The organism is Streptacidiphilus sp. PAMC 29251, from assembly GCF_054208735.2.
Window position 1 is genome coordinate 7,130,304 of record NZ_CM135725.2, and the last position, 115,343, is coordinate 7,245,646.

At 70.5% G+C, this 115,343-nt stretch carries 71 protein-coding genes, 6 rRNA genes and 7 pseudogenes (1 of these 84 only partly in view); 65 read left to right on the plus strand and 19 right to left on the minus strand.

The window, feature by feature from the left end; genetic code table 11:
• The 7 genes from ACXKR8_RS33995 to rrf (ACXKR8_RS34025) form a co-directional block, all read left to right on the plus strand.
• Window positions 1-1,231, plus strand: the 3' portion of a protein-coding gene (locus ACXKR8_RS33995; protein WP_458268394.1) for a gamma-aminobutyraldehyde dehydrogenase. 299 nt of this gene lie to the left of the window's left edge; the window shows 1,231 of its 1,530 coding nt (coding positions 300-1,530); the start codon falls outside the window, past its left edge; its stop codon occupies window positions 1,229-1,231.
• Between the two features lie 55 nt (window positions 1,232-1,286).
• Window positions 1,287-2,681 carry an NAD(P)/FAD-dependent oxidoreductase gene (locus tag ACXKR8_RS34000; protein WP_458268395.1) on the plus strand — a complete coding sequence of 465 codons (1,395 nt, stop codon included), beginning with the start codon at window positions 1,287-1,289 and terminating at the stop codon, window positions 2,679-2,681.
• Window positions 2,682-2,897: 216 nt separating this feature from the next.
• Window positions 2,898-3,359 carry a hypothetical protein gene (locus ACXKR8_RS34005; protein WP_458268396.1) on the plus strand — a complete coding sequence of 154 codons (462 nt, stop codon included), beginning with the start codon at window positions 2,898-2,900 and terminating at the stop codon, window positions 3,357-3,359.
• 121 nt (window positions 3,360-3,480) lie between these two features.
• Complete coding sequence (locus ACXKR8_RS34010; protein ID WP_458268397.1) at window positions 3,481-5,004, plus strand: CoA-acylating methylmalonate-semialdehyde dehydrogenase; 1,524 nt, start codon at window positions 3,481-3,483, stop codon at window positions 5,002-5,004.
• Between the two features lie 537 nt (window positions 5,005-5,541).
• Window positions 5,542-7,067, plus strand: a 16S ribosomal RNA gene (locus ACXKR8_RS34015).
• A gap of 280 nt (window positions 7,068-7,347) precedes the next feature.
• Window positions 7,348-10,471, plus strand: a 23S ribosomal RNA gene (locus ACXKR8_RS34020).
• 81 nt (window positions 10,472-10,552) lie between these two features.
• Window positions 10,553-10,669, plus strand: a 5S ribosomal RNA gene (gene rrf / locus ACXKR8_RS34025).
• The 16S, 23S and 5S rRNA genes sit together here, the layout of an rRNA operon.
• Before the next feature lie 63 nt (window positions 10,670-10,732).
• On the opposite strand, the gene ACXKR8_RS34030 is transcribed toward rrf (ACXKR8_RS34025), so the two are convergent.
• Complete coding sequence (locus ACXKR8_RS34030; RefSeq protein ID WP_458268398.1) at window positions 10,733-11,641, minus strand: LLM class flavin-dependent oxidoreductase; 909 nt, start codon at window positions 11,639-11,641, stop codon at window positions 10,733-10,735.
• A gap of 157 nt (window positions 11,642-11,798) precedes the next feature.
• Between ACXKR8_RS34030 and ACXKR8_RS34035 the strand changes: the two genes are divergently transcribed.
• Entirely contained in the window at window positions 11,799-12,362 is a 564-nt protein-coding gene (locus tag ACXKR8_RS34035) for a TetR/AcrR family transcriptional regulator (RefSeq protein ID WP_462099948.1), read from the plus strand.
• A 20-nt stretch (window positions 12,363-12,382) separates the two neighbouring features.
• On the opposite strand, the gene ACXKR8_RS34040 is transcribed toward ACXKR8_RS34035, so the two are convergent.
• The gene (locus ACXKR8_RS34040) at window positions 12,383-13,009 is read right to left on the minus strand and encodes a phosphatase PAP2 family protein (RefSeq protein ID WP_458268400.1); all 627 of its coding nucleotides are present in this window, start codon (window positions 13,007-13,009) and stop codon (window positions 12,383-12,385) included.
• Window positions 13,010-13,348: 339 nt separating this feature from the next.
• Entirely contained in the window at window positions 13,349-14,734 is a 1,386-nt protein-coding gene (gabT, locus tag ACXKR8_RS34045) for a 4-aminobutyrate--2-oxoglutarate transaminase (protein WP_458268401.1), read from the minus strand.
• Between the two features lie 116 nt (window positions 14,735-14,850).
• On the opposite strand from gabT, the gene ACXKR8_RS34050 reads away from it, so the two are divergent.
• The 12 genes from ACXKR8_RS34050 to ACXKR8_RS34105 all read left to right on the plus strand — a co-directional run bounded on the left by ACXKR8_RS34050 (window position 14,851) and on the right by ACXKR8_RS34105 (window position 32,700).
• Window positions 14,851-14,982, plus strand: a complete 132-nt coding sequence (locus tag ACXKR8_RS34050) for a hypothetical protein (RefSeq protein ID WP_462099949.1) — start codon at window positions 14,851-14,853, stop codon at window positions 14,980-14,982.
• A gap of 245 nt (window positions 14,983-15,227) precedes the next feature.
• Window positions 15,228-17,243 (plus strand): ATP-binding protein, encoded by a 2,016-nt coding sequence (locus tag ACXKR8_RS34055; protein WP_458268402.1) that lies wholly within the window; start codon window positions 15,228-15,230, stop codon window positions 17,241-17,243.
• 153 nt (window positions 17,244-17,396) lie between these two features.
• Window positions 17,397-18,968: a PucR family transcriptional regulator gene (locus ACXKR8_RS34060; RefSeq protein ID WP_458268403.1), complete on the plus strand. Its 1,572-nt coding sequence runs from the start codon at window positions 17,397-17,399 to the stop codon at window positions 18,966-18,968.
• A 141-nt stretch (window positions 18,969-19,109) separates the two neighbouring features.
• On the plus strand, window positions 19,110-20,555 hold the full coding sequence (locus ACXKR8_RS34065) for an aldehyde dehydrogenase family protein (protein WP_458268404.1): 1,446 nt from the start codon (window positions 19,110-19,112) through the stop codon (window positions 20,553-20,555).
• 154 nt (window positions 20,556-20,709) lie between these two features.
• Window positions 20,710-22,668: an acyl-CoA dehydrogenase family protein gene (locus ACXKR8_RS34070; RefSeq protein ID WP_458268405.1), complete on the plus strand. Its 1,959-nt coding sequence runs from the start codon at window positions 20,710-20,712 to the stop codon at window positions 22,666-22,668.
• 155 nt (window positions 22,669-22,823) lie between these two features.
• Window positions 22,824-25,313: a S53 family peptidase gene (locus ACXKR8_RS34075; RefSeq protein WP_458268406.1), complete on the plus strand. Its 2,490-nt coding sequence runs from the start codon at window positions 22,824-22,826 to the stop codon at window positions 25,311-25,313.
• Between the two features lie 56 nt (window positions 25,314-25,369).
• Entirely contained in the window at window positions 25,370-26,644 is a 1,275-nt protein-coding gene (dxr, locus tag ACXKR8_RS34080; RefSeq protein WP_458268407.1) for a 1-deoxy-D-xylulose-5-phosphate reductoisomerase, read from the plus strand.
• A complete protein-coding gene (locus ACXKR8_RS34085) occupies window positions 26,641-27,951 on the plus strand; it encodes a M50 family metallopeptidase (RefSeq protein ID WP_458268408.1) in 1,311 nt (436 codons plus the stop codon). Before dxr ends, ACXKR8_RS34085 begins: the two co-directional genes overlap by 4 nt.
• Before the next feature lie 166 nt (window positions 27,952-28,117).
• Window positions 28,118-29,278 (plus strand): flavodoxin-dependent (E)-4-hydroxy-3-methylbut-2-enyl-diphosphate synthase, encoded by a 1,161-nt coding sequence (gene ispG, locus ACXKR8_RS34090; protein ID WP_458268409.1) that lies wholly within the window; start codon window positions 28,118-28,120, stop codon window positions 29,276-29,278.
• Between the two features lie 85 nt (window positions 29,279-29,363).
• On the plus strand, window positions 29,364-30,212 hold the full coding sequence (locus tag ACXKR8_RS34095) for a GNAT family N-acetyltransferase (protein ID WP_458275156.1): 849 nt from the start codon (window positions 29,364-29,366) through the stop codon (window positions 30,210-30,212).
• 173 nt (window positions 30,213-30,385) lie between these two features.
• Window positions 30,386-32,113 carry a hypothetical protein gene (locus ACXKR8_RS34100; protein WP_458268410.1) on the plus strand — a complete coding sequence of 576 codons (1,728 nt, stop codon included), beginning with the start codon at window positions 30,386-30,388 and terminating at the stop codon, window positions 32,111-32,113.
• A gap of 32 nt (window positions 32,114-32,145) precedes the next feature.
• Window positions 32,146-32,700 (plus strand): GNAT family N-acetyltransferase, encoded by a 555-nt coding sequence (locus ACXKR8_RS34105; protein ID WP_458268411.1) that lies wholly within the window; start codon window positions 32,146-32,148, stop codon window positions 32,698-32,700.
• 34 nt (window positions 32,701-32,734) lie between these two features.
• Here the strand turns inward: ACXKR8_RS34105 and ACXKR8_RS34110 are convergent, their stop codons facing one another.
• The 3 genes from ACXKR8_RS34110 to ACXKR8_RS34120 are packed head-to-tail and all read right to left on the minus strand — an operon-like array spanning window position 32,735 to window position 35,857.
• Window positions 32,735-33,871 carry a sensor histidine kinase gene (locus tag ACXKR8_RS34110; RefSeq protein ID WP_458268412.1) on the minus strand — a complete coding sequence of 379 codons (1,137 nt, stop codon included), beginning with the start codon at window positions 33,869-33,871 and terminating at the stop codon, window positions 32,735-32,737.
• Between the two features lie 46 nt (window positions 33,872-33,917).
• On the minus strand, window positions 33,918-34,841 hold the full coding sequence (locus ACXKR8_RS34115) for an aminoglycoside phosphotransferase family protein (protein ID WP_458268413.1): 924 nt from the start codon (window positions 34,839-34,841) through the stop codon (window positions 33,918-33,920).
• Window positions 34,842-34,888: 47 nt separating this feature from the next.
• The gene (locus ACXKR8_RS34120; RefSeq protein WP_458268414.1) at window positions 34,889-35,857 is read right to left on the minus strand and encodes a ferritin-like domain-containing protein; all 969 of its coding nucleotides are present in this window, start codon (window positions 35,855-35,857) and stop codon (window positions 34,889-34,891) included.
• 159 nt (window positions 35,858-36,016) lie between these two features.
• Between ACXKR8_RS34120 and rimP the strand changes: the two genes are divergently transcribed.
• From rimP to ACXKR8_RS34175, 11 genes and pseudogenes are all read left to right on the plus strand, one after another.
• Window positions 36,017-36,601, plus strand: coding sequence for a ribosome maturation factor RimP (gene rimP / locus ACXKR8_RS34125; protein WP_458268415.1), 585 nt, complete (start codon window positions 36,017-36,019; stop codon window positions 36,599-36,601).
• A 2-nt stretch (window positions 36,602-36,603) separates the two neighbouring features.
• Window positions 36,604-37,626, plus strand: a complete 1,023-nt coding sequence (gene nusA / locus ACXKR8_RS34130; RefSeq protein WP_458268416.1) for a transcription termination factor NusA — start codon at window positions 36,604-36,606, stop codon at window positions 37,624-37,626.
• A 75-nt stretch (window positions 37,627-37,701) separates the two neighbouring features.
• Window positions 37,702-38,058, plus strand: coding sequence for a YlxR family protein (locus ACXKR8_RS34135; protein ID WP_458275157.1), 357 nt, complete (start codon window positions 37,702-37,704; stop codon window positions 38,056-38,058).
• Window positions 38,059-38,152: 94 nt separating this feature from the next.
• Window positions 38,153-41,301 (plus strand): annotated as a pseudogene (infB, locus tag ACXKR8_RS34140) (translation initiation factor IF-2).
• A gap of 144 nt (window positions 41,302-41,445) precedes the next feature.
• Window positions 41,446-41,742 (plus strand): DUF503 domain-containing protein, encoded by a 297-nt coding sequence (locus tag ACXKR8_RS34145; RefSeq protein ID WP_458268418.1) that lies wholly within the window; start codon window positions 41,446-41,448, stop codon window positions 41,740-41,742.
• A gap of 102 nt (window positions 41,743-41,844) precedes the next feature.
• On the plus strand, window positions 41,845-42,303 hold the full coding sequence (gene rbfA, locus ACXKR8_RS34150) for a 30S ribosome-binding factor RbfA (protein ID WP_458268419.1): 459 nt from the start codon (window positions 41,845-41,847) through the stop codon (window positions 42,301-42,303).
• Window positions 42,304-42,305: 2 nt separating this feature from the next.
• Entirely contained in the window at window positions 42,306-42,980 is a 675-nt protein-coding gene (locus tag ACXKR8_RS34155; RefSeq protein WP_462099950.1) for a DHH family phosphoesterase, read from the plus strand.
• Window positions 42,881-43,381, plus strand: a complete 501-nt coding sequence (locus ACXKR8_RS34160; protein ID WP_462099951.1) for a DHH family phosphoesterase — start codon at window positions 42,881-42,883, stop codon at window positions 43,379-43,381. The genes ACXKR8_RS34155 and ACXKR8_RS34160 overlap by 100 nt, the downstream gene beginning before the upstream one ends.
• A 40-nt stretch (window positions 43,382-43,421) precedes the next feature.
• A complete protein-coding gene (truB, locus tag ACXKR8_RS34165; RefSeq protein WP_458268421.1) occupies window positions 43,422-44,330 on the plus strand; it encodes a tRNA pseudouridine(55) synthase TruB in 909 nt (302 codons plus the stop codon).
• 149 nt (window positions 44,331-44,479) lie between these two features.
• Window positions 44,480-47,365, plus strand: a complete 2,886-nt coding sequence (locus tag ACXKR8_RS34170; protein ID WP_458268422.1) for a serine protease — start codon at window positions 44,480-44,482, stop codon at window positions 47,363-47,365.
• Window positions 47,366-47,412: 47 nt separating this feature from the next.
• Window positions 47,413-48,345, plus strand: coding sequence for a bifunctional riboflavin kinase/FAD synthetase (locus tag ACXKR8_RS34175; RefSeq protein WP_458268423.1), 933 nt, complete (start codon window positions 47,413-47,415; stop codon window positions 48,343-48,345).
• An 83-nt stretch (window positions 48,346-48,428) separates the two neighbouring features.
• Here the strand turns inward: ACXKR8_RS34175 and ACXKR8_RS34180 are convergent, their stop codons facing one another.
• The 3 genes from ACXKR8_RS34180 to eccE form a co-directional block, all read right to left on the minus strand.
• Window positions 48,429-49,754 (minus strand): MinD/ParA family ATP-binding protein, encoded by a 1,326-nt coding sequence (locus tag ACXKR8_RS34180; RefSeq protein ID WP_462099952.1) that lies wholly within the window; start codon window positions 49,752-49,754, stop codon window positions 48,429-48,431.
• Window positions 49,755-50,603: 849 nt separating this feature from the next.
• A complete protein-coding gene (locus ACXKR8_RS34185) occupies window positions 50,604-51,371 on the minus strand; it encodes a hypothetical protein (RefSeq protein ID WP_458268425.1) in 768 nt (255 codons plus the stop codon).
• The gene (eccE, locus tag ACXKR8_RS34190) at window positions 51,368-52,684 is read right to left on the minus strand and encodes a type VII secretion protein EccE (RefSeq protein WP_458268426.1); all 1,317 of its coding nucleotides are present in this window, start codon (window positions 52,682-52,684) and stop codon (window positions 51,368-51,370) included. Before eccE ends, ACXKR8_RS34185 begins: the two co-directional genes overlap by 4 nt.
• A gap of 243 nt (window positions 52,685-52,927) precedes the next feature.
• Here eccE and ACXKR8_RS34195 point away from each other — a divergent pair, with 243 nt between their 5' ends.
• The 4 genes from ACXKR8_RS34195 to mycP all read left to right on the plus strand — a co-directional run bounded on the left by ACXKR8_RS34195 (window position 52,928) and on the right by mycP (window position 56,867).
• On the plus strand, window positions 52,928-54,715 hold the full coding sequence (locus ACXKR8_RS34195) for a type VII secretion protein EccB (RefSeq protein ID WP_458268427.1): 1,788 nt from the start codon (window positions 52,928-52,930) through the stop codon (window positions 54,713-54,715).
• A gap of 194 nt (window positions 54,716-54,909) precedes the next feature.
• Window positions 54,910-55,221: a WXG100 family type VII secretion target gene (locus tag ACXKR8_RS34200; RefSeq protein WP_458268428.1), complete on the plus strand. Its 312-nt coding sequence runs from the start codon at window positions 54,910-54,912 to the stop codon at window positions 55,219-55,221.
• Window positions 55,222-55,251: 30 nt separating this feature from the next.
• Window positions 55,252-55,551: a WXG100 family type VII secretion target gene (locus ACXKR8_RS34205; protein WP_458268429.1), complete on the plus strand. Its 300-nt coding sequence runs from the start codon at window positions 55,252-55,254 to the stop codon at window positions 55,549-55,551.
• A gap of 134 nt (window positions 55,552-55,685) precedes the next feature.
• On the plus strand, window positions 55,686-56,867 hold the full coding sequence (gene mycP / locus ACXKR8_RS34210; protein WP_462099953.1) for a type VII secretion-associated serine protease mycosin: 1,182 nt from the start codon (window positions 55,686-55,688) through the stop codon (window positions 56,865-56,867).
• Between the two features lie 44 nt (window positions 56,868-56,911).
• Here mycP and ACXKR8_RS34215 read toward each other — a convergent pair whose 3' ends face one another.
• Both ACXKR8_RS34215 and eccCa read right to left on the minus strand, forming a co-directional pair.
• Window positions 56,912-58,306: an APC family permease gene (locus ACXKR8_RS34215; RefSeq protein ID WP_458268431.1), complete on the minus strand. Its 1,395-nt coding sequence runs from the start codon at window positions 58,304-58,306 to the stop codon at window positions 56,912-56,914.
• A gap of 234 nt (window positions 58,307-58,540) precedes the next feature.
• A complete protein-coding gene (gene eccCa / locus ACXKR8_RS34220) occupies window positions 58,541-62,485 on the minus strand; it encodes a type VII secretion protein EccCa (RefSeq protein WP_458268432.1) in 3,945 nt (1,314 codons plus the stop codon).
• A gap of 213 nt (window positions 62,486-62,698) precedes the next feature.
• Between eccCa and eccD the strand changes: the two genes are divergently transcribed.
• From eccD to ACXKR8_RS34250, 6 genes are all read left to right on the plus strand, one after another.
• A complete protein-coding gene (eccD, locus tag ACXKR8_RS34225; protein WP_458268433.1) occupies window positions 62,699-64,147 on the plus strand; it encodes a type VII secretion integral membrane protein EccD in 1,449 nt (482 codons plus the stop codon).
• A gap of 308 nt (window positions 64,148-64,455) precedes the next feature.
• A complete protein-coding gene (gene rpsO / locus ACXKR8_RS34230) occupies window positions 64,456-64,746 on the plus strand; it encodes a 30S ribosomal protein S15 (RefSeq protein ID WP_458268434.1) in 291 nt (96 codons plus the stop codon).
• A 430-nt stretch (window positions 64,747-65,176) separates the two neighbouring features.
• Complete coding sequence (locus ACXKR8_RS34235) at window positions 65,177-67,390, plus strand: polyribonucleotide nucleotidyltransferase (protein WP_458268435.1); 2,214 nt, start codon at window positions 65,177-65,179, stop codon at window positions 67,388-67,390.
• Between the two features lie 105 nt (window positions 67,391-67,495).
• Window positions 67,496-68,854, plus strand: a complete 1,359-nt coding sequence (locus ACXKR8_RS34240; protein WP_458268436.1) for a M16 family metallopeptidase — start codon at window positions 67,496-67,498, stop codon at window positions 68,852-68,854.
• A 21-nt stretch (window positions 68,855-68,875) separates the two neighbouring features.
• Complete coding sequence (gene dapB / locus ACXKR8_RS34245; RefSeq protein WP_458268437.1) at window positions 68,876-69,634, plus strand: 4-hydroxy-tetrahydrodipicolinate reductase; 759 nt, start codon at window positions 68,876-68,878, stop codon at window positions 69,632-69,634.
• A gap of 4 nt (window positions 69,635-69,638) precedes the next feature.
• A complete protein-coding gene (locus ACXKR8_RS34250; RefSeq protein WP_458268438.1) occupies window positions 69,639-70,076 on the plus strand; it encodes a tetratricopeptide repeat protein in 438 nt (145 codons plus the stop codon).
• Here ACXKR8_RS34250 and ACXKR8_RS34255 read toward each other — a convergent pair.
• On the minus strand, window positions 70,004-70,570 hold the full coding sequence (locus ACXKR8_RS34255; RefSeq protein WP_462099954.1) for a GNAT family N-acetyltransferase: 567 nt from the start codon (window positions 70,568-70,570) through the stop codon (window positions 70,004-70,006). The two genes, ACXKR8_RS34250 and ACXKR8_RS34255, sit on opposite strands and share 73 nt — an antisense overlap.
• A gap of 197 nt (window positions 70,571-70,767) precedes the next feature.
• On the opposite strand from ACXKR8_RS34255, the gene thyX reads away from it, so the two are divergent.
• The 6 genes from thyX (at window position 70,768) to rrf (ACXKR8_RS34285) (ending at window position 80,051) form a co-directional block, all read left to right on the plus strand.
• Complete coding sequence (thyX, locus tag ACXKR8_RS34260) at window positions 70,768-71,517, plus strand: FAD-dependent thymidylate synthase (RefSeq protein ID WP_458268440.1); 750 nt, start codon at window positions 70,768-70,770, stop codon at window positions 71,515-71,517.
• 191 nt (window positions 71,518-71,708) lie between these two features.
• Entirely contained in the window at window positions 71,709-72,608 is a 900-nt protein-coding gene (gene dapA / locus ACXKR8_RS34265; RefSeq protein ID WP_458268441.1) for a 4-hydroxy-tetrahydrodipicolinate synthase, read from the plus strand.
• A 120-nt stretch (window positions 72,609-72,728) separates the two neighbouring features.
• On the plus strand, window positions 72,729-74,414 hold the full coding sequence (locus ACXKR8_RS34270; protein WP_458268442.1) for a ribonuclease J: 1,686 nt from the start codon (window positions 72,729-72,731) through the stop codon (window positions 74,412-74,414).
• Between the two features lie 527 nt (window positions 74,415-74,941).
• A 16S ribosomal RNA gene (locus ACXKR8_RS34275) occupies window positions 74,942-76,467 on the plus strand.
• A gap of 265 nt (window positions 76,468-76,732) precedes the next feature.
• Window positions 76,733-79,857 (plus strand): 23S ribosomal RNA (locus ACXKR8_RS34280).
• Between the two features lie 77 nt (window positions 79,858-79,934).
• Window positions 79,935-80,051 (plus strand): 5S ribosomal RNA (rrf, locus tag ACXKR8_RS34285).
• Window positions 80,052-80,451: 400 nt separating this feature from the next.
• On the opposite strand, the gene ACXKR8_RS34290 is transcribed toward rrf (ACXKR8_RS34285), so the two are convergent.
• Window positions 80,452-80,757, minus strand: a complete 306-nt coding sequence (locus ACXKR8_RS34290; protein WP_458268443.1) for a hypothetical protein — start codon at window positions 80,755-80,757, stop codon at window positions 80,452-80,454.
• A gap of 86 nt (window positions 80,758-80,843) precedes the next feature.
• A pseudogene (locus ACXKR8_RS34295) lies at window positions 80,844-81,647 on the minus strand (inositol monophosphatase family protein).
• 51 nt (window positions 81,648-81,698) lie between these two features.
• On the opposite strand from ACXKR8_RS34295, the gene ACXKR8_RS34300 reads away from it, so the two are divergent.
• The 6 genes and pseudogenes from ACXKR8_RS34300 to ACXKR8_RS34325 all read left to right on the plus strand — a co-directional run bounded on the left by ACXKR8_RS34300 (window position 81,699) and on the right by ACXKR8_RS34325 (window position 86,857).
• Window positions 81,699-82,421 carry a hypothetical protein gene (locus ACXKR8_RS34300; RefSeq protein WP_458268444.1) on the plus strand — a complete coding sequence of 241 codons (723 nt, stop codon included), beginning with the start codon at window positions 81,699-81,701 and terminating at the stop codon, window positions 82,419-82,421.
• Window positions 82,422-82,483: 62 nt separating this feature from the next.
• Window positions 82,484-83,551: pseudogene (locus ACXKR8_RS34305) on the plus strand (dihydrolipoyl dehydrogenase family protein); the annotation flags it as partial.
• 103 nt (window positions 83,552-83,654) lie between these two features.
• The gene (locus tag ACXKR8_RS34310) at window positions 83,655-85,073 is read left to right on the plus strand and encodes an IS4 family transposase (protein ID WP_458267007.1); all 1,419 of its coding nucleotides are present in this window, start codon (window positions 83,655-83,657) and stop codon (window positions 85,071-85,073) included.
• A 56-nt stretch (window positions 85,074-85,129) separates the two neighbouring features.
• Window positions 85,130-85,480 (plus strand): annotated as a pseudogene (locus tag ACXKR8_RS34315) (dihydrolipoyl dehydrogenase); the annotation flags it as partial.
• A 58-nt stretch (window positions 85,481-85,538) separates the two neighbouring features.
• Window positions 85,539-86,162 carry a TetR/AcrR family transcriptional regulator gene (locus tag ACXKR8_RS34320; protein WP_458268445.1) on the plus strand — a complete coding sequence of 208 codons (624 nt, stop codon included), beginning with the start codon at window positions 85,539-85,541 and terminating at the stop codon, window positions 86,160-86,162.
• On the plus strand, window positions 86,162-86,857 hold the full coding sequence (locus ACXKR8_RS34325) for a VC0807 family protein (RefSeq protein WP_458268446.1): 696 nt from the start codon (window positions 86,162-86,164) through the stop codon (window positions 86,855-86,857). Before ACXKR8_RS34320 ends, ACXKR8_RS34325 begins: the two co-directional genes overlap by 1 nt.
• Here ACXKR8_RS34325 and ACXKR8_RS34330 read toward each other — a convergent pair.
• Window positions 86,806-88,122: a benzoate/H(+) symporter BenE family transporter gene (locus ACXKR8_RS34330; protein WP_458268447.1), complete on the minus strand. Its 1,317-nt coding sequence runs from the start codon at window positions 88,120-88,122 to the stop codon at window positions 86,806-86,808. The two genes, ACXKR8_RS34325 and ACXKR8_RS34330, sit on opposite strands and share 52 nt — an antisense overlap.
• A gap of 77 nt (window positions 88,123-88,199) precedes the next feature.
• Here ACXKR8_RS34330 and ACXKR8_RS34335 point away from each other — a divergent pair, with 77 nt between their 5' ends.
• Window positions 88,200-88,748, plus strand: a complete 549-nt coding sequence (locus ACXKR8_RS34335) for a helix-turn-helix domain-containing protein (protein ID WP_458268448.1) — start codon at window positions 88,200-88,202, stop codon at window positions 88,746-88,748.
• Between the two features lie 107 nt (window positions 88,749-88,855).
• Window positions 88,856-89,692, plus strand: a complete 837-nt coding sequence (locus ACXKR8_RS34340) for a phosphatase PAP2 family protein (RefSeq protein ID WP_458268449.1) — start codon at window positions 88,856-88,858, stop codon at window positions 89,690-89,692.
• A 26-nt stretch (window positions 89,693-89,718) separates the two neighbouring features.
• On the opposite strand, the gene ACXKR8_RS34345 is transcribed toward ACXKR8_RS34340, so the two are convergent.
• Complete coding sequence (locus ACXKR8_RS34345; protein ID WP_458268450.1) at window positions 89,719-91,923, minus strand: glycoside hydrolase family 5 protein; 2,205 nt, start codon at window positions 91,921-91,923, stop codon at window positions 89,719-89,721.
• Window positions 91,924-92,053: 130 nt separating this feature from the next.
• Complete coding sequence (locus ACXKR8_RS34350; RefSeq protein ID WP_458268451.1) at window positions 92,054-94,723, minus strand: SpoIIE family protein phosphatase; 2,670 nt, start codon at window positions 94,721-94,723, stop codon at window positions 92,054-92,056.
• Between the two features lie 354 nt (window positions 94,724-95,077).
• Between ACXKR8_RS34350 and ACXKR8_RS34355 the strand changes: the two genes are divergently transcribed.
• The 9 genes and pseudogenes from ACXKR8_RS34355 to ACXKR8_RS34395 all read left to right on the plus strand — a co-directional run bounded on the left by ACXKR8_RS34355 (window position 95,078) and on the right by ACXKR8_RS34395 (window position 108,476).
• Window positions 95,078-99,646: a HAMP domain-containing protein gene (locus tag ACXKR8_RS34355; protein ID WP_462100711.1), complete on the plus strand. Its 4,569-nt coding sequence runs from the start codon at window positions 95,078-95,080 to the stop codon at window positions 99,644-99,646.
• A gap of 328 nt (window positions 99,647-99,974) precedes the next feature.
• Window positions 99,975-100,786 (plus strand): annotated as a pseudogene (locus tag ACXKR8_RS34360) (response regulator).
• A gap of 122 nt (window positions 100,787-100,908) precedes the next feature.
• Window positions 100,909-103,713, plus strand: a complete 2,805-nt coding sequence (locus ACXKR8_RS34365; protein ID WP_458268454.1) for a DNA translocase FtsK — start codon at window positions 100,909-100,911, stop codon at window positions 103,711-103,713.
• Between the two features lie 161 nt (window positions 103,714-103,874).
• On the plus strand, window positions 103,875-104,651 hold the full coding sequence (locus ACXKR8_RS34370) for a helix-turn-helix domain-containing protein (RefSeq protein WP_458268455.1): 777 nt from the start codon (window positions 103,875-103,877) through the stop codon (window positions 104,649-104,651).
• A 62-nt stretch (window positions 104,652-104,713) separates the two neighbouring features.
• Window positions 104,714-106,231, plus strand: coding sequence for a 30S ribosomal protein S12 methylthiotransferase RimO (gene rimO, locus ACXKR8_RS34375; protein ID WP_458268456.1), 1,518 nt, complete (start codon window positions 104,714-104,716; stop codon window positions 106,229-106,231).
• Window positions 106,232-106,302: 71 nt separating this feature from the next.
• Entirely contained in the window at window positions 106,303-106,908 is a 606-nt protein-coding gene (pgsA, locus tag ACXKR8_RS34380) for a CDP-diacylglycerol--glycerol-3-phosphate 3-phosphatidyltransferase (protein WP_458275158.1), read from the plus strand.
• 88 nt (window positions 106,909-106,996) lie between these two features.
• Window positions 106,997-107,437 carry a CinA family protein gene (locus ACXKR8_RS34385; protein ID WP_462099955.1) on the plus strand — a complete coding sequence of 147 codons (441 nt, stop codon included), beginning with the start codon at window positions 106,997-106,999 and terminating at the stop codon, window positions 107,435-107,437.
• A 191-nt stretch (window positions 107,438-107,628) separates the two neighbouring features.
• Complete coding sequence (locus tag ACXKR8_RS34390) at window positions 107,629-107,985, plus strand: helix-turn-helix domain-containing protein (protein WP_458268458.1); 357 nt, start codon at window positions 107,629-107,631, stop codon at window positions 107,983-107,985.
• 203 nt (window positions 107,986-108,188) lie between these two features.
• Window positions 108,189-108,476, plus strand: coding sequence for a hypothetical protein (locus ACXKR8_RS34395; RefSeq protein ID WP_458268459.1), 288 nt, complete (start codon window positions 108,189-108,191; stop codon window positions 108,474-108,476).
• Here the strand turns inward: ACXKR8_RS34395 and ACXKR8_RS34400 are convergent.
• Window positions 108,412-113,072: pseudogene (locus ACXKR8_RS34400) on the minus strand (ATP-dependent helicase). The gene ACXKR8_RS34395 and the pseudogene ACXKR8_RS34400 sit on opposite strands and share 65 nt — an antisense overlap.
• A gap of 610 nt (window positions 113,073-113,682) precedes the next feature.
• Between ACXKR8_RS34400 and ACXKR8_RS34405 the strand changes: the two are divergent.
• A pseudogene (locus tag ACXKR8_RS34405) lies at window positions 113,683-114,701 on the plus strand (S8 family peptidase).
• Here the strand turns inward: ACXKR8_RS34405 and ACXKR8_RS34410 are convergent.
• Complete coding sequence (locus ACXKR8_RS34410) at window positions 114,690-115,331, minus strand: TetR/AcrR family transcriptional regulator (RefSeq protein WP_458268462.1); 642 nt, start codon at window positions 115,329-115,331, stop codon at window positions 114,690-114,692. The pseudogene ACXKR8_RS34405 and the gene ACXKR8_RS34410 sit on opposite strands and share 12 nt — an antisense overlap.
• Between the last annotated feature and the right edge of the window lie 12 nt (window positions 115,332-115,343).

Sequence of the window (115,343 nt, forward strand, 5' to 3'; positions counted from 1 at the left end):
CGGCAAGCCGATCAAGCTCACCACCGAGTTCGACGTCCCCGGCACGGTCGACAACACCGCCTTCTTCGCCGGCGCCGCCCGCAATCTGGAGGGCAAGGCCAGCGGTGAGTACTCCGGCGACCACACCTCCTCGATCCGGCGCGAGCCGATCGGCGTGGTCGGCTCCATCTCGCCGTGGAACTACCCGCTGCAGATGGCCGGCTGGAAGATCCTCCCGGCCATCGCCGCAGGCAACACCATCGTCCTCAAGCCGGCCGAGCTGACCCCGCTGACCTCGCTGATGTTCGCCCAGGCCTGCACCGACGCCGGGATCCCGGACGGCGTCGTCAACATCGTCACCGGCGCCGGACGGGTGGCCGGCGAGCACCTGGTCGGGCACCCGGGGGTGTCGATGGTCTCCTTCACCGGCTCCACCGGTGTCGGCAAGCGGGTCGGCGAGGTCGCCGTGCAGGGCGTCAAGCGCACCCACCTGGAGCTCGGCGGCAAGGCCCCGTTCGTGGTCTTCGACGACGCCGACCTGGAGGCCGCCGTGCACGGTGCGGTCGCCGCCTCGCTGATCAACACCGGCCAGGACTGCACCGCCGCCACCCGCGCGTACATCCAGCGCCCGCTGTTCGACGCCTTCGTCGAAGGCGTCGCCGAACTGTTCGAGCTGGTCCGGCTCGGCGACCCGTTCAACCCGCAGACCGACCTCGGCCCGCTGATCTCGCTGCGCCAGCGCGACAGCGTGGCCGGCTTCGTCGAGCGCGCCCGCGGCTACGGCGCCACCATCGCGGCCGGCGGCTACGCCCCGGAGAAGGGTCACGACGGCACCGACCTCACCCTCGGCGCCTACTACCGCCCGACGCTGATCACCGGCGTCGCCCAGGACGCCGAGGTGGTGCAGAGCGAGCTGTTCGGCCCGGTGCTGGTCGCGCTGCCGTTCGACAGCGACGAGGAGGGCCTGCGGCTCGCCAACGACACCCCGTACGGGCTGGCCGCCTCCGCCTGGACCCGCGACCTGTACCGCGCGCAGCGGGCGACCCGGGAGATCCAGGCCGGCTGCGTCTGGGTCAACGACCACATCCCGATCATCAGCGAGATGCCGCACGGCGGCTACAAGGCGTCCGGCTACGGCAAGGACATGTCGCAGTACTCGCTGGACGAGTACACGCAGGTCAAGCATGTGATGCAGGACATCACCGCAGTGGCCCGCAAGGACTGGCACCGCACGATCTTCGGCGACCGCTAACCCATCTACCGCACCCGAGGCTCAGCCTGACGGTGCATCAGAGAGCAGTGAGAACATGGATCCGGCCTCTTCGCTTGCCGACGTCCAGTACAGCTCCTTCTGGCTGTCCGACCCGAGTCGGCCCGAACCCCTCCCCGCCCTGGTCGGCGACACCAGCTGCGACCTGCTGGTCGTCGGCGGCGGCTACTCCGGCCTGTGGACCGCGCTGATCGCCAAGGAGCGCGACCCGGCCCGCGACGTGGTCCTGGTCGAGGGCAAGGAGGTCGGCTGGGCCGCCTCCGGCCGCAACGGCGGCTTCTGCGCCGCCAGCCTGACCCACGGCTTCTTCAACGGCCTGGAGCGCTGGCCCGAGGAGATCCGCACCCTGGAGCGCCTCGGCCACGAGAACCTCCAGGCCATCGAGGACGCGGTCAAGCGCTACGGCATCGACTGCGACTGGGAGCGCAGCGGCGAGCTCGACGTCGCCACCGAGCCCTACCAGGTCGAGGAGCTGCGCGAGGGCGCGGCGACCATGGCCGAGTACGGCATCGACGCCGAGTTCCTGGACACCGACGCGATCCGGGCGCAGGTGGCCTCGCCCACCTTCCTGGCCGCGATCTGGGACAAGGACGGCGTGGCGATGGTCCACCCGGCCAAGCTGGCCTGGGGCCTCAAGCAGGCCTGTCTGGACCTGGGCGTGCGGATCTTCGAGCACACCCCGGCCGAGGACCTGGCCGAGAGCGGCTCCGGCATGGCCGTCCGCACCCCGTACGGGCGGGTCTTCGCCGGGCATGTCGCGCTGGGCACCAATATCTTCCCCAACCTGGTGAAGCGGGTCCGCCCGTTCCTCGCCCCGGTCTACGACTTCGCGCTGATGACCGAGCCGCTCACGGACGAGCAGCTGGCCTCGGTCGGCTGGAAGAACCGGCAGGGCCTGGGCGACTGCGCCAACCAGTTCCACTACTTCCGGATCTCCGCCGACAACCGCATCCTCTGGGGCGGCTACGACGCGATCTACCACTACGGCGGCAAGGTCCGCGCCGAGTACGACCACCGCCCGGAGACCTACGAGAAGCTCGCCGAGCACTTCTTCACCGCGTTCCCGCAGCTCAAGGGCATCAAGTTCAGCCACGCCTGGGGCGGCGCGATCGACACCTGCGCCCGCTTCTCGGCCTTCTTCGGCACCGCCCACAAGGGGCGGGTCTCCTACGCCCTCGGCTACACCGGCCTGGGCGTGGGCGCCACCCGTTTCGGAGCGGAGGTGATGCTCGACCTGCTGGCCGGCGAGAAGACCGAGCGCACCGAGCTGGAGATGGTGAGGAGCAAGCCGCTCCCGTTCCCGCCCGAGCCGGTGAAGTGGATCGGCATCGGACTGACCAAGTGGTCCCTGGACCGGGCCGACCACAACCAGGGCAAGCGCAACCTCTGGCTCAAGGCCATGGACGCGGTCGGCCTGGGCTTCGACAGCTGACTCCTGTTCCTCTTCTGGCTCCTCTCGCGGCGCGCACCCCTCCTACCGGGTGCGCGCCGCTTTTCGCATCCGTACGCGCCTTCTGGTCCCAGGTCTCCCCGCACGGACTGAGGATGTTGCCCACATCCGTGTAAGAGCCGACGCACAAGTCGCTCTCTCTTGTTACCGACGGGTCAACTACGACCCGCCGCAGGCAGGACGTGGAGGACAAGGGCTATGGGAAGCATGGAAGCGAGGGACGCGGTGGAGTGGCTCAGCTCCGCCGCCGAGGATCCGGAGGCCTGCCGCTGGGAGTGGGAGCGCAGCACCGTCGGGATCGTCCTGCTCCCGGCCGGACGGCTCTGGGACGTGCTGATAGTCCCGGGCGACCTGGGGCGGCTCACCGTCGACGTCCTGCTGCACCTCGAAGCCGAGCCGGGGCCGGTCCTGGCCGACTTCGGCGACTTCAGGGTCGGTTTCTTCGTCCCGCCCGGCACGGCCGCCCGCTGGGTCGGCACCGGCGTACGGACCGCGGGCCAGGGCACCTGGCTGGCCGTCCCCCACCCGGCCCGGGCCGGCCGCGGACTGCGCTGGCTGGTGGCCCCCGACGGCACCGGTGTCCTCAACGATCCGGTGATGCTGGAGCTGGCCATGCACGAGGCAGCGGCCCTGCTGACCGGCCAGGATGACGAGATGTAAGGACGAATCGGCTTTCCCCGACAACCTGTGGATTGAGGCCGAACCGCTTCCGCAACAGAATGTGTGAAGCGTGGCACCCCTCGTGAGATCCCTGTGCCCCGCCCGGACTCGGAGGCAGACGTTGAGCAAGCACATCACCCACTGGATCGGTGGCGCCCTGGTCGCCACCGCCGGCAGCGCCCCGCGCCGCGGTGACATCTTCGACCCGGCGACCGGCAAGGTCACCGGCCAGGTCGACTTCGCGAGCATCGCCGAGGTCGACGCCGCGGTCAGCAGCGCGGTCGTCGCCTTCGCCGGCTGGCGCAACGCCTCCATCGCCAAGCGCACCACCGTGCTGTTCAACTTCCGCGAGCTGCTGAACGCCCGCAAGGACGAGCTGGCCGCGATCATCGTCGCCGAGCACGGCAAGGTCCACTCGGACGCCCTCGGCGAGATCGCCCGCGGCCAGGAGGTCGTCGAGTACGCCTGCGGCATCCCGCAGCTGCTCAAGGGCGGCTTCACCGAGCAGGCCTCGACCGGCGTCGATGTCTACTCGATCCGCCAGCCGCTCGGCCCGGTCGCGATCATCTCGCCGTTCAACTTCCCGGCGATGGTCCCGATGTGGTTCTTCCCGCTCGCCATCGCGGCCGGCAACACCGTGATCCTCAAGCCCTCCGAGAAGAACCCCTCGGCCGCGCTGTTCATCGCCGAGCTGTGGAAGGAGGCCGGGCTGCCCGACGGCGTCTTCAACGTCGTCCACGGCGACAAGGTCTCGGTCGACCGCCTGCTGGAGCACCCGGACGTCAAGTCCGTCTCCTTCGTCGGCTCCACCCCGATCGCCCGCTACGTCTACGAGACCGGCACCCGCTACGGCAAGCGGGTCCAGGCCCTCGGCGGCGCCAAGAACCACATGCTGGTGCTGCCGGACGCCGACCTGGACCTGGTCGCCGACTCCGCGATCAACGCCGGCTTCGGCGCGGCGGGCGAGCGCTGCATGGCGATCTCGGTCCTGGTCGCGGTCGAGCCGATCGCCGACGAGCTGGTCGAGAAGATCAAGCAGCGGATGGCCACCCTCAAGGTCGGCCCCGGCTGCAACGGCGACTCCGACATGGGCCCGCTGGTCACCGGCGTGCACCGGGACAAGGTCACCTCCTACATCGACTCCGGCCTCGCCGACGGCGCCGAGCTGGCCGTCGACGGCCGCAAGCACCCGGTCACCGCCGCCGACAAGCACGGCGCGGAGACCACGGACGGCTTCTGGCTCGGCCCGACCCTCTTCGACCACGTCAAGCCCGGCATGTCGGTCTACAACGACGAGATCTTCGGCCCGGTGCTGTCGGTCGTCCGGGTCTCCTCCTACACGGAGGGCCTGGAGCTGATCAACAGCAACCCGTACGGCAACGGCACCGCCATCTTCACCAACGACGGCGGAGCGGCCCGCCGCTTCCAGAACGAGGTCGAGGTCGGCATGGTCGGGATCAACGTCCCGATCCCGGTCCCGGTCGCCTACTACTCCTTCGGCGGCTGGAAGGCGTCCCTCTTCGGCGACAGCCACGCCTACGGCGAGGACGGCGTCCACTTCTTCACCCGCGGCAAGGCCGTCACCTCGCGCTGGCTCGACCCGAGCCACGGCGGCATCAACCTGGGCTTCCCGACCAACTCCTGATCGGTACCGCCTCTCCTCAGCTGCCCGGCCCGACTGCGACTTCCCCCTCGCAGCCGGGCCGGGCCTCTGTCTGTGGTCCCGGTTTGACATGCCTTGCGGACCTGCGTAGTGTCCTTCGAGTTGCCCTGGAAACAGTTGTGGCGACAAATCCCCTGATGAAATGGCTTGGCTCTGTTTTGCCATGCCGTTTATCAGGAAAGCGGCGGAATTGGCTCGGATCGAGGAATTCCGCTAGAGTTGCACTCGTCGGAACGGGCCGGAAACGGGCCGGAAGGACGGAAAGCAGAGCGGAAACGGTCTGCTAGAGTATGAAACGAAGTACAGCAGTACGAACGAAGCGCCCGGAGAGACCGGTGAGACGGTCTTGAAGGAAGTGTCCGTTCCTTGAGAACTCAACAGCGTGCCAAAAGTCAACGCCAAGTTTCATTTGGCAAGATAATGCAGTAAACACTAGCGAGGACGCAGTGCACGGGGTCGGCTATTCCGCTGATCGTCGTGCCGCTCTTTCGCGGGTGCTATCAGGATTACCTGATGACATTCACGGAGAGTTTGATCCTGGCTCAGGACGAACGCTGGCGGCGTGCTTAACACATGCAAGTCGAACGGTGAAGCCCTTCGGGGTGGATCAGTGGCGAACGGGTGAGTAACACGTGGGCAATCTGCCCTGCATTCTGGGACAAGCCTTGGAAACGAGGTCTAATACCGGATACGACGCATCTCCGCATGGGGTGTGCGTGGAAAGCTCCGGCGATGCAGGATGAGCCCGCGGCCTATCAGCTTGTTGGTGGGGTAATGGCCTACCAAGGCGACGACGGGTAGCCGGCCTGAGAGGGCGACCGGCCACACTGGGACTGAGACACGGCCCAGACTCCTACGGGAGGCAGCAGTGGGGAATATTGCACAATGGGCGAAAGCCTGATGCAGCGACGCCGCGTGAGGGATGACGGCCTTCGGGTTGTAAACCTCTTTCAGCAGGGAAGAAGCGCAAGTGACGGTACCTGCAGAAGAAGCACCGGCTAACTACGTGCCAGCAGCCGCGGTAATACGTAGGGTGCGAGCGTTGTCCGGATTTATTGGGCGTAAAGAGCTCGTAGGCGGCTTGTCGCGTCGGATGTGAAAGCCCGGGGCTTAACTCCGGGTCTGCATTCGATACGGGCAGGCTAGAGTGTGGTAGGGGAGATCGGAATTCCTGGTGTAGCGGTGAAATGCGCAGATATCAGGAGGAACACCGGTGGCGAAGGCGGATCTCTGGGCCATTACTGACGCTGAGGAGCGAAAGCGTGGGGAGCGAACAGGATTAGATACCCTGGTAGTCCACGCCGTAAACGTTGGGAACTAGGTGTGGGTCACATTCCACGTGGTCCGCGCCGCAGCTAACGCATTAAGTTCCCCGCCTGGGGAGTACGGCCGCAAGGCTAAAACTCAAAGGAATTGACGGGGGCCCGCACAAGCAGCGGAGCATGTGGCTTAATTCGACGCAACGCGAAGAACCTTACCAAGGCTTGACATATACCGGAAACGTGCAGAGATGTACGCCCCCTTGTGGTCGGTATACAGGTGGTGCATGGTTGTCGTCAGCTCGTGTCGTGAGATGTTGGGTTAAGTCCCGCAACGAGCGCAACCCTCGTTCTGTGTTGCCAGCATGCCTTTCGGGGTGATGGGGACTCACAGGAGACTGCCGGGGTCAACTCGGAGGAAGGTGGGGACGACGTCAAATCATCATGCCCCTTATGTCTTGGGCTGCACACGTGCTACAATGGCCGGTACAATGAGCTGCGATACCGCGAGGTGGAGCGAATCTCAAAAAGCCGGTCTCAGTTCGGATTGGGGTCTGCAACTCGACCCCATGAAGTCGGAGTTGCTAGTAATCGCAGATCAGCATTGCTGCGGTGAATACGTTCCCGGGCCTTGTACACACCGCCCGTCACGTCACGAAAGTCGGTAACACCCGAAGCCGGTGGCCTAACCCGTAAGGGAAGGAGCTGTCGAAGGTGGGACCAGCGATTGGGACGAAGTCGTAACAAGGTAGCCGTACCGGAAGGTGCGGCTGGATCACCTCCTTTCTAAGGAGCACAGTGCCACTGCGTCAGCATCTGTCTGACGGTGGCCAGCTCATGGGTGGAACGTTGACTATTCGGCACGATCGTTTGGGACGAAGCAAGTACTGCACCTCGGTGCGTGGAACGTTAAGTCTTCGAGCGGTCGGGTCGGGCGCGCTGTTGGGTCCTGAGGGAACGGAAGTCCCCTCTGAACGCCGGCCCCAGTGAACTTCGCACCGTGTGTGTGGGGGTGATGGGTGGTTGGTCGTTGCTTGAGAACTGCACAGTGGACGCGAGCATCTGTGGCCAAGTTTTTAAGGGCGCACGGTGGATGCCTTGGCACTAGGAACCGATGAAGGACGTGGGAGGCCACGATAGGCCCCGGGGAGCTGTCAACCGAGCTTTGATCCGGGGGTGTCCGAATGGGGAAACCCGGCAGTCGTCATGGGCTGTCACCCGCCGCTGAACACATAGGCGGTGTGGAGGGAACGCGGGGAAGTGAAACATCTCAGTACCCGCAGGAAGAGAAAACAACCGTGATTCCGAGAGTAGTGGCGAGCGAAATCGGATGAGGCTAAACCAGTCACGTGTGATACCCGGCAGGGGTTGCGTGGTTGGGGTCGTGGGATTGCACTTCAGTTGTCTGCCGACTTCTGGGCGAGTCAGAAACCGTATGGGTAGTCGAAGGACATGCGAAAGGTCCGGCGTAGAGGGTAAGACCCCCGTAGACGAAACCTGTACGGCTTGCTTGTGCAACTCCCAAGTAGCACGGAGCCCGAGAAATTCCGTGTGAATCTGGCGGGACCACCCGCTAAGCCTAAATATTCCCTAGTGACCGATAGCGGACAGTACCGTGAGGGAATGGTGAAAAGTACCGCGGGAGCGGAGTGAAATAGTACCTGAAACCGTGTGCCTACAAGCCGTGGGAGCGTCGTCAGGAGGGCTTGCCCTTACTGATCGTGACTGCGTGCCTTTTGAAGAATGAGCCTGCGAGTTTGCGGTGTGTTGCGAGGTTAACCCGTGTGGGGTAGCCGTAGCGAAAGCGAGTCCGAATAGGGCGACATAGTAGCGCGCCCAAGACCCGAAGCGGAGTGATCTAGCCATGGGCAGGTTGAAGCGCGGGTAAGACCGTGTGGAGGACCGAACCCACCAGGGTTGAAAACCTGGGGGATGACCTGTGGTTAGGGGTGAAAGGCCAATCAAACTCCGTGATAGCTGGTTCTCCCCGAAATGCATTTAGGTGCAGCGTCGCGTGTTTCTTGCCGGAGGTAGAGCACTGGATAGGCGATGGGCCCCACCGGGTTACTGACCTTAGCCAAACTCCGAATGCCGGTAAGTGAGAGCGCGGCAGTGAGACTGTGGGGGATAAGCTCCATGGTCGAGAGGGAAACAGCCCAGAACACCGGCTAAGGCCCCTAAGCGTGTGCTAAGTGGGAAAGGATGTGGAGTCGCAGAGACAACCAGGAGGTTGGCTTAGAAGCAGCCACCCTTTAAAGAGTGCGTAATAGCTCACTGGTCAAGTGATTCCGCGCCGACAATGTAGCGGGGCTCAAGTACACCGCCGAAGCCGTGTCATTGCAACGTGTAGCCCCAACGGGTGTTGTGATGGGTAGGGGAGCGTCGTGTGCCGGGTGAAGCGGCGGCGGAAGCCAGTCGTGGACGGTTCACGAGTGAGAATGCAGGCATGAGTAGCGATACAAGAGTGGGAAACTCTTGCGCCGATTGACCAAGGGTTCCTGGGTCAAGCTGATCTGCCCAGGGTAAGTCGGGACCTAAGGCGAGGCCGACAGGCGTAGTCGATGGACAACGGGTTGATATTCCCGTACCCGCTTTGAAGCGCCAACGTCGAACCTCTGAATGCTAAAGCCGCGAAGCCGCCCTGAAGTCTTCGGATGGATGGGAGTGGTGGAGCCGCTGACCCAACAGGGTAGTAGGTGAGCGATGGGGTGACGCAGGAAGGTAGTCCAGCCCGGGCGGTGGTTGTCCCGGGGTAAGGGTGTAGGCCAAGTGATAGGCAAATCCGTCACTTATTAAGGCTGAGACCTGATGCCGAGCCGATTGTGGTGAAGTGGATGATCCTATGCTGTCGAGAAAAGCCTCTAGCGAGTTTCATGGCGGCCCGTACCCCAAACCGACTCAGGTGGTCAGGTAGAGAATACCGAGGCGTTCGGGTGAACTATGGTTAAGGAACTCGGCAAAATGCCCCCGTAACTTCGGGAGAAGGGGGCCGGAACTGGTGATGGGACTTGCTCCTTGAGCTGGGGCCGGCCGCAGAGACCAGCGAGAAGCGACTGTTTACTAAAAACACAGGTCTGTGCGAAGCCGTAAGGCGATGTATACGGACTGACGCCTGCCCGGTGCTGGAACGTTAAGGGGACCGGTTAGCTGCATTTCGGTGTGGCGAGGCTGAGAACTTAAGCGCCAGTAAACGGCGGTGGTAACTATAACCATCCTAAGGTAGCGAAATTCCTTGTCGGGTAAGTTCCGACCTGCACGAATGGCGTAACGACTTCTCGACTGTCTCAACCATAGGCCCGGTGAAATTGCATTACGAGTAAAGATGCTCGTTTCGCGCAGCAGGACGGAAAGACCCCGGGACCTTTACTATAGCTTGATATTGGTGTTCGGTTCGGCTTGTGTAGGATAGGTGGGAGACTTTGAAGCTCAGACGCCAGTTTGGGTGGAGTCGTCGTTGAAATACCACTCTGGTCGTGCTGGATGTCTAACCTGGGTCCGTGATCCGGATCAGGGACAGTGTCTGGTGGGTAGTTTAACTGGGGCGGTTGCCTCCTAAAATGTAACGGAGGCGCCCAAAGGTTCCCTCAGCCTGGTTGGCTATCAGGTGTTGAGTGTAAGTGCACAAGGGAGCTTGACTGTGAGACCGACGGGTCGAGCAGGTGCGAAAGCAGGGACTAGTGATCCGGCGGTGGCTTGTGGAAGCGCCGTCGCTCAACGGATAAAAGGTACCCCGGGGATAACAGGCTGATCTTCCCCAAGAGTCCATATCGACGGGATGGTTTGGCACCTCGATGTCGGCTCGTCGCATCCTGGGGCTGGAGTAGGTCCCAAGGGTTGGGCTGTTCGCCCATTAAAGCGGTACGCGAGCTGGGTTTAGAACGTCGTGAGACAGTTCGGTCCCTATCCGCTGCGCGCGCAGGAGTCTTGAGAAGGGCTGTCCCTAGTACGAGAGGACCGGGACGGACGAACCTCTGGTGTGCCAGTTGTCCTGCCAAGGGCATGGCTGGTTGGCTACGTTCGGAAAGGATAACCGCTGAAAGCATCTAAGCGGGAAGCCTGCTTCGAGATGAGGACTCCCACCACCATCGAGTGGGTAAGGCTCCCAGTAGACGACTGGGTTGATAGGCCGGATGTGGAAGCCCTGTAAGGGGTGGAGCTGACCGGTACTAATAGGCCGAGGGCTTGACCATAGTTGCTACGCGTCCACTGTGCAGTTCTGAAGTCACGACCCATTGCTCCGCAAGGGCAATCGAGTGTCAACTTCATAGTGTTTCGGTGGTCATAGCGTGAGGGAAACGCCCGGTAACATCCCGAACCCGGAAGCTAAGCCTCATAGCGCCGATGGTACTGCAGGGGGGACCCTGTGGGAGAGTAGGACGCCGCCGAACAACCATTACAGTAAAGCCCCGACCTGGGTAAACCGGTCGGGGCTTTACTGCGTTCAAAGCCCATTACGCAAAGAGCCTGTCGGCGAGTTCTCGCCACTGCGCCACAGGCGGGACCGCAGGTTCAGCGGTGAGAACGTAGAGGCTCACATGGTCGGCGCCGGCGTCAAAATGCGCTGCGACGCGCTGGGCGATGTCGTCCACGGTGCCGCGGGAGATCAATGCGTCGACGAGCACGTCGTCCAAGGAGTCCACGTCCTGGAATCCCCACTGCTCCAGCAGCGATCGTCGGTTGGGCAGCGCTGCGGCGGCGTAGCTGCGGGCCAGTTCGGCGGAATTCGTCCGGTCCGGGTCGAGGATGACGAACTGGGTGACGGCCAACAGCGCGTCGGGTCCGAGCACGGCTCTAGATCTCCTGGTGTACTCGACCGGCATCCCCAACTGCTGTGCGCCCCAGGCGCGTTTCCCGGCCAGTTCGAGCATGTCGGGGTCCAGCGCGGAGACGACCCGATGCGGAGCACCTGACCCGGTCGGCCCTGGGGGTGGACCGAAGGGCGCGGCGTCCATCGCGTCCAGGTAGGCGCTCATGGTCGCGAGGGCTGGGCCGCAGTCGTGGCCGCGGACCTCCTGCGCGAGCATGGGGTGGCTTTCCCAGAGACCGAGCAGGAATCGGCGGGGGTAGACCTCGTCGAGGGTCCGCTGGGCGGCGACGGTGGTGACCGCGTCGCGTGCGTAGATGTCGGCGGCACCGGCGGCCACCACAATCCTCCGGGTGGCCGACAGCAGGATCGCTGCCTGGGCCATGGCTTCTCGGCCGGTGGTCTCGGGGAACCAGAGGGTTCCGTAACCCAGGTCTTCAATCGCCCTCGATGCGGCGCGCAGGTCGGCGACCGGATAGTTGTCGAGGTCGCCGCCCCAGATCCCGATTGGCCCGAGCTCGGGCGCCTCCGGCGCAGTGCCGTGTCCTCTTTGCATGGCCTCTCCCGAACTTGAGTGGGGTTCTACCCCGTTTACCGTCGAGTACGATACGGAGGGCCACCCCGTTTCGCAATCCCGCTGGAGAGCCCATGCCTGAAGGCGCTGCCGTCCCGCCCGCCGTCCCACCCCCGCCGCGCCCGCCGTCGAACGCGGGATGCGCGCCGATGCCCGCCGCAACCGCGAGCGGATTGTCGATGCTGCGGGACGGGCCATTGCTCAGCACGGAGTGGACGCGTCGTTGGAGGAGATCGCCCGCCAGGCCGGTGTCGGCTCGGCGACGCTGCACCGGCACTTCCCCTCCCGGCAGACCCTGTTGGAGGCGGTGTTCCGCGACCGGGTGGAGACCCTCTGTGCGATGGCGCACGACCTCGCCGCCGAGACCGCCCCCGAGACCGCGCTGTTCAGCTGGCTGCGGGCAGTCGGCGCGCATGCCGCCGCCAACCGGGGGTTGGCGCCGTCGCTGATGCGGGGAGCCCGCGAAGGGCACGTCGATCCGACCCTGGGAGCGACCTGCCACACGATGATCATCAACGCCGGGGACGCTCTGCTGACAACGGCTCTGCAGGTGCACGCGGTGCGGCCCGATGTCGCCGTCACCGACCTGCTCAAGCTGGTCGGCGCCATCGCTCTGGCGACCGAGCAGGAACCGGACGGCGCCGCCGAGACCGACCGGCTGATCACCCTCGCTCTGGACGGGGTGCGCGGCCCGACCGGGTGAGCCCGGGCGGCAGACGTCCGCTAGCGGTTCGCCCGAGAGGGGCGGGGCGCCCAGCGGACCAGGGCCCAGAGGATCGTGCCGCTGAGGCACCAGCCGGCCAGGACGTCCAGGAACCAGTGGAAGTCGCACCACATCAGGAGGAAGCCCACGCTGGCGCAGAGCGCGGCCGTGGCCGCGTAGAGGGTGCGGCGGAGGGCGACGGGCAGGGCGAAGCTGCTGGCCAGTATCCAGGCCGCGGCGCCGAAGCAGACGCTGACGGTGCTGGTGTGGCCGGAGGGATACCAGCCCAGATCGCCGGGGCCGACCACCCAGCCCTCGGGGCCGGGGCGTCCGATCAGGATCTTGCCGGGGATCACGGTCGCGAACAGGGCCGTCCCGGCGAGGGTCGCGGACAGCAGCGGCTTCCAGGACCGGGTACGGCCTGCGGCGGCCAGGGTGACCACGGCGAGCGCGGGGACGGCGACTCCCGGGCTGCCGAAGTGGGTCCACCACCGGGCGTAGGTGTTGAGGATGGGGTACGGGTTCTCCGCCGCCATGGAGAGCAGATGGCCCCGCACCCAGCGGTCGATGCCGAGCAGCGGGCCCTTCACGATCACCTGCTCGGTGACCACCACCAGGACCGTCAGCAGGACGATCGGAAACCACACCGACCTGAACAGCGCCAGGGCATGAGGAGGCCGCCCCGGAGCAGGGGGGAGAGCCCCGGGGCGGCTGTGGTGATCGCCTGTCCGCGTGGCCCGGGGGGTTTGAGCGCGGCGGACGGTCGATCGGCTGAGGGGGTGCGAACCGGAGTTCGCTGTGGTGTCCTCGGCGGTGTTTCGCCGGTGAGGGTCAGTCACCGACGGACTCTGCTTCTCCATCTGTCATGACAGTACGTCACAGCTCTCTGTCGTGGCGTACGCCTCACCCACCCGCCATCAGGTCCGCACACCATCTTCACGCCAGTGTCCTGCCCGAAAAGGCCAGGCGCTAAGCGGCGGGCATCCTCAGAGCGAGCCGAAGGCCGCCTCGATGATGTCCAGACCCTCGTTGAGCAGGTGTTCCGGCATGACCAGCGGCGGCAGGAAGCGCAGCACATTGCCGTAGGTGCCGGCGGTCAGCACCAGCAGGCCCTGGGCGTGGCAGGCCCTGGCCAGCGCGGCGGTGGCCTCCGGGTGGGGCTCCTTGCTGCCGGGCTTGACCAGCTCGACGGCGATCATCGCGCCGCGGCCGCGGACGTCACCGATGTTGACCGTCGCGGAGTCGGCGAGCTTCTCCTGGATGGCGCGCAGCCGCGGCAGCATGGTCGCGCCGATGGCCTGGGCCTTCGCGTTGAGATCGAGCTCCTTCATGGTCTCGATCGCGCCCAGCGCGGCGGCGCAGGCGACCGGGTTGCCGCCGTAGGTGCCGCCGAGGCCGCCGACGTGGGCGGCGTCCATGATCTCGGCGCGGCCGGTGACCGCGGCGAGCGGCAGGCCGCCGGCGATGCCCTTGGCGGTGGTGATCAGGTCGGGGACGATGCCCTCGTCCTCGCAGGCGAACCACTGGCCGGTGCGGCAGAAGCCGGTCTGGATCTCGTCGGCGACGAAGACGATCCCGTTGGCCTTGGCGTACTCGACGATCGCGGGCAGGAAGCCCTTGGCCGGCTCGATGAAGCCGCCCTCGCCGAGGATCGGCTCGATCACGATGGCGGCGACGTTCTCCGCGCCGACCTGCTTGTTGATCATGTCGATGGCCTGCGCGGCGGCCTCGGCGGCAGCGTTCTCCGCGCCGGTCAGCCAGCGGTAGGGGTAGGCCACCGGGACGCGGTGGACGTCCGGGGCGAACGGGCCGAAGCCCTGCTTGTACGGCATGTTCTTCGCCGTCATGCCCATGGTGAGGTTGGTGCGGCCGTGGTAGCCGTGGTCGAAGACCACGACGGCGGTGCGCTTGGTGTAGGCCCGCGCGATCTTCACCGCGTTCTCGACAGCCTCGGCGCCGGAGTTGAACAGCGCGGTGCGCTTGTCGTGGTCGCCCGGGGTCAGCTCGTTGAGCTGCTCGGCGACGGCGACGTAGCCCTCGTACGGGGTGACCATGAAACAGGTGTGGGTGAAGGCGGCGAGCTGGGCGGCGGCGCGGTCCACGACCGCCTGGGCGCTGTTGCCCACGCTGGTGACGGCGATGCCGGCGCCGAAGTCGATCAGCGAGTTGCCGTCCACGTCCTCCACGACGCCGCCGCCGGCCCGGGTGATGTAGACCGGAAGGGTGGTGCCGACGCCGGCCGCGACCGCGGCGAGCTTGCGCGCCTGCAGCTCCTGCGACTTGGGGCCGGGGATGGCGGTGACGAGGCGGCGCTCCTGGGGGAGGGAGGGCCCGCCGGGCAGCTGCCCGGCGCCGGACGTGGCAGCGCTCATGAGTGGTCTCCCGGGGAAGGTGGGGGCTGGGGCCGGGGCGCCGATCGCGCCTCGTACCCTCGCAGGCTACGGCGGGACGGTGGGGGTCGCATACGCCGTAGGGGAGTGGTGTCGGGGTGGAGTTGTCCTGGCCGGACATCGCCGCCGGACATCGCCGCCGGACATCGCCCCCGAACCTGGTGATGGACATCGTCCTCGGCGGGGGCGCTTCCTGCGCGCCTCTGCTCGGGGCCGCGATGGTCCACTAGATTGGCAGCTTTGGTGGGCGCGCGCGAGGGAGCGGACTGCGATGTCGGTGGGTGGCGCGCGTGAACGGCGGACCGGGACGGGAGAGCCTGGCGGGCCGGAGGGTGCGGAGAGGTTCGAAGCGGGGGCGGCGGTGCCGCCGTATCCGACGTACCTTCCGGCGGCGGAGCAACACGCCTGGATTCCCGGGCAGCAGCCCGGGGGGCACGGGTTCGATCTGGTGGGGTGGCTCTCCGCGGAGCGGCAGGTGGGGAAGCCGGGGGTGTTCGCGCTGGGGCCTGCGGCGAGGACGCTGCGCGAGCAGGAGGAGCAGGACGTCAAGACCCCGGCCGGCAAGCTGCTGCTGCGCGCGCTGCTGAACCTGGTGGTGGCCTGGTTTGTGTTCAACGAGGCCAGGGGCCCGATGGCCTGGATCGTGATCCAGTTCAAGCCGTCGCTGGCGACATCGGTGGAGTCCAGCGACTCCGTCAACCTGGTGATGAACTTCCTCTACTACGGTCCGGTCGCCCTCCTGATCGCCTGGTTCTTCGGTCGGATGGGCCGCTGGCCGCTGGTGTGGCGTCGCTACGGCCGACCCCTGGTGCGCAGGGCCGTCGCCGCGGCCGCCCGCCCGGGTCCCGGGACCCCGGGCAAGCCCACGTCCCAGGCGAAGGCCAAGACGCAGGCGCCGACTGAGGCGGTGGTGGATCCGTGGTGGGCTTTTCGGCCGTTGGTGGGGGACGGGGGGTTGGCGCTGCTGGATCAGGAGACGGCGGCCGGGCGGGTGGGGGATGTCGACCACCAGCGGTTGAACCGGGCGCTGGAGTGCGTGCGGGACCGCCCCGAGCGGTTGGCCGCGCTGCTGGACGCGGTGCGCGAGCACGGCGCCGCGGCCTGTGCGCACCCCTCCGGGACGCGTGACCTGCCGGGACGGCACGGCGGGCGGCACGATCTGCTGCTGCGTCAGGTGCGGCTCGGCTCCGCCCAGGACGTGCCGAAGAACCCCGCCGCCTACCGCGGCGTGGATCTCGCGCTGGACCCGGCGCTGCTCGGCACCTCGCTGCTCGCGGTGGGTCCGGCCGGGACCGGCAAGACCCGGCGGCTGGCCCGGCCGCTGGCCGAGGCGCTGTGCCTGCAGGCCCTCGCGGGCACCGCCGTCGTGGTCGTGGTCGGTGCGGCCGACGCCGACCTCGGGCCCGAGGGCTGGTACGACGTGGTCGTCGCCCCCGGTGACCCGACCTCCCGCTACGGCCTCGACCTGTACGGAGGGGCCCGCCGACTGGAGGAGGCCGTCGCCCGGTTGGCCGACGCGCTGCTGCCGGAGGAGCTGGCCTCGCGTGCGGAGAGTGCCCGGCAGGCCTTGCAGCAGGTGGTCGTCCCGTACACGGAGGCGTTCGGACGGCCGCCGGGTCTGCGTGAGCTGTGCCTGCTGCTGCGCGGCGAGCCCGTCTCCTGGGACCGGTTGCGCCAGGGGGTGCAGGCCACCGCCGGCGGCGCGGACCACCAGTACGAGCTGGCCCAGCGCGAGCGGATGCACGGTCATGTCGACGACCCGGGGGCGCTGCTGGCGGACCGGCTCAGCCTGCTCGACCGTCCGGCCTTCGCCGGCAGCTTCAACCAGGGCAGCGCACACAGTGGTGCGGAGCTGCCGTTGTTCGCGATGCACGCGTTGGACCACCCGCTGCGGGTGCGGATCGCGCTGCCCGAGCACAGCCACCCCGAGGCGGCCCGGATCATCGCCCGCCTCGCTGTGGGCCAGTTCCTCTACGCGGCGAGCACCCGCCAGGACCGCTCGCTCTTCGCCGGGCTGGTCGTGGACGACGCCTCCGCCGTCATCGACGTCCACTCCGTCCGCGGTCTGCAGCGGCTGCGCGGAGCGCACGCCGGGGCGGCGCTGCTGCTGCGCACCCTGATGGACCTGCCGGAGAACCTGCGCACCCCGCTGTTCGGCGCGGTCGGCGGCCGGATGGCGTTTCCCGGCATCGCCCCCTGGGACGGCACGCTCTTCGCCGAGGCGTGGGGGACGGTGTGGGTGGACGAGCGCGATGTCACCCGCGCGCCGGACACCTCCGGCGGGATCCTCAAGCGCAGCTGGCGCGCGGCCCGGACGCTACTGGCGGGCGAACGGGCGCAGACCGAGAGCGTCACCACCCGCCGGGTGGAACGCCGCCGCTGGTCGCCCTCCGACCTGGCCCAGGTGCTGCCCGGGGGCCACGCGGTGCTGTCGCTGACGGCGGTCGACGGCACGCCGGTGCCGCCGCTGCTCCTGGATCTCCAGAGCTGACGGTTCGCGCGCCGACCACCCGGACAGTGGGGCAGAATCAGGATCGGTCGTTGTCCCACCCGGCCAACACCACCCATGCCGGTGCCGCCAAACCGGCACCGATGCCGCACCCGGCCGCAGCGTCGCGTCCGGGGACCGTCCGCCGAAGGTGACATGACCGTCCACAGCACCGCCAAGAGCACCGCCCAGAATCCGGCCGCGCCCACCAGCGTCACCCTGTCCGCCCTGGTGGGGATACCCGCGCTGCACCTGACCGTGCTCGCGGGGGAGCAGCAGCTGGACCGTCCGGTGCGCTGGGTCCACACCAGCGAGCTGGACGATCCGGCCCCCTATCTGGAGGGCGGCGAGCTGCTGCTCACCACCGGCCTGAAGCTCGGACGGAGCAAGGAGAAGCAGCGCAGCTATGTGCACCGGCTCGCCGACGCGGGGGTGGCCGGGCTCGGCTTCGGGGTCGGGCTCAGCTACGGCGAGGTGCCGACGGCGCTGGTCGAGGCGGCGGCCGAACGCGAGCTGCCGCTGATCGAGGTGCCGCAGGCGACCCCGTTCATCGCGCTCAGCAAAGCCGTCACCGCCGCCCTCGCCGCCGAGCAGTACCTCGCGGTGACCACCAGTTTCGAGGCCCAGGAGGAGCTGACCCGGGCCGCCCTCGGCAAGGACGGCACCGGCGCCCTGGTCCGCCGGCTGGCCGGCCGCCTCGGCGGCTGGGCCGCGCTCTACGACGCGTCGGGGGCGGTGGTCGTGGCCGCGCCGGACTGGGCCGCCCGCCGGGCCAACCGGCTGCGTCCGGAGGTGGACCGGCTGCGCAGCCGTCCGGCCCCCTCCAGCGCGGCGCTGCAGAACGCCCAGAAGGACCAGGACTATGTGGTGCTGCAGTCGCTGGGCGCCGACCGCCGCGCCCGCGGCTTCCTGGCGGTCGGCACCGAGGACCGGCTCACCCCCACCGAGCGCTATGTGGTCAACGCCGCGGTCGCGCTGCTGACGCTGACCCTGGAGCGGTCCCGGGATCTGCGCCGGGCCGAGGAGCGGATGCGTACCGCGCTGCTGCGGCTGGTGCTGGCCGGGGAGATCGCCACCGCCCGTGAGGTCGCCGGGCCGCTGCTGGGCGGTCTGCCCGAGGGCCCGGTCCGGGTGCTGCTCGCCGAGGGGGACCCGCTGTCCGACCTGGGGGACCTGGCCGAGCAGTCCGCCACCCGGACGGGCGAACCGCTGCTGCTCGCTCCGGAGGGCGACCGGCTGGTCATGCTCGCCCTGGACGGCGGCAGCGTGCACACCGACTGCGTGGCGGCGGTGCAGGATCTGGAGGGGCTGTCGCTCGGCATCTCCGCCCCCACCACTCCCGAGGCGGCCGGCGCGGCCTTCGCACAGGCCGAGCGGGCCCTCGCGGTCGCGCTGCGGAGCGGTCGGCGCAGCGTGGACCACGACGAGGTGGGCACCGGGTCGCTGCTGCCGCTGCTCGCCGACGAGGCGGTGCTGGCCTTCGCCGACGCGCTGCTGCGTCCGCTCCGGGAGCACGACCGCACCTCCCGCGGCGACCTGGAGGCGAGCCTGCACGCCTGGCTCTCGCACCACGGCCAGTGGGACGCGGCGGCGGTCGACCTGGGCGTGCACCGGCACACCCTGCGCTACCGGATGCGCCGGGTGGAGGAGCTGCTGGGCCGCTCCCTGGACGACACGGATGTGCGGATGGAGCTGTGGCTGGCGCTGCGCACCCGCGGCGAGCGGTAGGAGCACCAGCGGGGAGCAGCAGCACTACGGACTGTCCTGTCGGCTCCAACCGACTGCTACGCAACGGACAAGCTCCACCGGTGCGGCCCGGTCCTACCTTGTAAGCATTCACCACTTCGCGCAGAAAGGCCGGTGACCTCGGTGACCAGCACCCACGCATTCTGGCTGGCCGGTCGGCAGGAGAGCGGAACGGAGACCTTCGAGGTCCACCACCCCTGGGACGGCAGCCTGGTCGGCACCGTCAGCGTCCCGACCGAGGCCCAGGTCGAGGCCGCCGTGGCCGCCGCGGTCGCGGTGCAGGACGAGTTCGCCGCCACCCCGGCGTACGTCCGCGCCGCCGCGCTGGACCATGTCGCCCGCCGGCTGACCGAGCGGACCGAGGAGCTGGCCCGGCTGATCACCGCCGAGAACGGCAAGCCGATCAAGTGGGCCCGCGGCGAGATCGGCCGCGCCGCCTCGGTCTTCCGCTGGGCCGCCGAGGAGGCCCGCCGCTTCAACAGCGGTGAGGGCCAGCGCCTGGACACCGACGCCGGCGGCACCGGCCGCCTCGCGATCACCCGCCGCTTCACCCGCGGCGTGGTGCTGGGCATCGCGCCGTTCAACTTTCCGCTGAACCTGGTCGCGCACAAGGTCGCCCCGGCGATCGCGGTCGGTGCGCCGATCATCCTGAAGCCGGCCCCGGCCACCCCGCTCTCGGCGCTGGCGCTGGGTGAGATCCTGGCCGAGACCGACCTTCCGGCCGGTTCCTGGAGCGTGCTCCCGGTGGCCAACGACCGGATGCCCGCGCTGGTCCAGGACCCGCGGCTGCCGGTCATCTCCTTCACCGGGTCCGACAAGGTCGGCTACCAGATCCTGGACTCGGTGCCGCGCAAGCACGTCACCCTGGAGCTCGGCGGCAACGCCGCGGCCGTGGTCCTCGCCGACTGGTCCAGCGAGGCCGACCTGGAGTGGGCCGCGACCAGGATCGCCACCTTCGCCAACTACCAGGGCGGCCAGTCCTGCATCTCGGTGCAGCGGGTCATCGCCGACAGCACGGTCTACGACCGGCTGGTGGAGAAGGTGGTCGCCAAGGTCGGCGCCCAGGTCACCGGCGACCCCTCGGACGACGCCGTGGACGTCGGCCCGCTGGTCAACGAGGACGCCGCCAAGCGGGTCGAGTCCTGGGTGGACGAGGCCGTCGCCGCGGGCGCGGTGCTGCACGCCGGCGGCAAGCGCGACGGCGCCTCCTACGCCCCGACCGTGCTCTCCGAGGTCCCGGCCGGGGTCACCCTGGCCACCGAGGAGGTCTTCGGGCCGGTCCTGACACTGACCAGGGCGGACGGGGTCGACGCCGCGTTCGCGCTGGTCAACGACTCCAAGTTCGGGCTGCAGGCGGGTGTCTTCACCCACGACGTGCAGACCGCCTTCAAGGCCCACCGGGTGCTGGAGGTCGGCGGCGTGATCATCGGCGACGCCCCCTCCTACCGTGCCGACCAGATGCCCTACGGCGGGGTCAAGGACTCCGGCACCGGACGCGAGGGCGTGGCCTTCGCGATGACCGACTACACCTACGAGCGGGTGATGGTGCTGACCGGTCTGGCGCTGTAGCCGACCGGTCTGGCGCTGTGGCAGGACCACAACCAGGACCAGGGCCGGCCCTGCCGCCGCAGGGTCGGCCCTACCCCTGGTGATCAGACGTGGACCGAGCGTACGGTCGGAGCGAGGCGGTACTGGCTGGTAGCCCGAACCGAGGTGGTGCTCCATGTCCACACCCAAGGTCACCGAGCGCGAGGCGCGCCGCGTCGCCGAGGAGGCGCGCGAGCAGGACTGGCGAAAGCCCAGCTTCGCCAAGGAGCTGTTCCTCGGCCGCTTCCGGCTCGACCTGATCCACCCCCACCCGCTGCCCGACGCCGAGTCGGTGCGGGTCGGTGAGGAGTTCCTGGCCGGGCTGACCGCCTTCTGCGAGACGAAGATCGACGGCGCGCTGATCGAGCGCGAGGCCAGGATCCCGGACGAGGTGGTCAAGGGCCTGCAGGAGCTCGGCGCCTTCGGGATGAAGATCGACACCGAGTACCAGGGCCTCGGCCTCAGCCAGCTGTACTACAACCGCGCGCTGACCCTGCTGGGCAGCGTCAACCCGGCGATCAGCGCCCTGGTCTCCGCACACCAGTCCATCGGTGTGCCGCAGCCGCTGAAGCAGTTCGGCACCGCGGAGCAGAAGCAGCGCTTCCTGCCGCGCTGCGCCCGTACCGACATCAGCGCCTTTCTGCTGACCGAGCCGGACGTGGGCAGCGACCCGGCCCGGCTGGCCACCGCGGCGGTGCCGAGCGAGGACGGTACGGAGTACGTCCTGGACGGGGTGAAGCTCTGGACCACCAACGGGGTGGTCGCCGACCTGCTGGTGGTGATGGCCCGGGTGCCGAAGTCGGACGGGCACAGGGGCGGGATCAGCGCCTTCGTGGTCGAGGCGGGCTCGCCCGGCATCACCGTGGAGAACCGCAACGCCTTCATGGGCCTGCGCGGCCTGGAGAACGGGGTGACCCGGTTCCACCAGGTGCGGGTGCCGGCCGCGAACCTGATCGGCGCGGAGGGGGCGGGCCTGCGGATCGCGCTGACCACGCTGAACACCGGGCGGCTCTCGCTGCCCGCGATCTGCGCCGGGACCGGCAAGTGGTGCCTGAAGATCGCCCGGGAGTGGTCCGCCGCCCGGGAGCAGTGGGGCCGGCCGATCGCCGAGCACGAGGCGGTGGCCCAGAAGATCTCCTTCATCGCCGCCACCGCGTTCGCGCTGGAGGCCGTGCTCGACCTCTCCAGCCAGATGGCCGACGAGGACCGCAACGACATCAGGATCGAGGCGGCGCTGGCCAAGCTCTACAGCTCGGAGATGGGCTGGCGGATCGCCGACGAGCTGGTCCAGATCCGCGGCGGACGCGGCTACGAGACCGCCGATTCGCTGGCCGCGCGCGGGGAGCGGGCGGTCCCCGCCGAGCAGGTGCTGCGGGACATGCGGATCAATCGGATCTTCGAGGGCTCCACCGAGATCATGCATCTGCTGATCGCCCGCGAGGCGGTGGACGCCCACCTCAAGGTGGCCGGCGAGCTGATCGAGCCGGAGGCCGACCTGAAGCGCAAGGGGCGCGCGGCGGCGCGGGCCGGGGTGTTCTACGCCGGCTGGCTGCCGAAGTTGGCCACCGGGGCCGGTCAACTGCCGACCTCCTTCCGCGAGTTCCACCCAGGTCGGGGCTATGCCGACCTGTCCGGGCACCTGCGCTTCGTCGAACGGGACGCCCGCAAGCTGGCCCGCTCCACCTTCTACGCCATGTCCCGCTGGCAGGGCCGGATGGAGACCAAGCAGGGCTTCCTCGGCCGGATCGTCGACATCGGCGCGGAGCTGTTCGCGATGAGCGCGGTCTGCGTGCGGGCCGAGATGCTGCGGGCCGCGGCCGCGGCCGGTACTGCGGCCGAGCGCGAACAGGGCCGGGCCGCCTACGAGTTGGCGGACCTGTTCTGCCGTCAGGCCAGGATCCGGGTGGACGAGCTGTTCGGCCGGCTCTGGAGCAACACCGACGACCTGGACCGGGCGGTGGCCCGCCGGGTGGTCGACGGCCGCTACACCTGGCTGGAACAGGGCATCCTGGACCCGTCCGGGGAGGGCCCCTGGATCGCCGACTCGACCCCTGGACCGAGTCGCCGGGACGATGTCCACCGGACCGTCGGCTGACCTCGGGTCAGCGCATTCCTCTGTACGATGCCGGACAGGCGTGCGACGGAAGCGTGTGAAAACCGGGGGCCCGCGCGCCGCGTCGGCGTGCGCGTCAGCCTGTCTGGCGTCTGGCCGGCTCCCGGTGCATCCACCGACGAGAACAGGTCATCCAGGTGAGCTACCCGCCGTACGGGCAGAACCCGCAGAACCCGCAGAATCCGCAGCAGCCGCAGAACCCCAATCCCTACGGCCGCCCGCAGCAGCCGCCGCCGCAGCAGCCGCAATACCCGCAGCCGCAGTACCCCCAGCAGCCGAACCCGTACGGGCAACCGCCGCAGAACCCCAATCCGTACGGCCAGCCGCAGCAGCCGCCGAATCCCTACGGCCAGCCGCAGTACCCGCAGAACCCCAACCCCTACGGGCAGCCGCAGCAGCCTCCGTACCCGCAGCAGCCGCAGAACCCCAACCCGTACGGCCGGCAGCCGCCCCAGCAGCAGCCGCCCCAGCAACCGCCCTACGGCGGCCAGCCCCCCTACGGCGGAGGCGGAGGCAGTGGCGGCGGCCCGCAAGGCGGCGGCTCTCAAGGCGGAGGCAACGGCGGAGGAGGCCGCCCGCGTCGTTCCCGTCGGGGCACTTTTGTCGCGGTCGGCGTCGTGCTGGCCCTGGTCGCGGCCGGAACGGCCTACGCCGTGCACGGCAGCAAGTCCAAGACCCCCGCCGCGGCCGCGGGCAACGGTGGCACCAGCAGTGACGGAGGGACCTCCTGGGCCCCGCCGGTCTGGGCCACCAAGGCCAATGACATCGGCCCGGCCGACCCCAACACCGTGGTCACCGGCACCGTCTACTTCGCCAAGGCCAGCAAGGAGGGCGCCGCCGAGTACGCGGCGTCGGTCGGCACCCCGGGCAGCCCGGAGTACCACCACTTCCTGACGCCGGCCGAGTTCCACGCCAAGTTCGCCAGCCACGCCAACGCCAGCACGGCGGTGACCCAGTGGGTGCAGCACGAGGGGATGAAGATCCTCTCCCAGGACTCCGAGTCGATCCAGGTCTCCACCACCATCGCCAAGGTGCAGCAGACCCTCGGTATCAAGATCGACCGGTTCAAGCACAACGGGCAGACCGACCTGTCGCCGACCTCCCAGCCCAAGTACCCGGCCGACGTCGGCGACTACGTGGCCAGCGTCACCGGTCTGACCACCACCAGCCCGGTCAACCAGCCGCCGCCGCCCACCAGGACCAAGCCCAAGAAGAAGAAAAAGAACGCCGCGTTCGCGACCCCGCACACCACGGTCAGGCCCAACACCAGCGGCAGCCAGGACTGCAGCGAGTACTACGGGCAGATCCCGGCGACCGGCTACCCCTCCGCGCCCGGCACCAGCGGGACCCCGCCGATGTACCTCTGCGGCTACACGCCGAAGCAGCTGCGCAGCGCCTACGGGGTCACTGCCAGCGGCCTCACCGGCAAGGGCCTGACCATCGCCGTCGTCGACGCCTACTCCTCGCCGACGATCCAGCAGGACCTGGCCACGTACGACCAGGCGGCGGGCCTTCCGGCGGCCCAGCTGACCGTGGTCAACCCGACCTCCTACGACGCCCGCAGCACCTCGGCCGACGCCGAGGGCTGGTTCGGCGAGGAGACCCTGGACATCGAGGCGGTGCACACCATCGCCCCCGACGCGAAGATCATCTACTACGCGGCCCGCTCCACCGACGCCGCGGCCCTCGACGCCCCGCTGCACACCATCGTGGAGCAGCACTCGGCCGATATCGTCAGCTGCTCCTGGGGCGCGCCCGAGGATGCCGGCGACCAGAACAACTTCGCCGCCGAGACCCAGATCTTCGAGCAGGGCGCGGCCGAGGGCATCAGCTTCAACTTCTCCACCGGCGACGACGGCGACTCCACCGTCGGCGACAACCCGGCGAGCAGGCCGGTGGTGCAGTCGCCCGCCGACAACCCCTGGGTCACCGCGGTCGGCGGCACCTCGCTGGGGATCGGCTCGCAGGGCCAGTACCTCTGGGAGACCGGCTGGGGTGGCAAGCAGCTGAAGCTCAGCGGCAGCAACTGGGACAGCGGCGCGGCGAAGTTCGACGGCGCGGCCGGCGGCGGCAACAGCGCGGTCTTCCCGCAGCCGGACTACCAGAAGGGGATCGTGCCGGACTCGCTCACCAAGGCGGCCAACCCGAGGCAGGCCGGCCGCGAGCTGCCGGACGTCTCCATGCTGGCCGACCCGCGCACCGGCTTTGTGATCGGGATGAGCCAGGGCACGGTCAGCTCCCGCCCGAGCGGCGACGGCGTGCTCTTCAGCGAGTCGGGGACCACCTTCGGCTATATGCCGGTCGGCGGGACCAGCCTGGCCAGCCCGCTGTTCGCCGGGATGGAGGCGCTGGCGATGCAGGCGTCCGGGTCGAAGCTCGGCTATGCCAACCCGGTCCTCTACAAGCTCTACCACTCGCCGCAGTTCCACGACGTGGTGCCGCAGCCCAAGGCGCTGGGGCACGACCCGTTCCAGGTCGCGCCGGACGACAGCGGCAATCCGATCCTGGCCGTCGGCGACACCGACACCTCGCTGCGGACGGCCCAGGGCTATGACGACGTCACCGGGATCGGCAGCCCCGCCCCGGGGTTCCTGAGCTGGTTCAAGGACCATCCCCAGGGCAACTGACCCGGATCGGGGTCCCTTGGGTCTGCTTGTCGGCGGAGCACGCCACAATGGTCCGCATGGAACCTCTCGCCGATCCGCACCTGCGCTTCGTCCCTGTCGTCGCCGACCCCACCGGGCCCCGGGAGCTGGTGATCCTCGGATCCACCGGCTCCATCGGGACCCAGGCCATCGACGTGGTGCTGCGCAACCCCGACCGCTTCCGGGTGGTCGGTCTGTCGGCGGCCGGCGGCCGGGTCGGGCTGCTGGCCGAGCAGGCCATGCGGCTCGGGGTGCGCACGGTCGCCCTGGCGCGGGCCGAGGCGGTTCCCGAGCTGCGGGCCGCACTCGCGGCCCAGGCCGGGCCCGGACAGGAGCTGCCGGAGATCCTGGCCGGTCCTGACGCGGCGGCGGAGCTCGCGGGCCGCGAGTGCCACTCGGTGCTCAACGGCATCACCGGGTCGATCGGCCTGGCCCCGACCCTGGCCGCGCTGGAGGCCGGCCGGGTGCTGGTGCTGGCCAACAAGGAGTCACTGATCGTCGGCGGCCCGCTGGTCAAGGCCATCGCCAAGCCGGGCCAGATCGTGCCGGTGGACTCCGAGCACACCGCGCTGTTCCAGGGGCTGATGGGCGGCACCCGCAAGGAGGTCCGCAAGCTGGTGGTCACCGCCAGCGGCGGCCCGTTCCGCGGTCGGACCAGGGAGCAGCTGGCCGGGGTCACCCGGGAGCAGGCGCTGGCCCACCCCAACTGGGACATGGGACCGGTGATCACCATCAACTCGGCCACCCTGGTGAACAAGGGCCTCGAGGTGATCGAGGCGCACCTGCTCTACGACATTCCGTTCGAGCGGATCGAGGTCGTGGTCCACCCGCAGTCGGTGATTCACTCGATGGTGGAGTTCACGGACGGCTCGACACTGGCCCAGGCCAGCCCGCCGGACATGCGGATGCCCATCGCGCTCGGCCTCGGCTGGCCGGACCGGGTGCCGGACGCGGCTCCGGGATGCGACTGGACCAAGGCCGCGACCTGGGAGTTCTTCCCGCTGGACACCGAGGCGTTCCCCTCGGTCGGCCTGGCCAGGCAGGTCGGCGCCCTGGGCGGTACCGCCCCCGCCGTGTTCAACGCCGCCAACGAGGAGTGCGTCGACGCCTTCCTGGACGGTCGGCTGCCGTTCACAGGGATCGTGGATACGGTGGCCAAGGTGGTGGCCGAGCACGGTCGGCCGAGCGAGGGAACCGCGCTGACGCTGGCGGACGTCCTGGCTGCGGAGACCTGGGCCCGCGCCACCGCGCAGGCTCATATGGCGGCTGCCGGCGGCAGCCCGGCGGTCGGTAACAAGGAAGGTGGCCGATGACGGCACTGATGACGGTCCTCGGCATTGCCATCTTCGCGCTGGGGCTGCTGTTCTCGATCGCGTGGCACGAGCTGGGCCACCTCAGCTGGGCGAAGATCTTCAAGATCCGGGTCCCGCAGTACATGGTCGGCTTCGGCCCGACCGTCTGGTCGCGCAAGAAGGGCGACACCGAGTACGGGCTCAAGGCCATCCCCATGGGTGGATACATCCGCATGATTGGGATGTTCCCCCCGGGTGCCGACGGCCGGATCACCGCCCGCAGCTCCTCGCCCTGGCGCAGCATGATCGAGGATGCTCGCGCGCAGTCCTACGAGGAACTGCTGCCCGGCGACGAGAGCCGGCTGTTCTACACCCGCAAGCCCTGGCAGCGGGTCATCGTCATGTTCGCCGGGCCCTTCATGAACCTGATCCTGGCGTTCGGGCTGTTCCTGGCGCTGTTCATGGGCTTCGGCATCTCCAGCAGCGTGCCGACCGTCAGCACCGTCTCCCAGTGCGTGCTGCAGGCGGGCGACCCCGCCGCCAAGGCCGGCACCTGCGCCCCCGGGGCGACCCCCTCGCCCGCCGCGCAGGCCGGTCTCAAGCCCGGGGACACCATCGTCACCTTCAACGGCGACCGGATCAGCAGCTACGACCAGCTCCAGGACGACATCCGGAAGTCGGCAGGACAGACCGTCCCGATCGTGGTCAAGCGGGACGGTGCGCAGGTCACGCTGACCGCCACGCCGATCAAGAACAAGGTGTACGGGCTGGACTCCAACGGCGACCCGACCACCGGCACCGTCGAGGCCGGATTCCTCGGCATCTCGCCGACCAACGCCCTGGTCCCGCTGAGCTTCGGCGGCACCATGGACCAGATGGGCGACATGGCGAAGACCAGCGTCCACTCGATCCTGGCGCTGCCGTCCAAGATCCCGGCGCTGTGGGACTCCGCCTTCGACGGCGCCCCGCGCACCACCGACCAGCCGGTCGGCGTGGTCGGGGTGGCCCGGGTGGGCGGCGAGGTGTTCGCGATGAAGGCCCCGCTGATCGACAAGTTCGCCCTGGAGATCAACCTGCTGGCGGGCCTCAACCTCTCCCTCTTCCTGCTCAACATGCTGCCGCTGCTCCCGCTGGACGGCGGCCACATCGCCGGCGCGCTGTGGGAGTCGCTGCGCCGCCGGGCCGCCCGGGTCTTCCGCCGTCCCGACCCGGGGCACTTCGACGTCGCCAAGCTGATGCCGGTGGCCTATGTGGTGGCCGGAGTCTTCCTCTGCTTCACCGTGCTGGTCATGATCGCGGACGTGGTGAACCCGGTGAAGATCGGCTGACCGGGAGAATTCCGGACGAACACCGGGTTGCGGGGCTGGACTGGATGTGATTCGGTCCGGCCCCGTGGCGTACGGTTGTGCTGGGTGCGCTGCGACCGATGTCAGCGGCCCGGACCACCGGGAATCCCGGTGGGACCGCCACCTCACCTTGGGGACTTTGCAAGAGATGACCGCGATCTCGCTCGGAATGCCGTCCGCTCCGCTCAAGCCGCTTGCTGTGCGGCGGAAGAGTCGTCAGATCATGGTCGGCAGTGTGGCGGTGGGTGGGGATGCGCCGATCTCGGTGCAGTCGATGACCACGACGGTGACCTCGGACATCAATGCGACGTTGCAGCAGATCGCGGAGTTGACGGCGTCGGGGTGTCAGATCGTGCGGGTGGCGTGTCCCTCGCAGGATGATGCTGATGCGTTGGCGACGATCGCGCGCAAGTCGCAGATTCCGGTGATCGCGGATATTCACTTCCAGCCGAAGTACGTGTTCGCGGCGATCGACGCGGGGTGTGCGGCGGTGCGGGTGAATCCGGGGAACATTCGGCAGTTCGACGACAAGGTCAAGGAGATCGCGCGGGCGGCGGGGGCGGCGGGGGTGCCGATCCGGATCGGGGTCAACGCGGGTTCGCTGGATGCGCGGCTTTTGGCGAAGTACGGGAAGGCGACGCCGGAGGCTCTGGTGGAGTCGGCGTTGTGGGAGTGCTCGTTGTTCGAGGAGCACGGGTTCCGGGACATCAAGATCTCGGTGAAGCACAACGACCCGGTGGTGATGATCGCGGCGTACCGGCTGCTGGCGGCGTCCTGCGACTATCCGCTGCACCTGGGGGTGACCGAGGCGGGTCCCTCGTTCCAGGGGACGATCAAGTCGGCGGTGGCGTTCGGGGCGCTGCTGTCGGAGGGGATCGGGGACACGATCCGGGTCTCGTTGTCGGCTCCGCCGGCGGAGGAGATCAAGGTGGGGAACCAGATCCTGGAGTCGTTGAATCTGCGCCAGCGGGGTCTGGAGATCGTGTCCTGCCCGTCCTGTGGGCGGGCGCAGGTGGATGTGTACAAGTTGGCGGAGGAGGTCACCGCGGGGCTTGAGGGCATGGAGGTGCCGCTGCGGGTGGCCGTGATGGGCTGTGTCGTCAATGGTCCTGGTGAGGCGCGTGAGGCGGATCTGGGGGTGGCGTCGGGCAATGGCAAGGGGCAGATCTTCGTCAAGGGCGAGGTGATCAAGACTGTGCCGGAATCCAAGATCGTGGAGACGCTGATCGAGGAGGCACTGAAGCTCGCCGAGCAGATGCAGGCCGAGGGTGTCGCGTCCGGTGAGCCCGTCGTCGCTGTCAGTGAGTAATCACTCACCGCACGCTGGAGAGGGGCAGCGAACCTGTGCCCCTCTCTCTGCTCAACCGCGCCCGACGGGATAGGGTTCCTCCGTGCTGAGCAGTTCGGTGACGTCGACGCGGGTGCTGGAACCCGGTGACCTCCCGGCTGCCCTGGAGGTGCTCGACCGCGACCCCATCGCCAACGCCTTCGTCGCCGCCCGGGTCGCCATCGCCGGGCTCGACTCCTGGCGTCTCGGCGGCGAGATGTGGGGCTGGTACGAGGGCGGCCGGCTGGCGGCGATGTGCTACGCGGGGGCCAATCTGGTCCCGCTGAGCGCCGGCCCCGACGCGGTACGGGCCTTCGCCGACCGGGCCCGGCGGCAGGGGCGCCGCTGTTCCTCCATCGTCGGTCCGGCCGAACCCACCGCCCTGCTGTGGTCACTGCTGGAACCGAGCTGGGGTCCGGCCCGCGAGGTCCGCCCCAACCAGCCGCTGATGGCCAGCTGGCAGCCCTCCACCGAGATCGCCCCCGACCCCCGCTGTCGCCGGGTGCGCCGGGACGAGATGGACCTGCTGGTCCCCGCCTGCGTCGCGATGTTCACCGAGGAGGTCGGGGTCTCCCCGCTCGCCGGTGACGGCGGCCTGCTCTACCGCGCCAGGATCGCCGAGCTGGTCAGCACGGGGCGGGCCTTCGCCCGCTTCGAGGCGGGCAAGGTGGTCTTCAAGGCGGAGATCGGTGCGGTCACCCCGCACGCCTGCCAGATCCAGGGCGTCTGGGTCGCGCCCGGACACCGCGGCCGCGGGCTTTCCGAGAGCGGTATGGCCGCGGTGGTGGAGCACGCGCTCCGAGAGGTGGCCCCGGTGGTGAGCCTCTATGTGAACGATTTCAACACCGCCGCGAGGGCCGCGTACCGACGGGTGGGCTTCTCGGAAGTAGGCACGTTCATGAGCGTGCTCTTTTGATTCGGCGCATGATCCGGTGCACCTTTTGAGCGTTTGATCGACGCCTGAGGCAGATGTTCCAGGAACCCTCTCGTACGGGTGCGCGCCATGCATAAACTCGCGCCGTCTTCACCCTTCCAGGAGTGCCACCGTGTGACGGACACTCCGGGGTGCCCTTCGGTAGAGGACCGCCTATGCCCAGTTCCCCACGCCGGCACGGCAGGCTGTCCGGCCGCCGCCGGACCAGGTACAGCTACCTGTTCGGAGCCCTGAGCGGATTCCTGGGCCTGGCGGCCCTGCTCGGTACCGCTCTCGGGGCCACCGGTGGCGCCCCGGCCGCGGCGCCCGACACCAACTGCACCCTGACCGTCCCGGCGAACCCGCTGAGCGCCAAGGGCCTCGCCACGCCCTACCTGCTCTCCGCCACCGACCGGCGACAGGGCCCCTGCCACGAGGCCGACACCGACCAGTCCGCCTTCGTCCAGGCCACCGTGGTCGATCCGGCCACCGGCGCGCTGTCGGTCTACGACCCGCTGGTGATCGACAAGGGCACCAAGCCCGCGGTCGCCCCGGTCCGGCCCAAGCTCCCGCCGCACGCCGTGGTCGGCATCTGGTTCGGCTTCAACGCCGACAACCTCACCCTGCGCGGGACCAACGGCAGCCTCAGCGCCGGGCAGTGCGTCAACGGCCTCGGGACGTCGCTCTTCACGCAGTTCGCCTACTGCAACGCCCCGGCCTTCTTCCGCGCCGCCAACACCGCCGAGCGCGCGGGGAAGCTGGTCGTCCCGCCGCTCGGCACCGGCAAGGACGGCAAGGCGTGCATGAGCACCCGTGACTTCGGCCTGATCGACCAGGACCAGAGCGACAACGTCACCACCGACTACCTGGCCACCGCCGACGGCAGGACAGCGCAGAAGAACGCCGCCGACACCACCGCCCTGCCCGGCGCGAGCTCGCTGCTGAACGGCAGCGACAACCTGCTGCTGATCGCCTTCGTCGACCCGGCCCTCGGCTGCACCCCCTTCACCGCGCCGGACCTGGCCGACCCCGGGCAGCGGGTCACCTCGCTCGGCCTGGACGAACTGCAGGCGGCCCGCTTCCAGGCCGCGCCGATCGCGCTGGTCCCGGTCAACGACCCGATGGTCCAGATCGACGGGAAGACCAGCCGCGCCAAGACCGACCTCTACCGGGCGGGTGTGGACATGCCCCGGCTGAGCGGCGCCGACCAGGGCGACCCGCTGGCCTACTGCACCGGTCTGGCCACGACCGGCGCCCAGCGGATCAACGACGACCGGCAGTTCTTCGCCCCGGCGGTGTCCCCGGACGACGGCACCAACCTGTTCGACTTCCTGACCGCGCGCCTGGCCGCCTCCCTCACCAACCTCAACTGCCCCCAGGCCGCGGGCGCCTCCGGCAGCCCGTCCGGCACCGCCTCGGCGAGCGCCCCGGCCGGCGGCTCCGCGAGTGCCTCCGGCAGCCTGCCCGCGAGCGCCTCGTCCGGCGGACAGGACAGCGCCTCGGCGAGTGCCTCCGGCACACCGCCTGCGAGCGCCTCCGCGAGCCCGTCCGGCAGCGAGTCGGCGACCACCGTGGTCACCCCGTCCGCCACCATGATCGGCGAACCGGCGACCAGTCCCACACCCTCCAGCCCCGCACCCAGCAGTCCCGCGGCCACGTCCAGCACGGCCACCCGCGCCGTCGCCGCGGGCTTGATCGGCACCGCCCTGACCGGGTCGCCGAGCGCCACCGCCGCCCCGGCCGCCCCGGTCGGAGCCGTCCCGGCGGCCGCCGCCCTCGGCCTCGCCGACACCGGGGCGGCGGGCTCGCCGATGCCCTATCTCGGCCTCGCCGTCTCGCTGATCCTGTTCGGTCTCTCGGCCTTCCTCCTGGTCGGTCGGCGCGAGCCTGCATGCCGCTCGTGACACTCGAGTCCGACCGGGTAACCTGCGAGGCCATGAATGACGTCACGATCGAGCCCTTCGACCTCGCCGGCCGGGCCGCCGAGGCCCTCGCGGTCCAGGCCGCCGCCTTCGGGCTGAGCAGCGACGAGGTCGCGGTGCGGCTGCAGATCGTGGGCCGCCATGCCCTGGTCCCCGGCGTACGGGCCTTCGGCGCGGTCGAGCGCAGCCATCCGGGGGCCTGGGGCCGGCTGGTCGGCTTCGGCTACGGGATGCCCAATGACCGCGCGCACTGGTGGAGTTCGGTGATCGAGCCGCATCTGGAGGCGAACGGCAACGGCATCTGGCTGGACCAGTCGTTCTCGGTCACCGAGCTGCATGTCCACCCCGACCACCAGGGCCTGGGGCTCGGCCGACGCCTGATCACCACCCTGTGCGCGGGGAGCAGCCTGCCCAGGACGATCCTGTCGGCGATCGACCGGGACACCCCGGCCCGGGTGCTCTACCGCTCGCTCGGCTACCGCGACCTGGCCAACCAGGTGATGTTCCCCAACACCAGCGTCCCCTACGCGGTGATGGGCGCCCGCCTGCCGTTCCCACCCCGCCCCTGACCGTGCCTCAGCACCAGGCCCCGGCCGGAGGGCCTCAGCGCTGCGCGGGCAGCGTGGCCAGCAGCCGGAAGCCCGACTCCGACGGCTCGGCCGTCAGCGTCCCGCCGGCCGCGGCCACCCGCTCGGTCAGCCCGCGCAGCCCGTTGCCGTCGCCGGCCGCCGCCGGGCAGCCGGTGCCGTCGTTGCTGATGCTCAGTCGGACCGGGTCCGAGCCGCGGTCGAGGTCGATCTCGCAGTGCTGCGCCCCGGAGCCGTGCCGCACCACATTGGTGACGCCCTCCCGGACCACCCAGGCCAGCAGGCCCTCGGCCTGGGCCGGCAGCGGCGGCCCCGACTCGCGGACCACGGATTCGATGCTGGCCGCGCTCAGCAGCGAGCGGGCGCGGTGCAGTTCCTCGGTCAGGCCGGTCTCCCGGTAGCCGCTGACGGCCTCCCGGATCTCGGCGAGGGCCTTGCGGCTGACCTGTTCGATGTCCTCGGCCTGGGCCAGCGCGGCCTTCAGGTCGGTCGGCGCCAGCCTGCGGACCACCTCGGCCTTGAGCGCGATCACCGACATGCTGTGGCCGAGCAGGTCGTGCAGGTCCCGGCTGAACCGCAGCCGCTCCTCGGCGACCGCCGCCCGCGCCAACTCCTCACGGGTCTCCTTGAGCTGGCTCACCACGGAGAACAGCTTGAGCATCACAAAGACGATCGCCCCCGGCAGCAGGCTGCTCCAGGCGATGCTGAGCATGTCCCCGTGGCTCTGGCCGCGCATGTAGGAGGTCAGCGCGGCCAGCCCGGGAATGCCGAGCAGCACCAGCGGGCCCAGCCGGTTCGGGACCACCACCGCGCAGGCGATGGCCAGCAGCGGGTACAGGGTCAGCGCGTTCGGCAGCGACCCGGCCAGCGCGCCGGTGACCGGCACCATGACCAGCGCCAGCGCCACCGGCAGCCGGCCGTCCTGGACCCGGGGGGTGAAGGCGCTGACCACCGTCCCCGCGTAGAGCAGCACGAACAGGCCGAGCCCGGACATCGCCGCCACCGGGCGCGGGTAGGTGCCGTGCAGCACGCTCAGCAGCGGTTCCAGCACCAGCAGCCCCCAGGGCAGCAGGGTGAACGGGTTGAAGCCGCGGATCTTGGCGATCTCCTGGTCGGTGATCCGCTTGCGACGGGGGCTGGGCTGGCCGGCCACAGGCGCGGTCCTCTCATGGGGTCTTGGCGGTCGGATGACGGAAGGGTCAGAGCATCGCGGCGAACTCCAGGTACAGCGCCGCCTGGGCGGTGTCGCCGTGCTCCAGGCTCCAGGTGCCGGCCTCCACCGTCCGGAACAGGGTCCAGCCGCGCAGCCGGTCCCGGTCCACCTCGACCGCGTCCGACAGCCGCTGCAGTCGGCGCCGGGCGGCGGCCGGCGGTCCGGGGACGCCGGACAGCGTCTCCAGCCGGTCCTGCGCCAGCCAGGCCAGGTCATAGGCCCGTTCGCCGACGAGGGGCTTGGGGTCGATGGCCAGCCAGGGCGAGCGCTCGGCCGAGAGCACATTGCCGTGGTGGAAGTCGCCGTGCAGCAGGACCTCCTCGGTGGAACCGGCCAGCAGTTCCGCCGCCACCGCCAGCGCCTCGTCCACCAGCGGTCGAAGCTCCTGGTCGGGTACCAGGTCCCGGCGCCGGCGAAGGTCGTCGCAGAGCCCGGCGACCCGGTCGGCCACCCGGGTGAAGGGGTGCTGCTCGGGCGGGGCGACCCAGAGCCGCTGCAGGGTGCCCGCGGCCTCCAGCATCGCCTTGCCCTCGGCCAGCGACAGCAGCGGCACCTCCCCGTGCAGCCGCTCCAGCAGCATCGCCTGGTCCGCCGGTGCGGCCTCGAACAGCCGGACCGCTCCGCGTCCGTCCCAGTGTGCCAGTGCGGCGTGCTCCTGCTCGGACTCGGGTCCGGGAAGTCCCAGCTTCAGTACGGCCGGTGAGTCGTCGTCACGTCGGACGTAGACCACCAGGCTGACCTGCCCGCCGGGTTCGAACACCCGCTCAAGCGTCAGCTTCCATTGGTCCAGGTAGTCCCGCACCAGCTGCGGCAGCGACTGCAGCCAGGCTGTTCCCGCTGCGCCCTCCCAGGCTCCGACGGTCTCCCTGAGTCGGACCGGAATGGTGATCTGCTGCTCCGCTGCTGACATGCCGGCCTTTCGGTTGTTCGCCCCCGTGGTGGTGCCCGCCACCATTGTCAGCCATCCGCAAGTCCGGGGAGGGCACTGCCGCTGCCGCGCCAGGCGAGGGTGTCCAGGGCCGACTGCCGCAGCGCGGCGGCCATGGTGCCGCGCAGCGGACCGGCCGTGGCCTGCACGGCATTGGCGTAGACGGCGCAGATCCGGTCCTCGACCAGCCCGGCCAGCCGCACCGCCGAGGCCGACCCGGTGACCGCGCTCGGCAGTCGGTACGCCGGGGCGGCCGGGACCGGGGCGGCCCCCGAGGCCGCTATCCGCTGCTGCAGCGCCCCGCGCCGGGCCCGGTGCGCCTGGTAGGAGGCGGTGGCCCGGCTCCGCCGCGCGCCGCTGAGCTGGGCGCCGACCACCCCGTAGGCGTAGACGGCGGAGTCCTCCGCGGCCAGCGCCGCCTGCAGCGCGGCCAGCGCGGGGGCGGGCAGCCGGACGGCCGTGACCGGTGCGGCCGCCGGACCGGCCGGGACGCTTCCGCGCAGCAGCATCGAGTGCTGTGCGGCGCAGGCGGCCGCGGCGGCGAGCTGCCGGGCCAGCGCGGGGGAGGCCTTCGCCAGGTCGGCGGTCCTGGTCGCGGCGGTGTCCTGCTCGGCGGCGTCCAGGGCGAGCAGCGCCGTCCCGGCGTCGGCCGGGACAGGGTCAGGGGCAGCCGTGGTGGTCTCCGCCCCCGGTCCCGCCGTGGCCGCAGTGCCCTCGAACACCGTCAGCTGGGTGCCGAGCTGGGTCCGCAGCGGGGTCAGCCGGGTCCCCAGCTCGGGAAAGGCCAGCAGGGTCGCGTCGTAGCGCGCGGCCAGGGTGCGGGTGGCGCTGAGCGCCCGGGCCCGGACCGGCAGGTCGGGGTCGGGGCCGAGCAGGCTGCGGGCGCTGCGGCCGTCCGCGGAGCCGCCGGTGGTGCTGCTGCCGCAGGCGGTGAGCAGGCCGAGCAGGCCGGCGGTGATCAGGGAGCGGCGCCCGATCCCGGAAGCGGAGGTGGTCACGATCAGGGACGGTACCGAAAGATCCACTCCTTTGGGCGGCGCCCCCGGAAAGTCCTTGAAAGTCGCCGAATCGGCAGTTCGGGGTGGAAGCAGATAGGCTGTGGGCTGTTCTTTGCGACCTACAGACAACAGCAGACACGCGGCCGAGGAGTCACCCGGATGAGCACGACCCTGAACGACCGGCTGCATGTCTTGCTGGAGCCGCTCGCCGTCGAGGCGGGCGTGGATCTGGAGGAGGTCGCCCTCAGCAAGGTCGGCGGGCGCCGCGTTCTCGACGTGACCCTGGACGCCGACGGCGGAGTGGACCTGGACACCGTGGCGGAGCTGAGCCGTGCGTTCGGCGCGCTGCTGGACGGCCCCGAGGGCACCGCGGTGCTGGGCGAGGGCGAGTACCGCCTGGAGGTGGGCTCCCCGGGCGCCGAGCGGCTGCTGACCCAGCCCCGGCACTGGCGCCGGGCCCGTACCCGGCTGGTGAAGGTGCAGCCCAAGGCCGGCGCGGAGTTCGTCGGCCGGGTGCAGGAGTCCGACGAGGACGGCGTGCTGCTGGAGATCCCCCCGGTCAAGGGCAAGGGCAAGGCCACCGAGCGCCGCCTCGGCTTCGCCGAGATCGCCAAGGCCCGGGTGCAGATCGAGTTCAACCGCAAGGGCCTGGACGACGAGCCCGAGCTGGACGACCTCGACGGCGAAGACATCGCGGACGAAGACATTGAAGACATCGCAGACGACGAGGAAGAGGAGGCGTAGCCGTGGATATCGACATGAGTGCCCTGCGCAGGTTGGTGCAGGAGCGGGAGATCAAGTTCGAGCAGCTGGTCCTGGCGATCGAGTCGGCCCTCCTCATTGCGTACCACCGCACTGAGGGTTCGCGGCAGAGGGCCCGGGTGGAGCTGAACCGGGAGACCGGCCATGTGACGGTCTGGGCCAAGGAGGACGAGGACGAGGTCGCCGAGGGCGGCACCCCGCGCGAGTTCGACGACACCCCGAGCGGCTTCGGCCGGATCGCGGCGAGCACGGCCAAGCAGGTCATCCTGCAGCGGCTGCGCGACGCCGAGGAGGAGCTGACCTTCGGCGAGTACGCCGGCCGCGAGGGCGACATCGTCACCGGCGTGGTGCAGCAGGGCAAGGACCCCAAGAACGTCCTGGTGGACATCGGCAAGATCGAGGCGATCCTGCCGGCCCAGGAGCAGGTCCCGGGCGAGGACTACAAGCACGGGCTGCGGCTCAAGTGCTATGTGGTGGCCGTGCGCAGGGGTGTCCGCGGCCCCTCGGTGACGCTGTCGCGGACCCACCCCAACCTGGTCCGCCAGCTGTTCGCGCTGGAGGTCCCGGAGATCGCGGACGGCTCGGTGGAGATCGCCGCCATCGCCCGCGAGGCCGGTTTCCGCAGCAAGATCGCGGTGTGGACCGGCAAGTCCGGGCTGAACGCCAAGGGCGCCTGCATCGGCCCGATGGGCGGCCGGGTCCGCGCGGTGATGGCGGAGCTGCTCGGCGAGAAGATCGACATCGTGGACTGGTCCGACGACCCGGCCGAGATGGTCGCCAACGCGCTGTCGCCGGCCCGGGTGAGCCGGGTCGAGATCGTGGACTACGACACCCGTTCCGCGCGGGTGACCGTGCCCGACTACCAGCTGTCGCTGGCGATCGGCAAGGAGGGCCAGAACGCCCGCCTCGCCGCCCGGCTCACCGGCTGGCGGATCGACATCCGTCCGGACGTCGAGGCCGAGGGCTCCGAGCGCCCGCAGCGCTCCGACGAGGACCGCAGGAACTGACCGCGCACGGCAGCCAGCTGCGGGGTTCACGACAATCGGGTCGGAGTGAAGACCATCAGAGGGGTAGACTTGGACGTGTCTGGCCGGACGCGTGACCATTCATGCCCGGAACGCACATGCGTCGGGTGTCGGAAACGATCGGCCAAACATGACCTGCTGCGTGTGACGGCGGTCGAGGGCGCCTGCGTCCCCGATCCCCGCGGCACGCTGTCCGGCCGGGGAGCGCACCTCCACCCCGAGCCGGAATGCCTTGACCTGGCGCTCCGCCGCCGGGCGTTCCCGCGGGCGTTCCGCCTGCAGGGTCCGCTCGACACCGCGGCACTTCAGCGCTACGTCGAGGCATTGCCGAGGGTCGCAGACACGACAGAGCACGGAGCCTCCGCACCCATGTGCGGGGGCCGAGCAACAGGTACCTCGCGAGTTCGAAAGTAGGTCGAGATTGCGATGAGCACTCGATGAGTACGCGATGAGTACGAGCATGCAGTAGCGACGGTCCGGCGGAACACCCGGACCTCAAAGGAGCGAAGTGGCTAAGGTCCGGGTTTACGAACTCGCCAAGGATTTGGGCGTTGAGAGCAAGGTCGTCATGGCCAAGCTCCAAGAGCTCGGTGAGTTCGTGCGTTCGGCGTCCTCGACTATCGAGGCGCCCGTTGTACGAAAGTTGGAAGTTGCCTTCGGTGGGGCCGCAAGCCCCGCGAAGCCCGCGTCGTCGAGCAAGCCGACGCCCCCCAAGCCCGCAGGCGCAGCGCCCGCGGCACCCCGTCCGGGCGCGCCGCGCCCTGCCGCGCCGAGGCCCGCCGCTGCCGCGGCGCCCGCCGCGCCGGCCACCCCCGCGCCCGCCGCGGAGCGTCCCAGCGTCGCCCCGGGCCCCCGCCCGGCCCCGCGCCCGGCCGCCCCGGCCGCCGAGTTCTCGGCCCCGGCCCCGGTCACGCCTGCCCCGCAGGCCGCCCAGGCCCCGGCCGCCCCGGCTCCGGCTGCGACCCCCGCAGCGGCCGAGACCCCGGCCGCGCGTCCCGCCGCCGCGGGTCCGCGTCCCGGTGCTCCCCGTCCCGCCGCGACCCCGGGCGCCCGCCCGGCCGGTCCGCGTCCGGGCAACAACCCCTTCACGTCCAGCAACACGGGCATGTCGCGGCCGGGCGCCCGCCCGGCCGGCCCCGGTGGCGAGCGTTCCGGCGCCCCCCGTCCGGGCGGCGACCGTCCGGCTCCCGGCGCCGGTGCGCCGCGTCCGGGCAGTGACCGTCCGGCTCGTCCGGGCAGTGACCGTCCGGCTCCCGGCGCGGGTGCCCCCCGTCCGGGCAGCGACCGTCCGGCTCGTCCGGGCAGTGACCGTCCGGCTCGTCCCGGCAGTGACCGTCCGGGCGCCCCGCGTCCGGGTGGCGACCGTCCGGCTCCCGGTGGGATGCCGCGTCCGCAGGGCGGTTCGCGTCCCGGTGGGCCGACCCCGTCCGGTATGCCCCGCCCGAACCCGGGCATGATGCCGCAGCGTCCGGCTCCCGGCCCCGGTGCCGGTCGTCCCGGCCCCGGCGGTCGTGGCCCCGGTGGTCCCGGCGCCCGTCCGGCCGGTCCGGGTGGCGGCGCCGGTGGCGCGCGTCCCGGCTTCCAGGGCCGTCCTGCTGGTCCGGGCGCCCGCCCGGCCGGTGGCGGCTTCGCCGGTCGCCCCGGTGGCGGCGGCGGTGGCGGCGGTGGCTTCGGTCCCGTCCCGGTGGTTTCGGCGGTCGCCCCGGCGGCCCCGGCGCCCGTGGCGGAACGCAGGGTGCCTTCGGCCGCGGCCCGAACGGCCGTCCGGCCCGTGGGCGCAAGTCGAAGCGTCAGCGTCGTCAGGAATACGAGTCGATGCAGGCGCCGTCGATCGGTGGCGTGATGCTGCCGCGCGGCAACGGCCAGACGGTCCGGCTGTCGCACGGTGCCTCGCTGACCGACTTCGCCGAGAAGATCAACGCCAACCCGGCCGCGCTCGTCTCGGTGATGCTCAACCTCGAGCAGATGGTCACCGCGACCCAGTCCGTCCCCGACGAGACGCTTCAGCTTCTCGCCGACGAGATGGGCTTCGTCCTGGAGATCGTCAGCCGTGACGACGAGGACCGCGAGCTGCTGGAGTCGTTCGACATCGACTTCGGCGAGGACGAGGGCGACGAGGAAGACCTCATGTCCCGTCCGCCGGTGGTCACCGTCATGGGTCACGTCGACCACGGCAAGACCCGCCTGCTCGACGCCATCCGCAAGACCAACGTGGTGGCCGGCGAGGCCGGCGGCATCACCCAGCACATCGGTGCCTACCAGGTGGCGGCGGAGGTGAACGGCGAGGAGCGCCGGATCACCTTCATCGACACCCCCGGCCACGAGGCGTTCTCCGCCATGCGTGCCCGTGGTGCCAAGTCCACCGACATCGCGATCCTGGTGGTCGCGGCCAACGACGGCGTCATGCCGCAGACGGTCGAGGCGTTGAACCACGCCCAGGCCGCCGGTGTGCCGATCGTGGTCGCGGTCAACAAGATCGACGTCGAGGGCGCCGACCCGACCAAGGTCCGCGGTCAGCTGACCGAGTTCGGCCTGGTCGCGGAGGAGTACGGCGGCGACACCATGTTCGTCGACATCTCCGCCCGCCAGGGCCTCAACATCGAGGCGCTGCTGGAGGCCGTCGTGCTCACCGCCGACGCCTCGCTGGACCTCCGCGCGAACCCGGAGCAGGACGCTCAGGGCATCGCGATCGAGGCCCACCTGGACAAGGGTCGCGGCGCCATGGCGACCGTCCTGGTCCAGCGTGGAACGCTGCGGGTCGGCGACTCCATCGCCGTCGGCGACGCCCACGGCCGCGTCCGCGCCATGCTGGACGAGAACGGCAAGAACGTCACCGAGGCGGGTCCGTCCCGTCCGGTGCTGCTCCTCGGCCTCACCTCGGTGCCCCGCGCCGGCGACAGCTTCATCGTCGTCGACGACGACCGCACCGCGCGTCAGATCGCGGAGAAGCGTTCGGCCCGTGACCGCAACGCCATGTTCGCCCGTCGTCCGATGCGGATCTCCCTGGAGAACCTGGACAAGGCGATCGCGGCCGGCGGCATCCAGCAGCTCAACCTGATCATCAAGGGCGACGTCTCCGGTTCCGTCGAGGCACTGGAAGACGCGCTGGTCAAGCTGGATGTCGGCGAGGAGGTCGAGCTCCGCATCCTGCACCGCGGCGTGGGCGCGATCACCGAGTCCGACGTCGACCTGGCCATGGGCTCCGACGCCATCATCCTCGGCTTCAACGTGCGCGCCGAAGGCCGCGCCCGGGTCGCGGCCGACAAGGAAGGCGTGGACGTCCGGTACTACTCGGTCATCTACCAGGCGATCGAGGAGATCGAGGCGGCGCTCAAGGGCCTGCTCAAGCCGGAGTACGAGGAGGTGCGCCTCGGTTCCGCGGAGGTGCGCGAGGTCTTCCGCTCCAGCAAGTTCGGCAACATCGCGGGTGTCATCGTCCGCGAGGGCCTGCTGCGCCGCAACGCCAAGGCCCGCCTCATCCGCGACGGCAAGGTGGTGCAGGAGTCCCTCACCATCGAGGGTCTGCGCCGCTTCAAGGACGACGCGACCGAGGTCCGCGAGGGCTTCGAGGCCGGTGTCACCCTGGGGTCGTTCAACGACATCAAGGTGGACGACGTCATCGAGACCTTCGAGATGCGCGAGAAGCCGCGCGCGTAGGGTTTCCGCACGGGTGGGGCCGGTCGACATCAATGGTGTCGACCGGCCCCGGCCGCGTTCTGTAGCCTGGGGCCCGTCAGACGGGCCCCAGGGCCTCTCGTTCATACCTTTGAGGCCTCACAGGTCGGCGTGACCTGTTCACACATGTTCGTAGGAACGTTGACCTTCGACCTGCTTCTCGGCGACATCCACTCGCTCAAGGAGAAGCGTTCGATCGTCCGGCCCATCGTGGCCGAACTCCAGCGCAAGTACAGCGTCTGCGCTGCCGAGACCGGAAACCAGGAGCTCCATCGCCGGAGCGAGATCGGGCTGGCCGTGGTCTCCGGGGACGTGTCGTACGTCACCGAGGTCCTGGACAGCTGCGAACGGCTGGTCTCCGGGCGTCCCGAGGTCCAGTTGCTGGCGGCCCGCCGTCGGCTGCGGGACGACGATGACGAGTAGGACAATCAGACTTGGCATCCCTAGGAGGGTGCCTCCAGGTACTGTGCCGTTCACGGACCTGGAGACCGATGGGCGATCGAGCACGCAGCACGAGGAGGACCAGTGACCGACACCGCGAGGGCGCGCAAGCTCGCAGACCGCATCCGGGTGGTCGTCGCGGAGACCCTGGAGCGTCGGATCAAGGATCCGCGCCTGGGCTTCGTGACCATCACCGACACCAGGGTGACCGGTGACCTCCGCGAGGCGACCGTGTTCTACACGGTCTACGGCGACGAGACCGAGCGCGCGGCCACGGCCGCCGCGCTGGAGAGCGCCAAGGGCGTGCTGCGCACCGAGGTGGGCCGGCAGACCGGGGTGCGGTTCACCCCGTCCCTGGCCTTCATCGCCGACGCCATCCCGGACACCGCCAGGCAGCTCGACGATCTGCTGATCCGGGCCAGGCAGCAGGACGCCGAGGTCCGCAGCGTCGCCGTCGGCAAGACCTACGCAGGCGACGCGGACCCGTACCGCAAGCCCGGCGAGGACGACGACGACCTCGACGACGACGCCGAGGACGAGTAGCGGTGTCGTCCGGCCAGCAGGCTGCGGGGGCGCCTGCCACGATGGTGGCGGGCGTCCCCGCCCTGCCGTCCCCGCGCAGCGAGCAGGTCCCCGGGCTCACCGACGGCGACTGGCAGCCGGTGCTCGCCGCGATCCGCGGCGCCTCCTCGGTCGACCTGATCTGCCATGTGCTCCCGGACGGCGACGCGCTGGGTTCGGCGCTGGCGGCGGGCATCGCGCTGCGCTCGCTGGGGATCGAGGTACGGGTCTCCTTCGGCGACGACCCGCAGATCGTCCCGGGCTCGCTGGAGTTCCTGCCGGCCCAAGAACTGCTGGTGCCGGTCTCGGCGGTGCCCGAGCGGCCCGAGCTGCTGATCACCTTCGACGTCGCCGACCCGCAGCGGCTGGGCCTGCTCCGCTCCCGGGCCGAGGCTGCGGCGACCACGGTGGTGATCGACCACCACGCCTCCAACGGCGGCTTCGGCACGCACCAGCTGATCGACCCGGCCGCGCCGGCCACCGCCGTGCTGGTGGACGAGCTGCTGCGGCGGCTGGACGTCCCGCTGGACCGGGACATCGCCACCTGCCTCTACACCGGGTGGCCACCGACACCGGCTCCTTCCGCTACGCCGCGACCACCCCGGCCACCCATGAGCTGGCCTCCCGGCTGCTGGCGACCGGGCTGCGGCACGACCTGATCTCCCGCCGGCTGTGGGACACCCAGTCCTTCGGCTACCTCAAGGTGCTGGCCGCCGCCCTGGAACGGGCCGTGCTGGAGCGCGACGCCGCCGAGGGCCTGGGGCTCGTCTGGACCTGGGTGCCCTACGCGGACCTGAAGGCCCACGGCGTCCTCCCGGAGGAGATCGAGGGCCTGATCGACGTGGTCCGCAAGGCCTCCGAGGCCGAGGTCACCCTGGTGCTCAAGGAGGACCCGGACGGCAGCCTGCGCGGCTCCTCCCGCTCCAAGGGCGCGGTGGACGTCGCGGCGGCCTGCGCGGGCCTCGGCGGCGGCGGCCACGTCTACGCGGCCGGATTCACCTCGCACAGCACCGTCGACACCACCGTCGCGCGTTTCCGCGACGGGCTGACCCCGAGCTGACAGCCCCCGGCTGCCGGTTCCCCCATCGAAAGACTGACCGTTGAAGCGCAAGGGAACCGGCCCCGACGGGCTGGTCATCGTGGACAAGCCCGCAGGCATCACCTCGCACACCGTGGTCTCCCGGATCCGCCGGCTGGCCGGCACCCGCAAGGTCGGGCACGCCGGGACGCTGGACCCGATGGCGACCGGGGTCCTGGTGATCGGCTGCGAGCGGGCCACCCGGCTGCTCGGCCACCTCGCGCTGACCAGCAAGACCTATGAGGCCACCATCAGGCTGGGCCAGGCCACGGTCACCGACGACGCCGAGGGCGACGTCACCGCCACCGCCTCCACCGCCGCGGTCACCGACGAGCGGATCGCGGCCGGGATCGCCGTGCTGACCGGGGACATCCAGCAGGTGCCCTCCTCGGTCAGCGCCATCAAGATCGACGGCAAGCGCTCCTACACCAGGGTCCGCGAGGGCGAGGAGGTCGAGCTGGCCGCCCGTCCGGTCACCGTCTCCCGGTTCGAGGTGCACGCCCGCCGCGAGGCCCGGGCCGAGGACGGGACCCCGCTGATCGACCTGGACGTCACCGTCGACTGCACCTCCGGCACCTACATCCGGGCGCTGGCCCGCGACCTCGGCGACGGGCTCGGCACCGGCGGCCACCTCACCGCGCTGCGGCGCACCCGGGTCGGCCCCTACACGGTCGACGGCTCGCACACCCTGACCGCGCTGGAGGACTCCTTCGCCGACGCCGTGCTCCCCATCGCCGACGCCGCCGCGGCCGCCTTCCCGCGCTGGGACGTGGACGCCGAGCAGGCCCGGCTGCTGGTCAACGGCGTCCGGATCGCCGCCCCCGGCCTGGACGCCACCGACCCGATCGCGGTCTTCGACCCGGACGGCCGCTTCCTCGCCCTGATCGAGGAGCGCGGCGGCAAGGCCAAGTCCCTGGCCGTGTTCGTCTGAAGCCCGCACTGACTTGAAACCTGCAGTCACTCCTGCGGGCGAGCGCGCGGAGTGAAGCACCGGCGCACCGGGTGCAGAGCAGGTCACGCGGGCTCCGCACCGGGCACCCTCCCCCTGTCTGAACCGGGTGGGGGTGTGCGGTGCGGCGGGTGGACGAGGCGCTGGTGCGGGTGTCCGACACCAACGGGCGGCAGCACGGGCTGGCGATGCCGGTGGATCACCAGGGAACCCTGCTGACCAGCCACGAGGTCGTGGACGGGCGCTCCGCGCTGCTGCTGACCTGGCCCGGCGGAGCGGTCCGCCGACTCAGCGCCGACGACATCACCGCCCTGCCCGAGTACGACCTGGCCCTGCTGCGCACCGACGCGGTGCTGCCGCCGCTGCCGCTCGGCGGCGGCCAGGGCACCCGGCTGGTCAACCTGGTCGGGCCGACGCACACCCTGCAGGGCGGCGTGGCCGGACTGGTGACCGCCCGCTACGCCGCCGCCGAGCGCTGGCACCTGGTCGCCGACGTCTGGCTGCTGGAGCTCGACCAGGCACCGAACGGCCTGCCGGTGGAGCTGGCCGGTGCGCCGGTCCTGGACGCCGAGACCGGTGCGGTGGTCGCCGTCGCCACCGCCGCGCTGCGCAGCCACCGGCGCGGCGCCGTGCTGGCCGTCCCGCTGCGCGCCGCCGTCGGGCACCCCGCCGTGGCCGACCTGCTGGCCCGCAACGCCGCCTCGGTGCCCGCCTACGGCCGGGCGCTGAACCTGGCCGGAGTGCTCGACCTGTGCGCCGCCAGCACCAGCGCACTCACCCCCCTGGTCGGCCCCCGGGTGGACCGCGCGGACGCACCACCCGCCGACTGGTCGCCGGACCGGCCGATCCAGGCCGTGGTCGCCGAGCCCGGCAGCGGCCTCACCACCGAGCTGGCCGCGCTGGCCCTGCGCCGGGCCCGCTCCGCCACCCGGCAGCCGGTGGTCTGGCTGCGCGGTGCCGATCTGCGGGCGCACGACACCTCGCTGCTGGACGCCGTCAACCGGGTGCTGCCGGACGCGGAACGGGCCGCCCGGCTGGCCGCGGCGGCGCACCGTCCGCTGCTGATCGTGCTGGACCGCCCGGAGGAGCTGCCGCCCGCCCTGCTGCCCGCCCTCGCCGAGTGGAGCGCCGAGACCGGACGGCAACTGCGCCGCACCGGTGCCAGGCTGCTGATCGGCTGCCGCCCCGAGTTCTGGGAGCAGCAGCAGTTCTCCGCCGAGGACGTCCAGCCCCCGCACCTGCTCGGCGACCTGCCGCCCGCCGCGGCCGCCGAACTGGCCCGCCGACTCGGGCTGCGTCCTGGTCCAGGGCACCCGCTCACGCTGCGGCTGCTGGCCGAACTCCCGCTGCGCGACGCCGCCCCCGGCCGCGCCGAGCTGCTGGAGGCCACCGTCGACTTCGCCTGCCTGCGGATCGCCGAGCGGCTGGGCCACCCCGACCGCCGCACCGCCACCGCCGCCGCGGGCCGGGTGCACGAGGCCGCGCGGCGGATGCTGGGCCCCGGCAGCGGAGCGCTCACCCACGCCGACTTCGACGAGGTCTTCCCCGACGTCTGGGGTCCGGCCGTGCTCGCCGAGGGGCTGATCGTGCCCGCGGGCCAGGGCTACCGCTTCGCCCACGAGGAACTGTCCGAGTGGATCCAGGGGATCCATCTCGACCTCCCCACCGCCCTGGACGCGCTGCTGGACGACTCACCCGGGCCCCGGCCGGTGCAGTCCCACCGCCGCGGCGGCCCGAGGGGCGTCCCGGTCCCGCCGCCGCGGCCGGCGCCGACCAGCATTCCGGTGCCGCACCACCGGATCGGCCCGGTCCGGGAGGCGCTGCTGCGGGTCGCGGACCCCGAGCCGTACCTCAGCCGGTTGATCCTGCACCTGGACGGCCCGGAGGCGGCGTCCCCCTCCTGCCCGTCGCACTGGTGGGCGCTCAACCTGCTCAGTTCGGTGCTGCTGCGGCTCCCCGACGCCGAGGCCCGGCTGCCGCTGCTGCGCTCGCTGGCCGCCCGGATGGCCGGCCACCCGGCGCCCCCGGTCCCGCTCGCCTTCTGGACCGCCCTGCCGCTGCCCACCCCGGCCCGGATCGACCTGCTCCGGGAACTGGCCCGCGGCGGCGGCCCTGAGCCGCTGGAGGCCGTCGCTGAGGTGCTCCGCGCCGACCCGTCCGCGGCCTTCCCCGCGCTCTGCCGCTGGCTCCCGGACGAGCAGCTCGCCGCGAGCGCGGTCCACCTGCTCCGCAGCGGGCGCCGGGTGGCCCTGGACGATCTCGCCGAGGCCCTGGTGGCGGCCGCGCACCCGCGGGCCGACGCGCTGCTCCGCGAGCTGGCCGTGATCGAACCCTCCGCGCTCTGCCGCGCCGTCGACCGCTGGGCGCACGATCCGCGCCCGGAACGACATGTCGCCGCCGCCGTGCACGCCCCCGCGATCACCCCGGCCAGCGCCCCCGACCGGGCCCTGCTGCGCTTCGCCGCGGAGACCCTGCTCGGCCGCTCCACCGAGGCGGAACTGCACGGGGCGGCGCTCACCCTGCTGGTCGCCGACCCGGAGACCCGCTCCCGCCACCTGCCGGCCGCCGCCGCCCGCTATGCCGCGGCCGACCCGCACCTCACCCCCCGTTCGCTCGCGCCGGCCCTGGACAGCCACCCCTCGCTGGTGCTCTCCGCCTACCACACCCGGCTGCACCAGCCGGGGGAGGAGGCGGCGGCCGTGCTGCACACCCTGGGCAGCACCCCGGCCCCGCGCGCCCGGGCCGCTGCGGCCCGCCTGGTCACCGACTACCTGGCCCGGCACCCGGAGGCGGCGGTCCAGGTCGCCGCCTGGCTGGACGCCCGGCTCCGGCACGGATCCGCCGAACGCGCCACCGCGCTCCGCTTCGTCCACGACCTCGCCGACCACCCCGAGCCGGTCCGCGACGCCTTCACCAGCGTCCTCGGCGCCACCACCCCGCTGCACCTGGAACTCCGTTCGGCCCTGCTGCGGCACGAGCCAATGCAGGGCAGCGATCAGCCGCATGGGAGGCTATAGGAGTCATCGAGGAGTCAACAGCTACAGCGAAACAAGGAGCGGTCAGGGTGCAGCGCTGGCATGGCCTGGAGGAAGTCCCCGGGGACTGGGGGCGCAGCGTCGTCACCATCGGCTCCTTCGACGGGGTGCACCGGGGCCACCAACTGATCATCAACAAGACCATCGAACACGCTCGTGAGCTGGGCGCGCGCTCCGTCGTGGTCACCTTCGACCCGCACCCCAGCGAGGTGGTCCGCCCCGGCAGCCATCCCGCGCTGCTGGCCCCGCACCGGCGCCGGGCCGAACTGATGGCCGAGCTGGGCGTGGACGCGGTCCTGGTGATCCCGTTCACCCTGGAGTTCTCGCACCTCTCGCCCGAGGAGTTCGTGCAGCGGATCCTGGTGGACGCCCTGCACGCCACCCTGATCGTGGAGGGCACCAACTTCCGCTTCGGGCACCGGGCCTCGGGCAATGTCGCGCTGCTCGCCGAGCTCGGCGCCCGCTACGACTTCACCGTCGACATCGCCGACTTCAGCGTCGAGTCCGCGAACGGGACGCCGCTCTCCTCCACGCTGGCCCGCCGCCTGGTCGCCGAGGGCGACATGACCGGCGTGGCCGAGGTCCTCGGCCGCCCGCACCGGGTCGAGGGGATCGTGGTGCGCGGCGCCCAGCGCGGCCGTGAACTCGGCTACCCCACCGCCAATGTGGAGACCCTGCCGCACACCGCGATCCCCGCCGACGGGGTCTACGCGGGCTGGCTGACGGCGAATCAGGAGCTGATGCCGGCCGCGATCTCGGTCGGCACCAACCCCACCTTCGACGGCACCGACCGCACCGTCGAGGCGTACGCCATCGACCGGGTCGGACTGGACCTCTACGGCCTGCACGTCAGCGTGGACTTCCTGGTGTACCTGCGCGGCATGGAGAAGTTCGACTCCATCGACGCGCTGCTCGACCGGATGGCCGACGACGTCAAGCAGGCCCGCGAACTCACCGATTGAGCGGCTCACCGATTGAGCGGCTCACGGATTGAGCGAGGGGAGGGGCCCCGTGGGCCCCTCCCCTCCTCGTCTGCTGCTGCCGGCTACTGCTGCGGCGGGTAGTACCCGGGCGGCGGCGGGCCCCAGGGCTGCTGCGGGGGCGGGGGCTGCATCGGGTACGGCTGGCCGCCGGGCTGCTGGCCGGGCTGCGGTGCCGGGCCCGGCTGCTGGCCGGGGTACGGCTGGCCCGGCTGCGGCTGCCCGGGCTGCTGCGGCGGGCCGCCCTGCTGCCATCCCATCGGCTGGGGCTGGGTCCTCGGGAAGTCCGAGGCGACCATCGCCGCCAGCTCGAAGTAGGCCTCCCGGGTCTTCGGCCGCATCCGGGCCAGATCGACCTCCGCGCCGGCCGAGAGGTGCTCGTCGAAGGGCACCACCACGACGCCGCGGCAGCGGGTCTGGAAGTGCGCCACGATGTCCTCGATCTTGATCATCTTCGAGGTCTCGCGCACCCCGGAGACGACGGTGATGCTCCGCTGCACCAGATCCGCGTAACCGTGCGCCGAGAGCCAGTCCAGCGTCGTGCTCGCGCTGCTGGCCCCGTCCACGCTCGGCGTGGACACCACTATCAGCTGGTCCGCCAGATCCAGCACACCCCGCATCGCGCTGTAGAGCAGGCCGGTGCCCGAGTCCGTCAGCACGATCGGGTACTGCCGGCCCAGGAAGTTGATGACCTGCCGGTAGTCCTCGTCGTTGAAGGTGGTGGAGACGGCGGGATCGACGTCGTTCGCCAGGATCTCCAGTCCGCTGGGCGCCTGCGAGGTGTACCGGCGGACGTCCATGTAGCTGCTGAGGTGCGGAATCGCCGTCACCAGGTCACGGATGGTGGCCCCGGTCTCCCGGCGCACCCGCCGTCCCAGGGTCCCGGCGTCGGGGTTCGCGTCGACCGCGATCACCTTGTCCTGCCGCTCCGAGGCCAGGGTGGCGCCCAGGGCGGTGGTGGTCGTGGTCTTGCCGACGCCGCCCTTGAGGCTGATGACCGCGATCCGGTAGCAGCTCAGCACCGGTGTGCGGATGATCGCCAGCTTCTGCTGCCGATCGGCCTCCGCGGCCTTGCCGCCGAAGCGGAACCGGTTGGACTGCGGCCGCCGCTCCTCCGGCTGCTTCCGCAGCAGCCGGTCCGAGGAGAGCTCCACGGCGGCGGTGTAGCCCAGCGGGGCGCCCGCCTGCGGCTGCTGCTGCGGCCACCCGCCCAGTCGCGGGTCTGCGACCGGGGGCGGTCCCCACTGCTGCGGCTGCGGCGGTTGCTGTTGTTGCTGCTGCTGTTCGTACGGCAGCGGGGGCGGCGGGGGCGGGGCCCACTGCTGCTGCTCGGCCGGCTGCTGCGGAGGAGCCCACTGCTGCGGCGGCTGGGGCATCGGCGGGGAGTCCACGGCTGCTGCTCCACCGGCCTCGGCATGGGCTGCTGGGTGGGCTGTTGCGCGGGCTGCTGTATCGGCTGCTGTGCGGGCGCCCACTGCTGCGGTCCCGGCGCGGGGGCCGGCGGCGGCACCGGAATCGGCACCTCGCCGGTCGCGGGCCGGTACGCCTGCGGCACCGGCCGGGCGAACGCCTCGGGCCCGGGGGCGGACTCCGGCTCGGGCACGACGGCCGGTTCGTCGGGGTCGTGGACCGCGGGGTCGTTGGCCGCCGGGTCGTTGGCTGCGGCCTCGTTGGCTGCGGGTTCGTGCACCTCGGGCTGGTGCACCTCGGGCCCGTGCACCTCGGCCGCGGCGGCTGTCGGCTGCGGGAAGGCGGGCGCCGCGTGGGACTCGGCGGCCTGCGGCACTCCCAGGGGCGGCGTGTGCTGCGCCCACTCCGGTTCGGCCGTGGGCTGCTGCACTGGCTGCGGCGACGCAAAGGGCTGCGGCACGGGGGCCTGTGGTGCCTGGGCCTGCGGCAGCACCGGGGCCTGCGGCGCGGGGGCCGGCACAGGGACGGGCAGGGGGGCGGGCGCGGGCATCGGCGCAGGCGTCGGCGCAGTCACAGGTCCCCCCACCTGCTGCGCATTCTGGGTGTACCAGGCCGGAGGCGTGTATTCAGGCGCGTCCGACCACTCCTCGTCCTCGTCCGGCGCATGGTCGCCGACGTAGACGCCGTCGCGATCGCTCGTCACTGCTGTTGTCCCTCTCGTCCGCCTCGATTGAGCCCCAGCCTAGTCACCCGCCCCACCCCACCGGCAGACCCTCCTCCTACCCACCCAGCCGACATCGCACCAGCCTCGGCGGCCGCAGAACCGGGCGTCAGTCCACCCGCCTTGCCTGTCCGAGGACTTGCGCCTCGGCGCCGGTCGGTCCGCTCTGGACGAATCCGCGGCGGCGCCGGTTCGCCCACAGGGTGACTCCGTCACCCAGCGCGGAGAGCGCGTCGATCTCGCCCGCCGGCAGCGCCAGCACCCGTCCGGCCAGTTCCGCCTCCTGCGGGGAGACCCGCTGGACGCCGACCAGGTCCGCGGCGGTGAGCAGCCGCTCCGCGCCAGGACCCAGGAACGGGAGCAGGGTCAGCGTGGTCTGCCAGGGGCCGGCCGAGAGCCGGCTCCTGGTCGGCCGCGCCCCGCAGTCCCTTACCACCAGCACCGGGGCCGCCACGGACGCGCCCTGCGGGCCGATCCGTCCCACCGGGTGCACCGTCACGCAGGGCTGCCCGCCGCCCGCAGCCTGGGCGATCGGGGCCCAGGTCTGCAGCCGCCCGGTCTCCACCGCCACCCGCGCCCCGGTCGCCGCCGCCCGCAGGGCGATCAGCTGCGCCGTCCAGACCCCGCCGACCAGCACGACGTCGTAGGCCGTCGGTCGGAACAGGCCGACCACCGCGGGTGCCCCTTGCCCGTCCGTGCCGATCACCACGCCGTCGTCGCCGACCGGGAGCGCCATCGCCCGCAACTGCTCCCGGGTCAGCACATGCTGCTCCCGTCGCGGGCCGTGCAGCCCGAACCCGGCCAGCACCCGGCCGACCCCGCTCCGCCGCTGTCCCTCGACCGCCACCGAACCGCCGCTCACCGAACCGCCGCTCATCGTGTTCCTCCCAGCGGCAGGGTCGCCAGCACACCCGGAACCTGCTCGTGGTCCAGCCGGACCAGCCCGGCCCCCGCGCTTCGGGCCCTGGTCTCCAACTGCCGTGCCACCTGGTCCAACTCGCTCTCGCCCCGTGCGGTCACCCGGACCTGCCCGGTCACCGCCACCGCCCCCGCCGATTCCTGACGGACCGTCAAGCTGAAGGTGCTGCCCAGGGCGGGTGTTCCGGTCAGCAGGTTGACCAGTTCGCCGGAGGCGATGCCGCCCTGCCCGCGGCCGGCCAGCTTGGGCCAGTTCCCGACCCAGTAGGTGGTGTTCCAGCGGTCGTCGCAGCGCCAGGCCTTGGCGGTCTCGGCGGTCCGCCGGCTGCGTCCGCCGCCGTTGGCGCCGCCGGCGCCGCCACCCGGGCCCCCGGTCCGCAGCGGGTTGCCGCAGGTCGCCGTGGAGACCGCGGCCACCAGCCCGACCAGGTCCAGCACCGTCGCCCGCAGCCCGGCCCCGACCAGCCGGCTGGCCAGTTGGTCGGTCGCCCGCTGCAGCGCCTTCCGCGCTCCCGCCTCGCCGCCGCCGCGGGCGGCGACCGCGCTGCGGCAGAGCTCGGGATCGAGCCGCACCGCCACCCAGGTCAGCCGCAGCCCCGGGGTGGTGGAGCCGAAGGGGAGTTCGCGGTAGCCGCGGGCGGCCAGCGACTGCTCCGGCAGATGCGGGGCGGGGGCGCTCTGGCTGTACTGCACCACCTGGATCGCGTCCACGGTCACATCGTCGACCTGCAGCCCGTCGGCCAGCAGGTCCAGCGTCAGCCCGAGGCTGCCCCGGGCCGGCCGCAACGGCCCGTCCGGGGCCTCGACCTGGATCACCGCGCTGAGGAAGGTGCCGTCGCCGATCATCCCGATCTCACGGCGCTCGCGCCGCGCCGTGGTGGCGCTGCCCTCCGACTCCACCGTGTGCAGCACGGTCCGCAGCGCCGGCTCGCACTCCAGGGCGGGCACCATCGCCGGATCGGTGGCCGGGTCCGGCGCCTCGGCGGCGGCCTGCCGCTGACGGGCCCGCAGGCCCGCCCGGGCCCGGAGCAACTGCGGGACGGAGAGCCCGTTCACCCGGACCAGGGCCAGCAGCACCAGCAGCACGGCGACCGCGCCGCAGGGCGCCAGCACCACCATGTTCGTCGCCAGACCGATCACCACCAGCGCGGCGGCCGCCTCGACCAGGACCAGTTGCGGCAGCCGAAGCGGCCCCAGCAGCCCGGGTCGTGGCCGGACCGCCACCTGCACCGGACCGCGCGGCCCGGCCGGACCGGTGGCCGCGTCCCGCACCCCGCGGCCGGAAGCGTGTGCGGCGGACGGTCCGTCAGGATGGTGGGAGCGCGTTCGAACGGTCTGGCTTGGCATCCCCCGGGTCAACCTCTCTGGATGGGCCCGCGCCCCCGACGCGAGGCAGGCGGGCGAAACCGGTGGCCGGTTGGCTGATCGCAATACCGTACCCGTACGGTACGTACCGTTCACGCGCGGCATCGTGGAAAGCGGCATCGTGGTAACCGGAACGGGGAGAGCAGCAGCATGGCATCACGCCGGAATGAACTGAGCGCCTACACGTTCTCACGGCGGCGGACCGTCGCAGCCTTCCTCCAACCCTCCGGTGGGGGCAACGAGGAGGACGTGCCCAGGCCGCGGCGGGCGTTCATGCCCAGCCTGATAGTGGGCGCGGTGGCGGTGGCCGGCTTCGGCGCCTACGGGATGATCAAGCCCTCGGCGCCGCTGAAGTGGGACCAGGCGAACGCGGTCATCGTCGACAAGCAGACGACCACCCGCTATGTGATGCTGGGCGGCCAGCTGCACCCGGTGCTGAACATCGCCTCGGCCCGACTGCTGCTCGGGGTGGACTCCACCGTCGAGGAGGTTGACGACTCGGTCCTCAACTCCGGTTCGGTGCCGCACGGCGCGACCCTCGGCATCCCCTACGCGCCGGACAGCCTGCCCACCGCGAAGGACGCGGGGACCCCGAAGACCTGGGCCGAGTGCGACCGCCCGGCCGCGTCCGGCCAGGCCGGCACCGACCAGAAGCTGTTCGTCCTCGGCGGCTCGGACGCCGCGAAGGTCACCACCGCCGCTTCCGCCGCCAGTGCCGCCGCCGGCACCGGGCAGTCCACGCCCTCAGGCGGTCCGGTGAGTGACCGCGAGGCGCTCTATGTCGAGGCTCCGAGCGGGCTCTACCTGGTCGACTCGATCGGCACCGCGCACCAGTTGATCAGTGACGGCAGCCAGCCGAGCGCGCTGGACGGGTACGGCGCGGCCGTCGGCGCCACCCACCCGCCGGCGTCCCACACGCCTTCCGCCACCCCCCACCCGCCGTCCACGACGGGCTCCGGCAAGCCGGTGAAGTCGCCGGTCACCGCCACCCCAACGACCCCCACCACCCAGACCCCGCCCAAGGACCCGGCGACCACCGACGCCGCCCAGCTGCTGGCGACCGCCGCCTTCGGCGGGAACGTCGGCCTGCCGCAGACCGTCACCAAGGAGTGGCTGGACACCCTGCGCCCGGGCGACCCGATCAGCCTGCCCGAGGCGGCGATGCACGATTTCGGCGGGCCGGCCCAGACGCTCGGCGGTATCAGCTTCAAGGTCGGCGACCTGTTCCAGGAGAAGGACAACAGCGGCCAGATCCTGCACTACGTCGTCCTCAAGGACGGCATCCACAAGGTCTCCGACTTCACCGACCGGCTGATCGTCGCCCTGCACACGGACAAGTCCGCCGAGCCCGTGATGGATCCGCTGGCCGCGGTCGGCGCCAACAACCACCCCGCGTTCCAGCCCGGCAAGGACTGGCCGCAGAACCTGGTCAGCCAGGCCAACGTCGGTGCGGACGACGGCAGCGGCCCCGCCGTCGCCTGCAGCGTCTACACCGGGGCGACCGGGCCGACCGGCGCTCCGGTCCAGGCCCTGTGGACCGGCTCGGACTACCCGATCAACAGCACCTCGGGCTCGGCCGGCGTCTATGTGACCCCCGGCGCCGGGCTGCTCTACCGGGCGGTGACCGGCACCAGCACCACCTCCGGATCGGTCAACCTGCTGACTGACACCGGGCTGCGCTACCCGGTGCAGATGAACGCGGACACCACCGCGGCCCCGCCGGCCGACCCCTCGACCGCCCCGTCCGACCCGGCGTCCGACGCCCCGTCCGACGCTCCGTCAGGTGCGGCTCCGAGCGGCCAGCCGAACACCACCCAGGCGCTGCTCGGCTACAAGTCGATCGACCCGCTTCCGGCCGTCCCCGATTCCTGGTCCGGGCTGCTCCCGGCCGGTCCGAACCTCAACTCTGCGGCGGCGGTTCAGCCACAGGGCTCCTGACGGCTGCTGACCTGCACGGACGGTTCGTCCACCGAGCAGCGTGCGGAGCGGTCAGAAAGTTATCCACAGCCCAGTGTTGGGGGCGTTGCACATGACAGCTAGAGTGCTGCGGGACGTCACCGCTGTGATGTCGGCCGGGTCTTGCTGGACCGGACACCCGGTCTCGTTGGTCTGTCTCATGGGGGACGGTGCATATGTCAGGTCAGTTCAGGACTACCGCCGATGAGATGCGGGCTTTTTCGAGCCGCATCTCGGACGTGAACAGCCAGATCCAGGGGGAGCTCAGTCGCCTCAACAGCCTGGTGGAGTCGGTGACTTCGGGCTGGCAGGGCGAGGCCGCCCAGTCCTACCACACGCTCCAGACCCAGTGGACCGAGGACGCGAGCAAGCTGAACAAGGTGCTCAACGAGATCAAGGAAGCGATCGACTCGACCTCGGCGCAGTACACCAGCACCGAGCAGGAGCAGCACTCCTCGATCAGCAAGATCACCTCAGCCCTCGGCTGACCTACCTCCACCGCTTGAGAAGGAGACAACATGTCGACTCCCGGCCACATCCTGGTCAATTTCTCGACCGTGTCCAACGCGGCCGAAGAGGTCCGCAGCACCGCCGCCCGCGTCCAGTCGCAGCTCGACGAGCTGAAGGCGGGCGTCAGCCGTATCGCCCAGAGCTGGGAGGGCAAGGCGCAGGAGGGCTACCAGGCCCGCCAGGCGCAGTGGGACAGCTCCGCTGCCGACCTGCACCAGGTCCTGACCCAGATCGCGGGCGCGCTCGACAACGCCGCGCAGAACTACCAGGCGACCGAGAACAAGAACGCCAGCATCTGGGGCAGCTGAGACCGGTCGGTATGAACCACCCCGCCGCGTCCGCGCCGTCCGGTGCGGGCGCGGCGGACGCAGGGCTCCGGTCGGGGACGTCGTGGGGGAAGCGAAGAGCTGTGAGCAGGCACCACCGCCGCAAGGCATCTGCCGTGGCGGCCGCAGCCGCGGTCCTGTCGCTGTCCGCCCCGGTCCAGGCCTGGGCCGCCGCGCCGCCGAGCGCGCTGCAGTCCAACGGCAAGTGCGTCTTCCCCGCCACCGCGATCACCAGTACCCCCTGGTCGCTGCAGCGGGTGCTGCTGCCGCAACTCTGGCACTACGCCACGGGTAAGGGGGTCACCGTCGCGGTGATCGACACCGGGGTGGACGACACCAACCCGCAGCTGCGCGGCGCCGTGGAGGTCGGCAAGGACTTCCTGCCCGGCCAGCCCGGCGGCTCGCTCACCGACCCGGTCGGCCACGGCACGATGGTGGCCGGCATCATCGCCGCCCGCCCGGCCTCCGGCACCGGCTTCGTGGGCCTGGCCCGGGACGCCACCATCCTCGCGCTGCGCCAGAACGACGCCCAGGGCAGCGGCACCGCCGACACCATGGCGTATGCCGTGAACGAGGCGGTCAGGCGCGGCGCCGACGTCATCAACATCTCGCAGGACGTCTCCAAGGACGGCAAGCCGGTCGCGGTGGCTGCGGACAGCAAGCTGGCCCGGGCGGTCGCCGCCGCGATCAAGGCGAAGGTCGTGGTGGTCGCGGCGGCCGGCAATGAGAACCTCTCGGTCCCGACCTATCCCGCCTCGCTGCCCGGCGTCCTCGGCGTCGGCGCCTCCGACCGGGACGACGAGCGCGCGGACGCCTTCTCGGAGACCGGCAGCTCGGTCGGGGTCGCCGCGCCGGGGGTGGACATGGTGTCCACCGTCCCCAAGGGCGGCCACTGCGTGGACAGCGGCACCAGTTTCGCTGCCCCGTACGTGGCCGGCGTGGCCGCGCTGCTCAAGCAGGAGCACCGGGACTGGACCCCGGCCGAGATCATCGCCCGGATCGAGCAGACCGCCCAGCGCACCGACCTGGGCCGCAACGACTTCATCGGCTGGGGCGTGGTGGATCCGGTGGCGGCGCTCTCGGACGACTCCCCGGCGGAGTCCGCGCCGGTCCCGACCGTCCGTCAGCACAGCCCGGTCGCGCCGATCACGCCGCGTCCGCTGGGCCTCGGCGAGACCCAGGCGGACCGGGACCAGCGCACCGCGGTGTATGCGATGGGGCTCGGCCTGCTGGTGGTGGTGCTGATCTCCGGCACCGCCGTGGTGCTCCGCGACCTGCGCCGCCGCCGCACGGCCTGAGGGCCGTACGGCGGCGTCCTGCGAAGAGGCCTTGAGCAAGGGCCTCAGAGGACGGCCTTCTCCTCCTCCGGGACGGTGATCACCCAGCGGGTCGCCGCGCGGGGCCGGAGGTAGAACACCCAGTACAGCGCGGCGGCGGCGGTGATGCCGCCGGTGATCAGCAGGGCCTCGTTGTCCTGCATGTACATCACGTAGCCGAGGACGAGCAGGATCAGCACCGGGGCGACCGGCCACACCGGCATCCGCCAGGCGGAGGACGCCTTGTGCTTCCCGTGCCGGGTGAACAGCGCCGCGATGGCGACCGAGCCGTAGAGCAGGGTCACCGCCACACCGGTGACCAGGGTCAGCGTGTCCAGGTTGGCGAAGCAGAGCACGGCTCCGGGGACGCCGACCGCGAGGGTGGAGATCCACGGCGCGCCGTAGCGCTTGCTGAGCGTGGAGAAGGCGCGGTTCAGCGGCTCCGGCCAGGCCTTGTCACGCGCCGAGGAGTAGAGCACCCGGGAGTTCTGGATCACCATCACGATGGCGGCGTTGATGATCGCCAGGGCCACGCAGAGGCTGACGATGTTGCCGATGGTCGAGTTGGTCCAGGCGGTGACCATCCCGCTGATGTCCCCGTCGGCCAGCGCCTTCAGGCTGGGCGCGCCCAGGGTGATCGCGATCACCGGGACCAGGATCACGGCCGAGCCGATGACCAGGGTCCACATCACCGTGCGGGGCACGGTGCGCTGGGGCTGGTCCATCTCCTCGGACAGGTAGACGGCGGTGGAGAAGCCCTGGGTGATGAACAGCGCCCCGGCCAGTCCGACGATGATCACGCTCCACGGGACCGTCCCGCCGGCCAGGTGCGGGTGGATCAGCACCGAGGCCGGACGGTTGTCGTGGGCGAAGCCGAGCACGGCGACCAGGCTGGCGGCGGCGACCTCGAGACAGAGGAAGATGCCGGTGATCCAGGCGTTGGCGCGCAGGTCCAGCAGACCGACCAGGGTGGCGGCCAGCATCACCGCCGCCCCCATCACCTTGGGGTTCACCTGCACGAAGGGCGCCAGGTAGTCGGCGGTGCCCAGGGCGATGATCGGCGGGACGATCATGACCACGATCACCGCCTGGATGAACGCCAGCCAGCCGGCGAACCGGCCGACGGTGTGCCCGGCCATGGCGTACTCGCCGCCGGCGCTGGGGATCAGCGTGCCCAGCTCCGAGTAGCACCAGGCGACACCCACGCAGAGCACCATGGCGATCAGCAGGGTGAGCGCGGTGCCGGTGCCCAGGCTCGCGAAGGAGGCGGGCACCAGCACGAACAGCGAGGACGCCGGGGTCACGCACGACAGGGTCAGCAGGGTCCCGCCGACCACGCCGATGGAACGCTTGAGCTTCTGCGGCGGCGCTGCCGCAGCCGGGTCCACGTCCTCGACGGGTCGGCTCAGGGTGTCGGTCATGCCGACATGTAACCCCTGCTGTTATGAAGGCGTCAAGGCGGTGTTTGCTTCGGATTTCGTTGTCCAACCCCATAAGGGCAACGAATCTGATGCCATTTCAACACGATGAACCAAATAGCCCCTTTGTTCATTTGCCTTCGTTTCAATCATAAAAATGCAACGGCCCCTCTGCTTGCAAGGTCAAAAGCCGAATCTGACCGCACGGAGCAAAGGGACCGTCGTCCTGCGAAAGCGCTACTGCGGCAGCCATCCGGTCTGCACCGTGAAGGTGCCCCGGCGACGGGTGACCAGGACGCCCCGGCCGGGCGGCATCTGCTGCGGCTTGACGTTGCCGAGCAGCACGCCCTCGTCCTTCTCGCCGGACAGCACGATGCCCTGGGCGCCCAGCTCCTTCAGCCGCTGCATCATCGGCTCGTAGAGCGCGCGCCCCGCGCCGCCGGAGCGGCGGGCGATGATGATGTGCAGCCCGATGTCCTTGGCGAACGGCAGCACCTCCAGCAGCTGCTGCAGCGGGTTCCCGGTGGAGGTGGCGACCAGGTCGTAGTCGTCCACCACCAGGAACAGTTCCGCGCCGGACCACCAGGTGCGGTCCCGCAGCTGCTCCTGGGTGACGTCGGGGCCGGGGATCCGGCGCTCCATCGAGCCCCTGATGTCGCCCAGGAAGGCCTGCAGCGCGGGCTGCGCCGCCGCGTACTCCAGCAGGTGCGGGGTGGTCACCACGCCCAGCAGCGAGCGGCGGTAGTCGCCGATGACGATCCTGGCCTGCTCCGGGGTGTAGCGCTCGGTGATGCCCTTGAGCAGCAGCCGCAGCAGCGCGGTCTTCCCGGTCTCGCCGTCGCCGAAGACGATGAAGTGCGAGTCGGTGTCGAAGTTGAGGTACTCCGGCGACAGCGAGTTCTCGTCCACGCCGATCGCGATGCCGAGCTCGGGGTTCTCGAAGCCCTTGGGCAGGCTGTCGGCGGGCAGGATCTCCGGCAGCATCCGCACCTGCGGGGCCCGCGGACCGGTCCAGGAACTGCTCACGGCCTGGACGAACGCGCTGACGCCCTCGGCCAGGTCCTCGATCCCGGGTGAGCCGTCGATCCGCGGCAGCCCCGCCAGGAAGTGCAGCTTGTCGGCGGTCAGACCGCGCCCCGGGGCGCCGGCCGGGACGTTCTGGGCGACCCTGCGGTCGATCTCGGACTCCATCGGGTCACCGAGCTTGAGCTCCACCCTGGTCTGCATCATGTCCTTGAGCGCGGGCCGGATCTCCCCGTACCTGGAGGCCCCGATCACCACGTGCACCCCGTACGCCAGACCGCGCTGGGCGATGTCGGTGACCAGCGGCTCCAGCATCTCGAACTCCTGCCGGAAGGTGAGCCAGCCGTCGACCACCAGGAAGACGTCGCCGTACTGCTCGCCGGGCAGGGTGCCCGCCCTGCGGCGGTTGCGGAAGGTCGCGATGGAGTCGATGGACTGCGCCCGGAACAGCTCCTCGCGCTGGTTCAGCAGCCCGGACACCTCGCTGATCATGCGCCGCACCTTGTCGGCGTCCAGGCGTCCGGCGACCCCGCCGACATGCGGCAGGTCGCGCAGTCCGAGCATGCCGCCGCCGCCGAAGTCCAGCAGGTAGAACTGCACCTCGGAGGCAGTGTGGGTGAGCGCGAAGGAGGCCACCATGGCCCGCATCAGGGTGGACTTGCCCGAACGGGGGCCGCCCACCACCATGCCGTGCCCGGCCGCCCCGGAGAAGTCCAGGTACATCAGGTCCCGACGCTGCTCGAACGGCTTGTCGACCAGGCCGACCGGCACCACAAGACGGCTGGTCCCGGCGTACTCGGCCGCGGCCAGGCCGCGGTCCTGGGTCGCCGACAGCACCGGCAGCAGCTGGTCCAGCGAGGGGGCCTCGCTGAGCGGCGGCAGCCAGACCGCGTGCGCGGGCGGGCCCTGCCCCTCAAGACGGTCCACGATCACGTCGAGCACGGTGTCCGCCAGTGCGTCGTCCTGGCGCTGCGGGGCCTCCGGCTCCATCTCGTTCAGCGGCACCAGCGGCATCGCCACCGGGGCCCCGGTGAACAGCACCGAGTGCCGCCGCCGGATCCGCCCGGTGTCCTGCCGCTCCGCCCCGGCCCGGTAGGGCCCGGACACATAGGCGGCCTTGAACTGGGCCATCACATCGGTGCCGAACTTGAGGTAGCCCACCCCCGGCACCGGCGGCAGGTGGTACGCGTCAGGCACGCCCAGCGCGGCCCGGGACTCGGCGGCGGAGAAGGTCCGCAGCCCGATCCGGTAGGAGAGATAGGTGTCCAGGCCGCGCAGCCGGCCCTCCTCGAGCCGCTGCGAGGCCAGCAGCAGGTGCACCCCCAGCGAACGGCCGATCCGGCCGATCTGGATGAACATCTCGATGAAGTCCGGCTTGGCGGTGAGCAGTTCGCTGAACTCGTCGATGATCAGCAGCAGCGAGGGCAGCGGCTCCAGCGGCGCCCCGGCCGCCCTGGCCCGCTCGTAGTCGTGCAGGTTGGCGTAGTTGCCGGCCGAACGCAGCAGCTCCTGGCGGCGGTTGAGCTCACCGGTGATGGAGTCCCGCATCCGGTCGACCAGGGTCAGCTCCTCGGCCATGTTGGTGATCACCGCGGAGGTGTGCGGCATGTCCGCCATGCCGGCGAAGGTCGCACCGCCCTTGAAGTCGGCCAGCACGAAGTTCAGCACCTCGGAGGAGTGCGTCATCGCCAGGCCGAGCACCAGCGTGCGCAGCAGTTCCGACTTGCCCGAACCGGTCGCCCCGACGCACAGGCCGTGCGGGCCCATGCCCTCCAGCGCGGCCTCCTTGAGGTCCAGCATCACCGGCTCGCCGTTGGCGCCCAGGCCGATCGGCACCCGCAGCTTCTCGTGCATCGGCCGCGGCCGCCAGGTCCGGGCCACGTCCACGGTCATGGCGTCGCCGACGCCCATCAGATCGGTGAAGTCCAGGTTCGCCAGCAGCGGTTCGTCGTCGTCGCCGACCGAGGCGCGCAACGGGGCCAGCTGCCGGGCCAGCGCCTCGGCCTGCCAGGCGCTGAGGGTGTCCGGCCGGCCGCGGTAGACCCCGCCGCCGGCCGAGGTGAGCCGCATTCGCTCCGGCGTCACCACCACCGCCAGCGCACCGCGCGGCTCGTCCAGGTCGCCCGGGACCACCTCGATCACGGTCACCCCCTGCAGCCCCTCACCGCCCGCGAGCAGCGAGTCGGCGCTGACCGAGGCGCCGTCCAGGATCACCACCAGGTGCGGCTGCTCGGGAACCGGGGTCGCGTCGCGGTGGAACCGGGCGCGTCCGGACAGCTCGTCGGCGAGCAGGCCCTCCAGCTCGTCCAGGGAGGGGCAGATCATCCGCAGCGAACCGGCGCCGTCGGAGTCCGAGGGGTGCTGCACATGGGGGAGCCACTTGGTCCACTCCCACTCCGGGGCCGCGCCAGGGGCCGCGGCGATGCCGATCAGCAGGTCGTCGGGGGAGTGCAGGGTGGCCAGTTGGGCCAGCGCGGCGCGGACCGTCCCGTACACGGTCTCGGGGTCGCCGGAGACGGTCAGGTGGTAGAACGCCCGCAGCGAGACGGCCAACGGCAGGTCGGGCAGGGTGCCGTGGGCGGCGAGGAAGCTCTTCATCGCCTCGGCGGTCAGCGGCTCCAGTTCGTCCACCGGGGCGGTCTGCGGCGGGACCAGACGGGTCGCCAGCTGCTGCGGCCCGGTGCCGAGCCGTATCTGCCCGAAGTCGGCGTCGCCGGAACGGCGCTCCCAGAGCCGGCTGCCCTCGGCCACCACCGACCACAACTGGTCCGGCTGCGGGTGCAGATAGAGCTGAGCGTCGCGCTGCCGCAGCGCGGTGCGGCGGACCTGCTTGCGGATCTGGGCCAGGTACTTGAGGTAGTCGCGGCGCTCGTCCTCGATCTCCCCGCCGCCGCCCTTGCGCTGCTGGTTGAGCTGCGCCAGGGCCATCGCGACGGTCGAGGCGACCATCATCCCGCCCATGACCTTCATCATCATCTGCATGCCGGGCATGAAGAAGAAGGCGGCGGAACCGGCGGTGGCCAGCATCGGCAGCAGCGACTGCCACCAGCTTCCGCCGTCGGCACGGGCCAGTTCGGGCGGCGACTCCAGCCGCAGGTCCTCGCTGGGCACGGCGGGCGGATAGGCCCGCGGTGGTCGCTTGACGGTTACCACGCTCAACTCGGTACCAGCCTCGTCCTGTCGAGTCCCCTGTCGGGCACGGACAGGATGTCGCAGCCATCCCTCCGTGTCACCGCTCTTCGCAGGGGCCGATCCTAGTCCCTGCGCTGACGGCGGCTCCGTTCGCCTACGCCCGGCAGCGGAAGGCCTTGTCCCTGCCGATAGGGTGAGCCCCGGTCAGGTCACAGACACTCACAGGGGGAGGGGCTCCGGGTGGGCACCAGCACCGCAACCGGATTCGTCCGGGTCACCGTCGTCGCACCGGACAGCCGGATCGACGTGGCACTGCCCGAGGACGTCCCGCTCGCCGACGTCTACCCCGAGGTGCTCCGACTGTCGGGCCAGACCCTGGCCGAGGGCGCCCCCACCGGCTTCCACCTGGTCCGCCGGGACGGCACGGTGCTGGACAGCAGCCTGCCGCTGGTCGCCCAGCAGGTCCGCGACGGCGATCTGCTCAGCCTGCGGCCCTTCGCCGACTCGCTGCCCCCGGCCGTCTACGACGACGTCGCCGAGGCCGTCGCCACCGCTGTCTCCGCCGACCGCACCCTGTGGGGACCGGAGTTGATGCGCGGGGCCGGCCTGATCGGTGGCGTGGTCCTGCTCACCCTGCTCGGCTTCGCGCTCTGGTTCTCCGACCTCCAGCACGACATGCACTCGCTGCCGGGCCTGCTCTCCGGTGTGACCGCCATCGTGCTGATCGCCCTGGCCGGCGTCCGGGCCCGGGTCTACCAGGACCGCGGCTCCGCGCTCGCGCTCGGCCTGGCCGCCCTGCCGCACGCCCTGATCGGCGGCTCCGGCATCGTCGCCCCCGACCTGGGCAGCGGCTCGGGCCGGATCCAGTTCCTGATCGGCTGCATCGCGGTGCTGGCCGCGTCCGTGCTGCTCACCGCGCTGATGCCGGGCGGGGACGCCCCCTTCGTCGCGGCCACGCTGCTCTCCGCCGCGGGCACCCTGGCGACCTTTGGCGCGGTGCTCGCCCAGGCGTCGGTGAGCCAGGTCGCCGCCGTCTCCGGAGTGGTGGCCATCGCGCTGATCGGCTACCTGCCCCAGCTCTCCGCCCGCTTCGCCCGGCTCCCGGTCGCCTTCCACGCCCCGCTGCAGTCCTCCGGCGGCTCCCCGGTGGAGCCGGCCGAGGAGGAGGACACCGCGGACTACAGCCGGATCGCGGCCCAGGCCCGCCGCGGCCATGAGCTGCTGGTCGGCCTGGTCGGCGGCTGCGCCGCGGTCGTGGTCGGCTCGGCGACCGTGCTCGCCTTCACCGACGGCCGCTGGCCGGAGTGGCTGGCGATGGTCCTCGGCGTGACCACCATGCTCAGGGCCCGGCTGTTCCGGCACACCGCCCAGGTGCTCAGCCTGCTCGGCGCGGGCCTGCTCAGCCTGTGCCTGCTGGTGCTCGCGGTGGCCCTGCACATGCAGCTGTTCCTCTACCAGAACCTGGGGAACACCTCGGCGGTCGACGTCCGCACCGTCCTGCTCGGCGGATCCGTCGCGGTCGGCGCCGCGCTGCTGGTCGGCATCGCCCTGGTCGTCCCCGGGCACGGGGTCTCCCCGTTCTGGGGACGCATCCTGGACCTGGTCGACAGCCTGATGCTGCTGGCCCTGATCCCGTTGGCGCTGGCGGTCCTCGACGTCTACGCGGCGGTCCGCGGCTTCACCAGCTAGAAGGGTGCTCAGGGGCCGGTCCAGGAGTCCGCTTCCGCGCTGGTAGGCTGGTGCAGGGCCGAGGAGCCCACCTTTGGTTTCCGGCCGGGCGCGCAACGCCTGGCACAGCCGCTCGCCGCGTTGGCGAAACGCCCAAGTAGCTCCGCTACGAGGGCGCTCCGCCGCCTTGCGATCGACCGCACCAGACGCCGCGCGCTGATCCGGCCGGAAACCAAAGGTGGGCTCCAAGCCCCGTTCGCCGGGTTCCACCAGTTCCTGTGAAGCAGACCAGGACCACCCGGCACCATTGAGACTCACAAGGAGTTGCCGTGGCCCTCGAAGCCGCTGTCAAGAAGCAGATCATGGAAGAGTTCGGCCAGAAGGAGGGCGACACCGGCTCCCCCGAGGTCCAGGTCGCCATGCTCAGCCGCCGCATCTCGGACCTGACGGAGCACCTCAAGCTCCACAAGCACGACCACCACTCCCGTCGTGGCCTGCTGCTCCTCGTCGGCCAGCGCCGTCGGCTGCTGCAGTACCTGGCCAAGAAGGACATCGAGCGCTTCCGTACCCTGGTCGACCGCCTCGGCATCCGCCGCGGTGCCGCCGGCGCGGCTCGCTAGTACGTCGCTCGGGGGCGGCTCCCACCTTGGGGAGCCGCCCTTCGGCGCATTCCGGCCCCGTTCTTCCTCAGCGAAGGATTGGGCAGGGCGCACGCGTGGGAAAGACTGCGTGCGTAAGGTGAGAACGAAGGGTGAAGGACCGCCCCGGCACGCGCGCCGCGCGTGAAGGAGAGGCGATCCGACATCGCGGGACGACCGGACCGGTCGCCGCCCGCAAAGACGCGGAGCGTCCACACGCACACCGACCGCAGGCGCCACCAGGCGCCGGTCCTCGGTAGTGGCCGCCGGAAGAGTGACAGCGCCACGCGCGGAACAAAGCGCCACGTACTGCACTGCCCGGAGGCTTCGATCGAAGACCGGCCCAGCCGGGGCCGCCACGGGCGAGGCGATGGGGACGCTCCACCTGAGGAACACGAAGGAGATCTTCCAGGTGGAAGACAACACCACGTACGAAGCCGTAGCCGTGATCGACAACGGTACTTTCGGCACCCGCACCATCCGCTTCGAGACCGGCCGTCTGGCCCGTCAGGCCGCCGGCTCCGCCGTGGCCTACCTGGATGACGAGACGATGATCCTCTCGGCCACCAGCGCCTCGAAGCAGCCCAAGGAGCACTTCGACTTCTTCCCCCTCACGGTGGACGTCGAGGAGCGCATGTACGCCGCGGGCCGCATCCCCGGATCGTTCTTCCGTCGCGAGGGCCGCCCCTCCGAGGACGCGATCCTCACCTGTCGGCTGATCGACCGCCCGCTGCGCCCGTCCTTCGTCAAGGGCCTGCGTAACGAGATCCAGGTCGTCTGCACGATCATGGCGCTCAACCCCGACGACCTGTACGACGTCGTGGCGATCAACGCCGCCTCCGCGTCCACCCAGCTCGCGGGCCTGCCCTTCTCCGGCCCGATCGGCGGCGTCCGCGTCGCGCTGATCAAGGGCCAGTGGGTGGCGTTCCCGCGCCACAGCGAGCTGGAGGAGGCCGTGTTCGACATGGTCGTCGCCGGCCGCACCCTCGCCGACGGCGACGTCGCGATCATGATGGTCGAGGCCGAGGCCACCGAGAAGACCATCGAGCTGATCAAGGGCGGCGCCACCGCGCCGACCGAGGAGGTCGTGGCCGCCGGCCTCGAGGCCTCCAAGGTGTTCATCAAGGAGCTGTGCCGCGCACAGTCCGAGCTGGCCGCCGCCGCCGCCAAGCCGACCGGCGAGTTCCCGATCTTCCTGGACTACCAGGACGACGTGTTCGAGGCGCTCAGCAACGCGGTCAGCGAGGAGCTCGCCCAGGCGCTCACCATCGCCGGCAAGCAGGCCCGCGAGGGCGAGATCGACCGCGTCAAGGGCCTCGCCTCCGACAAGCTGCTCCCGCAGTTCGAGGGCCGCGAGAAGGAGATCTCCGCCGCGTACCGCTCGCTGACGAAGAAGCTGGTCCGCCAGCGCGTCATCAAGGACAAGGTCCGCATCGACGGCCGCGGGGTCACCGACATCCGCACCCTCGCCGCCGAGGTCGAGGTCATCCCGCGCGTGCACGGTTCGGCCCTGTTCGAGCGCGGCGAGACCCAGATCCTGGGTGTCACCACGCTGAACATGCTCCGGATGGAGCAGCAGCTGGACACGCTGGCGCCGGTCACCCGCAAGCGCTACATGCACAACTACAACTTCCCGCCGTACTCGGTCGGCGAGACCGGCCGCGTGGGCTCGCCCAAGCGCCGCGAGATCGGCCACGGCGCGCTCGCCGAGCGTGCGCTGGTGCCGGTGCTGCCGACGCGTGAGGAGTTCCCCTACGCGATCCGTCAGGTGTCCGAGGCCCTCGGGTCCAACGGCTCCACCTCGATGGGCTCGGTCTGCGCCTCGACCATGTCGCTGCTGAACGCCGGTGTGCCGCTCAAGGCCGCCGTCGCCGGTATCGCCATGGGCCTGATCTCGCAGGAGATCGACGGCAAGACCCACTACGTCGCGCTGACCGACATCCTGGGCGCCGAGGACGCGTTCGGCGACATGGACTTCAAGGTCGCCGGCACCAAGACCTTCGTCACCGCGCTGCAGCTCGACACCAAGCTCGACGGCATTCCCGCCTCGGTCCTGGCCGCCGCGCTGAACCAGGCCCACGACGCGCGTCTGCACATCCTGGACGTGATGAACGAGGCGATCGACGTCCCGGACGAGATGTCCGAGTTCGCACCGCGGATCATCACCATCAAGATCCCGGTCGACAAGATCGGTGAGGTCATCGGCCCGAAGGGCAAGATGATCAACCAGATCCAGGAGGACACCGGCGCGGACATCACCATCGAGGACGACGGCACCATCTACATCGGTGCCATCGACGGTCCCTCGGCGGAGGCTGCCCGTACGACGATCAACCAGATCGCCAACCCGACCATGCCGGAGGTCGGAGAGCGCTACCTGGGCACCGTGGTGAAGACCACGACCTTCGGAGCGTTCGTGTCGCTCATGCCGGGCAAGGACGGACTGCTGCACATCTCGCAGATCCGCAAGCTCGCCGGCGGCAAGCGCGTGGAGAACGTCGAGGACGTGCTCGCGGTCGGCGCCAAGGTGCAGGTCGAGATCGCCGAGATCGACCCGCGCGGCAAGCTCTCGCTGATCCCCGTGGTCGAGGGCGAAGCGGCCGCCGCCGAGGACGAGGTCAAGTAGCCTCCGCCTCTCGACGGCTCAGCTCTGAAGCGGCCCGGTCCTCCGCACCTGCGGGGGACCGGGCCGTACCCCTGTTCCACTGAAGGCAACACGCGGAGGAAGAACGTGGCACAGCCCACGGCAGCGCAGCAGCGCCCCGGCACCACCAAGACGCTCCTCAAGGGCGTGGACGGAGCCGGCACCGTCCGCCGCACCGTTCTCCCCGGCGGACTGAGGGTCGTCACCGAGACCCTGCCGACGGTCCGCTCCGCGGCCTTCGGCATCTGGGTCGGCGTCGGCTCCCGGGACGAGACCCCGGTGCTCAACGGCGCCACGCACTACCTGGAGCACCTGCTCTTCAAGGGCACCGAACGGCGCAGCGCGCTGGACATCTCCTCCGCGCTGGACGCGGTCGGCGGCGAGATGAACGCCTTCACCGCCAAGGAGTACACCTGCTACTACGCCCGGGTGCTCGACAACGACCTGCCGCTGGCCATCGACGTGGTCAGCGACATGCTGACCGGCTCGCTGATCCGCCAGGAGGACATCGACACCGAGCGCGACGTCGTCCTCGAAGAGATCGCGATGACCGAGGACGACCCGGGCGACGTGGTCCACGACCTGTTCGCGCAGGTCATGTACGGCTCCTCGCCGCTGGGACGCCCGGTGCTCGGCACCGTCGACACCATCAACGCGCTCACCCGCGACCAGGTGGCCGGCTTCTACAAGCGCCGCTACCGCCCCGAGCACCTGGTGGTCTCCGCGGCCGGCAACGTCGACCACGCCAAGGTGGTCCGCCAGGTCGAGCAGGCCTTCAACGCCGCGGGCGCGCTCAAGCGCACCGACACCGTCCCGGCCGACCCGCGCGGCGGCGCACGGGCGCTGCGCACCTCCGGCAAGGTCGAGATCCTGGACCGGCCCACCGAGCAGGCCCACCTGGTCCTCGGCATGCCCGGCCTGGCCCGCAGCGACGAGCGCCGCTGGGCCCTGGGCGTGCTCAACTCCGCCCTCGGCGGCGGCATGAGCTCCCGGCTGTTCCAGGAGGTCAGGGAGAAGCGCGGGCTGGCCTACTCGGTCTACTCGTACGCCTCCTCCTACGCCGACACCGGCCTCTTCGGGATCTACGCGGGCTGCCAGCCCAAGCGGGTCGAGGAGGTGCTGAAGATCTGCCGCGAGGAGCTCCAGCGGGTCGCCGAGCAGGGCATCACCGAGGAGGAGCTGAGCCGGGCCATCGGCCAGATCTCCGGCTCCACCGTGCTCGGCATGGAGGACACCGGCTCACTGATGTCCCGGGTCGGCAAGGCCGAGCTCTGCTACGGCACCCACCTCTCGGTGGACGACCTGCTGGCGAAGATCTCGGCGGTGACCCTGGACGACGTCCGCGAGGTCGCCTCGTCCGTCCTGGGCGCCTACCAGCCCTCGCTGGCCGTGATAGGGCCGGTCAACGGCAAACGCGCCGCCCGCCTCACCGAAGCCGTTTCCTAAGACCCCGTGGAGAGCAGAACGATGACCACCCCGCTACGCGTCGCCGTCCTCGGCGCGAAGGGCCGGATCGGCTCCGAGGCCGCCCGCTCCATCGAGGCCGCCCCTGACCTGGTGCTGGTCGCCGCCCTCGACCGCGAGGACAAGCCGGCCGCCCTGGCCGAGGCCGGCGCCCAGGTCGTCGTCGACCTCACCCATCCGGACGCGGTCATGGGCAACCTGGAGTACTGCACCGCCCAGGGCATCCACACCGTGGTCGGCACCACCGGCTGGACCGACGAACGGCTCGCCACGGTCCGCGGCTGGCTGGCCGCCTCCCCGGCCACCGGCATGCTGATCGCGCCCAACTTCTCCATCGGCGCCGTGCTGACCATGCGCTTCGCCCAGCAGGCGGCCCGCTTCTTCGAGTCCGCCGAGGTCATCGAGCTGCACCACAACAACAAGGCGGACGCCCCCAGCGGCACCGCCACCCGTACCGCGCAGCTGATCGCGGCGGCCCGGGCCGAGGCCGGGGTCGACCCGCAGTCCGACCCGACCACCCACGGCCTGCCCGGCGCCCGCGGCGCGGACGTGGACGGGGTCCCGGTGCACTCGGTCCGGCTGCGCGGGCTGCTGGCGCACCAGGAGGTGCTCTTCGGCGGCACCGGCGAGACCCTGACGATCCGTCATGACTCGCTGCACCACAGCAGTTTCATGCCCGGCATCCTGCTCGGAGTGCGCAGGGTGGTCGATGCTCCCGGCCTGACCTTCGGCCTGGAGAACTTCCTGTTCGACGGAGAATGAGCTCATGATCGCCCGCGTTGTGTATTTCGTCGTCTCCGCCGCGCTGCTGCTCGGCTGCGTGGTCATCGTGGCCACCGGGATCCAGCTGATGTCCACCGGCAACCCGCTGGCCATCGGCATCGGGATCTGCGCCGAGGTGCTGGTCGTCATCGGCGTCTGGTTCCTCTGGCAGACCTTCCGCTTCGGCCGCCGCAGCGGCGCGCTGGCGCGGGAGCTGGAGGCCGAAGGCGCGCTCCCGGTGGACGAGCTGGACCGCAGCGCGGGCGGCCGGATCGACCGCGACTCCGCCGACTCCGTCTTCGCCCGCCGCCGGGCGGAGACCGAGGCCACCCCCGAGGACTGGCGCAGCTGGTTCCGGCTCGCCGTCGCCTACGCCGACGCCCGGGACACCCCGCGGGCCCGCAAGGCCATGCAGCACGCCATCAAGCTCCACGACGCATAGCCGGCTCGCGCCGGGGGCCGACCACGGCAGCCGGTTTTTGCTGTCCCGTACTGCAGCTCGGGGAGCACCGCTCCGCCGAGCCGCAGTTCGCCGCAGCCACCGGTCGGGCGCCAGCCCTGGCGCTCGTAGAAGGCCCGGGCCCGGGTGTTGGCCGCCAGCACCCACAGCACGGCCTGCTCCCGCCCGTCCGCGCGCAGGCGGTCCCGCGCGGCGGTGAGCAGCCGCGCCCCGATGCCGGTGGACCAGGCCTCCGGATGGGCGTAGAGGGCGTACACCTCGCCGGGAGCACTCCGGTGCGCAGGTGTTCGGGCGTCGGCCGCGCCGGGCCGCAGCTGGCGAACCCGAGGATCCGGCCGTCCCGCTCGGCCAGCAGCAGATGCTGGTCCGGCGGGCTCTGCAGGAAGTGCCGGACCGCCCGGGTGATCTCCTCCGGACCGGTGTCCATGGCCTCCAGGTACACCGGCGGCAGCACCCCCGCGTACGCCGCCCGCCACGACGCCGCCCGCAGCCGCCGCACGGCGCCGATGTCCGCAGCGGTGGCGTCGCGGACCTCCGGCGGCACCAGCCGACCCTGCACGGCACTCCCTCCGGCGTTCGTTCGGACGATCAGGATAGACAAGGACCGTCGAAGGGCTGTCGGTGCCGACCGATACGCTGAGTACGGTCCGAAATCGGACCGGCGACGAAAGGAATGTGCCAGGTGACCGACGAAGCCCCCGCCGTACCGGAGCCCGTCTTCAGGGACGACGTCACCGTCGAGCTGGTTCGCAGCAGCGCCCAGGACGCGGACGTGCTGTTCGCCGCCCGGGTCTCCACCGCGGGCGAGCAGTCCCTCGACGAACTGGGCAAGGACCCGGCGCGCTCCAAGGGCCTCATCAACTACCTGATGCGCGACCGCCACGGCACCCCCTTCGAGCACAACTCGATGACCTTCCTGGTCACCGCCCCGATCTTCGTCTTCCGCGAATTTCATCGCCACCGTTCCGGATGGTCCTACAACGAGGAGAGCGGGCGTTACCGCGAGCTGCAGCCGGTGTTCTACGTGCCCGGTGCGGAGCGGAAGCTGGTGCAGAAGGGGCGGCCGGGGAAGTACGAGTTCTTCGAGGGCTCACCCGAACAGCAGAAGGCGACCACGGCCGCGATGGAGGAGTCCTACCGTCAGTCGTACGCCGCCTACCAGGCGATGCTCGCGGAGGGTGTGGCCCGTGAGGTGGCCCGCGCGGTGCTGCCGGTCGGGCTGTTCTCGTCGATGTACGCGACCTGCAACGCGCGCTCGCTGATGCACTTCCTCTCGCTGCGGACCAAGGACGATCGGGCCAAGGTGCCGTCCTTCCCGCAGCGCGAGATCGAGATGGTCGCGGAGAAGCTGGAAGCCCACTGGGCTGCACTGATGCCGCTCACCCACGCCGCCTTCAACGAGCACGGCCGGGTCGCGCCCTAACGGCGTGATCTCACTTTGAGTCAGATATCCCGTATGTCCCATTTGCGGGATATCGGGGTGTTCCCTAGTCTCAGATCACGAGCCCCGGTGCTGCCTGAACCCCCGAGCAGGCAGCACCGGGCTCACCTTTCCTGTTCCTCCTGATGGACCGCCTGTGCTGACACACGTCCACAACGAGTAGCGTTGGGTTCATGGCTCCGACCTCCACCCCTGAGATCCCCTTCGGCAGGGCACTGACCGCGATGGTGACCCCGTTCACCGTCGACGGCTCCCTCGACCTCGAAGGCGCCCAGCGTCTGGCGGCCCATCTGGTCGACGCGGGCAACGACGGACTCGTCGTCAACGGCACCACCGGCGAGTCGCCGACCACCAGCGACGCCGAGAAGAGCGACCTGGTCAGGGCGGTACTGGAGGCGGTAGGCGACCGCGCCCACGTCATCGCCGGCGTCGGCACCAACGACACCCGGCACACCGTGGAGCTGGCCCAGCAGGCCGAGCGCGTCGGAGCCCATGGCCTGCTCGTGGTCACCCCGTACTACAACAAGCCCCCGCAGGAGGGCCTGTTCCAGCACTTCACCGCTGTGGCGGATGCCACAGGCCTGCCGGTGATGCTCTACGACATTCCCGGTCGCAGCGGTGTCGCCATCGAGACCGACACCCTGGTCCGACTCGCCGAGCACCCGCGGATCGTGGCCAACAAGGACGCCAAGGGCGACCTCGCCGCCGCCGGCTGGGCGCTCTCCCGCAGCAGCCTGGCCTGGTACTCCGGCGACGACATGCTCAATCTGCCGCTGCTCTCGATCGGCGCGGTCGGCTATGTCAGCGTGGTCGGCCACGTGGTCACGACGGAGCTCCGGAGCATGCTGGAAGCCCACCTCGCGGGCGACGCGGCGAAGGCCGCGGAGATACACCAGCGACTGCTGCCTGTTTTCACCGGTATGTTTCGTACTCAAGGAGTGATCACCACCAAGGCTGCCCTGAACCTCCAGGGCCTGCCGGCGGGTCCGCTGCGACTGCCGCTGGTCGAAGCCACGGGGGCAGAGATCGACCAATTGAGGAAGGATCTCGCCTCCGGCGGGGTACACCTCTGACAACAGACTTCCACGTCCTGCCCGAGCGGTGACGTGTTGCACCACGAACAACGAAGTAACGATGCCGTGTGCGCTGTGGACCCACCTGGGGTGTGCGGCGTGCGCGGAAAGGAGAGACTTTTGAGCCATCCGCATCCGGAACTGGGCACCCCGCCGCCGCTCGCCGAGGGGGCGCTCCGCGTCACCCCGCTGGGCGGTCTCGGCGAGATCGGCCGCAACATGACGGTCTTCGAGTACGGCGGTCGCCTGCTCATCGTCGACTGCGGCGTCCTCTTCCCCGAGGAGCAGCAGCCCGGCGTCGACCTGATCCTGCCCGACTTCAGTTCCATCAGGGACCGTCTGGACAAGATCGACGGCATCGTCCTCACCCACGGGCACGAGGACCACATCGGGGCCGTCCCCTTCCTGCTCCGCGAGAAGGCGGACATCCCGCTGATCGGCTCCAAGCTGACGCTGGCGCTGATCGAGGCGAAGCTCACCGAGCACCGCATCCGGCCGTACACGCTGGAGGTGAAGGAGGGCGACCGCGAGCGCATCGGCGCGTTCGACTGCGAGTTCATCGCGGTCAACCACTCCATCCCGGACGCGCTGGCCGTCGCCATCCGCACCCCGGCCGGCATGGTCGTCGCCACCGGTGACTTCAAGATGGACCAGCTGCCGCTGGACAAGCGCCTGACCGACCTGCCGACCTTCGCCCGGCTGGGCGAGGAGGGCATCGACCTGCTGCTGGTGGACTCCACCAACGCCGAGGTCCCCGGGTTCATCGCGCCGGAGCGGGACATCGGCCCGGTGCTCCAGCAGGTCTTCGACCGCGCCGACAAGCGGATCATCGTGGCCAGCTTCGCCAGCCATGTGCACCGCATCCAGCAGGTCCTGGACACGGCCCACGAGTTCGGCCGCAAGGTCGCCTTCGTCGGCCGCTCCATGGTCCGCAACATGGGCATCGCCCGTGACCTCGGCTACCTCAAGGTGCCGGGCGGCCTGGTCGTCGACGTCAAGGCGCTCGACGACATGCCCGACGAGGACGTGGTGCTGGTCTGCACCGGTTCCCAGGGCGAGCCGATGGCCGCGCTGTCGCGGATGGCCAACCGGGACCACCAGATCCGCATCGTCGAGGGTGACACGATCATCCTGGCCTCGTCGCTGATCCCCGGCAACGAGAACGCGGTCTACCGGGTCATCAACGGCCTCACCCGCTGGGGTGCGGACGTCGTGCACAAGGGCAACGCCAAGGTGCACGTCTCCGGTCACGCCTCGGCCGGCGAGCTGATCTACTTCTTCAACATCTGCAAGCCGCGCAATGTGATGCCGGTCCACGGCGAGTGGCGCCACCTGCGGGCGGCCTCCGACCTGGCGCAGAAGACCGGCGTGCCGAAGGACCATGTGGTGCTCGCCGAGGACGGCGTGGTCATCGACCTGGTCGGCGGCGTCGCCAAGATCGTCGGCAAGGTCCAGGCCGGCTACGTGTACGTCGACGGCCTCTCGGTCGGCGACATCACCGAGGGCTCGCTGAAGGACCGCCGGATCCTCGGTGAAGAGGGCATCATCTCGGTCTTCCTGGTGGTGGACTCCGCCACCGGCAAGATCGTCGGCGGCCCCAACATCCAGGCCCGCGGTTCCGGCATCGAGGACGACGCCTTCGGCCCTGCCATCCAGAAGATGCAGGACGCCCTGTCGAAGTCCGCCCAGGACGGCGTCATCGAGCCCCGCCAGGTGCAGCAGCTGGTCCGCAGGGTCCTCGGCAAGTGGGTGTCCGACACCTACCGCCGGCGCCCGATGATCCTCCCGGTCGTGGTCGAGGTCTGACCTCCGCCCCGTCCTCCCCGTGTGCCCCCGCAGCCATTCGGCAGCGGGGGCACACGGCTGTCGAGCCCCGGTTTGACATGGGTCGGATGGGGCGCGTAGTGTCCTTCGAGTTGCCCTGGAAACAGTTGTGGCGACAAACCCCCTGATGAAATGGCTTGGCTCTGTTTTGCCATGCCGTTTATCAGGAAAGCGGCGGAATTGGCTCGGATCGAGGAATTCCGCTAGAGTTTCACTCGTCGGAACGGGCCGGAAACGGGCCGGGAGGACGGAAAGCAGAGCGGAAACGGTCTGCTAGAGTATGAAACGAAGTACAGCAGTACGAACGAAGCGCCCGGAGAGACCGGTGAGACGGTCTTGAAGGAAGCGTCCGTTCCTTGAGAACTCAACAGCGTGCCAAAAGTCAACGCCAAGTTTCATTTGGCAAGATAATGCAGTAAACACTAGCGAGGACGCAGTGCACGGGGTCGGCTATTCCGCTGATCGTCGTGCCGCTCTTTCGCGGGTGCTATCAGGATTACCTGATGACATTCACGGAGAGTTTGATCCTGGCTCAGGACGAACGCTGGCGGCGTGCTTAACACATGCAAGTCGAACGGTGAAGCCCTTCGGGGTGGATCAGTGGCGAACGGGTGAGTAACACGTGGGCAATCTGCCCTGCATTCTGGGACAAGCCTTGGAAACGAGGTCTAATACCGGATACGACGCATCCCCGCATGGGGTGTGCGTGGAAAGCTCCGGCGATGCAGGATGAGCCCGCGGCCTATCAGCTTGTTGGTGGGGTAATGGCCTACCAAGGCGACGACGGGTAGCCGGCCTGAGAGGGCGACCGGCCACACTGGGACTGAGACACGGCCCAGACTCCTACGGGAGGCAGCAGTGGGGAATATTGCACAATGGGCGAAAGCCTGATGCAGCGACGCCGCGTGAGGGATGACGGCCTTCGGGTTGTAAACCTCTTTCAGCAGGGAAGAAGCGCAAGTGACGGTACCTGCAGAAGAAGCACCGGCTAACTACGTGCCAGCAGCCGCGGTAATACGTAGGGTGCGAGCGTTGTCCGGATTTATTGGGCGTAAAGAGCTCGTAGGCGGCTTGTCGCGTCGGATGTGAAAGCCCGGGGCTTAACTCCGGGTCTGCATTCGATACGGGCAGGCTAGAGTGTGGTAGGGGAGATCGGAATTCCTGGTGTAGCGGTGAAATGCGCAGATATCAGGAGGAACACCGGTGGCGAAGGCGGATCTCTGGGCCATTACTGACGCTGAGGAGCGAAAGCGTGGGGAGCGAACAGGATTAGATACCCTGGTAGTCCACGCCGTAAACGTTGGGAACTAGGTGTGGGTCACATTCCACGTGGTCCGCGCCGCAGCTAACGCATTAAGTTCCCCGCCTGGGGAGTACGGCCGCAAGGCTAAAACTCAAAGGAATTGACGGGGGCCCGCACAAGCAGCGGAGCATGTGGCTTAATTCGACGCAACGCGAAGAACCTTACCAAGGCTTGACATATACCGGAAACGTGCAGAGATGTACGCCCCCTTGTGGTCGGTATACAGGTGGTGCATGGTTGTCGTCAGCTCGTGTCGTGAGATGTTGGGTTAAGTCCCGCAACGAGCGCAACCCTCGTTCTGTGTTGCCAGCATGCCTTTCGGGGTGATGGGGACTCACAGGAGACTGCCGGGGTCAACTCGGAGGAAGGTGGGGACGACGTCAAATCATCATGCCCCTTATGTCTTGGGCTGCACACGTGCTACAATGGCCGGTACAATGAGCTGCGATACCGCGAGGTGGAGCGAATCTCAAAAAGCCGGTCTCAGTTCGGATTGGGGTCTGCAACTCGACCCCATGAAGTCGGAGTTGCTAGTAATCGCAGATCAGCATTGCTGCGGTGAATACGTTCCCGGGCCTTGTACACACCGCCCGTCACGTCACGAAAGTCGGTAACACCCGAAGCCGGTGGCCTAACCCGTAAGGGAAGGAGCTGTCGAAGGTGGGACCAGCGATTGGGACGAAGTCGTAACAAGGTAGCCGTACCGGAAGGTGCGGCTGGATCACCTCCTTTCTAAGGAGCACAGTGCCATTGCGTCAGCATCTGTCTGACGGTGGCCAGCTCATGGGTGGAACGTTGACTATTCGGCACCGCACGGTCCTTCGGGTCTCTGGTACTGCGCTTCGGCGCGTGGAACGAGGTCCGGTGGGGTGGGTGGTGTCGGGCGCGCTGTTGGGTCCTGAGGGAACGGAAGTCCCCTCTGAACGCCGGCCCCATGCTTGTACTGGTGGGTGGTTGGTCGTTGCTTGAGAACTGCACAGTGGACGCGAGCATCTGTGGCCAAGTTTTTAAGGGCGCACGGTGGATGCCTTGGCACTAGGAACCGATGAAGGACGTGGGAGGCCACGATAGGCCCCGGGGAGCTGTCAACCGAGCTTTGATCCGGGGGTGTCCGAATGGGGAAACCCGGCAGTCGTCATGGGCTGTCACCCGCCGCTGAACACATAGGCGGTGTGGAGGGAACGCGGGGAAGTGAAACATCTCAGTACCCGCAGGAAGAGAAAACAACCGTGATTCCGAGAGTAGTGGCGAGCGAAATCGGATGAGGCTAAACCAGTCACGTGTGATACCCGGCAGGGGTTGCGTGGTTGGGGTCGTGGGATTGCACTTCAGTTGTCTGCCGACTTCTGGGCGAGTCAGAAACCGTATGGGTAGTCGAAGGACATGCGAAAGGTCCGGCGTAGAGGGTAAGACCCCCGTAGACGAAACCTGTACGGCTTGCTTGTGCAACTCCCAAGTAGCACGGAGCCCGAGAAATTCCGTGTGAATCTGGCGGGACCACCCGCTAAGCCTAAATATTCCCTAGTGACCGATAGCGGACAGTACCGTGAGGGAATGGTGAAAAGTACCGCGGGAGCGGAGTGAAATAGTACCTGAAACCGTGTGCCTACAAGCCGTGGGAGCGTCGTCAGGAGGGCTTGCCCTTACTGATCGTGACTGCGTGCCTTTTGAAGAATGAGCCTGCGAGTTTGCGGTGTGTTGCGAGGTTAACCCGTGTGGGGTAGCCGTAGCGAAAGCGAGTCCGAATAGGGCGATTGAGTAGCGCGCCCAAGACCCGAAGCGGAGTGATCTAGCCATGGGCAGGTTGAAGCGCGGGTAAGACCGTGTGGAGGACCGAACCCACCAGGGTTGAAAACCTGGGGGATGACCTGTGGTTAGGGGTGAAAGGCCAATCAAACTCCGTGATAGCTGGTTCTCCCCGAAATGCATTTAGGTGCAGCGTCGCGTGTTTCTTGCCGGAGGTAGAGCACTGGATAGGCGATGGGCCCCACCGGGTTACTGACCTTAGCCAAACTCCGAATGCCGGTAAGTGAGAGCGCGGCAGTGAGACTGTGGGGGATAAGCTCCATGGTCGAGAGGGAAACAGCCCAGAACACCGGCTAAGGCCCCTAAGCGTGTGCTAAGTGGGAAAGGATGTGGAGTCGCAGAGACAACCAGGAGGTTGGCTTAGAAGCAGCCACCCTTTAAAGAGTGCGTAATAGCTCACTGGTCAAGTGATTCCGCGCCGACAATGTAGCGGGGCTCAAGTACACCGCCGAAGCCGTGTCATTGCAACGTGAAGCCCCAACGGGTGTTGTGATGGGTAGGGGAGCGTCGTGTGCCGGGTGAAGCGGCGGCGGAAGCCAGTCGTGGACGGTTCACGAGTGAGAATGCAGGCATGAGTAGCGATACAAGAGTGGGAAACTCTTGCGCCGATTGACCAAGGGTTCCTGGGTCAAGCTGATCTGCCCAGGGTAAGTCGGGACCTAAGGCGAGGCCGACAGGCGTAGTCGATGGACAACGGGTTGATATTCCCGTACCCGCTTTGAAGCGCCAACGTCGAACCTCTGAATGCTAAAGCCGCGAAGCCGCCCTGAAGTCTTCGGATGGATGGGAGTGGTGGAGCCGCTGACCCAACAGGGTAGTAGGTGAGCGATGGGGTGACGCAGGAAGGTAGTCCAGCCCGGGCGGTGGTTGTCCCGGGGTAAGGGTGTAGGACGTGTGATAGGCAAATCCGTCGCACATATAGTCTGAGACCTGATGCCGAGCCGATTGTGGTGAAGTGGATGATCCTATGCTGTCGAGAAAAGCCTCTAGCGAGTTTCATGGCGGCCCGTACCCCAAACCGACTCAGGTGGTCAGGTAGAGAATACCGAGGCGTTCGGGTGAACTATGGTTAAGGAACTCGGCAAAATGCCCCCGTAACTTCGGGAGAAGGGGGGCCGGAACTGGTGATGGGACTTGCTCCTTGAGCTGGGGCCGGCCGCAGAGACCAGCGAGAAGCGACTGTTTACTAAAAACACAGGTCCGTGCGAAGCCGTAAGGCGATGTATACGGACTGACGCCTGCCCGGTGCTGGAACGTTAAGGGGACCGGTTAGCTCTGTTTCGACGGGGCGAGGCTGAGAACTTAAGCGCCAGTAAACGGCGGTGGTAACTATAACCATCCTAAGGTAGCGAAATTCCTTGTCGGGTAAGTTCCGACCTGCACGAATGGCGTAACGACTTCTCGACTGTCTCAACCATAGGCCCGGTGAAATTGCATTACGAGTAAAGATGCTCGTTTCGCGCAGCAGGACGGAAAGACCCCGGGACCTTTACTATAGCTTGATATTGGTGTTCGGTTCGGCTTGTGTAGGATAGGTGGGAGACTTTGAAGCTCAGACGCCAGTTTGGGTGGAGTCGTCGTTGAAATACCACTCTGGTCGTGCTGGATGTCTAACCTGGGTCCGTGATCCGGATCAGGGACAGTGTCTGGTGGGTAGTTTAACTGGGGCGGTTGCCTCCTAAAATGTAACGGAGGCGCCCAAAGGTTCCCTCAGCCTGGTTGGCAATCAGGTGTTGAGTGTAAGTGCACAAGGGAGCTTGACTGTGAGACCGACGGGTCGAGCAGGTGCGAAAGCAGGGACTAGTGATCCGGCGGTGGCTTGTGGAAGCGCCGTCGCTCAACGGATAAAAGGTACCCCGGGGATAACAGGCTGATCTTCCCCAAGAGTCCATATCGACGGGATGGTTTGGCACCTCGATGTCGGCTCGTCGCATCCTGGGGCTGGAGTAGGTCCCAAGGGTTGGGCTGTTCGCCCATTAAAGCGGTACGCGAGCTGGGTTTAGAACGTCGTGAGACAGTTCGGTCCCTATCCGCTGCGCGCGCAGGAGTCTTGAGAAGGGCTGTCCCTAGTACGAGAGGACCGGGACGGACGAACCTCTGGTGTGCCAGTTGTCCTGCCAAGGGCATGGCTGGTTGGCTACGTTCGGAAAGGATAACCGCTGAAAGCATCTAAGCGGGAAGCCTGCTTCGAGATGAGGACTCCCACCACCATCGAGTGGGTAAGGCTCCCAGTAGACGACTGGGTTGATAGGCCGGATGTGGAAGCCCTGTAAGGGGTGGAGCTGACCGGTACTAATAGGCCGAGGGCTTGACCATAGTTGCTACGCGTCCACTGTGCAGTTCTGAAGTCACGACCCGCCTGCTTAGGCAGGTGCGTGTCAACTTCATAGTGTTTCGGTGGTCATAGCGTGAGGGAAACGCCCGGTAACATCCCGAACCCGGAAGCTAAGCCTCATAGCGCCGATGGTACTGCAGGGGGGACCCTGTGGGAGAGTAGGACGCCGCCGAACAACCATTACAGTAAAGCCCCGACCTGGGTAAACCGGTCGGGGCTTTACTGCGTTCAGGACCAGGTCGCAAAACCCCGGCCCGAGTGTGTGGCTTGGGCTCCCGGGACGATGCCGACCAACCACATGTGCCTGGCCGGGGTTGCTCGGCTCCGCCTCGCGGCCAACCACAACAGCCCCCGGGGCACGCGCGAGAATCGTTTCTGCAGCACCACTTCCCTCCGGAACCCGGCAACAGTGCCCGCCCCACCGCCCCTCCCGTCCGCGCAGTTGGCCGCGGAGGCGGAGCCGAGCAACCTCAGCCACGCACACCCCCGCCACTCGGCAACGACCCGGGAGCCCAAGCCACACACCGGGGCCGCGCCCACCCCCCTGCCGGGATCGGCAGCAGGGCGCCGCGGTGTCAGTCTGGGGAGGGCACAAGGCGGTTGTAGGCAGCTCGGTACTCCGTGGCTGCATCGGGCCGCAGCAAGCCGACTTCCTCGTCGGTCAGTGCACCCGTACGCGCGGCGATCTCGCCAAGGGACTCGCCGGCGGATGCGGCGAGAATGTCATCCGATCCGGGGTTGGCAGCAATCTCGACCAGGACTTCACGGGCTCTGGGATCATCGCTTGCGCTTAGGTCCATGGCCGCGTCGTCTCGTTCATCCATGCGCGCCGTCGAATCAGCTACGAGCTTGACCAGTGCTTCCGTTCGCCATGTCTCCATCCGAGCATCCTCGTACCCAGGCAGAGGTAGAGGTAGAAGCAAAGGCCGCTGTCTGGCCCCTTCTGGGCCCCGGCCTCCCGCTCTCGCTAGGGGATCAGAATGTCGTGCACCGTCTGCCAGCACTGTTGGTCCGCGGCGGCGAGTAGGCCGGGGTTGTCGTCCGTGGGTCGGTACGGGGTGCCGTCGTGGCGGGCCGCGGTGCCGCCGGCTTCGGTGAGGAGCAGGGTGCCGGGGGCGTGGTCCCAGGGGAGGGTGCGCTGGTAGAGGATGAAGTCGAGTGCGCCCTCGGCGAGTTGGGGGTAGTCGACGCCGGCGGCCTTGCTGCCGAGGCCCGCGTCGGCGAAGCGGGGCCTGGCGGCCTCGACGTGGGTGCGAGTGGCTGCGGGGAGGAAGTGCGTGAAGGTCGCTCCGCGCAGCTCAGCCGGATCGGCGGACGCGCGGCCGCGGTGAAGTCGCACGCCGTCCCGCCAGGCGCCCGACCCTTTCTGGGCGACGTATGTACGACCGAGGCCCGGCTGCACGATTCAGGAGGCGACGGTTTCGCCCTGCCTGACCAGCGCTGCCATCACCGCGTACTCGGGTCGTCCGGCGACAAAGTTGGCGGTGCCGTCCAGGGGATCGACCAGCCAGAGCCAGGCAGCCGGGGCCTCCCGCAGTGCGGTGAGCAGGGCCGGTTTTGCCGCTGTGGCCTCCTCGCCGACGACCGGGACGTCGAGGACGGTGCGCAGTCGACGGGTGATCAATGCTTCCGCCTCCTGGTCGGCGATGGTGACGACCTCGCCCGGACTTTTCTCCGTCACCTCGCCTGCGGCCAGGGCCCGGTAGCGGGGGAGGATCGCCACGGCGGCGGCCTCGTGCAGGATCTCGGTCACGGCGTCGATCATCAGCATGGCAGCCAGGCTATTGCGTCAGTCGTTGATGCCGTCTGGCAGTGTGACGCCATGGGCGACGACGACAGCGGTGACGACAGCGGTGACGACAGCGGTGATGACTGGACGGCGGAGGCGCGCCAGTCCTTCCTGAGCACGGTGTGGAGCCTGGTGGTCGACGAGGAGGAGACCAGTGGTGACCTCGGTTACCCCTCCTGGATCGAGGGGCGGCTGCGAGGTCGGCAGCCGGAGTCCGCGTTGCAGCGGATCTTGGCATGCGGGGTGGATCCGGAGGACCTGACCGATGTGGTGCGGGAGATGCAGCACGAACTGGCCCGCAATGTCTGCCAGTTGATCGACGATCCGGGGCTGTTGGGGATCGGATTGGACGAGGAGTGGTCCGAGCCGACCGGTTTCCGCTGGGAGCTCGTGGCCATTCGCGTCCCCGGACCGACAACAGAGCCGACAACAGACCCTGCGGCAGCGCCGACCGGGCGAGCGGTGGTCGAGGGCTTGCACTCCTCGCTTGACGATCATGATCCCAGCGGTCGCCTCGGCGAGCCACGGGGGCGGCCCGTGCCGGCTCGGCTGCCGGGTCGTCCGCTGCATGCCAGATTGGCTGTCGCCCACGCCCGTGCGGGCGATCGGATCCAGGCGATCAACACCTGGCGACAGGCGACCGGTGCGTCCGTGATGGAGGCGAAGGCAGCCGTCGAGCTGCTGCTCGACGAGGTGGCCGCGGCTGAGGGCGCGGCCGACGGTGACGCGGAACCGACTGTGGGCCGACCGGTGTGAGAGTGGGCACGTCGGGCTGAAGACAGGCGCCTCGGCCGACCGTGGTGCTTACGCTGCACAGTATGACTACACATTTTGACGTCGTGGTTCTTGGCGCGGGGCCCGGTGGCTACACCACCGCCGTTCGCGCGGTGCAGTTGGGCCTGCGGGCCGCGGTGATCGAGGAGAAGTACTGGGGTGGAGTCTGTCTCAATGTCGGCTGCATTCCCTCGAAGGCGCTGCTGCGGAATGCCGAGCTGGCGCACATCTTCACCCATGAGGCCGACACCTTCGGCATCCAGGTGGAGGGCCGGGTGAGCTTTGACTACGGGGCGGCGTTCAAGCGCAGCCGCAAGGTCGCCGACGGCCGGGTGGCCGGCGTCCACTATCTGATGAAGAAGAACGGCATCACTGAGTACGACGGCCGGGGCACCTTCGTCGACGACCGCACCATCGAGGTGGCGCTTCGCTCCGGGGGGACGGAAACGGTCACCTTCGACAACTGCGTCGTCGCCGCGGGGGCGACCACCAGGCTGCTGCCGGGCACCTCCCTCAGTGACCGGGTGGTCACCTATGAGGAGCAGATCCTTACCGAGACCCTGCCGAAGAGCATCATCATCGCCGGGGCCGGCGCGATCGGCGTGGAGTTCGCCTATGTGCTGCACAACTTCGGCGTGAAGGTCACCATCGTCGAGTTCCTGGACCGGATGGTGCCACTGGAGGACGCGGAGGTCTCCGCCGAGCTGGCCAAGCGCTACCGCCGCCTCGGCATCGAGGTGCTGACGTCCACGCGGGTGGAGTCGATCGACGACAGCGGCGAGCAGGTGCAGGTCACCGTCACCAGGAACGGGCAGCAGCAGGTGCTGGCGGCCGACAAGGTGCTGCAGGCGATCGGTTTCGCACCCCGGGTCACCGGCTACGGCCTGGAGCGGACCGGGGTGCGGTTGACCGAGCGTGGCGCGATCGAGGTGGACGGGCGCGGGCGGACCAATGTGTCGCACATCTTCGCCATCGGTGATGTGACGGCCAAGCTGATGCTGGCGCACGCCGCCGAGTCGATGGGGGTGATCGCGGCCGAGACCATCGCCGGTGCGGAGACCATGGAGCTGGACTTCACCATGATCCCGCGTGCTACCTACTGTCAACACCAGTGCGTTAAGCCTGTGACCTGCGGCGCAACCCCGGCGTGAACGTCGAACGGGACTCCTGATAGATCATCTTGCTGCCAAGCTCGGATGATCATCGGGAGTCCCGTTGCGCGATCAGTCTGCCACCACGCCCGCCATGCAGGTGATCCCGGGGGTCTACGCGCCGGGCCACTTGGGCGAGTTGACCCAGATCGTGGATTTTGCCCTGGTGGACGCCGTGCTGGAGGAGACCGGGGCGCGGGAGAAGCGGCTGCGGCTGCTGCCCGCCCGCGTGATGGTGTACTTCGTCCTGGCTCTCGCGCTGTTCGAGCACGCCTCGTACCGGGCGGTGTGGGGAAAGCTGACCGCGCACCTGCCCGCGGCCGTGATCGTCCGGCCAGCCGTCTCCTCGCTCGCCCGGGCGAGGCGCCGCCTGGGTGCCCGCCCCCTCAAGGTGCTGTTCGAGACGCTGGCGGGTCCTGTCGGCGAGCGCCACCGCCCCGGCTCCTTCTACCGGGGGCTGCGCACAGTGGCCGTCGACGGCACCAGTCTGCACGTGCCCGAAGACGCGCAGGTCACCTGGCTCTATCCCAAACGGGTCGGCGAGAAGAGGGAGTTCGGCTACCCGCTGCTACGCCTGCTGGTGATCGTCGAGTGCGGCACCCGGGCTCTGCTGGGCGCGGCCTTCGGCCCCGAGGCAACCGGTGAACTACCCTACGCCACACGCCTGTTGCACGTGCTAGACGCGTCGATGCTGCTGCTGGCCGACGCGGGCTTCGACGCCGTGCACTTCCTGGCCGACACCGCCGCGACCGGCGCCCACTTCCTGGTGCGCTCGGGCGCCAGCCGCTGCCCCACCGCCCTTCAACACCTCGCAGACGGCTCCTACCTGGCCCGCCTGCGCGCCCCCTACCGGGCCGGCCTGGGCTACTCGCCCCTGCCGGTGCGCGTGATCGAGGCCGAGGTCACCGTGACTCTGTCCGACGGCACCGTACGCACCGAGCAGTGGCGCCTGCTCACCAGCCTCCTCGACCACACCACCCACCCCGCAAGCGAACTCCTGCACCTCTACCACGAGCGATGGCAGGCGGAGACCGCCTATTTTTCGATCAAGGCCAGCATCCTGGACGGCCGCGTCCTACGCTCGCGCAGCATCGACGGCCTCGACCAGGAGGTCTGGGCACTGCTGACCGCCTACCAGGTGCTGATTCGCGCCGCTGCCGACGCGATCACCGACCAGCCCGCCCTGGATATGGACCGCCTCAGCTTCACCGTGCTGCTGCAGGCCGCCGCAGACACCGTCCTGACCGCCGCCGGCACCACGATCCAGGACAAGGCCGACCTGGTGGGAAGGATCGGCGCAGCGATCCTCGCCGACCTGTGGCCCGCGCACCGCCGACAGCGCGTCAAGGCCCGCAGCAAGAAGAACACCACCAGCAAATACGCCCCGAACGCGGGCAAGCACCCCCAGAGCGCACCCACCTACACCTTCAGCGCCAAGATCGGAATGCTGGAGAACGGACTCACTGCCCGCCCACGACGCTGACAGCCACGCAGGCCACGGTTGCACCGCAGGTCAACGCCCTAACGCACTGGTGTTGTACCTACTGTCAGCCGCAGATCGCCAGTTTCGGCTGGACCGAGGCGCAGGCGCGTGAGCAGGGGTTCGACGTCAAGGTGTCGAAGTTCCCGTTCACCGCCAACGGCAAGGCGCACGGGCTGGCCGATCCGGTCGGGTTCGTCAAGGTGATCAGCGACGGCACGTACGGCGAGCTGCTGGGCGCGCACCTGATCGGCCCCGAGGTCACTGAGCTGCTGCCGGAGCTGACGCTGGCCCAGCAGTGGGACCTGACGGTGCACGAGGTGGCCCGCAATGTGCACGCCCACCCGACCCTGGGCGAGGCGGTCAAGGAGGCCATCCACGGCCTGGCCGGCCACATGATCAATATGTGAGGGGTCGATAGGTCGACGGAGACGGTTTGACGTTACTCGCATGAGGTAGAAATTACTCATGCGAGTAAGTGAAGAGGTGTCGTCGCGGTCCCTGGCCGCGACGGCACGGCGGGCTCAGATCGTCGCGGCGACCATCGAGGTGATCGCCGAGGTCGGCTATGCGCAGACCACCTACAGTCGGATCGCGCGGCAGGCCGGCCTGTCCAGTACTCGCCTGATCTCCTACCACTTCGGGAGCAGGGACGAGCTGATGGAGCAGGTGCTGGTCGAGGTCGGCAGCAACGCGCAGCAGGCGATCGCCGAGCGGGTCCGGGTCGAGGAGACCGCGTCAGGGCAGTTGCGGGCGCGGATCGAGGCGCAGCTGCGCTGGATCGCCGCGTATCCGGCCCAGGTCCGGGCCCTCTACGAGGTCTCGATGAACGCCCGGGACGGGGACGGCGGCCAGCGCTACGGGCCGGAGCTGACGGCCGAGGCCAATGTGCACGAGCTCGACCCCATCCTGACGGCAGGTCAGCAGAGCGGTGAGTTCCGCGAGTTCGACGTCCGGCTGATGGCGCTGACGATCAAGTCGGGGATCGACGCGGCGATCTCGCGGATGTTCGTCCCGCCCTGCCTCACCGTTGAGGAGTGCGTGCACGAGATCACCGGCTGGGTGGAACGGGCCACCAGGAGGGCGGACTGATGCCGACCCCCGCGGCGAAACCCCACAACGGTCGGCACACCGCGCTGGTGCTGCTGGTCGACATGGCACTGCCGGTCGGGGTCTACTACGGTCTGCGCGCCGCCGGGGTCGGCAGCTATCCGGCGCTGATCGCCTCGGCGCTGGTGCCCCTGGCGAGTGCGCTGGTGCAGTTCCTGCGGGAGCGCAGGCTGGACGGGATGGCGGCGTTTGTGGCCGGGGTGATCCTGCTGGGCCTGGTCGCCTCGCTGGTCAGCGGCAGCACCCGGTTCATGCTGGCCAAGGACGGCTGGGTGACCGGTGCGGGCGGGCTGTGGTTCCTCGGCACGATCTGGGCCCGTCGGCCGCTGGCCTTTCTGGGCGCACGGCCGTTCCTGGAGGGCCGGTTCCGCAGTGACGGGACTTCCTGGGACGTGCTGTGGGAGGAGTCCGCGAAGTTCCGTCGGATCTGGCGGGTCTCCACGGTGATCTGGGGCTCGGCGATGATCATCGACGGGTTGCTGCGGGTGCTGATGGCCTATGCACTGCCGGTGGACGCGGTGCCGGGCCTGGGCGGCCTGCTCTGGCCGGTGACCCTGGTGCTGCTGCAGGTGGTGAACGGCGCCTACTACCAGTGGGCCGGGCTGTGGCAGATCACCCGCCCGAGTCAGGGCCGGGAGCTGGTCGCGCCGACAGCGGGTCCTTCCGTAGCAGGCTGATCTGCGGCAGCAGTCGGTCCGGGGACAGCAACCGGTCCGGGGACAGCAACCGGCTCGGGGACAGCAGCCGGTTCCGGGCCGGTTGTCGGCTCGGGCGCTGCGGCGGGGGCGGTGCGGCGGAACAGGGCGTGGGCGGCGAGGCCGGCCAGCAGGCCCCAGAAGGGGGCGCCGATGCCGGCGGCGGTGATGCCCGAGGCGGTGACCACAAAGGTGATCACGGCGGCCTCGCGCCCCGCCTCGGCGGTCAGCGCCGAGGCCAGCGCGGAGCCGAGGGTGCCGAGCAGGGCGAGCCCGGCGACCGCCTCGACCAGCAGCGGGGGCGCCGTGGTGAGCAGGGCCGCGGACAGTCCCGCGGTGAGGCCGAGCAGGATGTAGACCGCGCCGGCAGTCACCGAGGCGATCCAGCGCCGGCTCCGGTCGGGCCCTGCGTCGGGTCCGGCGGCCAGGGCGGCGGTGATCGCGGCGAGATTGACCATGAAGCCCCCGGCCACCGAGCCGGCCGCGGTGGTGAGACCGGTGCTCAGCAGGATCGGCCGGGTCGGCGGCCGGTAGCCGAAGTGGGTGAGCACGGCGAGGCCGGGGACGTTCTGGGCGGCCATGGTGATCACATAGAGCGGGAGGGCGACCCCGGCCAGGGCCCCGGCGCTGAAGGCCGGGGCGGTGAAGGTCAGCGTGGGCAGCAGCCCCGCCCCCGGGCCGGACGTGGCAGGGTGCCGGAGCAGCAGCACCAGGACGGTCACCGCCAGCGCCCCGGGGGTGGCCCAGCGCCGGGCGAAGCGGGTGAGCAGGGCCCAGGCGGCGACCACCGGCAGGGCCAATGCGGGCAGCTGGACCGCCGCGTGCACCGGGGCGAGGCAGAGCGGCAGCAGGACGCCCGCGAGCAGGGCGGTGGCCAGCGGCACCGGTATCGAGGCGACCAGGGCGCCGAGCCGGGACCACAGCCCGGTGATCGCGACCAGCAGTCCGGCCACCAGGAACGCGCCCACGGCGTAGCGGTAGCCGTGCTGGCCCCCGGCGCTGATCAGCAGGGCCGCGCCGGGGGTGGACCAGGCGATGCTGATGGGCTGGCGGTGGCGCAGGCCCAGGAAGATGGCGAGGCCGCCCATGGCCCCGCAGAGAACCAGCAGCCCGGAGACGGCCTGGTCGGAGTCCGCGCCGACCGCCCGCAGGGCGGTCAGCACCACGACAAAACTGCTGGTGAAGCCCACGACGGCGGTGACCAGGCCGGCCAGCAGCGGTTGGGTGATGCCCTCGGGCCGTTCCACGGTCACTCCTCCCACCCCTGTCGTTCCGCTCCTCGTTCCGTTTATGGAACGATAGGGCATCGGGGATACTGGGCGCCATGGTTCAGGCATGGACGAGCACCGCCGCCGCCGATACGGGACGCCGCATCCGCCGACTGCGCGGTGAACGCGGGCTCAGTCTGTCCGAGCTGGCCCGCCGGGCCGGGATCGGCAAGGCCACCCTCTCCGGACTGGAGACCGGCAGTCGCAACCCGACCGCGGAGACCCTCTACGCCATCGCCGGGCAGCTGGGCGTCCCGCTGGCGGCGCTGCTGTCCACGGCGGCGGACAGCCCGCCGGTGATCGAGGGCGAGGCGGTCACGGCGACGCTGCTCCAGGTGTTCCAGGACGGCGGGGTCAGTACTGAGCTCTACCGGCTGCTGATCCGGCCGGGACCGGTGCAGACCTCGCCCGCGCACGCGCAGGGGGTGGTCGAGTACCTCACCGTGTTCACCGGAACAGCCCAGGTCGGCCCGGTCGGCGCACCGCTGGTGGTGCCCGCGGGGAGCCATGCCAGCTGGACCTCCGACGGGCCGCACACCTACGCGGCGCTGGGCGGGGCCCCGGTCGAGGCGAGTCTGCTGATCAGGCATCCGCTGACGGACTGAGAGCGACCGCGCCGGTCACTCTCAGCACTCGGCGATCACGGAGCGGCCCCGCCGTGCGCGTGATCGGTGGCGGCGGTTACGGTGTGTCAAACACCGGGGAAAGGTCCATGGCCATGCAGAACCTGACGCTGTCCTGGCAGTCCTCCGGGGCGGTCGGCGCGGCGGCCTACGCCGCGTCCGCGGTGCTGCGGCGCACCGGACGGACGTCGGTGGGGCTGGTGCTGCGGGAGACCGCGACCATCCTCGGCCTCTTCGCGATCTGGCAGTTCGCCGGACAGCTCTCGGTGATGGGCACGGACGGCGCCGTCTCCCGCGGCCGGTGGATCTGGGACACCGAGCGAAGACTCCACTTCCCGAGCGAGCACACCCTGCAGCAGTGGGTGCTGCCGCATCCGCTGCTGGTGCAGGGGGCGAACTACTACTACGCGGTCATGCACTTCGGCGCGGTGATCGCCCTGCTGGTCTGGGTGTTCGTGCGGCACCGCGAGGCGTATCCCTGGGTGCGGACCACGCTGGTGCTGGTCACCGCCTCCTCCCTGCTGGTCCAGCTGATCCCGGTAGCGCCGCCGCGGCTGCTGTTCACGACCGGACTGGTGGACACGGCGGTCCAGTACGGGCAGTCGGTCTACGGGACGACGATCGGCGGGCTGCAGGCCGACTCGTACTCCGCGATGCCCTCGGTGCATGTGGCCTGGTGCGTCCTGGTGGCGGTCGCGGTGGTCCGGATCAGCCCCAGCCGCTGGCGCTGGCTGATCGTCGCGCACCCGGTGCTGACCGTGGCCGTGGTGCTGGTGACCGCGAACCACTACTGGTTGGACGGGGTGGCGGCGGTGGCGCTGCTGCTGCTGTCCTACCTGGTCCAGTGGGGCTGCGCACGGCTGCTGGCCGCTCGCAGGACCCAGCGGGCGGCCGAGCCTGAGCAGCGGATACCCGTTCAGGTCTAGTCGGGCCCTACGGGCCCAGTCAAGTGCTAAGAGGCCCCTGCCGTCAGCCGGTAGTTCCCGCCGGCGCAGCCGGTGATCCGCCAGCCGCCGTCGACTTTGCGGAGGTCGACGCCGACCACTCCGCTGCCGCCGACCGCCGGACGCGCCGTGCCCGGGAACCAGACGTCGAGTGTGCAGCCGGCGCCGGTCACGCCCTTCGGCGCGCTCCCGCTGAGGGTGAGTCGGCCCTGGGCGTCCACGGCGGTCCGGGTCGGCCCGCCGGGCGCGAACAAGGGGTAGGGGGCCTGCGGGAGCGCGGTGCCGGGTGCGCTCCACGCGTTGGTCCACAGCGGCATGCCATAGGCGTCGGCCTGCTGCTGGGCCAGCTCGGCCCCGCGCTGCGCGGACACCAGGGTGATCCCCAGATCCCGCTCGGCCCGGGTCGGCCCGGTGCGCAGGTGCGGGGCGAAGACCAGGTAGGGATCGTCGGAGAAGCCCTGCGGCGGCGCCGCGTCGAAGCCGAGCCGGGACCACTGCACGCTCGGCTCGATCAGGACCAGGTGCGGGAATCCGCCGGGGACCGCGGCCTCCTGGGTCCGGATCGTCTGCACCGCGCGGTGGTAGTACGCCCCCAGCAGCACCGAGGAGGTGACCGGGGGGTCCTCGCCGAGCCCGGGCTGGTCGAGCAGTCCGTAGCCGGCCACGGCGGGGTTGCCGGCGAAGGTGCGGCCCAGCAGCGCCCAGGTCCGCAGCAGTTCGCTCTGGACGCCGTCGGTGTCGTGGTAGAAGCCGGTGAAGGCCGCCGAGTCGGACGTGTTGCGGTTCCAGGCGCTCTGCTGCAGGTCGATAGCGGTGTACAGGCCGTGTGCGGCGGCGGTAGCCACAGCGTCCTTGACCTGCTTGAGATAGGCCTGGTCCCAGTGGCCGGGACGTGGTTCCAGCAGCGGCCAGCTGACCTTCAGTCGGACCACGTTGAAGCCGTGCGCCGCGATTCCGGCGATAGCGGCAGCGGTGGCGGCCCCAGTCGGTGCGGCGGTGTCGGTACCGGTGTCGGCGCCGCGCAGCTGCACCTGGCGGCCGTTCACCTCCTCGATCCGGCCGTCCCGGACGATCAGCGCCGGGAGCGGCTGCCCCGCGGTCGCCCGGGCGGCGGCGGACACCGGGGGCGTGGGTCCGGTCGTGGCCGCGCTGCTCGGGGCCGCCGCCGAGAGCAGCCATGAGCCCAGCGCCAGGACCAGCGCGGATGCCGCCACCGACAGGAACCTCCGCCGCTCTCCGGCGATGGCGCCCAGGGCGCGGCTGATCAGCATCAGCGTCGGCAGCACGGCCCAGCCGAAGGCGAGCCCGAGGGAGAGCCCGGTGCCGATCCGCAGCCCCGCGTCGGCCAGCACGAACCGGTCCGGGCCGGCCAGGTCGCGCGGCAGCGCCAGCAGGGTCTGCACCACACCGGCGGCGGCCCCGCCGCCGAGCGCGGCCAGCCAGCCCGCCAGCAGCAGCCGACTGGCCCGACCGCAGTCGAACCGCCGGGAGGAGCGCGAGAGCAGCAGGGTCCCCACTGTGGTGGCCACCACCAGCTCCACGGCGAAGCGGGCCGGGCCCAGCGGCAACGAGCGCAGGCTCAGGTGCTCCCCGTACAGGGACGCGGCCGGGGAGCCCTCCCACAGCATCGGGCCGACCAGGGGGCCGAGCAGGGCCAGCGACAGTCCGGTGGCGGCCAGCGACCAGCGCCAGCCGAGCCCGGTCAGCTTGGGACCGCTCGCCCTGCGGTGGACCAGCGCGGCGCCCAGCGCGGGCAGCCAGCCCAGCAGTACCGCCCGCTCCGCGGTCAGTCCCGAGGTCCACAGCGCGGTCGCCACGGACATCGCGGCCATCCTGGTGCCGCCCTGGACGGCGGCCCCGGCCAGCTCGGCGAGCACCTGCAGCAGTCGGGCCGTGCCCGCCGCGAGTACGCAGAGGCCCCAGACCCGCAGCAGCACCCGGCCGCGGCCCAGACCGGCGACGGCTCCCCGGAGCGAGGACACCGTTCCGCCGAACACCACCACGGCCAGCACCGGCAGAAAGACCGCGACCCCCGCCAGCGACCACAGCCCGTGGACCGGGCCCACCCGCAGTTCCGACGCCGGAAGCAGGGCGAACAGTCCGGTGCGGTCGACGTGCGCACCTACGACGCAGACCCCCAGCATCAGCAGCGCGGCGACAGCCGCGGCCAGGATCGAACGAGGGAGCGAGGGGGCAGGCAGTTGACGCGGCATCGCCCGATCGTAGGGAGGCTGCCTCGCATGCACCAGGGACCATTTTTGCCCCAACAGTGCCCATATCCCGGCAGAACCGGACGGTAACCCTCCGATCCGATCGAACGGAAGGATCAGACCGACCTGTGGCTCAGCTCAGCTGGGTCGGCACCCGCAGTGCCAGGATCGCCATGTCGTCCGAGGCCGGCTCCGGGGCGAACCGCTCCACCGCGCGCAGCACCCGGGCCGCCACCGCGCCCGCGGTCAGTCCGGTGCAGCCGGCCAGCACCTCGGCCAGACCGTCGTCGCCGAGCATCCGGGAGCCCTCGCGGCGCTCGGTGATGCCGTCGGTGACGCACAGCAGCACGTCCCCCGGCTCGAGCACCACGGTCTCCTCGAACAGCTCCAGATCCTCCATCACCCCGAGCAGCGGCTGCGGCACGGCCGCCGCCGAGACCGTCCCGTCCGGACGGAGCCGCAGCGGCAGCGGGTGTCCGGCGCAGACCGAGCGCAGCTCCACCGTGCCGTCCTGATGCGGCGTCATCTCTCCGTACAGCAGCGTCAGGAAGCGGCTGCGCTCGCCCTCGTCCAGGATCGCCGCGTTCAGCCGGTTCAGTACCTCGGGGGCCTTCAGGCCCTCCCGGGCCAGCAGTCGCAGCGAGTGCCGGGCCAGACCGGTCACCGAGGCGGCCTCGGGGCCTGTGCCGCAGACGTCGCCGATGGCGAAGCCGTAGGTGCCGTCCCTGATCGTGAAGACGTCGTAGAAGTCGCCGCCGACCTCGTTGCCCTCGCCGGCCGCCCGGTAGATCACCTCGACCTCGACCCCGGGGATCTTGGGCAGGTCCGGCGGCAGCAGGCTGCGCTGCAGCGCCCGGCTGATCGCGGTGCGCTCCGAGTAGAGCCGGGCGTTGTCCAGGGCCAGTGCGGCCCGCCGGGACAGGTCCTCGGCGAGCTCCAGGATCTCCCGGCGGAACTTCTCGTCGGCGGCCTTGCCCAGGGTCAGCATCCCGATCACCCGGTTCCTGGCGACCAGCGGCAGCACCACGGTCTCGCCGCCCACGGTCAGCGCCGTGGCCAGGGCGGTGGCCGGGCCCGAGCCGGGGGTCGGCCGGGTGGTGCCGCCGCGGCCGAGGCTGCGCAGCGAGACCCGCATCGCGGCGGAGTGCGCGGCCTCGGCGGGCGCGCGCCAGTTGCGCGCGCCGGGCGTGTTCACCGGCTCGGGCGGGGGGATCTGCGCCAGCAGCGCGCGCAGCCCGTCGATCTGGTCCTCGTCCTCGTGCAGTACGAACGCCAGTTCGGGCGCTGACTGCTCGGAGATCGTGTAGACGGCGCACCAGGCGGCCAGGGTGGGCACGGTCATCTGCGCCATCAGCGCCAGCGTCTGGTCCCGTTCCAGGGTGCCCGCGAGCAGGTCGGAGGCCTCCACCAGGAAGGAGAGCGAGCCGCGCCGGAGCCGCTCCAGTTCGGTCAGCCGGGCGCTCTCCACCGCCAGCGCGATCCGGTCCGCGGCGAACTGCAGCCGCAGCGCGTCCTCGTTGCGGTACTGGTCGGCGGCCTGCGCGGCCACCCCGAGCGAGCCGGTCAGCCGCCCCTCGACCTTGAGCGGGACGGTCACCACCGAGCGCAGCCCGGTCCCGCTGAGCAGCGGCACCGCCCCCGGCTGGGCGGTCAGGTCGTCGTGGACGGCGGGCAGCCGGGCCGAGCCGTAGCGGCCCGCGCCCGCCTCCACCGGCACCCGGGCGAACCGCTGCCGCCCGGACGGCAGGCCGCAGCTGGCGCGTACCTCCAGCTCGGTCTCGTCGTCGGTCGCCAGCAGCAGGTACGCGGCGTCGCCGTCCAGCATGTCGCGCGCCCGTTCGACCGTGCGCTGCAGCAGCCCGTCCAGGTCGTCGGGGGCGGGGGAGCCGATGAAGGCGTCGAAGGACTGCAGGCCGCCGACCCCGGTCTCGGCGTGCGAGCCGGGGGCGGTGCTGTCGGCGGGCTGGCCCCGGAACGGGGACTGCAGCACTGCCCGCTCGGTCTCCCGGACCAGCAGGCAGACCGTCGAGGGGGAGCCCTCGCTGTCGCGGATCCGCAGGTGGGCGCCGTAGACGGGCATGGTGTGGCCGTCGCCGCAGCGCATCCCGTAGCTGCCCTCCCAGCGGGAGAGCCGCAGCGCCTCGTCCAGGCCGAGCCCGGTGCCGGGGGTCTGCGGCCAGGCGGCGACGGCGCCCAGCGGTTTGCCGACGACCAGCGCGGCGGGCAGGTCGAACAGTGATTCGGCGTCCTGGTTCCAGCTCCGCACCACCCCGTCTGGGTCGACCTGGCACACGGCGACCCGGACCGTGGAGTCCGTGGCCGGAAGCAGCCCGTCCGGGGTGACCGGACCGGCGAAGCGGGTGCCCGCGGTCCGGGCCGGGAGGTCGAGCCGGAACCAGACCCGCTTGTGCGCCGGCGCGTAGTCCACGCCCCAGCGCGAGGCGAGCGCGGCGCACAGCAGCAGGCCGCGGCCGCCCTCGCGCTCCAGGTCGGCCCGGCTGACGTCGAACTGCTGGTCGTCCGCGGCCTCCGCGAAGGCCCCGTCGTACAGCGGCACCATGCGCTTGGGGTAGCGGTCGGCGACCTCGACCCGCACCCCGTCCTCGTCCCGCAGGCAGACCACCTCGGCGGAGGTCCCGGCGTGCACCACGGCGTTCGTGACCAGCTCGCTGACCAGGACCACCGCGTCGTCGACGACCTCGGAGAACCCCCACCCCTGCAGGGTGTCCCTGACAAAACCGCGCGCGGACGCCACGGAGCGGACGACCGGCTCGAACGTGGCGGTTGCCCGCGCGGTGACCACGAGTGACTCCTCTGTTCCTGTGCTGGGCACAACGGCCCCGAGCCCATGAGGTTACTGACGACGGGCCCTCCACTGTGCCCGATCGGCAAGCCGATACCCTGCGCCACCCCTCACGCAACCCCCGGGGGTCGCTAGATTGTGGAGTACAGGACGACGGCGCTGCCGTTTCGCGTACCCCCGGAGCACGCTACCGGGCCCGCTTGCGGTGTCCCGCCGGTCGGCAACTCTGGAGGGACCCCGGTGGATTCAGGCAGGGCGACAGCAACGGCAGCGGTCCGTGGCGGCAGCAGGGGCCGCCGGAACCGGGGTGCGGACGCGGCGGACCTGCGCAAGCTGCTCTCCGCGCTGACGGCCATGCGCGACGGCAACTTCCGCAGGCGGATGACCGTCCCGGGCGACTCGGTGATGGCCGAGGTCGCCGCGGTCTTCAATGAGATCGCCGAGCGCAACCAGCACCTCACCGGTGAGCTCGCCAGGGTCAGACGCGCGGTCGGGCGGGAGGGCCGGCTCTCCGAGCGGCTGGAGGCCGGGGCCGGCGAGGGCGCCTGGGGCGCCGCCGTGGACAACTCCAACGCCCTGATCGACGACCTGGCCCGGCCGATGGCCGAGGTCGGCCGGGTGCTCGGCTCGATCGCCGAGGGCGACCTGGACCAGCGGATGGAGCTGCGCGCGATCGGCCCGGACGGGGGCACCCACCCGCTGCGCGGGGAGTTCCTCAAGGTCGGCCGCACCGTCAACGGCCTGGTGTCCTCGCTGTCGGAGTTCACCGACGAGGTGACCCGGGTGGCCATCGAGGTCGGCACCGAGGGCAAGCTGGGCGGCCAGGCCCGGGTGCGCGGGGTGTCCGGCAGCTGGAAGGACCTCACCGACTCGGTCAACATGATGGCCAGCCGGCTGACCGCGCAGGTCCGCGACATCGCGCTGGTGACCACGGCGGTCGCCAAGGGCGACCTGTCCAACAAGGTCACCGTCCATGTCGCGGGCGAGATGCTGGAGTTGAAGAACACCGTCAACACCATGGTGGACCAGCTGTCCGGCTTCGCCTCGGAGGTGACCCGGGTGGCCCGCGAGGTGGGCACCGAGGGGCGGCTCGGCGGCCAGGCCACCGTCCCCGGGGTGGCCGGGACCTGGAAGGACCTGACCGACAACGTCAACCTGATGGCGACCAACCTCACCGTCCAGGTGCGGAACATCGCCCAGGTGACCACGGCCGTGGCCCGCGGCGACCTGTCGCAGACCATCGAGGTCGACGCCCGCGGCGAGATCCTGGAACTGAAGACCACCATCAACACCATGGTCGACCAGCTCTCCGGCTTCGCCGAGCAGGTGACCCGGGTGGCCCGCGAGGTCGGCACCGACGGCATCCTGGGCGGCCAGGCGATGGTGCCGGGCGCGGCCGGGGTGTGGCGGGACCTGACCGACAACGTCAACTTCATGGCCGGGAACCTCACCGGCCAGGTCCGCAACATCGCCCAGGTGGCCATGGCGGTGGCCAGGGGCGACCTGTCGCAGAAGATCACGGTCGACGCCCGCGGCGAGATCCTGGGCCTGAAGACCACCCTGAACACCATGGTCGACCAGCTCTCCGCGTTCGCCGACGAGGTGACCCGGGTGGCCCGCGAGGTCGGCACCGAGGGCACCCTGGGCGGCCAGGCCCTGGTCCCGGGCGTCTCCGGGACCTGGAAGGACCTGACCGACAACGTCAACTTCATGGCCAACAACCTGACCGGCCAGGTCCGCAACATCGCCGAGGTCACCACGGCGGTGGCCAGGGGCGACCTGTCCAAGAAGATCACCGTCTCGGCCCGGGGCGAGATCCTGGAGCTGGTCACCACCGTCAACACCATGGTCGACCAGCTGTCGGTGTTCGCCGACGAGGTCACCCGGGTGGCCCGCGAGGTCGGCACCGAGGGCATCCTCGGCGGCCAGGCCCGGGTCAAGGGCGTCTCCGGGATCTGGCGCGACCTGGCCGAGAACGTCAACTTCATGGCCTCCAACCTGACCTTCCAGGTGCGCAACATCGCCCAGGTGGCCACCGCGGTGGCCGGCGGCGACCTGTCCAAGAAGATCACCATCGAGGCCCAGGGCGAGGTAGCCGCCCTCGCCGACACCCTGAACACCATGGTCGACCAGCTGTCCGCGTTCGCCGACGAGGTGACCCGGGTGGCCCGCGAGGTCGGCACCGAGGGACGGCTCGGCGGCCAGGCCCGGGTGGCCGGGGTCGGCGGGATCTGGAAGGACCTCACCGACAACGTCAACCTGATGGCCAACAACCTGACCGGCCAGGTCCGCAACATCGCCCAGGTCACCACGGCCGTCGCCAAGGGCGACCTGACCAAGAAGATCGACGTCGACGCCAGCGGCGAGATCCTGGAGCTCAAGACCACCATCAACACCATGGTCGACCAGCTCTCGGCCTTCGCCGACGAGGTCACCCGGGTGGCCCGCGAGGTCGGCACCGACGGCCGGCTCGGCGGCCAGGCCCGGGTGCCCGGGGTGGCCGGCACCTGGCAGGACCTCACCGAGTCGGTGAACGAGCTGGCCGGGAACCTGACCCGGCAGGTCCGCGCCATCGCCCAGGTGGCCACCGCGGTGACCAGGGGCGACCTCAGCCTGCGGATCGACGTGGACGCGTCCGGAGAGCTCGACGAGCTCAAGGACAACATCAACCAGATGATCGCCAACCTGCGCGAGACCACCCGCACCAACCAGGAGCAGGACTGGCTGAAGACCAACCTGGCCAGGATCTCCGGGCTGATGCAGGGCCGCCGCGACCTGGAGGCGGTCGCCTCGCTGATCATGAGCGAGCTGACCCCGGTGGTCTCGGCCCAGCACGGCGCGTTCTTCCTGGCCCAGCCCGGCAGCCGGCCGCCGGAGCTGGTCCCGGACGAGGAGGACGACGGCGACCTGATCCTGCGGCTGATCGGCTCCTACGGCTACCAGCGCCGGGCCATGCCGACCACCTTCCGGCCCGGTGAGTCGCTGATCGGCCAGGCCGCGGTGGAGAAGCGGCCGATCCTGCTGAAGTCCGCCCCTCCCGGCTACCTCAAGATCGCCTCCGGGCTCGGCGAGGCCGCCCCGGTCAACATCATCGTGATGCCGGTGCTGTTCGAGGGCCGGCTGCTCGGGGTGATCGAACTGGCCTCCTTCAACACCTTCAACAACGTCAGCCTGGACTTCCTGGACCAGATCGCCGAGATGATCGGGGTCACCGTCAACACCATCTCGGTCAACACCAAGACCGAGGGGCTGCTGCTGGAGTCCCAGCGGCTCACCGCCGAACTCTCGATGCGCTCGGCCGAGTTGGAGGCCAGGCAGGAGGAGCTGCAGCGCTCCAACGCCGAGTTGGAGGAGAAGGCGGAGCTGCTCGCCACGCAGAACCGCGACATCGAGATCAAGAACTCCGAGATCGAGGAGGCGCGCCAGGTCCTGGAGGAGCGCGCGGAGCAGCTCGCACTCTCCTCGCGCTACAAGTCGGAGTTCCTCGCCAATATGTCGCACGAGCTGCGCACCCCGCTCAACTCGCTGCTGATCCTGGCCAAACTGCTCACCGACAACGCCGAGGGCAACCTCAGCCCCAAGCAGGTCGAGTTCGCCGAGACCATCCACGGCGCGGGCTCCGACCTGCTCCAGCTGATCAACGACATCCTGGACCTCTCCAAGGTCGAGGCCGGGAAGATGGACGTCCGGCCGGCCCGGATCGCGCTGGTGCAGCTGGTCGACTACGTCGAGGCGACGTTCCGGCCGCTGACCGCCGACAAGGGCCTGGAGTTCGCGGTCGAGGTCTCGCCGGAACTGCCGGTCACCCTGCACACCGACGAGCAGCGGCTGCAGCAGGTGCTGCGCAACCTGCTCTCCAACGCGGTGAAGTTCACCGACTCCGGCGCGGTCGAACTGCTGATCCAGCCGGTCGGCAACGGCCCGGGCCAGCACCCGGCGCCGCAGCACATCCAGGAGCAGCTGCTCGAATCGGGCGCGATCAGCGATCCGGAGGAGCCGCTGATCGCCTTCTCGGTCACCGACACCGGCATCGGGATCCCGCAGAACATGCTCCGGGAGATCTTCGAGGCCTTCAAGCAGGCCGACGGCACCATCAGCCGCAAGTACGCCGGCACCGGGCTCGGCCTCTCCATCAGCCGGGAGATCGCCCGGCTGCTCGGCGGCGAGATCCACTCCGAGAGCGAGTTGGGGCAGGGCAGCACCTTCACGCTGTTCCTGCCGCTGCACTCCGGTCAGGAGCATCTCGGCGGCCTGGCGGAACCGCATCTGGTGGACGCCTGGGGCCGGGCCCTGCCCGTGGTCACCGGCAGCCCGGCCCAGCAGTGGGCCGACGAGGTGCGGGAGGCCGCGCTGGCCCGGCGCCGGGAGGCGGCGATGGCGTCCGGGCTGCCGCAGGTCCGCGACCGCGGGCGGCAGAACGGCAGGACCGAGCAGCCGGCCGCCCCGCAGCTGGAGCCGCAGCCGGAGCCGCAGCTCGACGGGCCGCTCGACGGGCCGCAGCTCGACGGGCCCTCGGCGGCGGGCCCCTTCGGCGGCTACTTCGAGGGCGAGAAGGTCCTCATCGTCGACGACGACATCCGCAATGTCTTCGCGCTGACCAGCGTGCTGGAGCAGTACGGCCTGACCGTGCTCTACGCGGAGAACGGCCGCGAGGGGATCGAGGTGCTGGAGCAGCACGAGGACGTCGCGCTGGTGCTGATGGACATCATGATGCCGGAGATGGACGGTTATGCGACCACCGAGGCGATCCGGCGGATGCCCCAGTTCACCGGGCTGCCGATCATCGCGCTGACCGCCAAGGCGATGAAGGGCGACAAGGAGAAGAGCCTGGACGCCGGCGCCTCCGACCATGTCACCAAGCCGGTCGACACCGACCACCTGCTGGCGGTCATGGAGCACTGGCTGCTGGCCCGGGAGAGGTGAGCCGGATCACCTCCCGGCGGGCGCCGATGGAGGACAACCGTCCAGTCCGCAGCGACCCGGGAGCCGATCCGTCCGCACTGCGGGGCTGCCGGGACGGGGACGGGTTCCGAACCGCGCCGCCGGGGCATGCGTAGGGAACCGCTGGTGGCGGCCCTCGGCCGGGCTGTCCCCACTCGTCGGGGTGGTGGCAGCCGCGAAGGGGAACCGGATAGGGTCACTCGGCGTTGCTACCGGTATCGGTTGGGTGACCGGGGCGCGGTGTCCGGAACTGCTTTTCGGGGCGAGGATTGACGGTGGTGTGGGTGGCGGGCAGTGAGGTGCGGCTAGCATGACCGTGACGAGCACGACGGGCAGTGCCAACACGACGAGCGCAGGCGTCACGGGGCGAGGAGGGCAGGCCAAGGTGCAGAAGGCCAAGATCCTCCTGGTCGACGACCGGCCGGAGAACCTGCTCGCGCTCGAGGCGATCCTCTCCGCACTGGACCAGACCCTGGTCCGGGCGGCCTCCGGCGAGGAGGCGCTGAAGGCGCTGCTCACCGATGACTTCGCGGTGATCCTGCTGGACGTCCAGATGCCCGGCATGGACGGGTTCGAGACCGCCGCGCACATCAAGCGGCGCGAGCGCACCCGCGACATCCCGATCATCTTCCTGACCGCGATCAACCACGGCCCGCACCACACCTTCCGCGGCTACGCGGCCGGGGCGGTCGACTACATCTCCAAGCCGTTCGACCCCTGGGTGCTGCGCGCCAAGGTCTCCGTCTTCGTCGAGCTGTACATGAAGAACTGCCAGCTCAAGGAGCAGGCGGCGCGCTGCTGCGGCTGCAGCTGGAGACCGGCGCGGCCGGCTCCGCGGGCAGCAACGGCCACGGCGACACCGCCGCGGCCCCGGTCCGCCGCGGCGCCCCGGCCGGCGGCCTGCTGGCCGAGCTCTCGGCCCGGCTGGCCGCGGTCGAGGAGCAGGCCGAGGCGCTGACCAAGCAGCTGGACGCGTCGGCGGACCCCGCCGCGGTGGCCACCGCCACGCACCTGGAGCGCAAGCTCTCCGGGCTGCGCCGGGCGCTGGACGCGCTGGAGCCGGGAACCGCTGTCGGCAACGGCGGCGGCAATGGGAGCGCTCCGCCCCCGCCGCCGAACTGACAGTCGAACAGTTGACGGCCGGACAGCTGACGGCCCGCCTGATCGTCATTTCTTCCGACACGTCGGCGGCAACCAGCCGCGACACGTGTTGCGGCTGAGCCGCCACCGGTAGCCTGAGCCGCATGGCCACACGCATGTCCGGAAGCGGTTCGCGTACCCGTAGCGCGGGACCGGCGAAGAAGGCTGCCGCCGGTCCTGTGAAGAAGGCCCCCGCGAAGAAGGCCGCGCCCGCCAAGAAGGCGGCGGCGCCCGCCCCGGCCAAGAAGGCCGCCCCCGCGAAGAAGGCCGTCGCCAAGCCGCCGGCCCCGCCCAAGCCGCTGCCGTACCGCGCGGTGCGCGGCACCTGGCTGGGGATGGCGCACGGGGTCGGCGCCATGGCCCGCGGTGTCGGCGACGGTGCCAAGAGCCTGCACCCGGCGCACCGCAAGGACGGCCTGGCACTGCTGCTGCTGGCGCTGGCGCTGCTGGTCGCGGCCGGGTCCTGGTCCGATCCGCAGGGCTGGCTCGGCATCGGCGTCACCAATGTGGTCAAGGGCGCGTTCGGCCGGCTGTCCGTGGTGGTGCCGATACTGCTGGCCGCCGTCGCGGTCCGGCTGATGCGCCATCCGGAGCAGCCCGACGCCAACGGACGCATCGTCATCGGGCTGGGCGCGCTGAGCATCGGGATCCTCGGCCTGGTGCACATCGGCTGCGGTGCGCCGGGCGTGCACGCCGGAGCGACCCTGATCCGGGGCGCCGGCGGGCTGATCGGCCTGGCCGCCTCCCGTCCGCTGATGGCGGCGGCAGGCCCGGCGCTGGCCGTGCCGCTGCTGCTGCTGGTCACCTTCTTCGGCCTGCTGGTGGTCACCGCCACCCCGGTCAACCAGATCCCGCAGCGGGTGCGGCTGCTCGGCGAGAAGCTGTCCCTGGTCGAGCGGCAGCGCCCGGAACGCGATCCCGAGGCCGAGGACTTCGACGACGACGGCTTCGACGGCCTGGGCTTCGTCACCGACTTCGAGGGCGAGCCGGGCACCCCCGCCGAGCGGGCCGCGCTGCTGGCCAAGCGCGAACGGCTGGAGCAGGAGGGCGCGGTGACCCCGCGTCGGCGCCGCCCGCGCCGCCGTCCGGGACCGGTCGCCGAGCCGGACCGGGTGCGCGGCGACCTGGACGCCATCGACGTGGCGGCCGCCGCCGCGGCGGACCTGGACGGGGCGCTGCTGCACGGCGTCCAGCCCTCCTCCACGCTCGCCAGCATGATGAACCGGGTCAAGGACCGCACGCCCCAGGGCGACTCCGCGCCGCCCGAGGACAGCGGCTCGGTCCCGGCCGCCCGCCGCGAGGACGCGGTCGCGGAACCGGCCGAACCGGCCGCTGAAGCGGTCGCCGTCGAACCTGAGCAGGAGCCCGCGCCTTCCCTGGTCAAGGAGGAGCCCGAGGAGGGCATCCCGCCGCTGCGCTCCGAGCAGCTGCGGCTGCCCGCGGACAGCAGCTACCAGCTGCCCCCGCCGGACCTGCTGACCAGGGGCGGCCCCGGCAAGACCCGCAGCAAGGCCAATGACGACGTGGTGGCCGCGCTCAGCAATGTCTTCTCCGAGTTCAAGGTCGACGCCGCGGTCACCGGCTTCACCCGGGGGCCGACCGTCACCCGCTACGAGGTCGAGCTGGGCCTCGCGGTCAAGGTCGAGCGGATCACCGCGCTGGCCCGCAACATCGCCTACGCGGTGGCCAGCCCCGACGTCCGGATCATCAGCCCGATCCCGGGCAAGTCGGCGGTCGGCATCGAGATCCCCAACACCGACCGGGAGATGGTCAACCTCGGCGACCTGCTGCGCTCACCGATCGCCACCAGCGACCCGCACCCGATGCTGGTCGGCATGGGCAAGGACGTCGAGGGCCAGACCAGCGTCGCCAACCTGGCCAAGATGCCGCACATCCTGGTGGCCGGCGCGACCGGCGCGGGCAAGTCCTCCTGCATCAACTGCCTGATCACCTCGATCCTGATGCGGGCCACCCCGGACGAGGTCCGGCTGGTCCTGGTCGACCCCAAGCGGGTCGAGCTGACCGCCTACGAGGGTGTCCCGCACCTGATCACGCCGATCATCACCAACCCCAAGAAGGCCGCCGAGGCGCTGCAGTGGGTGGTCCGCGAGATGGACCTGCGCTACGACGACCTGGCCGCCTTCGGCTACCGCCATGTCGACGACTTCAACAAGGCGGTGCGCTCGGGAAAGGCGCAGCCGCCGCTGGGCAGCGAACGGGTGCTGGAGCCCTACCCGTACCTGCTGGTGATCGTGGACGAGCTGGCCGACCTGATGATGGTCGCCCCGCGCGACGTGGAGGACTCCATCGTCCGGATCACCCAGCTCGCCCGCGCCGCCGGGATCCACCTGGTGCTCGCCACCCAGCGGCCCAGCGTGGACGTGGTGACCGGGCTGATCAAGGCCAACGTCCCGTCCCGGCTCTCCTTCGCGACCTCCTCGCTGGCCGACAGCCGGGTCATCCTGGACCAGCCCGGCGCGGAGAAGCTGATCGGCAAGGGCGACGCGCTGTTCCTGCCGATGGGCGCGGGCAAGCCGACCCGGATGCAGGGCGCCTTCGTCACCGAGGAGGAGATCGAGGCCGTCGTCCAGCACTGCAAGGCGCAGGCCGAGACCCAGTACCGCGGCGACGTCACGGTCGGCGCGGCCCCGAAGAAGGAGGTCGACGAGGAGATCGGCGACGACATGGACCTGCTGGTCCAGGCCGCCGAGCTGGTCGTCTCCACCCAGTTCGGCTCCACCTCGATGCTGCAGCGCAAGCTGCGGGTGGGCTTCGCCAAGGCCGGCCGGCTGATGGACCTGATGGAGTCCAGGGGCATCGTCGGCCCCACCGAGGGCTCCAAGGCCCGGGATGTGCTGATCCAGCCCGACGAGTTGGACGGGGTGCTGATCACCCTCCGGGGGGAATGACCGGCCTCGGGCGCATCGCGTTCCGGGTAGGTCCGTTATCGGGGGGTAGGGGGAGTGGATCCGACCATTCTGACCATTCGTCACCACTTCGGCGGTATTCAGCTTGATGCCTGCTCGTGGTGCCCCCATAGACTGGGATCCTCCGCTCGAAAGGCGTACTAGTGACCGTCGGAACGTCCCCGCAGCCCTCCATCGGACAGGTACTCAGCAGTGCTCGAACTGCTGCCGAACTGACGGTCGAGGAAGTCAGTGCGGAGACCCGGGTCCGGGTTCCCATCATTCACTCCGTCGAGGAGGACGACTTCAGCCGCTGCGGCGGTGACTTCTACGCCCGTGGGCACATCCGTGCGATCGCCCGGGTGGTGGGCGCCGACGGCGACGCCCTGGTCGCCCGCTACGACGAGGCCCACGGCGGCGCGCCCTCGGCGGCCCGTCCGGTCCCGATCTTCGACACCGAGCGGATCCGCCCCGAGCGGCGCCGTCCGAACTGGACCGGCGCCATGGTCGCGGCGATCATCGTGGTGGTCGCGGTGATCGGCTTCAACCTGGTCGGTGGCAAGGACAAGACCCCCGCCGCCCAGGCGGCGGTGCTGCCCAGCGCGACCGCCGCGGCGACGCCCTCGGTCACCCCGAAGCCCCCGGCGCCGCACCCCAGCGCGATCGCGGCGGCCCCGGCCGGCCGGGTCACCCTGAAGGTCAGCGCGGATTCCGGCGACACCTGGCTGCTGGTGGAGAACAGCAAGGGCGCGACGCTGTACCGGGCGAACCTCGCCAAGGGCGCGTCCAAGACCTTCACCGACCTCAAGCAGCTGAAGGTCGTCTACGGCGACGGCGGCGCGGCGCACCTCTGGGTGAACGGCAAGGACCTCGGAAAAGCGGGCACCGACGGGCAGGTCGTGAACGCGACCTACACCCCCGGCGACCCGCAGGCCGGGTGATCAAATACGCCCCGGCGGCCCCTTCGCGTCACCCGCGTCAAAACCTCGGTAATCTTGGGGTCATGTCCCCACGCCGTACAGTCGCCCTTGTCACGCTCGGATGCGCCCGCAACGAGGTCGATTCCGAGGAACTCGCCGGGCGCCTGGAGGCCGACGGCTGGGAGCTGGTCGACGACGCGGCCGACGCCGACGTCGCCGTGGTGAACACCTGCGGCTTCGTCGAGGCGGCCAAGAAGGACTCGGTCGACGCCCTGCTCGAAGCCAACGACCTCAAGGGCCACGGCCGCACCCAGGCCGTGGTCGCGGTCGGCTGCATGGCCGAGCGCTACGGCAAGGAGCTGGCCGAGGCCCTGCCGGAGGCCGACGCCATCCTCGGCTTCGACGACTACGCCGACATCACCGACCGGCTGCAGACCATCCTGGCCGGCGGGAAGCATGTCTCGCACGCCCCCCGCGACCGCCGCAAGCTGCTCCCGCTGAGCCCGGTGGAGCGGCAGCAGGCGGCCGGGGACGGCGCGGTCGCCACCCCCGGCCACGGCGCCGCTGTGGAAGCCGCGGAGCCGGCCGAGACGCCGATCGCCGACCTGCCGGACGGCCTGGCCCCGGTCTCCGGACCGCGGGTGCTGCGCCGCCGGCTGGACGACAGCCCGGTCGCCTCGGTGAAGCTGGCCTCGGGCTGCGACCGGCGCTGCTCCTTCTGCGCGATCCCGTCCTTCCGCGGCTCCTTCCTCTCCCGCCGGCCCTCGGACGTGCTCAACGAGACCCGCTGGCTCGCCGAGCAGGGGGTCCGCGAGGTGATGCTGGTCAGCGAGAACAACACCTCCTACGGCAAGGACCTGGGCGACATCCGGCTGCTGGAGACGCTGCTGCCGGAGCTGGCCGCGGTCGAGGGCATCGAGCGGATCCGGGTCAGCTACCTCCAGCCGGCCGAGATGCGCCCGGGCCTGATCGAGGTGCTGACCAGCACTCCGAACGTGGTGCCCTACTTCGACCTCTCGTTCCAGCACTCCGCGCCGAACGTGCTGCGCCGGATGCGCCGCTTCGGCGACACCGACCGCTTCCTGGCCCTGCTGGACCAGATCCGGGCCAAGGCCCCCGAGGCCGGGGCCCGCTCCAACTTCATCGTCGGCTTCCCGGGCGAGACCGAGGCCGACCTGGCCGAGCTGGAACGCTTCCTCACCCACGCCCGGCTGGACGCCATCGGCGTGTTCGGCTACTCCGACGAGGACGGCACCGAGGCCGCGACCTACCAGGGCAAGCTGGACGAGGACGTCGTCGCCGAGCGGCTGGCCAAGATCAGCCGCCTGGCCGAGGAGATGACCGCCCAGCGCGCCGAGGAGCGGGTCGGCAGCACGGTGACCGTCCTGATCGAGTCGATCGACGAGGACGAGGACGGCGCGGTCATCGGCCGCGCCGAGCACCAGGCGCCGGAGACCGACGGCATCACCTCGCTGACCGGGTCGCTCGACCGGGTGAAGGTCGGCGACCTGGTCGAGGCCAAGGTCGTCGCCAGCGAGGGCGTCGACCTGATCGCGGAGCTGATCGGCCTGGGAGACGCGGCAGCCGGGGTGGGCGCGTGATCCAAGGCGCCGAGGGGGGAGGCAGAGGGGCCGCCGAGAAGAGCCCCGAGGCGGCGGCTGAGGCAGCGGCCGTGCCGGAGCAGGCGGTGCCGGTGAAGGCCCAGCCCAGCCTGTGGAACATCCCCAACATGCTCACCATGCTGCGGCTGCTGATCGTCCCGGTCTTCGCGGCCCTGCTGCTGGCGGACGGGGGGCACGACCCCAAGTGGCGCGCGGTGGCCTGGGCCTCCTTCGCCATCGCCATGATCACCGATCTCTTCGACGGCGAGCTGGCCCGGCGGATGGACCTGGTCAGCGACTTCGGCAAGATCGCCGACCCGATCGCCGACAAGGCGATCATGGGCACCGCGCTGGTCGCCCTGTCCGCGCTGGGCGATCTGCCCTGGTGGATGACCATCGTGATCCTGGTCCGGGAGATCGGGATCACCCTGCTGCGGTTCTGGGTGATCCGGCACGGGGTGATCCCGGCCAGTCGCGGCGGCAAGATCAAGACCCTGACCCAGGGCATCGCGGTGGGCATGTATGTGCTGGAACTCACCGGACCGCTGGCCACCGCCCGGTTCTGGCTGATGCTGCTGGCCGTGCTGCTGACCGTGGCCACCGGAGTCGACTACGTACGCCAGGCGGTGACCCTGCGCCGGGCCGGGCTGGCCCGGGAGCGGGCCGCGGCGCTGTGAGCGGCTCAAACCCCGCTGGGGAGCCGCTGGAGCGCGCCCGGGCGAGCGCTGAGGCCGTCCTCGGTGCGCTGCTGGACGCGGGGCGACGGTGGCCGTCGCCGAGTCGCTGACCGGCGGCCTGCTGGCGGCGGCCTTCGTCGCCGTCCCCGGCGCCTCGCGGGCGTTCCGGGGTTCGGTCACCGCCTATGCCACCGAGCTCAAGGCCTCGGTGCTGGGCGTGGACCCCGCCCTGCTGGCCGCCAAGGGCGCGGTGGATCCGCAGGTGGCGGCCGAGATGGCCGAGGGCGTGCGCCGGCTGATGGGCGCCGACTACGGCGTCGCGACCACCGGTGTGGCGGGCCCCGAGCCCCAGGACGGACAGTCGGTGGGCACCGTGTACGTGGCCGTGGCCGGCCCCGGGGGACTATTCGGCTCCTCGCTCCGGTTGTCGCCAGGGCGTGCCACAATCCGACGCAGAACGGTGGAAGCCGCGCTCGATCTGCTGAGCGAGGCCCTGCTTTCGAACAGAAGTCGAGGTCCGGAGGGTTAGTGAGGGTGGTTCCACCGGGAATAGGACAAGTGACGGAACGGGACGGCCGGGCGGCCATACCGCGAACAGCAGGGGAGGGGCCATGGATACAGCCCAGAGTGAACACGACCGGGCTCCCCGCACGCGACGCGGGCCAAGCGGTACGGTGGGGCAGTGACGTCTCGAGCCGCGGTCCAAGGAGGGAGCCACCGATGATCCTGCTCCGTCGTCTGTTGGGTGACGTACTGCGTCGGCAGCGCCAGCGCCAGGGCCGCACCCTGCGCGAGGTCTCTGCTTCCGCCCGGGTTTCCCTCGGCTACCTGTCCGAGGTGGAACGCGGCCAGAAGGAAGCATCCTCCGAGCTGCTTTCCGCCATCTGCGATGCCTTGGACGTGCGTATGTCCGAGGTCATGCGCGAGGTGAGCGACGAACTGTCGCTTGCCGAGCTGGCCGCCGGGGAGCCCGTCCGCCCGGTCCTGGTCGAACCGGTACCGGTGCCCTCGGGCGGCCCCGACCGCATGCCGTCGCTGGTCCCCAAGGCCAGCGCCATGGATGTCGTCGCGGCCTGACCGCCCCGACAGTTCGTACAACCCGGTGCGCCGGTGTCCGCCCCTCAGGGGTGAGCACCGGCGCATTTCTGTGTCCGCGCGCCCCCTGGTCACTCCAGTGCTTCTGTCACCCCTGTGCGCCAGGCGGCATTTGTCGATAAATGGCTAGGATGGAATTTCTGTCCCCTTGACGAGGCAGGCGGTGCGGTATGAGAAGGCACACAGTGTCCGGACGGCTTCCGCACCGCAGCCCGCTGCTGTGGGCGCTGGCGCTGCTGCTCACCCTGGGCTGCTGGGGCGCGCTGCTGGCCGGGGCGCTGGACGCCAGGGGCGGGGTGGGGATGATGTTCGCCGGGGGCTGGACCCTCAGCCTGCTGCCGGTCCACAGCGCCCGTTTCCGCCGCCGCGGGCCGCGGCCCCCGGGCGGCTCCAGCGCTCAGGCCGGCCCTAGGCTCGAAGCCGTAGTCCGCGCGTGGTCGGATGGAATCCGGCGGCTTCGAAAGGGGCGCTGAGCGGGGAGGTCAGCGCGGCCTCGCCGTTGATCCGCTCCACGGTCAGATCGGGCAGCGCGCCCTCGTGCAGGGCCCGGGTCAGCGCGTCGGCGGCCAGCCGCAGCACCTCCTGGTCCGGGGCCCAGGAGAGCAGCGACTTTCCGCCCCGCTCCAGGTAGACCACCAGTTCGCCGTCCAGCAGCACCACCAGCGAGCCGGCCTTGCGGCCGGGGCGGTGGCCCGAGGACGCCCCGGTCGGGGCCTCCGGCCAGGGCAGGGCCGCACCATAGGCATTGGCCGGGTCGGCGGCCGCCAGCACCACGGCGACCGGGACGGCCTCGGAGGAGTCGCGCTCGGCCGCGTTGTGCACCGCGCGCAGCCGGTCGATCGCGCCGTCGGTGGCGAACTGGGCCGCGCCCAGGCCCTCGACCACATAACCGCGCCTGCTCCGCCCGTTCTCCTCGAACGCGGTGAGCACCCGGTAGACCCCGGCGAAGCCGCCGGGGGCGCGTTCGGCCTGCACCGCGCCCCTGGTCACCACCCCGTGCCGGTCCAGCAGCGTCTGCGCCAGCGCGTGCGCCCGCTGGGTCGGATCGGCCGAGGGCACCGGCAGCAGCGACCAGCGCCCGGCCGTGGTCGGCAGCGAACCGGCCCGCGCCCCGGCCCGCGGGACGGGGCGGCTGCCGCCGTAGCGGGCCCGCGGGACTGATCTGGGCGCCCGGTGGGCGGTGGAGCCCGCGGTCCGGCCCGAGCCGAGCAGGGCGCGCAGCGGCGCCAGGGTGTCATTGGTGACATAGCCGGACCAGGCCAGATCCCACAGTGCGGCGGCCAGCTCCGGCGGGGTCGCGGTCAGCCCCTGCTGCTGGAGCTGGCCGGCCACCTGGTCGGTGAGCTGGCGGAAGAACAGCCCGTAGCCGGGGGCCAGCGCCGCCAGCACCGCCCGGTGCAGCGGGGACTGCTCCAGCGGCAGCGCGGTCGGGAGCAGCAGCGGCGCGGTGTCGGCGGGGCAGAGCGTGATCCAGCCGTCCTTCCCGGCCAGCGCCCCGGCACCGGCCCAGAGCACCTCGCCGGAGGCGGTCAGCTCGTCCAGCATCGCCGGGTGGTAGTCGGCGACCCGGGACGGCAGCACCATCCGCTCCAGCGCGGAGGCCGGGACCAGCGAGCCCTGCAGCTGCTCGACCGCCCGGAGCAGGCCGTCCAGACCGCGCAGCCGGTGGGCGCCCAGATGCTGCCACTGCGGCAGGAACGCGGCCAGGGCCCGTGGCGGGACCGGCTCGACCTCGTGCCGCAGCGCGGCCAGCGAGCGCCGCCGCAGCCGTCGCAGCACCTCCGCGTCGCACCACTCGGCGCCGGAGCGGCCGGGCCGGAACTCGCCCTGGACCACCCGCCCGGTCCCGGCCAGCCGCTGCAGCGTGCCGAGGACCACGGCCGGGCCCAGACCGAAGCGGGCAGCCGTGTCGGCGACGGTGAACGGGCCGCGGGTACGGGCGTGCCGGGCCAGCAGATCGCCCAGGGGGTCCTTGACCGGCTCGGTGAAGGCCTCGGGGACTCCCACCGGCAGGGGGGTGCCCAGGGCGTCGCGGAGCCGGCCTGCGTCCTCGATCGCGGCCCAGCGCTGCTCCCCGGCGATCCGGACCGCGATGATCCGGCGGCTGGCCTCCAGTTCCGCGGCCCAGGAGGGGTCGCCGCCGCGTACCGCCAGTTCCTCGGCGCTGAGCGGGCCGAGCAGGCGCAGGGCGTCGGCGACGCCCTCGGCGTCCTTGATCCGGCGCTCGGGGGTGAGCCGCTGCAGCTCGGCGTCCAGCTGTTCCAGCACGGCCGGGTCGAGCAGCTCCCGCAGTTCGGCCTGGCCCAGCAGCTCGGCCAGCAGCCGGGAGTCCAGCGCCAGGGCGGCGGCTCGGCGCTCGGCGAGGGGGAGTCGCCCTCGTAGAGGAACTGGGCGACATAGCCGAACAGCAGCGAGCGGGCGAAGGGCGAGGGCTCGGGGGTGGTGACCTCGACCAGCCGGACCCGGCGGGACTCGATGTCGCCCATCAGCTCGACCAGCCCCGGCACGTCGAAGACGTCCTGCAGGCACTCGCGGACGGCTTCGAGCACGATCGGGAAGGATCCGAACTCGCTTGCCACCTGCAGCAGTTGCGCGGAACGCTGGCGTTGCTGCCAGAGCGGGGTACGGCGGCCCGGGCTGCGCCGGGGCAGCAGCAGGGCCCGGGCGGCGCACTCGCGGAACCGGGCGGCGAACAGCGCCGAGCCGCCGACCTGGTCGGTGACGGTCTGTTCGATGCCGCCGGGGTCGAACACGGCGGCGTCCGCGCCGATCGGGGCCTCGTCGCCGAACCCGTTCAGCGGGGCGTCGGGGTCGGCCTCGGGGTCGGGGAAGTCCAGCAGGTCGGCGTCGGGCAGCCGCAGCACGATGCCGTCGTCGGCGTGCATCACCTGGGCGTCCAGGCCGTGCTTCTCGGACAGCCTGGCCCCCAGCGCCAGCGCCCAGGGGGCGTGCACCTGGGCGCCGAAGGGGGAGTGGACCACGATCCGCCAGTCGCCCAGCTCGTCCCTGAACCGCTCCACCACGATGGTGCGGTCGTCCGGGAGGTGCCCGGTGGCCTTGCGCTGCTCGTCCAGGTAGGAGAGCAGATTGGACGCGGCCCAGTCGTCCAGACCGGCCCCGTGCAGCCTGGCCGTGGCCTCGGCCGGGGTCAGCCCGCCCAGCTCGCGCAGAAAGGCGCCGACGGCGCGGCCCAGCTCCAGCGGGCGGCCGAGCGAGTCGCCGTGCCAGAACGGCAGCTTGCCGGGGACGCCGGGGGCGGGGGAGACCAGCACCCGGTCATGGGTGATGTCCTCGATCCGCCAGGAGGAGGTGCCCAGGGTGAAGACATCGCCGACCCTGGACTCATAGACCATCTCCTCGTCCAGCTCCCCGACCCTTCCGCCGCCCTTCTTGGGGTCCTGACCTGCCAGGAAGACCCCGAACAGGCCGCGGTCCGGGATCGTTCCGCCGGAGGTGACGGCGAGCCGCTGGGCGCCGGGGCGGCCGGTGACGGTGTTGGCCACCCGGTCCCAGACCACCCGGGGACGCAGCTCGGCGAAGGCGTCCGAGGGGTAGCGGCCGGCCAGCATGTCCAGCACCGCCTCGAACGCGGACTGCGGCAGCGCGGCGAAGGGCGCGGCCCGGCGGACCAGGGCGAGCAGCTCGTCCACGTCCCAGCTGTCCATCGCGGTGATCGCGACGATCTGCTGGGCCAGCACGTCCAGCGGGTTGCGCGGCACCCGCAGCGACTCGATCGCGCCGCTGCGCATCCGCTCCACCACCACCGCGGCCTGGACCAGGTCGCCCCGGTACTTGGGGAAGACCACACCGGTGGACACCGCGCCGACCTGGTGTCCGGCCCGGCCGACCCGCTGCAGTCCGGAGGCCACCGAGGGCGGTGACTCGACCTGGACCACCAGGTCGACCGCGCCCATGTCGATGCCCAGCTCCAGGCTGGAGGTGGCGACCACGGCCGGGAGCCGGCCCGACTTCAGCTGCTCCTCGACGTCGGCGCGCTGCTCCTTGGAGACCGAGCCGTGGTGCGCCCGGGCCAGGACCGGCGGCGCGCCCTTGTTCACCCCGGCCTGGGCCATGAGTTCGGCGGGGGCGTGGGTCTCGGCCAGGGACTCGCCGGTGCTGCGCTCGAAGGCGATCTCATTGAGCCGCCCGCAGAGCCGTTCGGCCAGCCTGCGGGAGTTGGCGAAGACGATGGTGGAGCGGTGCGCCTGGACCAGATCGGTGATCCGCTCCTCGACATGCGGCCAGATCGAGGCGGCGCGCTCGGGCTGGTCGGTCTCGGCCGGGCGGCCCCCGGACAGCTCGCCCAGATCCTCGACCGGGACCACCACGGACAGGTCGAAGCGCTTCTCCGAGGGCGGCTGGACGATGGTCACCTTGCGCTGCGGCGAGAGGAACCGGGCCACCTCGTCCACCGGACGGACCGTCGCGGACAGGCCGATCCGCCGGGCCTGGACCGGCAGCAGCTGGTCCAGGCGTTCCAGGGTGAGCGCCAGGTGCGCCCCGCGCTTGGTCCCGGCGACGGCGTGCACCTCGTCCAGGATCACCGTCTCCACCCCGCGCAGCGCCTCGCGGGCGGCGGAGGTGAGGATCAGGAACAGCGACTCGGGTGTGGTGATCAGGATGTCCGGCGGATGGGTGGCGAAACGCCGGCGCTCGGCCGGAGGAGTGTCGCCCGAACGGATGCCGACCTCGATCTCCGGTTCGGGCAGTCCGAGCCGCTGCGCCGCCTGCCGCAGGCCGGTCAGCGGGGCCCGCAGATTGCGCTGCACGTCCACGGCCAGGGCCTTCAGCGGCGAGACGTAGAGCACCCGGCAGCGCTTGCGGGCCTCGGCCGGCGGCGGGGTGAGCGAGAGCCGGTCCAGCGCCGAGAGAAAGGCCGCCAGGGTCTTGCCGGAGCCGGTGGGGGCGACCACCAGGACGTCCGAACCCTCGCCGATGGCCTGCCAGGCGCCGGCCTGGGCGGTGGTGGGGGCCGGGAAGGCCCCGGTGAACCAAGCCCGCGCGGGCGCGCCGAAGCCGGCCAGCGGGTCGACGGCGGGGACGGGGGGTCGCTTCTCTGCTCCGGCCATGTCCTTATGGTGCACCGCGCCACTGACAAGCCCGCAGGCGTGATCCGATATCCGCTCATATCGTATGAATATCTCTGGTTTCGTATGAGGGCCGGGGATTTCCCGAGCGGTGGAGGCAGCGGTGCGGCGGACCACCAGCACGAGCCACCGTGCGATGCGCACCGCCGTGGTCCTGGCCGTGGCCGCGGTCCTGCTCGGGGGCGAGGTCCCGTTCGGCAACGGGGCCTCCGGGCTGTCCCTCAGCTACCTGGTGGTGGGCCGCCAGGACGGCCCCGAAGGGATCCCCGCCGCCGAGCAGGCGGTGCGGCAGGGGGGAGGACGGGTGGTGCAGGCGTACCCGCAGATCGGCACCGTCCTCGCCTACAGCTCGGACGCGGCCTTCGCGGCCCGCGCCCGCAGCGCCCCCGACGTCCTCGCGGTCGGCGCGACCCGGACCGCGCCGATGGCCGACGGCGGGTCCGACTCCGAGGCGGTCGGCGCTCCGGCCCCGGCCCCCGCGCCCGCCCCGGCCCCGGCCGGCCGGGGGTCCGCGGCCCAGGACGCCCGTCCCGGCGACGACACCCCGGCCGCCGCCGACCCGCACGGACTGGCCCAGTGGAACCTGCGGATGATGGGCCCCGCCGCCGGGGTCCGTAACCCGGCGCTGCGTAACGTGGTGGTCGCGGTCCTCGACTCCGGGGTCGACGACACCCATCCGGACCTGCGCGCCGCCGTGGATCCGGCCCGCTCCGCCTCCTGCGCCACCGGCAGCCCCGACAGCAGCCCCGGCGCCTGGCGCCCCGACCCCCAGGTGGGCGAGAGCGGCCACGGACGCATGTCAGCGGCATCATCGCGGCGGACCGCCCCGGCGACGGGGTGCTCGGGGTGGCCCCCGGCGCCCGGATCGCCGCGGTCCGGCTGCTCGGCCCGGTCGGGCAGTACTACGGCGAGAACCTGGTCTGCGGCTTCCTCTGGGCGGCCGACCACGGCGCCAGGGTGATCAACGACAGCTACTTCGCCGACCCCTGGAAGTACAACTGCCCGACCGACAAGGACCAGGCCGCCGTCACCGCGGCGGTCGGCCGCGCCGTCCGCTACGCCCAGGACAAGGGCGCCCTGGTGGTCGCCTCGGCCGGGAACGACGCGCAGGACCTGGACGGGCCGCGCACCGACGACCGCAGCCCCAACGACCGGGTGGCCGGTGTCGCGCCGATCAGCAGACGGCTCGGCGCGGAGTGCATCCGGCTGCCGGGCGGCCTGCCCGGCGTACTGGACGTCACCGCCGTGGACGAGGACGGCAGCCTGGCGGGCTACTCCAACTGGGGCGCCGGGCAGGTGCAGTTGGCCGCTCCCGGCGGCGACCCGGACGGCGGTCCGGCCCAGGCCGTGGTCTCCGACTGGCCCGGCGGCGGCTACGCGGCCCTGGCCGGGACGTCCATGTCGGCCGCCCATGTCAGCGGCGCGGCCGCGGTGGAGGCCGCCCGGCACCCCGGCGCGGACGGCACGCAGCTGGCCCGGCTGCTGGAGCAGGAGGCGCTGCCCGAGGACTGCCCGTCCGGCCGGGTCGGCGGCACCGGCTGCCCGGGGGCGGCGTACTACGGCTACGGGCTGGTGGAGCTCCCGGTCAAAGCGTTGAAATCAAGCCGCTGAGATCAGGGCGCTGAAGTAGGCCAGCAGCGCCCTGATGATCTCGTCCTCCAGGGCCGGCAGCTCGGCCGGCGGTGCGGCGATGATCAGTGGCAGCACGCCCTTGAACAGGTGGACCGCGACCTCGGCGCTGCGGTTCCGGTCCGCTTCGGGCAGCTGCGGTGCCAGTCGGCCGAGGAGGTCCGACACCCCGCTGAGCATGGAGGCGTGCAGGGGGGCGTGCACATCGGCCAGGCGCTGGGGGGTGTCAGGGCCCATGAACAGCACCGGGCAGGCCGGGTTCTCCCGGTGGAACTCGAACATCGGCCGGAGCACCCGGGTGAGCAGTTCTTCTACCGGAAGCGCGGCCAGGTCCGGGCCCTGCAGCAGGGTCTGCAGCTGGACCAGCTGCTCGGCGAAGCCCACCGCGAGCGCGTCGGCGATCGCGTCCTTGTTGGGGAAGTACTGGTACAGCGTGCCGGGGGAGACGCCGGCCCGGGCGGCGATGGCATTGGTGGTGGTGGCCGAGTAGCCGCACTCGGCGAACACCTGGCCCGCGGCGTTGAGCAGTTCCGCCATCCGGCGCTCGCCCCGCGCCTGCCGCCGCTTCGGTGCGGCCGCTGCGGCTTCTGGGGCCGCTGCCTGCTGTGCCATCCCTGCCTCCGT

Excerpts from the sequence above, each read along its gene's own strand:
- ACXKR8_RS34035 (WP_462099948.1), top strand. The coding sequence starts at position 11,799 with ATGCGCGCCGATGCCCGCCGCAACCGCGAGCGGATTGTCGATGCTGCG.
- ACXKR8_RS34000 (WP_458268395.1), top strand. The coding sequence starts at position 1,287 with ATGGATCCGGCCTCTTCGCTTGCCGACGTCCAGTACAGCTCCTTCTGG.
- ACXKR8_RS34205 (WP_458268429.1), top strand. The coding sequence starts at position 55,252 with ATGTCGACTCCCGGCCACATCCTGGTCAATTTCTCGACCGTGTCCAAC.
- ACXKR8_RS34070 (WP_458268405.1), top strand. The coding sequence starts at position 20,710 with ATGTCCACACCCAAGGTCACCGAGCGCGAGGCGCGCCGCGTCGCCGAG.
- ACXKR8_RS34335 (WP_458268448.1), top strand. The coding sequence starts at position 88,200 with ATGGTTCAGGCATGGACGAGCACCGCCGCCGCCGATACGGGACGCCGC.
- ACXKR8_RS34390 (WP_458268458.1), top strand. The coding sequence starts at position 107,629 with ATGATCCTGCTCCGTCGTCTGTTGGGTGACGTACTGCGTCGGCAGCGC.
- ACXKR8_RS34030 (WP_458268398.1), bottom strand. The coding sequence starts at position 11,641 with ATGCAAAGAGGACACGGCACTGCGCCGGAGGCGCCCGAGCTCGGGCCA.
- ACXKR8_RS34105 (WP_458268411.1), top strand. The coding sequence starts at position 32,146 with ATGAATGACGTCACGATCGAGCCCTTCGACCTCGCCGGCCGGGCCGCC.
- ACXKR8_RS34145 (WP_458268418.1), top strand. The coding sequence starts at position 41,446 with ATGTTCGTAGGAACGTTGACCTTCGACCTGCTTCTCGGCGACATCCAC.
- dapA (WP_458268441.1), top strand. The coding sequence starts at position 71,709 with ATGGCTCCGACCTCCACCCCTGAGATCCCCTTCGGCAGGGCACTGACC.
- rimO (WP_458268456.1), top strand. The coding sequence starts at position 104,714 with ATGTCCCCACGCCGTACAGTCGCCCTTGTCACGCTCGGATGCGCCCGC.
- ACXKR8_RS34100 (WP_458268410.1), top strand. The coding sequence starts at position 30,386 with ATGCCCAGTTCCCCACGCCGGCACGGCAGGCTGTCCGGCCGCCGCCGG.
- dapB (WP_458268437.1), top strand. The coding sequence starts at position 68,876 with ATGACCACCCCGCTACGCGTCGCCGTCCTCGGCGCGAAGGGCCGGATC.
- ACXKR8_RS34340 (WP_458268449.1), top strand. The coding sequence starts at position 88,856 with ATGGCCATGCAGAACCTGACGCTGTCCTGGCAGTCCTCCGGGGCGGTC.
- ACXKR8_RS34345 (WP_458268450.1), bottom strand. The coding sequence starts at position 91,923 with ATGCCGCGTCAACTGCCTGCCCCCTCGCTCCCTCGTTCGATCCTGGCC.
- ACXKR8_RS34115 (WP_458268413.1), bottom strand. The coding sequence starts at position 34,841 with ATGTCAGCAGCGGAGCAGCAGATCACCATTCCGGTCCGACTCAGGGAG.
- ACXKR8_RS34215 (WP_458268431.1), bottom strand. The coding sequence starts at position 58,306 with ATGACCGACACCCTGAGCCGACCCGTCGAGGACGTGGACCCGGCTGCG.
- ACXKR8_RS34365 (WP_458268454.1), top strand. The coding sequence starts at position 100,909 with ATGGCCACACGCATGTCCGGAAGCGGTTCGCGTACCCGTAGCGCGGGA.
- ispG (WP_458268409.1), top strand. The coding sequence starts at position 28,118 with ATGACCGCGATCTCGCTCGGAATGCCGTCCGCTCCGCTCAAGCCGCTT.
- ACXKR8_RS34300 (WP_458268444.1), top strand. The coding sequence starts at position 81,699 with ATGGGCGACGACGACAGCGGTGACGACAGCGGTGACGACAGCGGTGAT.
- ACXKR8_RS34250 (WP_458268438.1), top strand. The coding sequence starts at position 69,639 with ATGATCGCCCGCGTTGTGTATTTCGTCGTCTCCGCCGCGCTGCTGCTC.
- dxr (WP_458268407.1), top strand. The coding sequence starts at position 25,370 with ATGGAACCTCTCGCCGATCCGCACCTGCGCTTCGTCCCTGTCGTCGCC.
- ACXKR8_RS34005 (WP_458268396.1), top strand. The coding sequence starts at position 2,898 with ATGGGAAGCATGGAAGCGAGGGACGCGGTGGAGTGGCTCAGCTCCGCC.
- ACXKR8_RS34325 (WP_458268446.1), top strand. The coding sequence starts at position 86,162 with ATGCCGACCCCCGCGGCGAAACCCCACAACGGTCGGCACACCGCGCTG.
- ACXKR8_RS34195 (WP_458268427.1), top strand. The coding sequence starts at position 52,928 with ATGGCATCACGCCGGAATGAACTGAGCGCCTACACGTTCTCACGGCGG.
- ACXKR8_RS34185 (WP_458268425.1), bottom strand. The coding sequence starts at position 51,371 with ATGAGCGGCGGTTCGGTGAGCGGCGGTTCGGTGGCGGTCGAGGGACAG.
- ACXKR8_RS34320 (WP_458268445.1), top strand. The coding sequence starts at position 85,539 with ATGCGAGTAAGTGAAGAGGTGTCGTCGCGGTCCCTGGCCGCGACGGCA.
- rimP (WP_458268415.1), top strand. The coding sequence starts at position 36,017 with ATGAGCACGACCCTGAACGACCGGCTGCATGTCTTGCTGGAGCCGCTC.
- ACXKR8_RS34060 (WP_458268403.1), top strand. The coding sequence starts at position 17,397 with ATGACCGTCCACAGCACCGCCAAGAGCACCGCCCAGAATCCGGCCGCG.
- ACXKR8_RS34410 (WP_458268462.1), bottom strand. The coding sequence starts at position 115,331 with ATGGCACAGCAGGCAGCGGCCCCAGAAGCCGCAGCGGCCGCACCGAAG.
- ACXKR8_RS34290 (WP_458268443.1), bottom strand. The coding sequence starts at position 80,757 with ATGGAGACATGGCGAACGGAAGCACTGGTCAAGCTCGTAGCTGATTCG.
- thyX (WP_458268440.1), top strand. The coding sequence starts at position 70,768 with ATGTGCCAGGTGACCGACGAAGCCCCCGCCGTACCGGAGCCCGTCTTC.
- gabT (WP_458268401.1), bottom strand. The coding sequence starts at position 14,734 with ATGAGCGCTGCCACGTCCGGCGCCGGGCAGCTGCCCGGCGGGCCCTCC.
- ACXKR8_RS34200 (WP_458268428.1), top strand. The coding sequence starts at position 54,910 with ATGTCAGGTCAGTTCAGGACTACCGCCGATGAGATGCGGGCTTTTTCG.
- ACXKR8_RS34355 (WP_462100711.1), top strand. The coding sequence starts at position 95,078 with ATGCGCGACGGCAACTTCCGCAGGCGGATGACCGTCCCGGGCGACTCG.
- ACXKR8_RS34085 (WP_458268408.1), top strand. The coding sequence starts at position 26,641 with ATGACGGCACTGATGACGGTCCTCGGCATTGCCATCTTCGCGCTGGGG.